Source organism: Enterobacter sp. 296B2 (genome assembly GCF_034106185.1).
Lineage (GTDB): Bacteria > Pseudomonadota > Gammaproteobacteria > Enterobacterales > Enterobacteriaceae > Enterobacter > Enterobacter cloacae_N.
In genome coordinates this window covers 1-99,150 of record NZ_JAWNCA010000019.1, presented here as the reverse complement: position 1 = coordinate 99,150, position 99,150 = coordinate 1, and the positions used below count along the sequence as shown (strand labels likewise).

At 56.8% G+C, this 99,150-nt stretch carries 91 protein-coding genes and 1 rRNA gene; 25 read left to right on the top strand and 67 right to left on the bottom strand.

Going from position 1 to position 99,150, the window contains the following annotated elements:
• Positions 1 to 168 precede the first annotated feature (168 nt).
• Together URZ40_RS15090 and actP are read left to right on the top strand one after the other, a co-directional pair.
• Positions 169 to 483 (top strand): DUF485 domain-containing protein, encoded by a 315-nt coding sequence (locus tag URZ40_RS15090; RefSeq protein ID WP_116343854.1) that lies wholly within the window; start codon positions 169 to 171, stop codon positions 481 to 483.
• The gene (gene actP / locus URZ40_RS15085) at positions 480 to 2,129 is read left to right on the top strand and encodes a cation/acetate symporter ActP (protein ID WP_116343853.1); all 1,650 of its coding nucleotides are present in this window, start codon (positions 480 to 482) and stop codon (positions 2,127 to 2,129) included. Before URZ40_RS15090 ends, actP begins: the two co-directional genes overlap by 4 nt.
• Positions 2,130 to 2,161: 32 nt before the next feature.
• On the opposite strand, the gene URZ40_RS15080 is transcribed toward actP, so the two are convergent.
• Together URZ40_RS15080 and URZ40_RS15075 are read right to left on the bottom strand one after the other, a co-directional pair.
• Positions 2,162 to 2,851: an LrgB family protein gene (locus URZ40_RS15080; protein WP_116343852.1), complete on the bottom strand. Its 690-nt coding sequence runs from the start codon at positions 2,849 to 2,851 to the stop codon at positions 2,162 to 2,164.
• Positions 2,844 to 3,254 (bottom strand): CidA/LrgA family protein, encoded by a 411-nt coding sequence (locus URZ40_RS15075; protein WP_116343851.1) that lies wholly within the window; start codon positions 3,252 to 3,254, stop codon positions 2,844 to 2,846. Before URZ40_RS15075 ends, URZ40_RS15080 begins: the two co-directional genes overlap by 8 nt.
• A 102-nt stretch (positions 3,255 to 3,356) precedes the next feature.
• Here URZ40_RS15075 and URZ40_RS15070 point away from each other — a divergent pair, with 102 nt between their 5' ends.
• A complete protein-coding gene (locus URZ40_RS15070; protein ID WP_166709802.1) occupies positions 3,357 to 4,259 on the top strand; it encodes a LysR family transcriptional regulator in 903 nt (300 codons plus the stop codon).
• A gap of 66 nt (positions 4,260 to 4,325) precedes the next feature.
• On the opposite strand, the gene URZ40_RS15065 is transcribed toward URZ40_RS15070, so the two are convergent.
• From URZ40_RS15065 to soxR, 4 genes are all read right to left on the bottom strand, one after another.
• Entirely contained in the window at positions 4,326 to 5,972 is a 1,647-nt protein-coding gene (locus URZ40_RS15065) for a Na+/H+ antiporter (protein WP_116343849.1), read from the bottom strand.
• A 150-nt stretch (positions 5,973 to 6,122) separates the two neighbouring features.
• Positions 6,123 to 7,472 carry a guanine/hypoxanthine transporter GhxP gene (gene ghxP / locus URZ40_RS15060; RefSeq protein ID WP_028015179.1) on the bottom strand — a complete coding sequence of 450 codons (1,350 nt, stop codon included), beginning with the start codon at positions 7,470 to 7,472 and terminating at the stop codon, positions 6,123 to 6,125.
• Between the two features lie 296 nt (positions 7,473 to 7,768).
• Positions 7,769 to 8,440, bottom strand: a complete 672-nt coding sequence (locus URZ40_RS15055; protein ID WP_116343848.1) for a glutathione S-transferase family protein — start codon at positions 8,438 to 8,440, stop codon at positions 7,769 to 7,771.
• A 367-nt stretch (positions 8,441 to 8,807) separates the two neighbouring features.
• Positions 8,808 to 9,266: a redox-sensitive transcriptional activator SoxR gene (gene soxR / locus URZ40_RS15050; protein ID WP_023331806.1), complete on the bottom strand. Its 459-nt coding sequence runs from the start codon at positions 9,264 to 9,266 to the stop codon at positions 8,808 to 8,810.
• 98 nt (positions 9,267 to 9,364) lie between these two features.
• On the opposite strand from soxR, the gene soxS reads away from it, so the two are divergent.
• The gene (soxS, locus tag URZ40_RS15045) at positions 9,365 to 9,691 is read left to right on the top strand and encodes a superoxide response transcriptional regulator SoxS (RefSeq protein WP_008503387.1); all 327 of its coding nucleotides are present in this window, start codon (positions 9,365 to 9,367) and stop codon (positions 9,689 to 9,691) included.
• A 5-nt stretch (positions 9,692 to 9,696) separates the two neighbouring features.
• Here soxS and URZ40_RS15040 read toward each other — a convergent pair whose 3' ends face one another.
• Positions 9,697 to 11,262 carry an EAL domain-containing protein gene (locus URZ40_RS15040; protein WP_166712659.1) on the bottom strand — a complete coding sequence of 522 codons (1,566 nt, stop codon included), beginning with the start codon at positions 11,260 to 11,262 and terminating at the stop codon, positions 9,697 to 9,699.
• 654 nt (positions 11,263 to 11,916) lie between these two features.
• Here URZ40_RS15040 and URZ40_RS15035 point away from each other — a divergent pair.
• On the top strand, positions 11,917 to 12,198 hold the full coding sequence (locus URZ40_RS15035) for a YjcB family protein (RefSeq protein ID WP_048957473.1): 282 nt from the start codon (positions 11,917 to 11,919) through the stop codon (positions 12,196 to 12,198).
• Between the two features lie 59 nt (positions 12,199 to 12,257).
• Here the strand turns inward: URZ40_RS15035 and ssb1 are convergent, their stop codons facing one another.
• Positions 12,258 to 12,782: a single-stranded DNA-binding protein SSB1 gene (gene ssb1 / locus URZ40_RS15030; protein WP_008503384.1), complete on the bottom strand. Its 525-nt coding sequence runs from the start codon at positions 12,780 to 12,782 to the stop codon at positions 12,258 to 12,260.
• A gap of 250 nt (positions 12,783 to 13,032) precedes the next feature.
• Between ssb1 and uvrA the strand changes: the two genes are divergently transcribed.
• Positions 13,033 to 15,855 (top strand): excinuclease ABC subunit UvrA, encoded by a 2,823-nt coding sequence (gene uvrA, locus URZ40_RS15025; protein WP_116343846.1) that lies wholly within the window; start codon positions 13,033 to 13,035, stop codon positions 15,853 to 15,855.
• 2 nt (positions 15,856 to 15,857) lie between these two features.
• Here the strand turns inward: uvrA and URZ40_RS15020 are convergent, their stop codons facing one another.
• The 6 genes from URZ40_RS15020 to dnaB form a co-directional block, all read right to left on the bottom strand.
• Positions 15,858 to 16,211 carry an MmcQ/YjbR family DNA-binding protein gene (locus URZ40_RS15020; protein WP_116343845.1) on the bottom strand — a complete coding sequence of 118 codons (354 nt, stop codon included), beginning with the start codon at positions 16,209 to 16,211 and terminating at the stop codon, positions 15,858 to 15,860.
• Between the two features lie 2 nt (positions 16,212 to 16,213).
• Positions 16,214 to 16,630, bottom strand: coding sequence for a secondary thiamine-phosphate synthase enzyme YjbQ (locus URZ40_RS15015; RefSeq protein ID WP_116343844.1), 417 nt, complete (start codon positions 16,628 to 16,630; stop codon positions 16,214 to 16,216).
• Between the two features lie 112 nt (positions 16,631 to 16,742).
• On the bottom strand, positions 16,743 to 17,456 hold the full coding sequence (gene aphA, locus URZ40_RS15010; RefSeq protein WP_116343843.1) for an acid phosphatase AphA: 714 nt from the start codon (positions 17,454 to 17,456) through the stop codon (positions 16,743 to 16,745).
• 217 nt (positions 17,457 to 17,673) lie between these two features.
• Positions 17,674 to 18,867: an aromatic amino acid transaminase gene (gene tyrB / locus URZ40_RS15005; RefSeq protein WP_163330901.1), complete on the bottom strand. Its 1,194-nt coding sequence runs from the start codon at positions 18,865 to 18,867 to the stop codon at positions 17,674 to 17,676.
• Between the two features lie 119 nt (positions 18,868 to 18,986).
• Positions 18,987 to 20,066, bottom strand: a complete 1,080-nt coding sequence (gene alr, locus URZ40_RS15000; protein WP_192984305.1) for an alanine racemase — start codon at positions 20,064 to 20,066, stop codon at positions 18,987 to 18,989.
• Between the two features lie 16 nt (positions 20,067 to 20,082).
• Entirely contained in the window at positions 20,083 to 21,495 is a 1,413-nt protein-coding gene (gene dnaB / locus URZ40_RS14995; RefSeq protein WP_008503375.1) for a replicative DNA helicase, read from the bottom strand.
• Between the two features lie 66 nt (positions 21,496 to 21,561).
• Here dnaB and URZ40_RS14990 point away from each other — a divergent pair, with 66 nt between their 5' ends.
• Positions 21,562 to 22,545 carry a quinone oxidoreductase gene (locus tag URZ40_RS14990; RefSeq protein ID WP_320720756.1) on the top strand — a complete coding sequence of 328 codons (984 nt, stop codon included), beginning with the start codon at positions 21,562 to 21,564 and terminating at the stop codon, positions 22,543 to 22,545.
• A 184-nt stretch (positions 22,546 to 22,729) separates the two neighbouring features.
• Here the strand turns inward: URZ40_RS14990 and pspG are convergent, their stop codons facing one another.
• The 4 genes from pspG to URZ40_RS14970 form a co-directional block, all read right to left on the bottom strand.
• Positions 22,730 to 22,972 carry an envelope stress response protein PspG gene (pspG, locus tag URZ40_RS14985; protein ID WP_166709790.1) on the bottom strand — a complete coding sequence of 81 codons (243 nt, stop codon included), beginning with the start codon at positions 22,970 to 22,972 and terminating at the stop codon, positions 22,730 to 22,732.
• Between the two features lie 136 nt (positions 22,973 to 23,108).
• Positions 23,109 to 24,104, bottom strand: a complete 996-nt coding sequence (gene dusA, locus URZ40_RS14980; RefSeq protein ID WP_320720755.1) for a tRNA dihydrouridine(20/20a) synthase DusA — start codon at positions 24,102 to 24,104, stop codon at positions 23,109 to 23,111.
• An 82-nt stretch (positions 24,105 to 24,186) separates the two neighbouring features.
• Entirely contained in the window at positions 24,187 to 25,446 is a 1,260-nt protein-coding gene (traF, locus tag URZ40_RS14975; protein ID WP_208327162.1) for a conjugal transfer protein TraF, read from the bottom strand.
• Between the two features lie 225 nt (positions 25,447 to 25,671).
• Positions 25,672 to 26,160 (bottom strand): cupin domain-containing protein, encoded by a 489-nt coding sequence (locus URZ40_RS14970; protein WP_116343837.1) that lies wholly within the window; start codon positions 26,158 to 26,160, stop codon positions 25,672 to 25,674.
• 115 nt (positions 26,161 to 26,275) lie between these two features.
• Here URZ40_RS14970 and zur point away from each other — a divergent pair, with 115 nt between their 5' ends.
• Complete coding sequence (zur, locus tag URZ40_RS14965; RefSeq protein ID WP_116343836.1) at positions 26,276 to 26,788, top strand: zinc uptake transcriptional repressor Zur; 513 nt, start codon at positions 26,276 to 26,278, stop codon at positions 26,786 to 26,788.
• A 48-nt stretch (positions 26,789 to 26,836) separates the two neighbouring features.
• Here the strand turns inward: zur and URZ40_RS14960 are convergent, their stop codons facing one another.
• The 4 genes from URZ40_RS14960 to URZ40_RS14940 form a co-directional block, all read right to left on the bottom strand.
• Positions 26,837 to 27,046 (bottom strand): CsbD family protein, encoded by a 210-nt coding sequence (locus URZ40_RS14960; protein ID WP_014882139.1) that lies wholly within the window; start codon positions 27,044 to 27,046, stop codon positions 26,837 to 26,839.
• 120 nt (positions 27,047 to 27,166) lie between these two features.
• A complete protein-coding gene (gene dinF, locus URZ40_RS14950) occupies positions 27,167 to 28,504 on the bottom strand; it encodes an MATE family efflux transporter DinF (RefSeq protein ID WP_320720754.1) in 1,338 nt (445 codons plus the stop codon).
• Between the two features lie 63 nt (positions 28,505 to 28,567).
• On the bottom strand, positions 28,568 to 29,176 hold the full coding sequence (lexA, locus tag URZ40_RS14945) for a transcriptional repressor LexA (RefSeq protein ID WP_028015162.1): 609 nt from the start codon (positions 29,174 to 29,176) through the stop codon (positions 28,568 to 28,570).
• A gap of 108 nt (positions 29,177 to 29,284) precedes the next feature.
• Positions 29,285 to 29,653, bottom strand: a complete 369-nt coding sequence (locus tag URZ40_RS14940; protein WP_320720753.1) for a diacylglycerol kinase — start codon at positions 29,651 to 29,653, stop codon at positions 29,285 to 29,287.
• Between the two features lie 154 nt (positions 29,654 to 29,807).
• Here URZ40_RS14940 and plsB point away from each other — a divergent pair, with 154 nt between their 5' ends.
• Positions 29,808 to 32,228: a glycerol-3-phosphate 1-O-acyltransferase PlsB gene (plsB, locus tag URZ40_RS14935; protein ID WP_116343834.1), complete on the top strand. Its 2,421-nt coding sequence runs from the start codon at positions 29,808 to 29,810 to the stop codon at positions 32,226 to 32,228.
• 118 nt (positions 32,229 to 32,346) lie between these two features.
• On the opposite strand, the gene gntU is transcribed toward plsB, so the two are convergent.
• The 5 genes from gntU to URZ40_RS14910 all read right to left on the bottom strand — a co-directional run bounded on the left by gntU (position 32,347) and on the right by URZ40_RS14910 (position 37,288).
• Positions 32,347 to 33,687 carry a gluconate transporter gene (gene gntU / locus URZ40_RS14930; protein ID WP_320720752.1) on the bottom strand — a complete coding sequence of 447 codons (1,341 nt, stop codon included), beginning with the start codon at positions 33,685 to 33,687 and terminating at the stop codon, positions 32,347 to 32,349.
• A 3-nt stretch (positions 33,688 to 33,690) separates the two neighbouring features.
• Positions 33,691 to 34,218 (bottom strand): gluconokinase, encoded by a 528-nt coding sequence (gene gntK / locus URZ40_RS14925; RefSeq protein ID WP_008503362.1) that lies wholly within the window; start codon positions 34,216 to 34,218, stop codon positions 33,691 to 33,693.
• Between the two features lie 126 nt (positions 34,219 to 34,344).
• On the bottom strand, positions 34,345 to 35,340 hold the full coding sequence (gene gntR / locus URZ40_RS14920) for a gluconate operon transcriptional repressor GntR (RefSeq protein ID WP_021242747.1): 996 nt from the start codon (positions 35,338 to 35,340) through the stop codon (positions 34,345 to 34,347).
• A 91-nt stretch (positions 35,341 to 35,431) separates the two neighbouring features.
• The gene (locus tag URZ40_RS14915) at positions 35,432 to 36,127 is read right to left on the bottom strand and encodes a pirin family protein (protein WP_003861565.1); all 696 of its coding nucleotides are present in this window, start codon (positions 36,125 to 36,127) and stop codon (positions 35,432 to 35,434) included.
• Between the two features lie 123 nt (positions 36,128 to 36,250).
• Positions 36,251 to 37,288: an oxidoreductase gene (locus URZ40_RS14910; protein ID WP_316380623.1), complete on the bottom strand. Its 1,038-nt coding sequence runs from the start codon at positions 37,286 to 37,288 to the stop codon at positions 36,251 to 36,253.
• Between the two features lie 309 nt (positions 37,289 to 37,597).
• On the opposite strand from URZ40_RS14910, the gene yhhY reads away from it, so the two are divergent.
• Positions 37,598 to 38,086 (top strand): N-acetyltransferase, encoded by a 489-nt coding sequence (yhhY, locus tag URZ40_RS14905; protein ID WP_045143059.1) that lies wholly within the window; start codon positions 37,598 to 37,600, stop codon positions 38,084 to 38,086.
• A gap of 88 nt (positions 38,087 to 38,174) precedes the next feature.
• Here the strand turns inward: yhhY and ggt are convergent, their stop codons facing one another.
• Positions 38,175 to 39,920, bottom strand: coding sequence for a gamma-glutamyltransferase (gene ggt / locus URZ40_RS14900; RefSeq protein WP_316380624.1), 1,746 nt, complete (start codon positions 39,918 to 39,920; stop codon positions 38,175 to 38,177).
• 123 nt (positions 39,921 to 40,043) lie between these two features.
• On the opposite strand from ggt, the gene URZ40_RS14895 reads away from it, so the two are divergent.
• Positions 40,044 to 40,421, top strand: coding sequence for a DUF2756 family protein (locus URZ40_RS14895; RefSeq protein WP_023326493.1), 378 nt, complete (start codon positions 40,044 to 40,046; stop codon positions 40,419 to 40,421).
• On the opposite strand, the gene ugpQ is transcribed toward URZ40_RS14895, so the two are convergent.
• The 10 genes from ugpQ to livK form a co-directional block, all read right to left on the bottom strand.
• Positions 40,405 to 41,151 (bottom strand): glycerophosphodiester phosphodiesterase, encoded by a 747-nt coding sequence (ugpQ, locus tag URZ40_RS14890; protein WP_316380625.1) that lies wholly within the window; start codon positions 41,149 to 41,151, stop codon positions 40,405 to 40,407. The two genes, URZ40_RS14895 and ugpQ, sit on opposite strands and share 17 nt — an antisense overlap.
• Positions 41,148 to 42,218 (bottom strand): sn-glycerol-3-phosphate import ATP-binding protein UgpC, encoded by a 1,071-nt coding sequence (locus URZ40_RS14885; protein WP_320720751.1) that lies wholly within the window; start codon positions 42,216 to 42,218, stop codon positions 41,148 to 41,150. Before URZ40_RS14885 ends, ugpQ begins: the two co-directional genes overlap by 4 nt.
• 1 nt (position 42,219) lies before the next feature.
• A complete protein-coding gene (gene ugpE / locus URZ40_RS14880; protein WP_013099125.1) occupies positions 42,220 to 43,065 on the bottom strand; it encodes a sn-glycerol-3-phosphate ABC transporter permease UgpE in 846 nt (281 codons plus the stop codon).
• Complete coding sequence (gene ugpA / locus URZ40_RS14875) at positions 43,062 to 43,949, bottom strand: sn-glycerol-3-phosphate ABC transporter permease UgpA (RefSeq protein ID WP_320720750.1); 888 nt, start codon at positions 43,947 to 43,949, stop codon at positions 43,062 to 43,064. The genes ugpE and ugpA overlap by 4 nt, the downstream gene beginning before the upstream one ends.
• Before the next feature lie 116 nt (positions 43,950 to 44,065).
• Positions 44,066 to 45,382: a sn-glycerol-3-phosphate ABC transporter substrate-binding protein UgpB gene (gene ugpB, locus URZ40_RS14870; RefSeq protein ID WP_023310025.1), complete on the bottom strand. Its 1,317-nt coding sequence runs from the start codon at positions 45,380 to 45,382 to the stop codon at positions 44,066 to 44,068.
• Positions 45,383 to 45,734: 352 nt separating this feature from the next.
• Entirely contained in the window at positions 45,735 to 46,448 is a 714-nt protein-coding gene (gene livF, locus URZ40_RS14865; RefSeq protein ID WP_032650575.1) for a high-affinity branched-chain amino acid ABC transporter ATP-binding protein LivF, read from the bottom strand.
• A 1-nt stretch (position 46,449) separates the two neighbouring features.
• Entirely contained in the window at positions 46,450 to 47,217 is a 768-nt protein-coding gene (gene livG / locus URZ40_RS14860; protein WP_023310024.1) for a high-affinity branched-chain amino acid ABC transporter ATP-binding protein LivG, read from the bottom strand.
• Positions 47,214 to 48,491 (bottom strand): high-affinity branched-chain amino acid ABC transporter permease LivM, encoded by a 1,278-nt coding sequence (locus URZ40_RS14855; protein ID WP_316380626.1) that lies wholly within the window; start codon positions 48,489 to 48,491, stop codon positions 47,214 to 47,216. The genes livG and URZ40_RS14855 overlap by 4 nt, the downstream gene beginning before the upstream one ends.
• A complete protein-coding gene (livH, locus tag URZ40_RS14850) occupies positions 48,488 to 49,414 on the bottom strand; it encodes a high-affinity branched-chain amino acid ABC transporter permease LivH (protein WP_013099131.1) in 927 nt (308 codons plus the stop codon). Before livH ends, URZ40_RS14855 begins: the two co-directional genes overlap by 4 nt.
• A gap of 46 nt (positions 49,415 to 49,460) precedes the next feature.
• A complete protein-coding gene (gene livK, locus URZ40_RS14845; RefSeq protein WP_116343990.1) occupies positions 49,461 to 50,570 on the bottom strand; it encodes a high-affinity branched-chain amino acid ABC transporter substrate-binding protein LivK in 1,110 nt (369 codons plus the stop codon).
• 424 nt (positions 50,571 to 50,994) lie between these two features.
• Here livK and panM point away from each other — a divergent pair, with 424 nt between their 5' ends.
• The gene (gene panM, locus URZ40_RS14840; RefSeq protein ID WP_059355744.1) at positions 50,995 to 51,384 is read left to right on the top strand and encodes an aspartate 1-decarboxylase autocleavage activator PanM; all 390 of its coding nucleotides are present in this window, start codon (positions 50,995 to 50,997) and stop codon (positions 51,382 to 51,384) included.
• Positions 51,385 to 51,488: 104 nt separating this feature from the next.
• Here the strand turns inward: panM and livJ are convergent, their stop codons facing one another.
• From livJ to ftsY, 6 genes are all read right to left on the bottom strand, one after another.
• A complete protein-coding gene (gene livJ, locus URZ40_RS14835) occupies positions 51,489 to 52,589 on the bottom strand; it encodes a branched chain amino acid ABC transporter substrate-binding protein LivJ (protein WP_320720749.1) in 1,101 nt (366 codons plus the stop codon).
• A gap of 197 nt (positions 52,590 to 52,786) precedes the next feature.
• Positions 52,787 to 54,052 (bottom strand): 4-aminobutyrate--2-oxoglutarate transaminase, encoded by a 1,266-nt coding sequence (locus URZ40_RS14830; RefSeq protein WP_320720748.1) that lies wholly within the window; start codon positions 54,050 to 54,052, stop codon positions 52,787 to 52,789.
• 135 nt (positions 54,053 to 54,187) lie between these two features.
• Positions 54,188 to 55,045, bottom strand: a complete 858-nt coding sequence (rpoH, locus tag URZ40_RS14825; protein WP_320720747.1) for an RNA polymerase sigma factor RpoH — start codon at positions 55,043 to 55,045, stop codon at positions 54,188 to 54,190.
• 251 nt (positions 55,046 to 55,296) lie between these two features.
• Complete coding sequence (ftsX, locus tag URZ40_RS14820; RefSeq protein WP_028015142.1) at positions 55,297 to 56,352, bottom strand: permease-like cell division protein FtsX; 1,056 nt, start codon at positions 56,350 to 56,352, stop codon at positions 55,297 to 55,299.
• Positions 56,339 to 57,010 (bottom strand): cell division ATP-binding protein FtsE, encoded by a 672-nt coding sequence (gene ftsE / locus URZ40_RS14815; protein WP_003861525.1) that lies wholly within the window; start codon positions 57,008 to 57,010, stop codon positions 56,339 to 56,341. The genes ftsX and ftsE overlap by 14 nt, the downstream gene beginning before the upstream one ends.
• Before the next feature lie 2 nt (positions 57,011 to 57,012).
• Positions 57,013 to 58,458, bottom strand: coding sequence for a signal recognition particle-docking protein FtsY (gene ftsY / locus URZ40_RS14810; RefSeq protein WP_320720746.1), 1,446 nt, complete (start codon positions 58,456 to 58,458; stop codon positions 57,013 to 57,015).
• Positions 58,459 to 58,585: 127 nt separating this feature from the next.
• On the opposite strand from ftsY, the gene rsmD reads away from it, so the two are divergent.
• Both rsmD and URZ40_RS14800 read left to right on the top strand, forming a co-directional pair.
• On the top strand, positions 58,586 to 59,188 hold the full coding sequence (gene rsmD, locus URZ40_RS14805; protein ID WP_028015140.1) for a 16S rRNA (guanine(966)-N(2))-methyltransferase: 603 nt from the start codon (positions 58,586 to 58,588) through the stop codon (positions 59,186 to 59,188).
• Positions 59,172 to 59,453, top strand: coding sequence for a DUF1145 family protein (locus tag URZ40_RS14800; RefSeq protein WP_014882110.1), 282 nt, complete (start codon positions 59,172 to 59,174; stop codon positions 59,451 to 59,453). Before rsmD ends, URZ40_RS14800 begins: the two co-directional genes overlap by 17 nt.
• A gap of 95 nt (positions 59,454 to 59,548) precedes the next feature.
• On the opposite strand, the gene URZ40_RS14795 is transcribed toward URZ40_RS14800, so the two are convergent.
• On the bottom strand, positions 59,549 to 59,908 hold the full coding sequence (locus tag URZ40_RS14795) for a DUF2500 domain-containing protein (RefSeq protein WP_163330891.1): 360 nt from the start codon (positions 59,906 to 59,908) through the stop codon (positions 59,549 to 59,551).
• Between the two features lie 129 nt (positions 59,909 to 60,037).
• Between URZ40_RS14795 and URZ40_RS14790 the strand changes: the two genes are divergently transcribed.
• Both URZ40_RS14790 and zntA read left to right on the top strand, forming a co-directional pair.
• On the top strand, positions 60,038 to 60,664 hold the full coding sequence (locus URZ40_RS14790; RefSeq protein WP_320720745.1) for a lysoplasmalogenase: 627 nt from the start codon (positions 60,038 to 60,040) through the stop codon (positions 60,662 to 60,664).
• A 76-nt stretch (positions 60,665 to 60,740) separates the two neighbouring features.
• Positions 60,741 to 62,912 (top strand): Zn(II)/Cd(II)/Pb(II) translocating P-type ATPase ZntA, encoded by a 2,172-nt coding sequence (gene zntA, locus URZ40_RS14785; protein ID WP_320720744.1) that lies wholly within the window; start codon positions 60,741 to 60,743, stop codon positions 62,910 to 62,912.
• Positions 62,913 to 62,970: 58 nt separating this feature from the next.
• Here zntA and URZ40_RS14780 read toward each other — a convergent pair whose 3' ends face one another.
• The 8 genes from URZ40_RS14780 to malK all read right to left on the bottom strand — a co-directional run bounded on the left by URZ40_RS14780 (position 62,971) and on the right by malK (position 71,114).
• Positions 62,971 to 64,257 (bottom strand): TRAP transporter large permease, encoded by a 1,287-nt coding sequence (locus URZ40_RS14780; protein ID WP_116343984.1) that lies wholly within the window; start codon positions 64,255 to 64,257, stop codon positions 62,971 to 62,973.
• A gap of 10 nt (positions 64,258 to 64,267) precedes the next feature.
• Positions 64,268 to 64,777 carry a TRAP transporter small permease gene (locus URZ40_RS14775; RefSeq protein ID WP_061099578.1) on the bottom strand — a complete coding sequence of 170 codons (510 nt, stop codon included), beginning with the start codon at positions 64,775 to 64,777 and terminating at the stop codon, positions 64,268 to 64,270.
• Positions 64,778 to 64,789: 12 nt separating this feature from the next.
• Positions 64,790 to 65,761 carry a TRAP transporter substrate-binding protein gene (locus tag URZ40_RS14770; RefSeq protein ID WP_192984284.1) on the bottom strand — a complete coding sequence of 324 codons (972 nt, stop codon included), beginning with the start codon at positions 65,759 to 65,761 and terminating at the stop codon, positions 64,790 to 64,792.
• A gap of 200 nt (positions 65,762 to 65,961) precedes the next feature.
• On the bottom strand, positions 65,962 to 66,831 hold the full coding sequence (ubiA, locus tag URZ40_RS14765) for a 4-hydroxybenzoate octaprenyltransferase (RefSeq protein ID WP_080329933.1): 870 nt from the start codon (positions 66,829 to 66,831) through the stop codon (positions 65,962 to 65,964).
• Between the two features lie 13 nt (positions 66,832 to 66,844).
• The gene (ubiC, locus tag URZ40_RS14760) at positions 66,845 to 67,342 is read right to left on the bottom strand and encodes a chorismate lyase (RefSeq protein ID WP_014882105.1); all 498 of its coding nucleotides are present in this window, start codon (positions 67,340 to 67,342) and stop codon (positions 66,845 to 66,847) included.
• Between the two features lie 180 nt (positions 67,343 to 67,522).
• The gene (gene malM / locus URZ40_RS14755) at positions 67,523 to 68,476 is read right to left on the bottom strand and encodes a maltose operon protein MalM (RefSeq protein WP_166709764.1); all 954 of its coding nucleotides are present in this window, start codon (positions 68,474 to 68,476) and stop codon (positions 67,523 to 67,525) included.
• Positions 68,477 to 68,589: 113 nt separating this feature from the next.
• Complete coding sequence (locus URZ40_RS14750) at positions 68,590 to 69,933, bottom strand: maltoporin (protein WP_316380632.1); 1,344 nt, start codon at positions 69,931 to 69,933, stop codon at positions 68,590 to 68,592.
• Between the two features lie 71 nt (positions 69,934 to 70,004).
• A complete protein-coding gene (malK, locus tag URZ40_RS14745) occupies positions 70,005 to 71,114 on the bottom strand; it encodes a maltose/maltodextrin ABC transporter ATP-binding protein MalK (protein ID WP_028015130.1) in 1,110 nt (369 codons plus the stop codon).
• A 370-nt stretch (positions 71,115 to 71,484) separates the two neighbouring features.
• Between malK and malE the strand changes: the two genes are divergently transcribed.
• The 3 genes from malE (at position 71,485) to malG (ending at position 75,249) form a co-directional block, all read left to right on the top strand.
• Positions 71,485 to 72,675, top strand: coding sequence for a maltose/maltodextrin ABC transporter substrate-binding protein MalE (gene malE, locus URZ40_RS14740; RefSeq protein ID WP_320720743.1), 1,191 nt, complete (start codon positions 71,485 to 71,487; stop codon positions 72,673 to 72,675).
• Between the two features lie 124 nt (positions 72,676 to 72,799).
• Positions 72,800 to 74,344 (top strand): maltose ABC transporter permease MalF, encoded by a 1,545-nt coding sequence (gene malF, locus URZ40_RS14735; protein WP_320720742.1) that lies wholly within the window; start codon positions 72,800 to 72,802, stop codon positions 74,342 to 74,344.
• A 14-nt stretch (positions 74,345 to 74,358) separates the two neighbouring features.
• Entirely contained in the window at positions 74,359 to 75,249 is an 891-nt protein-coding gene (gene malG, locus URZ40_RS14730) for a maltose ABC transporter permease MalG (protein WP_006810496.1), read from the top strand.
• A gap of 96 nt (positions 75,250 to 75,345) precedes the next feature.
• Here the strand turns inward: malG and psiE are convergent, their stop codons facing one another.
• The 6 genes from psiE to pgi form a co-directional block, all read right to left on the bottom strand.
• On the bottom strand, positions 75,346 to 75,756 hold the full coding sequence (gene psiE, locus URZ40_RS14725; protein WP_000202963.1) for a phosphate-starvation-inducible protein PsiE: 411 nt from the start codon (positions 75,754 to 75,756) through the stop codon (positions 75,346 to 75,348).
• A gap of 162 nt (positions 75,757 to 75,918) precedes the next feature.
• Positions 75,919 to 78,015 carry a YjbH domain-containing protein gene (locus tag URZ40_RS14720; RefSeq protein WP_028015126.1) on the bottom strand — a complete coding sequence of 699 codons (2,097 nt, stop codon included), beginning with the start codon at positions 78,013 to 78,015 and terminating at the stop codon, positions 75,919 to 75,921.
• Positions 78,012 to 78,752 carry a capsule biosynthesis GfcC D2 domain-containing protein gene (locus tag URZ40_RS14715; protein WP_320720741.1) on the bottom strand — a complete coding sequence of 247 codons (741 nt, stop codon included), beginning with the start codon at positions 78,750 to 78,752 and terminating at the stop codon, positions 78,012 to 78,014. The genes URZ40_RS14720 and URZ40_RS14715 overlap by 4 nt, the downstream gene beginning before the upstream one ends.
• Positions 78,749 to 79,387 (bottom strand): YjbF family lipoprotein, encoded by a 639-nt coding sequence (locus tag URZ40_RS14710; protein WP_116343976.1) that lies wholly within the window; start codon positions 79,385 to 79,387, stop codon positions 78,749 to 78,751. The genes URZ40_RS14715 and URZ40_RS14710 overlap by 4 nt, the downstream gene beginning before the upstream one ends.
• 63 nt (positions 79,388 to 79,450) lie before the next feature.
• Positions 79,451 to 79,693, bottom strand: coding sequence for an exopolysaccharide production protein YjbE (yjbE, locus tag URZ40_RS14705; RefSeq protein WP_013095034.1), 243 nt, complete (start codon positions 79,691 to 79,693; stop codon positions 79,451 to 79,453).
• 366 nt (positions 79,694 to 80,059) lie between these two features.
• Complete coding sequence (gene pgi, locus URZ40_RS14700; protein WP_116343975.1) at positions 80,060 to 81,709, bottom strand: glucose-6-phosphate isomerase; 1,650 nt, start codon at positions 81,707 to 81,709, stop codon at positions 80,060 to 80,062.
• A gap of 374 nt (positions 81,710 to 82,083) precedes the next feature.
• On the opposite strand from pgi, the gene lysC reads away from it, so the two are divergent.
• The 3 genes from lysC (at position 82,084) to URZ40_RS14685 (ending at position 84,794) form a co-directional block, all read left to right on the top strand.
• A complete protein-coding gene (gene lysC / locus URZ40_RS14695) occupies positions 82,084 to 83,433 on the top strand; it encodes a lysine-sensitive aspartokinase 3 (RefSeq protein WP_041911575.1) in 1,350 nt (449 codons plus the stop codon).
• 93 nt (positions 83,434 to 83,526) lie between these two features.
• Positions 83,527 to 84,471 carry a ketopantoate/pantoate/pantothenate transporter PanS gene (panS, locus tag URZ40_RS14690; protein ID WP_320720740.1) on the top strand — a complete coding sequence of 315 codons (945 nt, stop codon included), beginning with the start codon at positions 83,527 to 83,529 and terminating at the stop codon, positions 84,469 to 84,471.
• A 50-nt stretch (positions 84,472 to 84,521) separates the two neighbouring features.
• Entirely contained in the window at positions 84,522 to 84,794 is a 273-nt protein-coding gene (locus tag URZ40_RS14685; RefSeq protein WP_153657269.1) for a DUF3811 domain-containing protein, read from the top strand.
• On the opposite strand, the gene rluF is transcribed toward URZ40_RS14685, so the two are convergent.
• Positions 84,795 to 85,667, bottom strand: a complete 873-nt coding sequence (rluF, locus tag URZ40_RS14680) for a 23S rRNA pseudouridine(2604) synthase RluF (protein WP_047366837.1) — start codon at positions 85,665 to 85,667, stop codon at positions 84,795 to 84,797.
• Between the two features lie 198 nt (positions 85,668 to 85,865).
• Between rluF and URZ40_RS14675 the strand changes: the two genes are divergently transcribed.
• Together URZ40_RS14675 and URZ40_RS14670 are read left to right on the top strand one after the other, a co-directional pair.
• Positions 85,866 to 86,168: a type II toxin-antitoxin system RelE/ParE family toxin gene (locus URZ40_RS14675; RefSeq protein WP_163330885.1), complete on the top strand. Its 303-nt coding sequence runs from the start codon at positions 85,866 to 85,868 to the stop codon at positions 86,166 to 86,168.
• Between the two features lie 6 nt (positions 86,169 to 86,174).
• Positions 86,175 to 86,462, top strand: a complete 288-nt coding sequence (locus tag URZ40_RS14670; RefSeq protein ID WP_163330884.1) for an addiction module antidote protein — start codon at positions 86,175 to 86,177, stop codon at positions 86,460 to 86,462.
• Here the strand turns inward: URZ40_RS14670 and URZ40_RS14665 are convergent.
• Together URZ40_RS14665 and metH are read right to left on the bottom strand one after the other, a co-directional pair.
• On the bottom strand, positions 86,459 to 88,090 hold the full coding sequence (locus URZ40_RS14665) for a Na/Pi cotransporter family protein (RefSeq protein ID WP_316380638.1): 1,632 nt from the start codon (positions 88,088 to 88,090) through the stop codon (positions 86,459 to 86,461). The two genes, URZ40_RS14670 and URZ40_RS14665, sit on opposite strands and share 4 nt — an antisense overlap.
• A 113-nt stretch (positions 88,091 to 88,203) precedes the next feature.
• Positions 88,204 to 91,887 (bottom strand): methionine synthase, encoded by a 3,684-nt coding sequence (gene metH, locus URZ40_RS14660; RefSeq protein WP_320720739.1) that lies wholly within the window; start codon positions 91,885 to 91,887, stop codon positions 88,204 to 88,206.
• 193 nt (positions 91,888 to 92,080) lie between these two features.
• On the opposite strand from metH, the gene iclR reads away from it, so the two are divergent.
• Entirely contained in the window at positions 92,081 to 92,908 is an 828-nt protein-coding gene (gene iclR / locus URZ40_RS14655; RefSeq protein WP_125915538.1) for a glyoxylate bypass operon transcriptional repressor IclR, read from the top strand.
• A 22-nt stretch (positions 92,909 to 92,930) separates the two neighbouring features.
• Here iclR and aceK read toward each other — a convergent pair whose 3' ends face one another.
• From aceK to rrf, 5 genes are all read right to left on the bottom strand, one after another.
• Positions 92,931 to 94,682 carry a bifunctional isocitrate dehydrogenase kinase/phosphatase gene (gene aceK, locus URZ40_RS14650; RefSeq protein WP_320720738.1) on the bottom strand — a complete coding sequence of 584 codons (1,752 nt, stop codon included), beginning with the start codon at positions 94,680 to 94,682 and terminating at the stop codon, positions 92,931 to 92,933.
• A 48-nt stretch (positions 94,683 to 94,730) separates the two neighbouring features.
• The gene (gene aceA / locus URZ40_RS14645) at positions 94,731 to 96,035 is read right to left on the bottom strand and encodes an isocitrate lyase (protein WP_320720737.1); all 1,305 of its coding nucleotides are present in this window, start codon (positions 96,033 to 96,035) and stop codon (positions 94,731 to 94,733) included.
• A 31-nt stretch (positions 96,036 to 96,066) separates the two neighbouring features.
• Positions 96,067 to 97,668: a malate synthase A gene (aceB, locus tag URZ40_RS14640; protein WP_163330881.1), complete on the bottom strand. Its 1,602-nt coding sequence runs from the start codon at positions 97,666 to 97,668 to the stop codon at positions 96,067 to 96,069.
• 270 nt (positions 97,669 to 97,938) lie between these two features.
• Complete coding sequence (gene metA / locus URZ40_RS14635; RefSeq protein ID WP_023334115.1) at positions 97,939 to 98,868, bottom strand: homoserine O-succinyltransferase; 930 nt, start codon at positions 98,866 to 98,868, stop codon at positions 97,939 to 97,941.
• A 177-nt stretch (positions 98,869 to 99,045) separates the two neighbouring features.
• Positions 99,046 to 99,150 (bottom strand): 5S ribosomal RNA (rrf, locus tag URZ40_RS14630); the annotation flags it as partial.

Genomic DNA, 99,150 nt, shown 5'->3' with positions numbered 1-99,150 from the left:
CCCCCCCGCCCCACCTCAACCTCTTATTTAATTCTCCCCCCTCCCCGCGGGGGGGGGGCGCGGGGGGCGCCCCCATCAGACCGCACTTTCCTCCCCTCACCCTAACCCTCTCCCCAAAGGGGAGAGGGGACTAAAAACAAACCAACCTTACCTTTGGAGAACTCTGTGATGAATAACGATATTTGTCAGCAGATAGAGAATAGTGCGCACTACAGGGAGCTCGTCGATAAGCGGCAACGGTTTGCCTTCATTCTTTCCATCATCATGCTGGTTATCTACGTCGGCTTTATTATGCTGATCGCCTTTGCGCCGCACTGGCTGGGCACCCCGCTGCATGAGGGTACCAGCGTCACACGCGGCATTCCGATTGGCATTGGCGTGATTGTGATTTCATTCTTGCTCACGGGCGTGTACGTCTGGCGCGCCAACGGTGAATTCGATCGTCTCAATAAAGCGGTACTGCAAGAGGTAAAAGCATCATGAAGCGAGTTCTGACGGCGCTCGCCGCCACACTTCCCTTTGCTGCCGATGCGGCAGATGCCATTACCGGTGAGGTACAGCGCCAGCCAACCAACTGGCAGGCGATTGTGATGTTCCTGATTTTCGTGGTGCTGACGCTGTACATTACGTACTGGGCGTCGAAACGCGTGCGCTCCCGTAATGATTACTACACCGCGGGCGGCAACATTACCGGCTTCCAGAACGGGCTGGCGATTGCGGGTGATTTTATGTCTGCCGCCTCGTTCCTTGGGATCTCCGCGCTGGTCTACACCTCCGGCTATGACGGGTTGATCTACTCCCTCGGCTTCCTCGTCGGCTGGCCGATCATTCTGTTCCTGATTGCCGAGCGCCTGCGTAACCTCGGTCGCTATACCTTTGCCGACGTGGCCTCATACCGCCTGAAACAGGGCCCTATCCGCATGCTCTCAGCCTGCGGCTCGCTGGTGGTCGTGGCCCTTTACCTGATTGCCCAGATGGTGGGGGCAGGCAAGCTGATCGAGCTGCTGTTCGGCCTGAACTACCACGTCGCAGTGGTGCTGGTGGGCGTCCTGATGGTGATGTACGTCCTGTTCGGCGGCATGCTGGCAACCACCTGGGTGCAGATCATCAAAGCCGTGCTGCTGCTGTTCGGCGCCAGCTTTATGGCCTTTATGGTGATGAAGCACGTCGGCTTTAGTTTCAATAATCTGTTTACCGAAGCGATGGCGGTCCACCCGAAAGGGGAAGCGATCATGAGCCCTGGCGGGCTGGTGAAAGACCCGATCTCCGCACTCTCTCTCGGTCTCGGGCTGATGTTCGGTACCGCTGGCCTGCCGCATATCCTGATGCGCTTCTTTACCGTGAGCGATGCGCGTGAAGCGCGCAAGAGCGTCTTCTACGCCACCGGCTTTATGGGTTACTTCTACATCCTGACCTTTATCATCGGCTTCGGCGCAATCATGCTGGTGGGGGCGAACCCGGCGTTTAAAGACGCGGCGGGCGCGCTGATCGGCGGTAACAACATGGCGGCGGTGCATCTGGCCGACGCGGTGGGCGGCAACCTGTTCCTCGGCTTTATCTCCGCCGTGGCCTTCGCCACCATTCTTGCGGTGGTGGCAGGGCTGACGCTGGCGGGCGCGTCTGCGGTATCGCACGATCTCTACGCCAACGTCTTCCGCAAAGGCGCGAGCGAGCGCGATGAGCTGAAGGTCTCTAAGATCACCGTGCTGGTGCTGGGCGTGGTCGCCATTCTGCTGGGGATTTTGTTCGAGAAGCAGAATATCGCGTTTATGGTGGGGCTGGCCTTCTCGATTGCCGCAAGCTGTAACTTCCCGATCATCCTGCTCTCCATGTACTGGTCAAAACTGACCACCCGTGGGGCGATGATTGGCGGCTGGCTGGGCCTGCTGACGGCGGTGATCCTGATGATTCTGGGCCCGACAATCTGGGTGCAGATCCTCGGTCACGAAAGCGCTATCTTCCCGTACGAGTACCCGGCGCTGTTCTCCATTGCCGTGGCGTTTATCGGTATCTGGGTCTTCTCGGCTACCGACAACTCGCCGGAGGGTAACCTGGAGCGTGAGAAATTCCGCGCCCAGTTTATCCGTTCACAGACCGGCCTGGGCGTTGAGCAGGGCCGCGCTCACTAAGCCTTTCTCCCCGGTCATGCTGGCCGGGGAGTTCAAAACATCACCCACGCCACCAGCGGCGCAATCAGCACCATCGTCACGCCCGAGAGCATCATCACCAGGCTTGCGACAACCCCCTCCTGCTGACCGAGTTCATACGAACGCGCCGTCCCCGCGCCGTGCGACGCCGCGCCAAATCCTGCCCCCTTCGCCATGCCTTCCCGGATAGAGAGCCGCAGGAACAGCACATCCCCCACCGCCATACCAAAGACGCCCGTGACCACCACAAACAGCGCCACCAGATCCGGCTGCCCGCCGAGCGGTTTAGCCGCTGCCAGCGCAAACGGCGTCGTGACCGATCGCACGGCCAGGCTGCGCTGAATTTCATCAGGCAGGGTAAACAGCCGCGCCAGCCAGACCGAGCTGCACACCGCCACCACCGTCGCGGTAATGACGCCCGCGCTGAGCGACATCCAGTGGCGTTTAATAATCTTCAGGTTGTCATAGACAGGGACGGCAAAGGCGATGGTCGCCGGGCCGAGCAGCCACAGCAGCCAGTGGGACTCACCAATGTAGTTCTGCCAGGAGATATGGCCGAATACCAGCATCAGCACCAGCAGGATGGGCGTGAAGACCAGCGGCATCAGCGGCAGCGCGCGGAAGCGGCGGTACAGGCGCTTGTTGGCAAAGTAGATGACGACTGTCGCAATCAGGCACAGCACGCTTATCTGAAAGTTAGTCATGCTTCTGCCTGCTGATTTCAAACCGATACACGTTATCCACCACCCAGGCGGTAGCGCCCAACACCATCAGCGTGCTCAGGGCGATAACCGCGAAGATGCGCCAGCCGTCGACCATCAGCAGCTGCGCATAGTTCACCACGGCTACCACGGCCGGAACGAAGAACAGCAGCATCTCCGCCAGCAGCCAGCGCGCGCCGGCCCGCACCCAGCTAAGGGGTAACGCACGTGAAAGGATCAGCGTCAGCATCAGCACCATCCCCACCAGGTTGGCGGGTAAAGGCAGGTGCAGCCAGTCAACAAGATATTCCGCAAAAACAAACAGTCCCGCGTAGAGCAGTACCTGAACCGGTACCTGGAGTCGTTGCACAACGGCAGGCGTAACACGGCTTAACGCCACGGCCATGGGGGTTTTCCTCAGAAATGAGACGAGGCGCCAGTATAGTGAGCGTACGTCATCGACTGAAATGAATTAAAATCATCGAAGGTATAGTTTCGAGGAATAATCATGGACATAAGAACGCTGCGCTATTTTGTCGAGGTGGTTCGCCAGCAAAGTTTTACCCGCGCAGCGGAGAAGTTGTTCGTTACCCAGCCGACCATCAGCAAAATGCTGAAAAACCTCGAAGATGAGCTGAACTGTACCCTGCTGATCCGCGATGGGCGCAAGCTACTGCTGACCGATACCGGACGCGTGGTGTTCGAGCGCGGGCTGGCGATCCTGGGCGAGTTCCGCCAGCTTGAGGCCGAGCTTGCGGACATCAACCACCTGACTAAAGGTCTGTTACGTCTCGGCATTCCGCCAATGGTCGGCATGATGATGGCCGGGCCGATTAGCCTGTTCCGCCAGCGCTACCCCGGCGTTGAGCTTAAAATTTCTGAATTTGGCGGCCTGACCGTGCAGCAGGCGGTGATCAACGGCGAGCTGGACGTGGCGATGACGGCCCTTCCCGTGGAGGAGGAGAGTGGTCTGGCGACGCTCCCGCTCTTTAGCCACCCGCTGTGCGTGCTGGTGCCCCGCTCCGGCGACTGGCTAACGATAGACTCGGTGAAGCCCGAGCTGCTTGGCGAGCATCCCCTGCTGATCTACAACGAAGACTTCGCCTTAAGCCGCCAGCTGATGACCCTGTTTAACCACCATAACGTGAAGCCGCGCATTGCGGTGCGCAGCGGCCAGTGGGATTTCCTGGCGGCGATGGTGCAGGCGGGCGTGGGGATTGCCATTCTGCCGCAGCCGATCTGCGAGCGGCTGGATAAAAACACGCTGCGCTGGATCCCGCTGGAGAGCGATCTCCACTGGCAGTTAGGGATGATTTGGCGTGAAGGGGTGTATTTGTCGCACAGCGCGCAGGCGTGGTTGCAATGTTGTGAGGGGTTTTGGGTCCCCTCACCCCAACCCCTCTCCCCATAGGGGCGAGGGGCTCGATCGGTTCCCTCTCCCCTATGGGGAGAGGGTTAGGGTGAGGGGCAAAGCGCGCTACTGATTCTCTATCAACAGCGCTTCCAGCAGGTCCAGATCGTGCAGCAGTTTTTGCAGCGTCTCGTTGCTGATCTGGCGCGTGGCGCGCAGGTGATACAGCTCGGCGCGCTCGGAGCGCAGCGCCGCCAGGCGGAACCGACGCTCCAGGTTCTCCTCCTGCAGCGAGCTTTCCACGTCGTTACGCCCGTCGGCGCGGCGGCGCAGGTTACCTATCACCCGCGAGCTGACTTCCTTCAGCAGCTGGTTATCAATGTTCTCTTCGGCGTCGGCGGCCAGACGCTCCTCCATCTTCTCAATGGCTACAATCGCCACTTCCGCCGTGGCCGCGCGGGCAATCCGCTCCTCTTTGTGCTGTTGGGTCGAGTCACCGGCATCAATGTGCTGGAGTAAAATCGGCAGCATAATCACGCCGACAAACAGCGAGAAGAGGATCACGCCCGCCGCCAGGAACACCAGCTCGTAGCGCGCCGGGAAGACGTCCCCCGTTGGCAGCAGCAGCGGAATGGAGAGTACACCGGCAAGGGTAATCGCCCCGCGGACGCCCGCGAAGGAGGCAATCAGCAGCTCGCGTGTGGTCCAGGAGCCGAACTCCATCGGCTTTTTCGTCAGGAAGCGCACGCTGAATCTTTTCATCGTCCAGAGCCAGCCGAAACGCACCAGCATCAGCGCCATGTAGATCAGCACGATATCGGTAAACAGCATCCAGACTTCAACGTTCGGATCGGCCTCTGCTGCGATGAGCGAGGACTCCATAATGCCCGGCAGCTGCAGGCCCAACAGCAGGAATACCATGCCGTTGAACACAAATTCCAGCATTGCCCAGGTGCTGTTGGCGCGCAGGCGCATCGCCAGCGGCGCGCGGCGCATTACGCCGGAGCGGGTGATGGTCATCCCCGCCGCCACCGCCGCCAGAATGCCCGATACGCCGATATGTTCGGCAATCAGATAAGAGGCAAACGGCAGCAGGAACAGCAGCACGATCTGCGTTGCCGGTTCATCGCCGCCCCAGCGGCTGAGGAAGCGTAGCGAGCGGCCATACAGCCAGCTCACCACGAAGCCTGCGAGGATACCGCCAATCGCCACCTTGAAGAATTCCAGGGTCGCACCACCCACGGTAAAGACCATTGTTCCCATGGCAACCGCCACGGCAAACTTCAGGGCGACCAGGCCGGAGGCGTCGTTCATCAGCGCCTCCCCCTGTAAAATGCCCATGATTTTCTTCGGAATGCGGCCTTCGCCCACAATGCCGGAAAGCGCTACGGCATCGGTTGGCGACAGCACGGCGGCCAGCGCAAAGGCGGGAATTAACGGGATACCCGGTACGGTCCAGTAGATCAGGAAACCAATCCCGACGACGGTGACCACCACCAGCGCCAGCGCCAGGCCGAGGATCTCTCGTCCATGCTCAAGAAATTCGCGCGTGGGGGTTTTCCAGCCATCGGCAAACAGCAGCGGCGGGATAAACAGCACGAGGAACAGTTCAGGATCGAACTCCACGTGCAGACCGAACGTCGGCCACGCCAGCAGCGCACCGATAGCTATTTGCATTAAAGGCAGGGGGACCTGGAAGGGCAGTACGCGTGTAACCACCCCGGATAACGAGACCACAAGGGTCATGATGAGTATTGTGAAGAAGATTTCCATGCGTTCCCTGTTTGCTGTGTTACTTATGTACTACGGAAGGCGTCGTGCCTTTAATTCTATCTTCCCCAGAGTAACGCAAAAGGCAACGGGATGAGTCCTGAAAATAAAAACGGGCGGCCTGAGCCACCCGTTTTCGCATCAATGGATAACTCAGATTGCCCAGCCGCCCGCGTAGAACGCCACCAGCGCAACGGCGATCACCACGGTGCCGATGTTCAGCTTGCGCCATTCACCGGAAACCAGACGGCCAATCACCAGTGAGGCGAAACCGATCATGATACCGGTCACGATGTTACAGGTCAGGACGATAAACACTGCGGTAATCAGGCCGGACATCGCATCCACGAAGTCCGCAAAGTCGATTTTCGCCACGTTGCTCAGCATCAGCAGGCCGACGTACATCAGCGCTGGCGCGGTCGCGTAGGCCGGGACCAGGTAAGAGAGCGGAGAGAGGAACAGGATCAGCAGGAACAGCACGCCGACGGTGATCGCCGTCAGGCCGGTTTTGCCGCCTGCAGCCGTACCCGCTGCAGATTCGATGTACACCGCCGCAGGCGCCGCGCCGACCAGACCAGAGAAGACGCTGCTCAGGGAGTCGGTGGTTAGCGCTTTGCCGCCATCGATAATCTGGCCGTCTTTATCCAGCAGGTTGGCCTGACCGGCCACCGCGCGAATGGTACCGGTCGCGTCAAATACCGCAGTCATCACCAGCGCCAGCACGCTTGGCAGGATCACCGGGTTCAGCGCGCCCACGATATCCAGGCTGCCGATCAGGGAGTTGCCTTTGTCATCGCTCAGCGACGGCATGGCGAAAATACCGGAGAAGTGGACGGTCGGATCGAAAATCAGGCCGACGATGGAAATGCCGATAATGGTCAGCAGGATGCCGCCCGGTACCTTCAGTTTCTCCAGGCCGATAATCACCGCCAGACCGATCAGCGACATAATGACCGGGAAGCTCGCAAAATGACCCAGCGCCACCGGCAGGCCGTCCAGTGGGTTCTTGATCACCAGGCCAACACCGTTGGCGGCGATCAGCAGCAGGAACAGGCCGATACCGATTCCGGTGCCGTGCGCCACGCCCTGCGGCAGGTTGCGCAAAATCCAGCTACGGATGCCGGTGGCGGAAATGACGGTAAACAGTACGCCCATCAGGAATACGGCGCCGAGGGCAACCGGTACGCTGATCTGCTGGCCCAGCACCAGGCTGAATGCGGTAAAGGCGGTCAGAGAGATGGCGCAACCAATCGCCAGTGGCAGGTTCGCCCACAGCCCCATGACGATGGAACCCACGCCAGCCACCAGGCAGGTGGCGACGAAGACAGCCGCTGGCGGGAAGCCCGCTTTGCCCAGCATGCCCGGTACCACGATAACGGAGTAAACCATCGCCAGAAACGTTGTCAGACCGGCAACGACTTCCTGGCGCACGGTGCTGCCGCGAGCCGAAATTTTAAACATGGCGTCAAGTGAACCGCCGGTACGCGCAGATGGCGTAGACATAGAAACATCCCCTGAGAGTTTTTATAGAACGTCCATAAGCGTGGTGGAGACACCGCTGCCAGCTAAAACGTCAAATCCGTGTGTTGCGTTTGCGACGAAAGGGCGTCACAAAAAAAGCAAACGTTTAGCTCCGCGCTTATAAAACGGGTGGTCAAATTAAGGCAAACGATTATCCAGCCTAATCCACGCCCTTTTCAACTGAACTTTGTCGATTTTCGCTAAAATTCACTTATGACGATGAAGAAATAGACAGAGGATGCGCAAACGTTATCGTCTATGCGCAATTTATTTACATCTCAATCCTCGCCCGGGATAGATAACGGGCCACCTTGTTGCAGAGTTCTTTGCCAGCCAGGGCTGCTTTCCACCTTTTGCTTCCATGCCTGAATATGCGGCAGATTATCAATGCCGCCGCGCGCCAGCAGGGCAAAGAGTGGAAAGCTCATCTGAATGTCGGCCATACTGAACGCTTCTCCGGCAAACCAGCTGTTTTTAGCAAGATGTGAATCAATAAAGCGCGCATGGGTTTCCAGCTGGGGGTTGAGATACGCTTTCTGTACCCCCTGCCCCAGCGCCTTGCCCAGAGTTCGGATGCCAAACGGCACGGGCGGCTTGCCGAGGCTGCTGAAGACTAGCTTCATTAACAGCAGCGGCATCAGCGACCCTTCCGCGTAATGCAGCCAGAAGCGATATTGCACCTTGTGCGCGGGGTCCAAAGGTTTCAGCCGCGATTCGGCATCATAGGTTTCCTGCAGATACTCCAGAATGGCGCCTGACTCCGCAAGGATCAGCCCGTTATCTTCAATGACCGGGGATTTGCCCAACGGATGCACCTTTTTGAGGGACTCGGGTGCCAGCATGTTCTTTTCGCGCTGGTAGTGAACGATCTCATAAGGCAGGGCGAGTTCTTCCAGCGCCCAGATCACGCGGTGCGAGCGCGACTGGTTCAGGTGATGTACCGTGAGCATGATTTTCTCCTGTTATTCATACTTTTTAACTATAGAAAATCGAACAACACCGCGAAAAAATTTCGTCTAAAAAACGGCTCGCGCGGCTGGCGAAAAAACGGGTCTTGCATAGAATTAAAGTGTCAGCACAATCCGGAACCTCCCCAACCAGCTCGACACGAGGGGTGCTGATGTCGGGGGAAACCCTCCCGTGAACCAGCGGGATAGAGAGAAAGACAAAGACCGGGAAAAACTAAAGCGCCCTTTGTGGCGCTTTAGTTCTTTATGATGCTTTTTGCCGGGTGGCGCTTCGCTTACCCGGCCTACGTTCTCGGTTTTGTAGGCCGGGTAAGGCGCAGCCGCCACCCGGCAAACAGGCCGCACGGACTCAATCCTCCTCCAGCAACCGTGCCCCCGTCCCCTGCTCGCCCAGCCTGTCTCCGGGGTTACGCAGCGGGCAGTCGCTACGGGACAGGCAGCCGCAGCCGATGCAGCCGTCCAGCTCGTCACGCAGCGCGACCAGCGTGTGGATACGTCTGTCCAGCTCTTCACGCCACTGGGACGAAAGTTCTTTCCACTCTTTCGGGCTAAGCGTATGCCCTTCCGGCAACACGCCAAATGCCTCACCGATCGTCGCCAGGGGTATGCCGATGCGTTGCGCAATTTTGATAATCGCCACGTAGCGGAGCACGTCGCGGGTATAGCGGCGCTGATTTCCGCCGTTACGGATGCTTTTAATTAACCCTTTGCTTTCATAGAAGTGGAGCGCCGATACCGCAACGCCGCTTCGCTTTGCCACTTCGCCGGGGGTTAAAAGCGCTTTAATACGCGGCAATCTCTTTTCCATAAAACCTCTTTACCTCAAGTTAACTTGAGGAATTATACTCCCCCGCAGAGAAAACGACGAATCAACCGAGAAAGTTGTATCTACAGAGGGGCAACCTTATGTCGCATCAGCAGATTATTCAGACACTTATTGAATGGATTGACGATCATATCGACCAACCGTTGAACATTGATGTGGTCGCTAAAAAGTCGGGCTATTCGAAATGGTATTTACAGAGGATGTTCCGCACGGTCATGCACCAGACGCTGGGTGAGTACATTCGTCAGCGCAGGCTGCTGCTGGCGGCGCAGGCGTTACGCTCAACGCAGCGGCCGATTTTTGATATCGCGATGGATCTTGGCTATGTGTCGCAACAAACCTTTTCCCGCGTGTTTCGCCGCGAGTTTGACCGTACGCCAAGCGATTACCGCCACCAGTTGAATTAATCCCGTCATTGCAAAGGTTGCTGCTGCCAGGTCATAAATTCCTGGGGCGGCATCGCTTTCGCGAAGTGCCATCCCTGACAGAACTGAACGCCGCGCTTCAACAACCAGCTCACCTGCTCAGCCGTCTCAACCCCTTCGGCAATGGTTTTAAGCCGCAGGCTTTGCGCCATCTCGATAATATGCTCGGCGATCAGGTGGCTGGTACTGTTGGTGGTTAAGGTGTCGATAAACGATTTGTCGATTTTCAAAATATCGACGTTCAGCGAGTAGAGGTTGTGCAGGTTGGAGTAACCGGTTCCGAAATCATCGATCGCCACTTCATAGCCCGCCTGACGGAAGGCCTGAATCACCGGCGTGGTTTTTGGTACATCGATAAAACCGCGTTCCGTCACTTCAATTTTAATTTGCTGGGCGCGTACGGCGTAGTGCCGGGCCTTGTCAGAAATCATGGCGATCAGCCGCGAGGAGTGGAAGTCCGTGGCCGACAGGTTAATCGAAATATAGAGATGCGGATGCGCCGCCAGGAAATTGCCCAGATCGCTGAACACCTCCTCAACAACATAATCCGTAATCCGCTCGCTCATTCCCTCTTTTTCAGCCAGCGGAATAAATTCAGCCGGGCTCATCACCTGCCCGTTGAAACCAGGCCAGCGCAACAGCGCCTCTGCCCCCACGCACTGGTTATTCTTGATATCAATAATCGGCTGATAGTGCAGACAAAGCTGACGTTTGTTCAGCGCACGGTGCAGTAGCCGCCCCGGCGAATTAAGCTCACGATGGGTGCGGGACCATACCAGCAAAATAATAATGCTGCAGATCATTCCCAGCGGCAGCGTCAACGTCGCCTGGTGATAGAGCGTTTCATAAAAACGTTTATCTGACGTCGACACGATAGCGGCAATAGGCCGTTTTGGCGATTTCACGACGGTATAGAAACGGTTATCTTTTTGAAATACCGATTCCTTATCCTGAATCATCGAATTTAATAAAGTCGCATTGGCTTTCTGACTGACGGAAAAGAAGGCATTGGTTACCGTATCGTATACCCCCCATGCGAGGGAATGATCGGTAGACATCACTTCACTGTAAGAAAGCGGATTGACCACCACGACATAATTTCCGCGCTGCATATATGTCATTTTATAGCCAGTATAAAATGGCGTATCGCGAAAATAATAGATCGCAACGTCAGGTTTACGCGTGTAATTAGCAACCGGAATGACATAGGGTTGATCCGGTGTAAAAACGGTCGAACAAAGAAAATTCTGACCTTCAGCATAAATTAAATCGGCGACAAACAGGCGGCCACGAACAACATTCAACATATATTGACGATGTTCCGGCGTACAATGTTCACCCTGATATTTTTCTGCCTCGTCCCTGGCCAGGTCAACTTGTTGAATTACCAGTTCAGTTTTGTCTAAAGCCAGTTCAGCAAATGTACGTAGCTGAGCGCTCGTTTCCGACTCGGCTCTCAGCTGGGCAAACCATAGAGCAAGCATCACCGGCAGCATAACTACCATGATGATTCCTACCACCCTGAGTATTTTGCGCCGCGCGCTACGATTCATTTCCCGCCCTATATCCCTGCATGTTGTACGCCTGTAGTAATGAAGGCCGGATGCTTTGTTAAACAGGTGATTACGTTGCATGAATCATGCGAAGTTAGCAACTGACTTTTAGTATTAAAAATCTTAAATTTCGTTATGACGATAATATTTTCCCGTAAGCTAAACTGTAAGTATTCGTTCCGTTTCAATTAAGGAAAATAATTATCCACCACGCCTGGGTGGTTTTGAGAGAACACCACAGAGGATCGCTGATTAAGCCAAACTTCTGGCGGCATGAAAAAAGCACAACGCCAACGTGACGTTTTATCCTATTTATGCGGGTGTATTTTGTTCGTTGATTTATAAATAATCAGACATCATCACAATATTATCAGAAAATAATGCTTCTCCTAAAAACGACACGGCTGGACGTCTCTTTGTCTCCAGATGCTCTTCCCCGCTTGCCCGGCGGGCATTACCCCGCACGTTGTGGGTCCGCATCCCTTTGTACGAAGGCAGTCCCGTACCGCACACTCTTTTTCCGGCTAATAAAATCCCCTTTTTGGCTACGCAGACACTGGCGAATAAATCAACAAATGTGATATAGTTCACACATATTGTGTAACGAGAAACACTGTTTCATTCAGTTCGTCTGTTTTGTAGAGGATGGGTTTTATGGCAACCATTACTACCAGCATGGTTCTCCTGCGCTGGCCCTTGTTGAGTGCGTTTTTGATGTTTTTAGCAAGCACGCTGAACATTCAGTTTCGTAAATCCGACTACGCGGGTCTTGCCGTCATCAGTACCCTGCTAGGGCTTGGCGCGGCTTGCTGGTTCGCAACGGGCCTGCTGGGCATCACCCTGCTGGATATGGCCGCCGTCTGGGAAAATATTAAAGTAGTAATGGTTGAGGCGATGAGCCACACGCCACCAGACTGGCCGATGGTCATTACCTGATCCCTTCAGCAACAAAAAACCCAGACGATGTCTGGGTTTTTTGTTTTAGCATCCGTTGATCAGAACGGGATGTCGTCGTCGAAGTCCATTGGCGGTTCGTTAGACGGGGCAGGAGCCGACTGCTGCTGCGGACGAGACTGCGCGCCGCCGCTGAACTGGTTGCCGCCCTGTGGCTGCTGAGGCTGACCCCAACCGCCCTGCTGCTGGCCGCCACCGGCTGGTGCGCCGCCGCCCTGACGGCCACCCAGCATCTGCATGGTGCCGCCAACGTTCACCACCACTTCCGTGGTGTACTTCTCAGCGCCGGACTGATCGGTCCATTTGCGGGTACGCAACTGGCCTTCGATATAGACCTGAGAACCTTTACGCAGATACTCACCGGCTACTTCTGCCAGTTTGCCAAACAGCACAACGCGGTGCCATTCGGTCTGCTCTTTCATTTCACCGGTCGCTTTATCACGCCAGGATTCGGAAGTAGCCAGCGTAATGTTGGCAACTGCGCCACCACTCGGCATGTAGCGTACTTCCGGGTCCTGGCCCAGATTACCGACGAGAATCACCTTGTTTACGCCTCTGCTGGCCATGTTCGTGTCTCCTGAATACGTTTCTTAATAGTGTAAACGCGCGAGTGTACCATTTCCATGCTGCACTTTGATAGTTGCGTAGCACGTTCCAGAGTTATCTCGCCACTCGACATTGTTACACAGCGAATCAGAAAATGCATTCCAATACTGTATATTCAAACAGGTTAAATTGTGTCATAATTAGCCGTTTCTGACAGCCGTTTGTCCTTCAAACAAACCAGGCAATCCGTGTTCCAACCGGGAAAGGTGAATGGATAAGATCGAAGTTCGGGGCGCCCGCACCCACAATCTCAAGAATATCAACCTCATAATCCCTCGCGACAAACTCATCGTCGTGACCGGGCTTTCGGGGTCTGGCAAATCCTCACTGGCCTTCGACACTTTGTATGCCGAAGGACAGCGTCGTTACGTTGAATCACTCTCTGCGTACGCGCGTCAGTTCCTGTCGCTGATGGAAAAACCGGATGTCGATCATATTGAAGGGTTATCGCCTGCTATCTCCATTGAGCAGAAGTCGACCTCGCATAACCCGCGTTCAACGGTCGGTACCATCACTGAAATTCACGACTACCTGCGTCTGCTGTATGCCCGCGTGGGTGAGCCGCGCTGCCCGGACCACGACGTCCCGCTGGCGGCACAGACCGTGAGCCAGATGGTGGATAACGTGCTGTCGCAGCCGGAAGGCAAACGCCTGATGCTGCTGGCGCCTATCATTAAAGAGCGAAAAGGCGAACACACTAAAACGCTGGAAAACCTGGCAAGCCAGGGCTATATCCGCGCCCGCATCGACGGCGAGGTGTGTGACCTGTCGGATCCGCCAAAGCTGGAGCTGCAGAAGAAGCACACCATTGAGGTGGTGATTGACCGCTTTAAGGTGCGTGACGATCTCGCCACGCGTCTGGCGGAATCTTTCGAAACGGCGCTGGAACTCTCTGGCGGCACGGCCGTGGTCTCCGACATGGACGACCCGAAAGCGGAAGAGTTGCTCTTCTCCGCCAACTTCGCCTGCCCGATTTGCGGCTACAGCATGCGCGAGCTGGAACCGCGCCTGTTCTCGTTCAACAACCCGGCGGGCGCGTGCCCGACCTGTGACGGTCTGGGCGTACAGCAGTATTTTGATCCGGACCGCGTGATCCAGAACCCGGAGCTATCCCTGGCGGGCGGCGCTATTCGCGGCTGGGACAAGCGTAACTTTTACTACTTCCAGATGCTGAAGTCGCTGGCGGAGCACTACAAGTTCGACGTTGAAGCCCCGTGGGCAAGCCTGAGCCCGAACGTGCACAAAGTGATCCTGTTCGGTTCCGGCAAAGAGAACATCGAGTTCAAATATATGAACGACCGTGGCGACACCTCCGTGCGTCGTCACCCGTTCGAAGGGGTGCTGCACAATATGGAGCGCCGCTACAAAGAGACCGAATCCAGCGCGGTGCGCGAAGAGCTGGCGAAGTTCATCAGTAACCGCTCCTGCGCCACCTGCGAGGGCACGCGTCTGCGTCGCGAAGCGCGCCACGTATTTGTTGAAAATACGGCGCTGCCGACCATCTCAGACATGAGCATCGGCCACGCTATGGATTTCTTCAACAACCTGAAGCTCTCCGGCCAGCGCGCAAAAATCGCCGAAAAAGTGCTGAAAGAGATCGGCGATCGCCTGAAGTTCCTGGTGAACGTTGGCCTGAACTACCTGACGCTTTCCCGCTCGGCAGAAACGCTCTCCGGCGGTGAAGCCCAGCGTATCCGTCTGGCGAGCCAGATTGGCGCGGGCTTAGTGGGCGTGATGTACGTGCTGGATGAACCGTCCATCGGCCTGCACCAGCGCGACAACGAGCGTCTGCTCGGCACGCTTGTCCACCTGCGCAATCTCGGCAATACGGTAATTGTGGTGGAGCACGACGAAGACGCAATTCGCGCCGCAGACCACGTGATCGATATCGGTCCTGGCGCGGGCGTACACGGCGGCCAGGTGGTCGCAGAAGGGACGCTGAAAGATATCATGGCGGTGCCCGAGTCGCTGACCGGCCAGTACATGAGCGGCAAGCGCAAGATTGAAGTGCCGAAACAGCGCGTCGCGGCGAACCCGGAAAAAGTGCTTAAGCTCACCGGGGCGCGCGGCAACAACCTGAAGGACGTCACCCTGACGCTGCCAGTTGGCCTGTTTACCTGCATTACCGGCGTGTCCGGTTCCGGTAAATCGACGCTGATCAACGATACGCTGTTCCCGATTGCGCAGACGGCGCTGAACGGCGCGACGCTCGCCGAACCTGCGCCGTATCGCGACATTCAGGGACTGGAACATTTCGACAAGGTTATCGACATCGACCAGAGCCCGATTGGCCGTACGCCGCGTTCCAACCCGGCAACCTATACCGGCGTCTTCACGCCTGTACGTGAACTCTTCGCCGGCGTACCGGAAGCGCGTTCGCGCGGTTATACCCCTGGACGTTTCAGCTTTAACGTGCGCGGCGGCCGCTGTGAAGCGTGTCAGGGCGACGGCGTGATCAAGGTTGAGATGCACTTCCTGCCGGATATCTACGTGCCGTGCGACCAGTGCAAAGGCAAGCGCTATAATCGCGAAACGCTGGAGATTAAGTACAAAGGCAAGACCATCCACGAAGTGCTGGACATGACCATCGAGGAGGCGCGCGAGTTCTTTGACGCCGTCCCTGCGCTGGCGCGTAAGCTGCAGACGCTGATGGACGTAGGGTTGACCTATATTCGTCTGGGGCAGTCCGCCACCACGCTGTCAGGCGGTGAAGCCCAGCGCGTGAAGCTGGCGCGCGAGCTCTCCAAACGCGGTACAGGCCAGACGCTGTACATTCTGGACGAGCCGACCACTGGCCTGCACTTTGCCGATATCCAGCAGCTGCTGGAGGTTCTGCATCAGCTGCGCGATCAGGGCAACACGATTGTGGTTATCGAACATAACCTGGACGTGATTAAAACCGCGGACTGGATTGTCGATCTTGGCCCGGAAGGCGGCAGCGGCGGCGGTGAAATCCTCGTCTCCGGTACGCCAGAGACCGTTGCAGAGTGCGAAGCCTCGCACACCGCGCGCTTCCTTAAACCGTTGCTGTAATCTCAGACGGAGAGCTGCTGTCGGGTCGTTTCCGGCAGCAGCTCAACCGCCTGCTTATAAGACGCATCCACCAGATAGTAAATTTGCGAGCCAGGCAGCGAACCGTCCAGATAGACGGTGCTCCAGTGCGCTTTATTGAGGTGCTGGCTCGGCCTCACATCATCATGCTGCTGACGTAACAGATCCGCCAGTTCCGGGCTGGTTTTCAGCGACGCCGCCGGGCGCCCCTCTACCTCTTTCACCATCGCAAACAGCACGTCTCCCACTTTAATCTGCGTGGCTTTCCAGTCGCTATGAACGCTCTGCTCTGCGCCAGGTTTACTCATGCAGTACTGAAGTAGCTCCGAAATTGTCATCTTTATTCCCCTTGTAGCGTTGCGATAATTTTACGCGAACCACCATGAATGCGATGTTCTCCCAGCCAGATCCCCTGCCACGTTCCCAGCAGTAGCCGCCCGTTGTGTACCGGCAACATCAGCGATACGCCCAGCAGAGAAGATTTGATATGCGAAGGCATGTCATCCTGGCCTTCATAATCGTGCTCGTAGGGGGCGTTGTCCGGAACTGTCTTCAGGAAATGGTGTTCCATATCTGACCGGACGGTAGGATCGCAATTTTCATTAAGCGTGAGAGAGGCTGACGTGTGCTGAAGCAGCAGATGCAGTAAACCCGTTTTGACGCGCGACAGATCGCGGATTTGCCCGATGACTTCCTCCGTCACAAGGTGAAACCCGCGGGGTTTAGCGCTTAAGGTCAGGGTCTGTTGATACCACATTTGCTGCTCCGTTAAGAAAGATGAATCTTTCTAAGTGTGCAGCAAGAAGGCGAAAGGTAAAACCCGCAGCGGCGGATTTGTTCAAAAAAGAATCAAACTCGCCGCGCGCGTGCTAATACTCGGAGTTCACAATCACCTCTTCGCCAAACTTGCCTGCCATTGGCAGCGGTCGATAGGTCGAGTTAGAGGCACGCAGCACCCGGATCGCTCTGGCCCCCACATCCTGCGCCGCGGTAATGTCGTTATCCGAATCACCGTAGAACACTTTGATGTTTTTCTGCTCCAGCCACTGGGTTTTGGTGTTTTGTCCCTCTTTATCACCCGCAAAAATGACCGGGTTCATGCTGGCTGCCGGGATCTGAAAATCGTCCTGCAGGGTTTTGGACACTGTCTCGGTTTTGGTCTGGCTACGGCCGGTGACAAAGTAAATGCTGTCGCCGCGCTTAACGTGCATAGCAATTACCGCCCGGGCGACCTCTTTCGGGATGCTGTACTCGTCCCAACCGTTATTCATTTTTTCCCAGAACTCCGGGTTCTTCAGATACGCTTCGCTGTCGGGCGAATACATTTTCTTGCCACGCCAGAACCCCGGGCTGGAGAAGAGAACGGTATCGTCAATGTCGAAGCCCACGGCCATTGGCGGACGGCCCACCAGGCTGTTTTCGATTTGTGCCACGGAAACCCAGTGAATGGGGGCCTGTTCGGCCAGCATGGCGGCGGTGGTGCCGGTGTAGAGCGGCGTCGGTGCAGAAGCTCGCGCCACAACAGCACTATTAAGCGAGAACAATAAGCAGGCGGCGCTGAGCGCCAGTGTGATCTTGCGCATGTTTTCCCCTGAATATTCAGTTTGTTATCGTTTTATTTTGAGTGGATGGTCAAAAAACTATCCGACCATAACCCCAGCGGGAGGTGAAGGAAAGGAGTTTTTGCTTATGAAGCGGAATAAAAAGAAGAGGATCACAGAATGCCGGGCAACGTATTTGTGCGGACTGATGCCCTCACCCCGGCCCTCTCCCACGGGGAGAGGGAGGGTTTGTAAGCACTTACATCACAGCGGCAAACGCCTGCGCCACGCGATGAACGTTGCTGGCATTCAAACCCGCCACGCACATGCGGCCGCTGGCGATCAGGTAGACGCCGAACTCTTCGCGCAGGCGATCGACCTGTGCCGCGCTCAGTCCGGTGTAGCTGAACATCCCGCGCTGCTTGAGCAGATAATCAAAGTTATGCCCCGGTACGGCCTCTTTCAGGACGTTAACCAGCTCCTGACGCATTGACAGGATGCGCTTACGCATCGCTTCCACTTCGGCAAGCCAGGACGCTTTCAGCTGTTCGTCACCGAGTACCGTCGCCACCACCTGCGCACCAAAGTTTGGCGGGCTGGAGTAAATGCGGCGCACCGTCGCCTTCAGTTGACCCAGCACGCGGCCCGCCGCTTCGGCGTCTTCACACACCACGGACAGACCGCCAACGCGCTCGCCGTAAAGTGAGAAGATTTTTGAGAAGGAGTTGCTGACCAGCGCTGGCAGCCCGGCGCTGGCAACGGCGCGGATGGCGTAAGCATCTTCTTCCATGCCCGCGCCAAAGCCCTGGTAGGCGATATCGAGGAACGGGATCAAATTACGGGCCTTCAGCACCTCTATCACCGCATCCCACTGAGCATTGGTGAGGTCCGCACCGGTCGGGTTATGGCAGCATGGATGCAGCAATACGATACTGCGCTCCGGCAGCGTGTTCAGTTTTTCCAGCAACGCTTCGACGCGCACGCCGTTGGTTTCGCTGTCGAACCACGGATAGGTCTCGACCTTAAAGCCTGCCCCCTCGAAGATCGCAACGTGGTTTTCCCACGTCGGGTCGCTGACCCACACGCCGGAATCCGGGAAGTACTTTTTAAGGAAATCTGCACCCACTTTCAGCGCCCCTGAGCCGCCCAGCGTCTGGATGGTCGCCACGCGTTTCTGCGCGAGTACCGCGTGATCGGCCCCAAACAGCAGAGGCGCGATGGTGTTGCGGTAGGTGTTAAGCCCTTCCATCGGCAGATAAAGAGACGCACCGTGCGGAACAGCGTTAAGGCGCGCTTCGGCTTCAGCAACGGCTTTTAATTGCGGGATGATGCCATCCTCGTTGTAATACAAGCCAATGCTGAGGTTCACTTTGTCGCTGCGAGGATCTTCTTTGAAACGCTCCATTAAGGAGAGGATAGGGTCGCCGGCATAGGCGTCAACTTTCTGAAACACGCGATGGTTCTCCGGAATTCGATGAGGCAGGAATTTCAACAATAAACCGGAAGTGGGAGAAGGTCGAGAGGATGTTAATAAAGTTGGAGTGAGGTTAAATTCCTCACTCCACTGGCGGTTCAATCAATGTATTTCATTGCCACCCGCGACGTCAGGCGCGTGATAAGTTCGTAAGCACTCACTTTCGTGATTTCAGCAATGCGTTCAACGGGCAGACCTTCGCCCCACATCACCACATCGTCGCCCGCTTTATCCTGGGCTTCAGGTCCCAGATCTACACAAATCATATCCATCGCCACGCGGCCGACAATCTTCACTTCACGACCGTTGACCAGCACCGGCGTACCCGTTGGCGCAGCGCGCGGATAGCCGTCGCCGTAGCCCATCGCCACCACGCCGAGACGCGTGTCGCGCTCGCTGGTCCAGGTGCCGCCGTAACCCACCGGCTCTCCCGCTTTGTGCTCACGCACGGCAATCAGCTTTGAAACCAGCGACATCACCGGCTTAAAGCCTAAGTCCGGCCCCCAGGGTTTGTTCTCCAGCGGTGAAACGCCATAAAGGATGATGCCCGGACGCGCCCAGTCGAAGTGCGACTGCGGCCACAGCAGGATCCCGCCGGAGGCTGCAATCGAGCGCATCCCCGGCTTGCCTTCGCAGAAGGTGTTAAAGATATCGAGCTGCTGCTCAGTTGCCCCGCACTCGGGCTCATCGGCACGGGCAAAATGGCTGACGATGTTCACCGGCTGACGCACGTTTTTGCACTGGCTCAGACGCTGATAAAACGCTTCCGCGTTTTCCGGACGCACGCCCAGCCTGTGCATGCCCGTGTCGAGCTTCATCCAGACGGTCACCGGCTCGCTCAGTGTGGCAGTTTCCAGCGCGGCCAGCTGCTCTTCGTTGTGTACCGCCGTGTGCAGACGCTGGTCGGCAATGGTTGGCAGATCCGAGGCTTCAAAAAAGCCTTCCAGGAGCAGAATAGGTTGAGTAATGCCGCCTGCGCGCAGACGGAGAGCTTCTTCAAGACGGGCGACGCCAAAGGCGTCGGCATCGGGGAGCGTTCGCGCGGTCTCAAGAAGACCGTGTCCGTAAGCGTTCGCTTTCACGACTGCAACGAGCCTGCTGGCGGGTGCCAGTTCACGCAGACGTTGCAGGTTGTGTCGCAGAGCGCGGCGGTTAATCACAACAGTTGCCGCTTGCATTTGAATTCCTTAGAAATTACTCATCATCATATTGAGGACCGGCATAGTTGTCGAAACGCGACCACTGTCCGTTAAAGGTCAGACGCACCGTCCCGATCGGGCCGTTACGTTGCTTACCAATGATAATTTCGGCGATCCCCTTCAGGTCGCTGTTCTCGTGATAAACCTCATCACGGTAGATAAACATGATTAAGTCGGCATCCTGCTCGATGGAGCCGGACTCACGCAGGTCGGAGTTGACCGGGCGCTTGTCGGCACGTTGTTCCAGAGAGCGGTTCAGCTGCGACAGCGCCACTACCGGCACGTGCAGTTCTTTGGCTAACGCCTTGAGCGAGCGGGAAATCTCCGCAATTTCCAGCGTACGGTTGTCAGAGAGCGACGGGACGCGCATCAGCTGAAGGTAGTCGATCATGATAAGGCCGATGCCGCCGTGTTCACGGGCGATACGGCGCGCGCGGGAACGGACCTCAGTCGGCGTCAGGCCGGAGGAGTCATCAATATAGATGTTCCGTTTTTCCAGCAGAATGCCCATGGTGCCGGAGATACGCGCCCAGTCCTCATCGTCGAGCTGGCCGGTACGAATGCGGGTCTGATCCACGCGCGACAGCGACGCCAGAGAACGCATCATGATCTGTTCGGAGGGCATCTCAAGGCTGAAAATCAGTACGGGCTTATCCTGCAACATCGCCGCATTTTCGACGAGGTTCATCGCAAAAGTTGTTTTACCCATCGACGGACGCGCCGCGACGATGATCAAATCCGACGGCTGCAAACCGGCAGTTTTCTTGTTCAAATCGTCATAACCGGTGTTCACCCCGGTTACACCGTCGTGCGGCTGCTGGAACAGCTGCTCAATACGCGCCACGGTAGCGTCGAGCACATCGGCGATGTTTTTTGGGCCTTCGTCTTTGTTCGCACGGCTTTCGGCGATTTTGAAGACGCGGGACTCGGCAAGGTCAAGCAGGTCTTCGCTGGTGCGGCCCTGCGGGTCAAAACCGGCCTCGGCAATCTCATTCGCCACCGAGATCATCTCGCGAACGACGGCACGTTCGCGCACGATATCGGCGTAAGCGCTGATGTTCGCCGCGCTTGGCGTGTTTTTTGACAGCTCTGCCAGGTAGGCAAACCCACCGACGCTGTCCAGCTGCCCCTGACGCTCAAGCGATTCCGCGAGCGTGATCAGGTCAATCGGGCTGCCGGACTCCTGCAGGCGCGCCATTTCAGTAAAGATGTGGCGGTGCGGACGGGTGTAGAAATCTTCAGACACCACGCGCTCGGCAACGTCGTCCCAGCGTTCGTTATCCAGCATTAAACCGCCCAACACCGACTGTTCCGCTTCAATCGAGTGCGGCGGGACTTTTAACCCTGCGACCTGGAAATCACGCTCGCGAGGTTCAGTCTGTTTGTTGAAGGGTTTGTTTCCTGCCATAGTGAATGGAGTTACCGAGATAAAGAGTGGGTCGAAAGATTACCATATTTTTCTTACGGAGGGAGCATGGCAACGCGCATTGAGTTCCAGAAACACGGCGGTCCTGAAGTGCTGAAAGCGGTGGAGTTTACCCCCGCTGCGCCTGGGGAGAACGAAATCCAGGTTGAAAACAAAGCTATCGGCATTAACTACATCGATACCTATATTCGCGGCGGCCTCTACCCGCCTCCGTCAATGCCGAGCGGCCTGGGCACTGAAGCGGCCGGCATCGTCAGCAAAGTGGGCAGTGCGGTTAAACATATCAAAGAAGGCAATCGTGTGGTGTATGCGCAGTCTGCCCTGGGCGCTTACAGCTCCGTCCACAACGTCCCGGCGGACAAAGCCGCTCTGCTGCCGAACGCCATCTCCTTTGAGCAGGCGGCCGCCTCATTCCTGAAAGGGCTGACGGTTTATTACCTGCTGCGCAAAACCTACGAAATTAAGCCCGATGAGCAGTTCCTGTTCCACGCTGCCGCCGGTGGTGTGGGGCTGATTGCCTGCCAGTGGGCGAAAGCCTTAGGCGCGAAGCTCATCGGCACCACAGGCAGTGCGCAAAAAGCGCAGCGTGCGCTGGACGCGGGCGCGTGGCAGGTGATCAACTACCGGGAAGAGAGCGTCGTCGAGCGGCTAAAAGAGATCACTGGCGGCAAAAAAGTACGCGTGGTGTATGACTCGGTGGGGAAAGATACCTGGGAGGCGTCGCTGGACTGCCTTCAGCGTCGTGGGCTGATGGTGAGCTTCGGTAACGCCTCAGGCGCTGTAACCGGCGTTAATCTGGGCATTCTGAACCAGAAAGGGTCTCTGTACGTGACGCGCCCTTCTTTGCAGGGTTACATCACCAACCGGGAAGAGCTGGAGGAAGCCAGCAACGAGCTGTTCTCGCTGATCGCCAGCGGCGTGATTAAGGTGGATGTGGCAGATGCGCAGAAATACCCGCTAACCGATGCACGGCGTGCTCATGAGGTGCTGGAAAGCCGGGCGACGCAGGGTTCAAGTTTGTTAATTCCCTGACCCCTAAAAAGAAATTGGGCTTCCCGTGGGAAGCCCTTTCTTTTTTTAGTTCGGCTGTATGTAGGGTACAGCTCGATGAATTCTGTAGCGGCAGTCATAGTGACAGATTCGATAAGTAAATCCTATTCTGTTCTAAGCCATGCCGCCGGAAAAGTTACAAGTATGTGACGAACCCCTCAATACCTTAGTAACGGAAGCGGTTATTGCGCTGATAAGTCGGCAATTTTGGCGCTTTAATCGCCCGTATTACCCACACCACGGCGATAGCCAGCAGCAGCCACGGCAGCAGTTTGATCGTCAGGGCAAATAACCCGCCGATAAACATTACCACCGTCGCCACAACGAGCGCGGCCAAAATGCCGAGCAGCGACACGCCTGTGGCTAACAGCATGACAAAAAAGCCAATGATAAAAAGTAGTTCCAGCATGGTGCTCTCCCACGAGTTCCCGAATGTTGCTGCAATCATTACAAGAATCATGCCAAAGCTAACGCATTGTTCTTAAAGCAAAACGCCCCGCGAGAATTCGCAGGGCGTGGTGAATTTGACGAACTTTTAGCGAAAGTTATCGCTTGTCTGCCACCAGTCGCAGTGCATGTTCCAGCACCTCAATATCGGCACCGGCTTTATGCGCATTCTCGCTCAGGTAGCGACGCCACTGACGCGCGCCCGGAATACCCTGGAACAGGCCAAGCATATGGCGAGTGATATGGCCAAGATAAGTGCCATTACTCAACTCGCGCTCAATGTAAGGGTACATCGCACGCACGACGGCAACCGGATCGGTGTCCGCGCCTTCGATGCCAAAGATTTCGCGGTCGACCGTCGCCAGAATGCCCGGATTCTGATACGCCTCGCGCCCGACCATCACGCCATCCATATGTTCAAGGTGCGCTTTGGCCTCTTCCAGCGACTTGATACCGCCGTTAATTGACATCGTCAGGTGCGGGAAATCACGTTTCAGTTGATACACGCGCGGATAATCCAGCGGCGGGATCTCACGGTTCTCTTTCGGGCTGAGGCCGGAGAGCCAGGCTTTACGGGCGTGAATGATAAACATCTCGCACTCGCCTTTCCCGGATACCGTGTTGATGAAATCGCACAGGAATTCGTAGCTGTCCTGGTCATCAATTCCGATACGGGTTTTGACCGTTACCGGTATGGAGACCACATCACGCATCGCCTTGATACAGTCCGCCACCAGCTGTGCATTGCCCATCAGACAGGCACCGAACATGCCGTTTTGCACGCGGTCGGAAGGACAGCCAACGTTGAGGTTGATCTCGTCGTAGCCGCGTTCTTCCGCCAGCCTCGCGCACTGCGCCAGCGCGGCCGGATCGCTGCCCCCCAGCTGCAGGGCAACCGGATGCTCTTCTTCGCTGTATGCCAGGTAGTCGCCCTTCCCGTGAATGATTGCGCCCGTGGTCACCATTTCCGTGTACAGCAACGTATGGCGGGAGAGCTGGCGCAGGAAATAGCGGCAGTGTCTGTCCGTCCAGTCGAGCATCGGCGCAATAGAGAAACGGTGTGCAGGGAAAGCGGTCTGGTATTCTGACGACATGGCGAAGTTTTAAGCATCTGGTGGAAAAGGGGCGCTACTATAGCACAAAGAAAAGCCGGAGGCGCATCGCCTCCGGTAGACTTTAGAACGTCATACTCAGCTGGGCCCCTGCGCCCCAGGTTTCGTCTTCACCGTACAGGCCCATCAGGTCAACATGAACGGTACTGAACGGCGCGAAACCAACACCGCCGGTAAAGACGTTGCTGTCGTTACCTTTCATGTCCGCGCGATAACCGGCGCGCACCGCCAGCCAGCTCAGCGGAGTCACTTCAGCACCGACCCCAACATACTGCGACGTATCTTCGCTCTTGAAGCCTTTGGTTTCGGTCAGATCGCCATCGGCGGTCAGGGTCACCAGATCGTTGTGCCAGGCGGCGCCCGCGGTCACCAGCGGACGGATCTGGTAGGTGTCTTTATAGCTCACCACTTCCCCCGTACGCCCGTTGCGGATGCGGATATCTTTGGTGTCGATATCGCGCGACATCAGGTTTTGCCCGCTCACGCCGACCGTCCAGTGTTCGCCAAAATCAGCGGCAATACCGGCATCGACGTTAAAGCCGGTATCGTCTGTACGGTAGCGGCTGTCGTTCCACTTATTACTGTCGTAATCGTAGATTGAGGTGGTGTAGTTATAGATCCAGGTTTTTTGCAGTTTTGGCGTCACGCCCACGGAAACCGGAACACCGCCAAGGTCAAACTGGCGGGCAACGGCAACGCCATAGTCAGACACAATCGCCGCCCGACCGGACGCCGTTGAGTTGAGGTTTTTAGTGATCTGATCCGTGCCGTTCAGCGCAGCGTCCAGGGCAACACCGGCAGCCACTACATTGCTTCTTTGAATACTGCGCAGATAATCAATATCCTGCTGATCGATAGACGAACTGACCCGACCATGGGCATAGCCTTTCGCCATAAAGGCCACGGAAAGCACATCGTTAGGGATACTCACGGCAAGCCCTGCCCCTGCCGTCGCGCGTGCGGTTTTACCCTTGAGATAGTCCAGCTCATCGGCCAGATCTTTGGCCGCGCCCTGGAACTGATTAATCGAGCCTAGCGGATTGGTGATGACCTGAATTGGCGTAAGGTTATCAACCACATCTTTATAATGATTGATTTTGTCGTTGATGGTATCAATTTCGTCCTGAAGATTGTCTTCATCCGTCACCTGCACCCCAACGGACGGCAAAATGACCGTCACATCATCGTCCGGTTTTGCCTTTGCAAGCAGCGCGGGGTTAATTAATGCCCCGCTGCCATAACTGCCCGAAGCAACGCCGGTCCCCCCCATCGCGTCGCTACGTGATTCTGTCCAGGTATTGGCTGCTCCCGCCTGATTTGCCATAAACAAGGAGACAGCGATGCTAACCACCGAAAATTTAAAATGTTTTTTCACAGTATGCCCGTCTTATAGTCTGTTATGAAATAACCCCTGTCTGTTATCCCCCAAACAGGCGCGAACTATTGCTGTGAATAAAGATAAAAAGACCCGCTAATTCACTCCCTAAGTAAAATTCCCTTACGGCCTGTTGTAATTTGTGACGGCCCTCAATATTTATAGAAGAGGAAATTATTTTTTCACAGGTTTTCCATCATGTGGGCCAAAAAATTGAGGGGGATGATCTACCCAGCGGTCCTCTCGCGTGGCGGCATAGACCGGGTTGAGCGGATAGTAGATGCGATTTTGCTTCTTGTTGGCCTCACCCACCACCAGTAACCGAACCTCTTCGTCCGTATTGTTGATAAAGGTGTGGCACACGCCCGTTCCGGCGGGAAAGCCCACGCTGTCACCGGGTTCAAGCTTCCACAAATAGCCATTAATCCAGGCTTCGGGATAGCCCTCAAGCACGTAGATAAACTCTTCTTCGTCACTTTCCGCATGGGGATAGGACGTCCGACGTCCTGGCGGTAAACGCTCATGATGGATGCCTATGCGCCTGAGGCCCAGGCTGCGAGCCAGCGGTGCACCGATGGAAAAAAGCTCGTTACTGTCGGGGTAGGTGGCGTCATCTGGCCCTTCTACCTCGCGCCAGTGCGTAATACAGTCTGGTTTTTTCATGGTTACATTCCCGGTTTGCGATGCGCCAGGTATAGCACAGCCTGGCGGATATCGGTGTTTTTGCCATAACATGGTAAAGTGAGGGTTTTACATCCCAGAACATCCGAGGTGCTAAATGGATAAGTCCACAAAAGAGCTGTTAGCGCAGGCCGAAAAGCTGTGCGCGCAACGCAATGTGCGCCTGACCCCGCAGCGCCTTGAAGTCTTGCGCCTGATGAGCCTGCAACAGGGGGCAATCAGCGCCTACGATCTGCTCGACCTGCTCCGTGAAAGCGAGCCGCAGGCTAAACCGCCCACGGTGTATCGCGCGCTGGATTTCCTGCTGGAACAAGGGTTTGTGCATAAGGTCGAATCCACAAACAGCTATGTGCTGTGCCATCTTTTCGATCAGCCAACCCACACATCGGCGATGTTTATTTGCGACCGCTGCGGCGTGGTAAAAGAAGAAGGCGCAGAGGGCGTAGAGGACATTATGCACACGCTGGCGGCAAGGATGGGTTTTGCCCTGCGTCATAACGTGATTGAAGCACACGGGTTGTGTTCAGCATGCGTAGAGGTGGAAGCCTGTCGGCATCAGGATGCGTGTCAGCACGACCACTCAATTCTGGTGAAGAAAAAGCCGCGTTAACGGCAAAAGAAAAGGCGGCCTGAAGCCGCCTGTGTGGGTTATTCAGCGTTACCAACGATAGTCGTTACGGGTTTCCCAGTCTTTGACTTCGTTTTCCGCCTGATCTTTCGCGTAGCCGTAACGTTCCTGAATTTTACCGACAAGCTGATCGCGTTTACCTTCAATGACGGTCATATCGTCATCGGTCAGCTTACCCCACTGTTCTTTCGCTTTACCTTTGAACTGCTTCCAGTTGCCGCCGATTTCGTCTTTATTCATCATCGTGTCCTCTTAGTTAAGCGTCGGGTCGTAACGTCCGTTACGTTCTTTTCTGCTGGACGTGATAATTATTGTAGTTAAGGATTCGGCGGTTGGTTTCATATTCGGAATCTTTAACCGTCACGATATATCGTGGCGGGAGGGAAGCCAGGTATTATTTTGCCAGTGACGGTGCCAGATAAAGGCAAGCGACAGGCCGCGCAGGGAGAGGAAGACCGCAAGCGCCAGCCACAAACCGTGATTACCCAGCCAGGGTAGCGTCAGCAGCGTCAGACCAAACCCCGCCGCCGCGACCGCCATACTGTTGCGCATTTCCGCCCCGCGCGTCGCGCCGATAAACATGCCGTCCAGCAGATAGCACCAGACGCCTACTACCGGCAAAATAACCTGCCAGACGATGTAGCGGTCCGCCAGTTCGCGTAAAGCCGATAACGAAGTGAGTAATGCAATAATGTCACGGCCAAAACAGGCGTAAATCAGTGCGAATGCCAGCGCGACCAGGCCCGACTGGCGGCAGGCCGCACGCCAGACATCCCGAAGCTGCCCACTTTCCCGCGCGCCGTACGCCTGCCCGGAATGCGCCTCAACGGCATAGGCGAAGCCGTCCAGCGCGTAGGCGGTGAACGTCAGCAATGTCATCAGGACTGCATTCACCGCAACGATTTCTGGCCCCAGTCGAGCCCCAAAGACCGTCAGAGCGCCGAAACAGATCTGAAGCAGCAGCGAACGCAGCATGATGTCACGGTTGAGCGCCAGCAGCCTGCGGATATTGCCGCGCCATGCTGTTTTGAGCAGCGCAAAGGAGATCCCGCGCATCGCCAGCACGCGCCAGACCATCCACAAGCCAATGAAAAAGGTCCCGTATTCTGCAATCGACGTCGCCAGTGCCGCCCCGCGTACGTCCATATGCAGGCCCATCACCAGCCAGAGATCGAGCACAATGTTGAGAAGGTTTCCCACGACCAGCAAAATCACTGGCGCACGTGCATATTGCACGCCCAGTAACCAACCCAGCAGAACCAGGTTTGCCAGCGAAGCGGGCGCGCTAAGCCAGCGAATTTCCAGGAAGCGACGCGCCTGCTCCAGTACCGCCTCGCTGCCGCCAACGACCTGGAGTGCAAGGTCGATCAGGGGCGTGCGCAGTAAAACAATCAACATTCCCGCGCCCAGCGCCAGGATCAGCGGCTGCACCAGCGCACGCGCCAGACGTAACGGGTCTTTCGCACCGTACGCCTGTGCCGTGAGCCCGGTAGTACTCATACGTAAAAAGAGCAGCAGCATAAACAGGAAGCTGGTTGCCGTCGCCCCAATAGCCACGCCGCCAAGATAAACAGGGGAATCGAGATGACCAATAACGGCCGTGTCGACCAGACCCAGCAAGGGCACGGTGATATTGGAGAAAATCATCGGCAGGGCAAGACGCCACAATGCCTTATCTGAAGCCGTCAGCAGTGACATGAGAAATACCGGGAATGGAAGACGAAGCAGGCTACAGCGAAAGCGTAGCCTGTCAGGAAGAGATTACAGCCATTCGCCGTTGCGAATCACGCCTACTGCCAGACCTTCAATAGAGAAGCTCTGTTCGCGGAGGTCGACCACAATCGGGGTGAACTCGTTGTTTTCAGGCAACAGCTGGACGGTGTTACCCTGTTTTTTCAGGCGCTTAACGGTCACTTCGTCATCAATGCGCGCCACCACCACCTGGCCGTTCCGCACATCCTGCGTTTTGTGAACGGCCAGCAGGTCGCCATCAAGAATGCCGATGTCTTTCATCGACATCCCGCTAACGCGCAGCAGGAAATCAGCGCTCGGCTTGAACATACCAGGATCGACCTGGTAGTGGCCTTCTATATGCTGTTGTGCCAGCAGCGGTTCACCTGCGGCAACGCGGCCTATCAGAGGAATGCCCGTCTCTTCTTCCACCAGCAGGCGGATACCGCGCGACGCGCCTGACACAATCTCAATTACACCCTTACGCGCCAGCGCTTTCAGGTGTTCCTCGGCAGCATTCGGAGAACGGAAGCCCAAACGCTGCGCGATTTCCGCACGCGTGGGTGGCATACCCGTCTGGCCGATATGATCCCGAATGAGATCAAACACCTCTTGCTGCCTGGTCGTTAATGCTTTCATTCCGCCCCCTGGGTGTATATACAGTTATGCTGTGAGTATATACAGTCAAAGGCGATTTTGGAACCAAAAACTGCACAAAAAACCAGGGACTTAATTATTCCTCGAGGCTCATCGGAAATGTGACCAAAGCAGCGTGACCCAGGTAATAGCTGCAGTGATAATTGCCAGCAGCACAGCGGCAGAGCCCATATCTTTCGCGCGGCCAGAAAGCTCGTGGAAATCTGAGCCGATCCGGTCAACAACGGCCTCAATAGCGCTATTGAGAATTTCCACTATCATCACCAGAAGTACGGAACCGATGAGAAGCACGCGGGTAATGGCATCTACATCAAGGTAACAGGCGATGATAACCGCGACGATAGCGGCGACACCTTCCTGGCGAAAAGCAGCTTCATTAACCCACGCGGCACGGAAACCTTTCCATGAATAGCCAGCGGCTTTGATGATACGCGTTAACCCAGTGGTATTATTGGCCATTAAAAGAACCTTTTTTAAAAAAGAGCGTCAGTAACAGGAGCAGCAGCGCGTTTCGCTGCCGCCTGAAGTATGACGGGTAACAACAGAAATTTTGCGCGCTTTCTGTTATCCTTGCGCCGCAATTGCATTATTAACCAGAGGCTTTACATCGTTTATGTCCGGCTGGCCACGAATTTACTACAAATTACTTAATTTACCATTAAGCATCCTGGTAAAAAGCAAGTCTATCCCAGCAGAACCCGCGCTGGAACTGGGGCTCGATACGTCGCGCCCTATTATGTACGTTTTGCCTTATAACTCGAAGGCAGACCTGCTGACGCTTCGCGCCCAGTGTCTGGCGCATGATTTACCCGACCCGCTTGAACCGCTGGAAGTTGACGGCACTTTGCTGCCGCGCTACGTGTTCATCCACGGCGGGCCGCGCGTGTTTACCTATTACACGCCGAAAGAAGAGTCCATCAAGCTGTTCCACGACTATCTCGACCTGCACCGCAGCAATCCTGACCTGGATGTGCAGATGGTGCCGGTATCGGTAATGTTTGGTCGCCGCCCGGGCCGTGAAAAAGGTGAAGAGAACCCACCGCTGCGCATGCTTAACGGCATTCAGAAGTTCTTCGCGGTCTCCTGGCTGGGACGCGACAGCTTTGTGCGATTCTCCCCTTCCGTCTCCCTTCGCCGGATGGCGGACGAGCACGGCACAGACAAGATCATCGCGCAAAAACTGGCGCGCGTGGCGCGTATGCACTTCGCCCGTCAGCGCCTGGCGGCTGTAGGGCCGCGCCTCCCGGCGCGTCAGGACCTGTTCAACAAGCTGCTGGCCTCTAAAGCGATTGCCCGCGCCGTTGAAGATGAAGCGCGCAGCAAGAAAATTTCGCATGAGAAAGCCCAGCAGAACGCCATTGCGCTGATGGAGGAGATCGCAGCGAACTTCTCTTACGAGATGATTCGCCTGTCCGATCGTATTCTCGGCTTTACCTGGAACCGCCTGTATCAGGGCATCAACGTTCATAACGCCGAACGTGTGCGGCAGCTGGCGCACGATGGCCATGAGATTGTCTATGTCCCCTGCCACCGCAGCCACATGGACTATCTGCTTCTCTCCTACGTGCTCTATCACCAGGGGCTGGTACCGCCGCACATTGCCGCTGGTATTAACCTGAACTTCTGGCCAGCAGGCCCGATTTTCCGCCGTCTGGGTGCATTCTTTATTCGTCGTACCTTCAAGGGCAACAAGCTCTACTCCACCGTGTTCCGCGAGTATCTCGGCGAGCTGTTCAGCCGCGGCTACTCCGTGGAGTACTTCGTGGAGGGCGGTCGTTCCCGTACCGGTCGCCTGCTCGATCCGAAGACCGGCACGCTCTCGATGACCATTCAGGCGATGCTGCGCGGAGGAACCCGTCCGATCACGCTGGTGCCAATTTACATTGGCTATGAGCACGTGATGGAAGTGGGCACGTACGCCAAAGAGCTGCGTGGTGCGACCAAAGAGAAAGAGAGCCTGCCGCAGATGCTGCGCGGCCTGAGCAAGTTACGCAATCTGGGTCAGGGCTACGTAAACTTTGGCGAACCGATGCCGCTGATGACGTATCTGAACCATCATGTTCCGGAGTGGCGCGAGTCTATCGATCCTATTGAAGCGGTTCGTCCGGCCTGGCTGACGCCAACGGTGAACGGTATCGCGTCCGAGCTGATGGTGCGCATTAACAACGCCGGTGCAGCCAATGCCATGAACCTGTGCTGTACGGCGCTGCTGGCTTCCCGTCAGCGCTCCCTGACTCGTGAACAGCTCACGGAGCAGCTGGACTGCTACCTGGACATGATGCGCAACGTGCCGTACTCGGTTGATTCGACGGCCCCTTCTGCTACCGCCAGCGAGCTTATCGATCACGCGCTGCAGATGAACAAGTTCGAAGTCGAGAAAGACACGATCGGCGACATCATCATTCTGCCGCGCGAGCAAGCGGTGCTGATGACGTACTACCGCAACAACATCGCTCATATGCTGATGCTGCCGTCGCTCATGGCGGCCATTATCACCCAGCATCGCCGCATCTCACGCCAGGAGCTGTTGCGCCACGTTGAGACGCTCTACCCGATGCTGAAAGCGGAGCTGTTCCTGCGCTGGAGTAAGGAAGAGCTGGCCGTTGAGCTGGATAAACTGACGGAAGAGCTGCGCCGTCAGGGGCTGATTACCGTTGCAAACGACGAACTGCACATCAATCCGTCACGCTCCCGTACCCTGCAACTGCTGGCGGCCGGTGCGCGTGAAACGCTCCAGCGCTACGCCATTACGTTCTGGCTGCTGAGCGCGAATCCGTCGATCAACCGCGGCACGCTGGAGAAAGAGAGCCGGACACTGGCACAGCGTCTGTCCGTTCTGCACGGCATTAACGCCCCTGAATTCTTCGACAAAGCGGTCTTTAGCTCCCTGGTGCTGACGCTGCGTGACGAAGGCTTCATCAGCGATACGGGCGATGCCGAGCCGGAAGAGACGCTGAAGGTTTACCAGATGCTGGCTGAGCTGATTACCTCGGACGTGCGCCTGACGATCGAGAGCGCCACGCAGGGCGAGTGATGTGAAAAAGCCGGGTGGTGGCTTCACCTGACCCGGCCTGGCGTTCTGCATAATATAAAGGCCCGGTAAGCGCTAACGCTACCGGGCCTTATTTTTGAGCCTTCTTAAATCACCGCATTCAGCTCAGCAGCGTAAAGGCAATCATCCCGACAATCGCACCCGTCGTGCCGAGGATGGTTTCCATCAGCGTCCAGGTTTTCAGGGTTTGCGCTTCGGTCGCGCCGGTAAACTTACCGAACAGCCAGAAGCCTGCGTCGTTAACGTGCGAGACCACAATCGAACCGCCCGCGATACAGATAGACAGCGCGGCCATCTGCGCACCGGAGTAGTTCAGCTGTTCAATCACCGGCATCACCAGACCCACGGCGGTTAAGCACGCCACGGTTGCAGAACCCTGAATGATACGCACCGCCGCAGCCAGCACGAAGCAGGTTACCGCAATCGGCAGACCCATCCCGGTCAGCGCTTCACCCAGAGCCGGGCCCACGCCGGAATCCACCAGCACCTGCTTGAACACGCCACCGGCACCGATTACCAGCAGGATAATCCCCGCAGGCTGCAGAGCCGCACCGCAGATCTCCATCACGCGGTCTTTTGGCATCCCCTGGCGCATCGCCAGGCCGTAAATCGCCACCAGACAGGCCACCAGGATCGCCGTGAACGGGTGACCGATGAACTCAAACCACTCGTAGGCAGAAGAACCTACCGGAACGAAACGTGCAGCGATGGTTTTCAGACCCACGAGAACCAGCGGGAGCAGGATCAGCAACAGGCTGAAGCCGAAGGATGGCATTTTGCCTTCGCCCAGGTGCGGCTCGGTGATGTCGTCCGGAATGTGCAGCTCAACGTAACGGCTGATGAAATTGCCCCACAGCGGGCCGGCAATAATCATCCCCGGGATTGCCGCGCACAGGCCAATCAGGATCATCCAGCCAAAGTCAGCGTGCATCTGGGACGCCAACAGCATCGGCGCAGGCCCAGGCAGCAGAAACGCTGCGGCTGCCGCCACGCCCGCAAACAGCGGAATGACCAGCTTGACGAGGTTAGTGCCGGTATGGCGCGCCATAGAAAACGCGACGCTGATGAGCAGCACAACGGCCACTTCAAAGAACAGGGGCAGTGCGCAAATCAGACCGGCCAGGCCAATCGCGTAGTGCGCGCGGCTGTGACCGAACGATTTCAGCATCTTGACGGCAATCTGGTCGACCGCGCCCGTCTCGTGCAGAATCTTGCCAAACATCGCGCCCAGCGCGACCACAATCGCCAGGAAGCCCAGCGTACCGCCCATCCCTTTTTCCATCGTCGCGGCGATCTTGTCGAGCGGCATGCCGGAAAAGAGACCTGCACCTATAGAAACCACCATCAAAGCAACGAAGGCGTGCATACGCGCCTTCATCACTAAAAACAGCAGCAGCAATACCGAACCCACTGCTGTCAAAACTAGCGTTAATGTACTCAAAACTTACTGCCTTTTGTTAATGACCTCGATGGTGCTGGCTACAACACCCTCCAGTGACTGATCGATATCAACCACTAAGACGTCTTTTTCATCTTCACCCGGCTCCTGAAGCGCTTCGAACTGCGTCACCAGCATCTGGGTTTTAAAGAAGTGGCCTTTACGCGCCTTCAGACGGCTTTCAATCACCTCAAAATCCCCTTTCAGGTAGATGAAAGAGAGGTTCGGGTTGCCGTCGCGCAGCAGGTCGCGGTAGGTTTTTTTCAGCGCGGAGCAGACGATCAGGGAAACTTTATTGGTGCGCTGCATCGCGAACGCGGCGTCATTCAGGGCCTGCAACCACGGTTTGCGGTCGTCATCGTTCAGCGGCTCGCCGGAGGCCATTTTCATAATGTTGCTGCGCGGATGGAGGAAGTCACCATCAAGAAACGCAGCCTGAAGTTGATGCGCCACTTCGCTCGCCACGGCAGATTTACCGCTACCGGACACGCCCATCAGGACGTAAACGTGGTGATCGTGATTAGTCGTGCTCAAAGGGTGTCCCTCAGTCAATTGTTACGGGTAACAGTTATCGGTAACATTGTCCTGCTGGGGCAAAAGAGAAGCAATATCCAAACGTGCGCGAAGTGAATAAGTGTGAGCTACTTCAAATTTGTCAGTTCAAATAGATCCACCCGGTGACAAGGTGAAACCTAAATCTAACATTTTCGGGGTAACCGTCTCGCCACGAATGCGCGCCAGCAGGCGTTCTGCGCCAATGCGGCCCATACGTTCACGCGGGGTCAGGACGCTCGCCAGACGCGGCTCCATCACCTGGCCGATGTCGTGGCCGTGGAAACCGGCGATCGCCATATCATCAGGGATCTTCAGCCCCAGACGCTGACACTCAAACGCCGCGCCGACCGCCAGGTCATCGTTGGTACAGAAAATACCGTCCAGTTGCGGATACTCGCGTCGCGCCTGACGCATCAGCTCAATACCCGAGGTGTAAGATGAGGACTGCTCCACCATCACGCTGTAGGGGGTTAAGTTCGCGTCGAGCATCGCCTGCTCGTATCCCTTCTGTTTGATGATAGTACGTTCATCAAGACGCGCACCCAGATAGGCGATATGACGATGCCCACGGGCGATGATGGCCGCCGTCATCTGGCGCGCCGCTTCGAAGTTATCGAACCCAACGGCGATGTCGAGGCACGGAGACTGGCTGTCCATCAGCTCTACCACCGGGATACCGGCCACTTCAATCATTTTGAGCGTGCGGGCAGTGTGGGTACGTTCGGTTAAAATCAGGCCGTCGATGTTCCAGGAAAGCATCGATTCAAGACGTTCCTCTTCCAGTTCCGGCTTGTACCCGTAGTGGGCGAGCATGGTCTGATAGCCAAAAGCATCGGTGACGCTTTCGATACCGCGCAGAACTTCAGCGAAAACCTGGTTGGTTAAGGAAGGAAGCAGGACGCCCACCGCACGGCTGGTCGCATTGGAGAGAATATCGGGTGCGCGGTTGGGGATATAACCCAGTTCATCAAGGGCGGCGGCAATCTTGCCACGCAACGCCACGGAAACCTGTTCCGGGTTACGTAAAAAACGGCTGACCGTCATTTTGGTCACACCGACGCGATCGGCGACATCCTGAAGTACGGGGCGTTTCTTTTTCATCGTCCTGAGAAATCTTGAAGTGAGAGATTTGCTCAGTTTATCACGGACAAAGCTCAACCTTCCCCGTTTAAAGGGAAGGTTGAGAAATTATTTAGACCGGAGGCAGGTCAAACAGCAGGATTTCACTTTCGCTGTCGGCATGTACGGAGAGCGCCTGCTCATCCCAGACGGCCAGACCATCGGCGGTGGTGGCTTTGGTGCCGTTAATGGACACTTCACCTTTCACCACCTGGATCCAGACGCGGCGGTTGGCGGCAATCTGGTGCACGGACTGTTCGTCTTTTGCCAGCGCCCAGCGGTAAAGCTCCATATCCTGATGCACCTTCAGGGAACCTTCACGCGCGTCCGGGGACAGCACCAGCTGTTTGCCCTGTTTCGCGTCAAAGCGGCGCTGCTCGTAGCGCGGCGTGATGCCGGTCTCTTCTGGAATGATCCAGATTTGATACAGGTGCAGTTTTTCCGTTTTGCTCGGGTTGTACTCGGAGTGGCGCACCCCGGTACCCGCGCTCATAATCTGGAACTCGCCCGCCGGAACCTGCTCTTTGTTGCCCATGCTGTCCTGGTGCTCAACCGCCCCTTCCAGCACATAGGTCAGAATTTCCATGTCTTTGTGCGGATGGGTACCGAAGCCCTGGCCTGCATCAATCACGTCGTCGTTAATCACGCGCAGTGCGGAGAAGCCCATGAAGTTCGGGTCGTAGTAGTCGGCAAACGAGAATGAATGCCATGAGTCCAGCCAGCCATGATTTGCGTGACCACGTTCGTTTGCTTTGCGTAAGTAGATCATTGTTTTCACCCTCAGTTCGTTTCGATGGAGTAAGTGTGGACGCAAACGGCCGGGGATCATAGAGGGTGAAAATTGACTCCTCTGTTCAAAAATTATGAACAAGCGTAGAGGAGCCGTTTTTGCTTATTTCGCGAGGGTTATCGTGGCAGGAGAGGCCTGCTCGAAGGCCCGCTCAAGGATTTCCAGGTTGGTCAGAACGTCAGATTCCTTGACGTAATTCGCCGTGCCGTTTGTGAGGGTCTCAAACAGCGCATCGTAGACGCGGCCATAGTCGCCGGTTTCCGGTTTCAGCGTTTCTTTGACCGTCACGCCCTCGTCGTTCACATACTCCAGCACGCCCACGGAATCGTCCGCCGCAAAGCCAGGCTCACCGGGCATGATATTGGCCTTCAGGCTGGTCTCCTGCTGGTCGATACCGTATTTGATAAACGAACCTTTGGTACCGTGAACGATAAATTTCGGGTAGTCGATTTTCACCAGATGGCTGGTTTTGACGATGGCTTTCAGGTCGCCGTAGAACAGCTGCGCTTCAAAGGTGTCGTCCGGGTTGGCTTTATTACGCAGGCTGCGGATGTCATACGCCACGTGGTCCGGGCGGCCAAACAGGGAGATGATCTGGTCCATGGTGTGCACGCCCAGACCATAGAACGAGCCGTCCTGCGGCAGGCCGGGCTGGGATTCCGCCACCGGACGGTAGTAATCGAAGTGGCTTTCAATTTCCACAATGTCGCCCAACCTGCCGCTTCCAATCGCTTTTTTCGCCGTCAGGAAGCAGCTGTCAAAGCGGCGGTTCTGATACGGCATCACGGTCAGCCCTTTGCTTTTCGCCAGCGCGAACAGTTCCTTCGCTTCGGCAATGGTCGGGGTGAACGGCTTTTCCACCAGCACGTTTTTGCCCGCTTCCAGCGCGCGTTTCGCATACTCAAAATGACTGTCGGCGTGGGTGCAGACGACCACCAGCTTTACCTGCGGGTCATTCAATACCTCGTTCAGATCGCTGGTAAAATGAATATGGGAATACTGCGGAGATTGCTCTTCCGGCTTCGCGCTGCGACGGTAGATATGGGCCACATGCCAGGTATCTTTACGGTGGAGGACATACGGAAGGTGGTAGCGGGTCGTACTTTTACCAAATCCAATAAATGCGCAATGTAGTGTCATAGCTCAGTCCTTTTGGAAGGTTACTGGGTTTTACCATAGCGCATGTTTTGCCCTCACCCCAGCCCTCTCCCACGGGGAGAGGGAGAAAAAGGGCAAAAAAAAGCCAGCGAGAAGCTGGCTAAAGTAATACTGGAAGCAATGTGAGCAATGTCGTGCTTTCAGGTTCCCGTAGGGGTCTTCCTGAATGCGAAGCAATAATAATCATTCTCATTCGCACTTGTCCAATACTTTTTGCAAAAAATAGCGGTTGACTCAAATTTTAAAGTCATTGATGTTGGAGGGGACTTTTAACTGACTGAGGAACAAGGAATGAGTGAGATAGTGATACGCCACGCGGAACCGAAAGATTATGACGCCATTCGTCAGATCCACGCCCAGCCGGAGGTGTACCACAACACGCTACAGGTTCCTCATCCCTCTGAGCAAATGTGGCAGGAGCGGCTATCCGACCAGCCTGGCATTAAGCAGCTCGTCGCCTGCATAGACGGTCACGTCGCCGGCCATCTGTGCATCGTCGTCGCGCAACGCCCGCGCCGCAGCCATGTGGCTGATTTTGGGATTTGTGTGGGCGCACAGTGGCAAAACCGGGGCGTTGCCAGCGCGCTGATGCGCACCATGATTGATATGTGCGATAACTGGCTGCGCGTTGACCGCATTGAGCTAACGGTGTTTGTCGATAACGAACCAGCGATTGCGGTGTACAAAAAACACGGGTTCGAAATTGAAGGCACCGGCAAACGCTATGCCCTGCGCAACGGTGAATATGTGGATGCGTATTATATGGCGCGGATGAAGTAGTTTGTTGCCCTCACCCTAACCCTCTCCCACAGGGAGAGGGAATGAAACACGTAGGCCGGGTAAGGCGAAGCCGCCACCCGGCAACATATCAATACCCCGCCGTCAAATCATCCACCGACCGCGGATCCGACGCCCCGAACAGCGCCCCATCCGGCCCGACCATAATGCTCTGGGTGCTGCCCATCGCCTCTTTCACCGCCACCTTCTGTCCGCGCTGCTCCAGCAGCTTGATGGTGTCCGGGCTAAAGCCCTTCTCCACGCGCAGTTCGTCCGGAAGCCACTGATGATGGAAACGCGGGGCGTTGGTGGCTTCGGCAATGTTCATCCCAAAGTCGATGCTGTTCACCACCATCTGCAGCACGGTAGTGATAATCCGGCTGCCGCCAGGACTGCCGGTCACCAGCCAGGTTTTACCGTCTTTCACAACGATTGTGGGCGACATGGACGACAGCGGACGTTTCTTCGGCCCAACCGCATTCGCATCGCCGCCAACCAGCCCGTAGACGTTCGGCACGCCCGGCTTGGCGGAGAAGTCATCCATCTCGTTGTTCAGCAGAATGCCACTGTTGCCCGCCACAATCCCGGTGCCGAAGGTGGTGTTGAGCGTGTACGTCACCGCCACCGCATTACCGTCTTTATCCACCACCGAGAAGTGCGTCGTCTGGTTGCTTTCATACGGCGCCAGCTTGCCGGGGCGGATCTCGCTCGACGGTTTGGCCTTGTTGATGTCGATCTGTTCCGCAATGGATTTGGCATACGCCTTGTTGGTCAGCGCCTGCCACGGCACCTTCACGAAGTCCGGATCGCCGAGATATTCCGAGCGGTCAGCGTAGGCGCGTTTTTCCGCTTCCGCCATCACCTGCATGGCGTCCGCGCTGCCGAAGCCGAACTTGTGCATATCGAAGTTTTCAAGAATATTGAGGATCTGCACGATGTGGATCCCGCCGGAAGACGGCGGCGGCATGGAGAAGACCTCGTACCCGCGATAGGTGCCGCTAATCGGCTCGCGCTCCACCGCCCTGTATTCCGCCAGATCCGCTTTGGTGATGAGCCCGCCGTTCTTCTGCATCTCTTGTGCAATCTGATCGGCAATCGCCCCTTTATAGAACGCGTCCGGACCGTGCTCCGCAATCAGCTCCAGGCTTTTGGCGAGGTTCTTCTGCACCAGCTTATCGCCCTTCTTCAGCGGCTCGCCGTCTTTCCAGAAGATGGCCTTGCTGTTTTCATGATTGGGAATAACTTCGCTGCCGTAGGTCTTGAGATCGTCCGCCAGGGCATCATTCACCACAAAGCCGTCGCGCGCCAGCTTGATGGCAGGCTGCACCACTTTATTCAGCGGCATCGTGCCGTATTTTTCCAGCGCCAGCGAGAAGCCCGCAACGGTGCCCGGCGTGCCGGAGGCGAGATGGGAGGTCAGGGATTTTTTGCTGTCAGGGTTACCCTGGTCGTCGAGGAACATATCCCGGGACGCCTGAGAAGGCGCCATTTCGCGGAAGTCGATGGCGGTGGTTTTCCCGTCTTTGGTGCGCAGCATCATAAAGCCGCCGCCGCCCAGGTTCCCCGCCTGCGGGTGCGTCACCGCCAGCGCATAGCCGACGGCGACCGCAGCATCCACCGCGTTACCGCCCTGTTTGAGAATATCGACACCCACGCGGGTTGCCAGCGCATCCACCGATGCCACCATGCCATGGGTTGCCCGCACGGGATGGAAAACATCTTCCTCCACGCCGTAAGAGACCGGAGGCGCCGCCGGCGGGTTGGCCGCCACGCTAAATGTACCGCCTGCCATCAGCGCGGCGATGGCGACCCAGCGCAAGAAGGTTGGTTTCATCATTATTGTTCTCCAGGTGAAGGGATCCATATTCCCCGCTTAAGCCTGGTTCACAACTCCTAAAAAATCATCGTCATGGTGAAATCAGGGTAAACTTAAGAGAGGCCTCAAGAGGAGGAAATGACAATGAAACGCTTGATGATTCTTACGGCGCTGATCCCGTTTGCCGCGCTCGCACAGCCGCTCAACACCATGAATAACCCGAACCAGCAGGGGTATGTTATCCCGAGCCAGCAGCGTATGCAGACCGAGATGATGAGCCAGCAACAGCAGCAGAAAGGGATGCTGAATCAGCAGCTGAGAACGCAGACCCAGATGCAGCAGCAGAGCCTGCAAAACCAGATGAACGCCAACACCCAGCGCGTGCAGCAGGGACAAGTGCGCGAGCAGCCGCTGCCGAATAAAAACGGCGGGATGTTAGGGGGGATGACGTCGTCAGGCAGCGGACAGCAGCATATGCTGCCGCCGCAGTCGAACGGCAGTATGCTTAATCCGCAGAACTAAAGTCCGGGCCGATCAGGTCGATTGCATCGGTACAGATGCTGTCCACGCCCCAGCGCAGCAGCTCGGCTGCACGCTGGGGTTTGTTAACGGTGTAGACCAGAATATGCAGACCCGCGTCTTTCAGCATCTTCACCCGCGCCTCATCCAGCAGCTTATGATTAAGATGAATAGAGACACACGCTAAGCGCATCGTCAGCTCGCGCCAGTCCTCGCGCCACTCATCAAGCAGCAGCCCGCGCGGCAGCTCCGGCACGGCTGCCTGTGCCGCTTCCAGCGCGTTAATTTCAAACGAGGAGAGCAGCGGCGCGGTCATTCCTTCCCACAGCTCACGCGCGGCAAGGGCAATCACTTTGCCCGTCAGCGGCCCGGTGCCGGTGGTCGGTTTGATTTCGATATTGGCCATCATACCGTGCTGGCGACAGCGGTCCGCCACTTCCGCCAGCAGCGGTAGCGGTTCGCCTTTGAATTCGCCGCTGTACCAGCTTCCGGCGTCGACTTTCAGCAGATCGCGCCACGGCAGTTCGCCCGCCACGCCCCAGCCGTTGCTGGTGCGTTCGAGGTTATCGTCATGCAGCAGGAAAATTTCGCCGTCTTTTGACAGCTTGGCGTCGAACTCGATCATGGTGTGGCCGTAACGCGCGCCAACATCAATCGCCGCCAGGGTGTTCTCCGGCGCCAGCTTACCGCCGCCCCGGTGGGCGACGACGTGGGGATAAGGCCAGTTGCTCATACTCGTTGTCCTGTTTCACCGTCAAACAGGTGCAGATGGTTTTCCGGCAGGTGCAGCCACAGCCTGCTACCCGCTTTCGGGCGTTCCTGATGTGCCAGGCGCACCACCATTTTTTGATCCCCCCAGCGCCCGTGCGCCAGGTTATCTGCACCCAACATCTCCAGCGTGTCCATCACCAGCGGCACGCCGCCGTCCGCCTGAGAGGTTAAAGCAATATGCTCCGGGCGGATACCGAGCGTCATCTTACGCCCGGCGTAGCCACGATAGTACCAGTTGATCGGCAATGCCATCCCGCTTTCCAGCTCAAAATGCGTGCCCGCACTGCTGATACGCCCTTCAAGCAGGTTCATCGCCGGGCTGCCGATAAAGCTCGCCACAAAGCGGGTGGCCGGTTTCTCGTACACTTCCACCGGGGTGCCAATCTGCTCGGCGATGCCTTTGTTCATCACCATTACGCGCTGCGCGAGCGTCATGGCTTCGACCTGATCGTGGGTCACGTACAGGGAGGTGGTTTTCAGACGACGGTGCAGCTGCTGTAGCTCAAGACGCATCTGCACGCGCAGCTTGGCGTCAAGGTTGGAGAGCGGCTCGTCGAAGAGGAATACCGCCGGATCGCGCACGATGGCGCGCCCCATCGCCACGCGCTGGCGCTGGCCGCCGGAGAGCTCGCGCGGGCGGCGCTTGAGCAGGCCGTCGAGTTCCAGAATGCGCGCCGCCTCTTTCACGCGCTCGTCGATATGGCCTTTGCCCATGCCGCGGATTTTCAGCCCCCAGGCCATGTTCTCTTCCACGCTCATGTGCGGATAGAGGGCGTAGTTCTGGAACACCATCGCAATGCCTCTGTCTTTCGGCTCCATTTCGGTGACGCGCTGGCGGTCAATCCAGATATCCCCGGAGGTCACGCGCTCCAGCCCCGCCACCATGCGCAGCAGCGTGGATTTGCCACAGCCGGACGGGCCGACCATGACGATGAATTCCCCGTCCGCCACGTCGAGCGTTAACGGCTGAATAACCTGGGTTTTGCCGTCCCAGCTTTTGGTTACTGCCTGAAGTTTTAAACCTGCCATCTTATTTCTCGCTATCGACCAGGCCACGGACAAACGCACGCTGCATGGCTAAAACAATGACTACGGGTGGGATAAGGGTGAGCAGCATCGCCGCCATCACCTGGTTCCAGAGGGTGGTGCCTTCGCCGGTGGCGATCATGCCCTTAATGCCCGCCACGGCGGTGCCAAGGTTGACGTCCTGAATAATCAGCAGCGGCCACAGGTACTGGTTCCAGCCGTAGATAAAGGTGATAACAAACAGCGCCGCAAGGTTGGTTTTCGACAGCGGCAGCACGATGTCGCGGAAGAAACGCATCGGCGACGCGCCGTCGATCCGCGCTGCTTCAATCAGCTCGTCCGGCAGGGTCATAAAGAACTGACGGAACAGGAAGGTGGCGGTCGCCGAGGCCATCAGCGGCAGGGTTAAGCCCGCGTAGCTGTCGAGCATCTTCAGGTTGGCGATCACTTCCACGGTGGGGAAGATACGCACCTCCACCGGCAGCATCAGGGTGATGAAAATCATCCAGAAAAAGAGGTTACGCAGCGGAAAGCGGAACCAGACGATGGCGAAGGCCGAGAGCATCGATACCGTAATTTTGCCGACCGTAATGCCAAACGCCATGATGAAGCTGTTGAGCATCATCAGCCAGAACGGCGCGCTGTTGGCGCCCACGCCCTGGGTCCAGATGGTCTTCATGTTCTCGAAAAGATGCGTGCCCGGGATCAGCGTCATCGGCGTGTCGAACACCGCTTTGGTGTCCAGCGTGGCGGCGACAAAGGCCACGTACAGCGGGAAGAGGATGACGATAATCCCTAAAATCAGCATGGTATGGCTGAAAATCGTCAGCCCGCGACGGTTCTCAATCATTGGTAGCGCACCTTACTTTCAACGTAGCGGAACTGCACCACCGTGAGGATGATGACGAGGAACATCAGCACGACGGACTGTGCGGCAGAGGCGGAGAGATCCAGCCCGGTAAAGCCTTCGCGGTAAATTTTGTAAATCAGCGTGGTGGTCGCCTGTACCGGACCGCCTGCGGTGGCCGCGTCGATCACCGGGAAGGTGTCGAAGAAGGCGTACACGAGGTTAACCACCAGCAGGAAGAAGCTCACCGGGGCGATCAGCGGCAGCGACAGCCTGAAGAAGCGGCGAATGGGCCCTGCGCCGTCAATTGCCGCCGCTTCCACCAGCGAGCGCGGGATGGACTGCAGCGCGGCAAAGAAGAACAGGAAGTTGTAGCTGATCTGCTTCCACACCGAGGCGAACACCACCAGGAACATCGCCTGGCCGCTGTTCTGGGCATGGTTCCAGTCGTAGCCCAGTTCGGCCAGAAAATGGGTAATCAACCCGCGCCCCGGGTTAAACAGGAAGATCCACAGCACGGCGGCGACGGCGGGCGCTACGGCATAAGGCAGCAGCATCAGGGTCTGATACAGGCGGCTGCCGCGCACCACGTAATCTACCAGCGCGGCGAAAAACAGCGAGGCAACCAGGCCGCTGACGGTGACCAGCGCGCTGAACTTCATCGTCGTCCAGAAGGAGTCCAGGTAGTAGCTGTCATGGAACAGCGCGGTGAAGTTGTCCAGGCCAACAAACTGGCTGGAGAGCCCGAACGGATCGACGCTTTGTACCGAGTACCACAGCGCTTCGCCCGCAGGCCAGATAAAGAAAATAACGGTGATGACCAGCTGCGGCGCGACCAGCAGGTACGGCAGCCAGCGGGAATGGAACACCGGACGGGATGATGACATAGGTTTGCTCAGGTTGGTTTTTACCCCTCACCCTAACCCTCTCCCCAAAGGTGAGAGGGGACGATTACACCCTCGCCCCTTTGGGGAGAGGGCCGGGGTGAGGGGATTAGTTTTAATTACGATTTAGTCGACTGCTCAAAGCGACGCAGCAGCTGATTCCCGCGCTCTACCGCCGAATCCAGCGCCTGCTGTGGCGTTTTCTTACCGGTCCAGACACTTTCCAGCTCTTCATCCACGATGGTGCGGATCTGCGGCATGTTGCCCAGACGCAGCCCTTTGGTGAACGGCAACGGCGGCTTGTTCAGCATCTGACGCGTCGCGATATCCGCGCCCGGGTTCTTGCTATAGAAGCCCTGCTCGCGGGTCAGGTCATACGCGGCTTTGGTGATGGGCAGGTAGCCGGTCTTCTGGTGCCACTCGGCGGCGTTTTCCGGCTTCGCCAGGAAGTCGAGGAACTCGGCTACGCCTTTGTAGGTGCCCTTGTCTTTGCCCTGCATCACCCACAGGCTCGCCCCGCCGATGATGGCGTTCTGCGGCGCGCCCTTCACGTCTGCGTCGTATGGCATCATGCCCACGCCGTAGTTGAATTTGGCGTAGTGACGGATATCCGCCAGCGAGCCGGACGAGGCGGTGGTAATGGCGCAGTCGCCGTTGTAGAACTTCTCGGTGGATTCGTCTTTACGCCCGAAGTAGCTGAAGTCGCCCTTCTTGTTCAGATCGGCAAGCAGCGCGATGTGCTTCACCTGCTCCGGCTTGTTGAACTCCAGTACCGCGTCGGTGCCGTCGAAGCCGTTGTTTTTGGTGGCAACCGGCAGGCCGTGCCAGGCGCTGAAGTTTTCAATCTGGATCCAGCCCTGCCAGCCGCTGGCGTAGCCGCACTTCATTCCCGCCGCTTTCAGCTTCGCGGTGTACTCGGCCAGATCCTGCCAGGTTTTTGGCGGCTGCTCCGGGTCTAAACCGGCTTTTTTGAAGGCGTCTTTGTTGTAGTACAGCACCGGCGTGGAGCTGTTAAACGGCTGGGACAGCAGGTGCCCGGTTTTGGAATCCGTGTAGTAACCCGCTACGGTCGGCACGAACTGGGATTCGTCGAAGTTGATGCCCGCTTCTTTGAACACTTCATACACCGGCTTGATGGCTTTGGAGGCCATCATGGTGGCGGTGCCCACTTCATAAACCTGTAACAGGGCTGGCGCGTTGCCGGTACGGAAGGCGGCGATGCCCGCGCTCAGGCTCTGCTCGTAGTTGCCTTTGTATACCGGCACAATTTTGTAATCCGGATGGGTGTCGTTGAAACGCTGCGCCAGGGAGTCAACCTCTTTACCCAACTCCCCTTCCATGGAATGCCAGAACGGAATGGTGGTGACAGCCATTGCGTTCGTCGCAAAAGCCAGACCCAGTGCCAGACCCAAAGCTGTGTGTCGTAACGATGTCATTGTCATCTCTCTTATTGTGCCGGATGCGCGATATCACGCGTTTTATGCTCGCGAGGTAACATGCCATGCTCGAATGACAGAAAAATAACTGTTTGTTTACAGATAAGTGACAGCCAGGCGTCAGGGTGATGATGGTTGTGTGAAGGGGGTTGGGGGTGTTGGATTGGGTGCAGTCTGGTGCCCTCACCCCGTCCCTCTCCCACAGGGAGAGGGAGAAAACACTAAAAAAGGCAACTTGCGTTGCCTTTTTGCTTTTACCTCGCGCGGTCTGGTGCCCTCACCCCGCCCCTCTCCCACAGGGAGAGGGAGCAAACACTAAAAAAGGCAACTTGCGTTGCCTTTTTGCTTTTACCTATCCGCCCAGGTAAGCGCTCCGCACCGCTTCGTTAGCCAGCAGCGCGTCGCCGGTATCCTCCAGCACCACGCGGCCGTTCTCCAGCACGTAACCACGGTCAGCGAGCTTCAGCGCCTGGTTGGCGTTCTGCTCGACGAGGAAGATGGTCATCCCCTCTTTACGCAGCTGCTCAATGGTGTCGAAAATCTGCTGAATGATGATCGGTGCCAGACCGAGCGACGGTTCGTCCAGCAGCAACAGGCGCGGCTGGCTCATCAGCGCGCGGCCAATCGCCAGCATCTGCTGCTCACCGCCGGACATGGTACCCGCACGCTGAATGCGGCGCTCCCACAGGCGCGGGAAAAGCTCGTATACCCACTTGATGCGGGTCTGGTATTCATCGCGGTGAGCGAAGAAGCCGCCCATCGCCAGGTTCTCTTCCACCGTCATGCGTGAGAACACGCGACGCCCTTCCGGAACAATCGCCACCGCCTCGCGCATGATTCTGGCGGTCTGCCAGTCGGTAATGTCTTTACCATCGAACACTATCTGCCCGCTGGTTGCGCGCGGGTCGCCGCACAGGGTGCCGAGCAGCGTGGTTTTGCCCGCGCCGTTGGCGCCTATCAGAGTGACGATTTCACCCTGATTGATGTGCAGGCTGACGTCGTGCAGCGCCTGGATCTTGCCGTAGTGCGCGTTGACCTTGTCGAACGTTAACATCGCTTTTTCCATCTTATGCCTCACCAAGGTATGCGCGGATCACGTCCGGGTTGTTGCGGATCTCTTCCGGCGTGCCGTTCGCCAGCGGCGTACCCTGGTTTACCACGTAGATACGGTCCGAAATGCCCATCACCAGCTTCATGTCATGCTCAATCAGCAGGATGGTGGTGTCGTGACTATCGCGCAGCTCGGCAATCAGCTCGTCCAGCTCTTTGGTCTCTTTCGGGTTGAGCCCTGCCGCCGGTTCGTCGAGCATCAGGATTTCCGGCTGGGTGACCATGCAGCGCACAATCTCCAGGCGACGCTGATCGCCATAGGCCAGATTGCTCGCCTGACGGTTGGCGTGCTGCAGCAGGCCAATTCGGTCCAGCCAGGTGGCGGCGCGATCGAGCGCTTCATCCTGCGCGCGGCGAAAGGCCGGGGTTTTCAGCAGGCCGGAGAACAGCCCGGTTTTCAGCTGCTGATGCTGCGCCACCAGCAGGTTCTCAATCACCGTCATCTCGCGGAACAGACGCACGTGCTGGAAGGTACGCACCACGCCCATGCGGGCAATCTGCTGGCCCGGCAGCCCTTCAAGGTGCTGATCGCGCAGCATGATGGTGCCGCCCGTCGGCTTGTAGAAGCCGGTCAGGCAGTTGAAGACCGTGGTTTTCCCCGCCCCGTTCGGGCCAATCAGGGAGACAATCTCTTTCTTGTGCAGGTCAAGATTCACGTTGTTGACTGCCAGCAGGCCGCCAAAACGCATCATCAGACCGTTAACGGATAATAATGGCTGACTCATGCCTGCTCTCCTTTCGCTTGCCCGTTCTTCAGCTTCAGCTGTGGACGGGTCATCGGCAGGAGGCCCTGCGGACGCCAGATCATCATCAGCACCATCAAACCACCCAGCATCAGCATGCTGTATTCGTTAAAGTCGCGCATCAGCTCGCGCGAGACCACCAGCAGGATGGCCGCGAGGATAACGGCAAACTGCGAGCCCATCCCGCCAAGCACCACAATCGCCAGCACAAAGGCAGATTCGGCAAAGGTGAACGATTCCGGGCTGACGAAGCCCTGACGCGCGGCAAACAGCGTTCCGGCGAAACCGGCAAACGCGGCGCTGATGGTGAACGCGGTCAGCTTGATGCGGGTCGGGTTCAGGCCCAGAGAGCGGCAGGCGATCTCATCTTCACGCAGCGCTTCCCACGCGCGGCCCAGTGGCATGCGCAGCAGACGGTTGATCACGAACAGGGTAATCACCACCAGCAGCAGCGCCACCAGGTAAAGCCAGATCACGCGGTCGGACGGGTCATACTTGATGCCAAAGAAGTTGCTGAAGGTGTCCCAGCCGCCTTCGCGGGCGGTACGGCTAAATTCCAGTCCGAAGAAGGTCGGTTTCGGGATCTGGCTGATGCCGTTCGGGCCGCCGGTCACTTCGGTGTTATTCAGCAGCAGGATACGGACGATTTCTCCGAAGCCTAAGGTCACAATCGCCAGGTAGTCACCACGCAGGCGCAGCACCGGGAAGCCGAGCAGGAAGCCCGCGGCGGCAGAGACCAGCCCCGCCAGCGGCAGGCAGGTCCAGAAGCCGAGGCCGTAGTAGTGGTTCAGCAGCGCGAAGGTGTAGGCGCCGATGGCGTAAAAGCCGCCGTAGCCCAGCACCAGCAGGCCAGAGAGCCCCACCACCACGTTCAGACCGAGACCGAGAATTACGTAGATCATGGTCAGGGTGGCGATATCCACGGTGCCACGCGACACCACAAACGGCCACGCCACGGCGGCCACCAGCAGCGCCACGAGGAACAGCTTCTGCTTAATGGTAGAGCCGTCGATTGCCGGCAGCACGAATTTCGGTCCGGAGATATTTTTCAGCGTCTTCTGGAACAGCGGGCGCAGCAGCTGGAACAGGAATACCACGGCAGTGCCGATAAATACCCACTGCCAGCGAATATCAGCCGCGGTATCGACAACGAGTTTGGTGCCATTCAGCTCAAGCTGGACGCCCATAAAGACGCTGGCCAGCACGAAGAACATAGCGGCAGAGAGCAGCGCCATTGCAAAATGCATCGGTTTCATACTTTCTCTACCTCCGGACGGCCCAGAATACCGGTAGGCATCACCAGCAGAACCAGAATCAGCAGGGCAAACGACACCACGTCTTTATATTCCGTGCTCAGGTACGCCGAGGAGAGCGCTTCCGCCACGCCCAGGATCAGGCCACCGATCATCGCGCCCGGAATACTGCCGATACCGCCCAGTACCGCCGCGGTGAAGGCTTTCATCCCGGCCATAAAACCGATGTACGGGTTAATTACGCCGTAGAACTGGCCGAGCAGCACGCCAGCAACCGCCGCCATTGCCGCGCCAATCACGAAGGTCAGGGCAATCACGCGGTCGGTGTTGATGCCGAGCAGGCTCGCCATCTTCAGGTCTTCCGCGCAGGCGCGGCAGGCGCGTCCCATGCGGGAGTAGCGAATGAACAGGGTCAGGGCGAGCATCGCGATAAAGGTCACGACCCAGATAACCAGCTGCATGGTGGTGATAGAGGCCGAGAAGTTTTCGCTGGCCCCCACAATCCACTGGCCGTTAAACAGGCTTGGCAGCGCCACGTCGCGCGAGCCTTCGGTCAGGCTGACGTAGTTTTGCAGGAAGATGGACATCCCGATCGCGGAGATCAGCGCAATCAGACGCTTGGAGCTGCGCACCGGCCGGTAGGCCACGCGCTCAATGCTCCAGCCGTAGGCGCTGGCAATCACAATCGCGCCGACAAACCCGGCGGCGACCAGCAGCCAGCTGCTGTCGATGCCCATCATCATCAGCGCGGCAATGATCATAAAGGAGACGTAGCTACCGATCATGTACACCTCGCCGTGGGCGAAGTTGATCATACCGATAATGCCGTAAACCATCGTGTAACCGATGGCGATCAGCGCGTAGGTGCTTCCCAGCGTGACGCCGTTAAACATCTGCTGCAGGAAATAGAGAAACTGCTCGGACATATGCAAACCTTTTTATACCCGCCCGGTGAGCCGGGCGGTGGGATAATTATTTGGCGGCCGAGGACGAACCGTCGGCGTGCCACTTAAAGACACCAAACTCAAATCCCTTCAGATCGCCTTTCTCATCCCAGTTCAGCGGCCCAATCACGGTGTTCGCCCCGTGCGCTTTTAAATCTTTCACCAGATCCAGCGGTTCTTTGCTGCCGGTACGATCCAGGGCCGTCGCCAGAGACTGCACGGCCGCGTAGGTGATCCAGACGTATGGACCGCTCGGATCCTTCTTCTGCGCCTTGAGCGCATCCACGATAGCCTTGTTGGCCGGATCCTGGTCATAGCGTTTTGGCATCGTCACCAGCATGCCTTCGGCAGAATCCCCCGCGATGTTTGACAGGGAGGCGTTGCCCACGCCCTCTGGCCCCATAAATTGGGTTTTCAGACCGGTGGCGCGCGCCTGGCGCAGCATTTGACCCATCTCCGGGTAGTAGCCGCCGTAGTAAACGAAGTCGATATTCTCTTTTTGCAGACGGGCGATCAGCGCGGAGAAGTCTTTCTCACCGGCGGTAATGCCGTCGAAGAAGACGATGTTCGCGCCGCCTTTTTTCAGGCCGTCCTGAACGGAGCGCGCCAGGCCTTCGCCGTACTGCTGTTTGTCATGAATGATAGCAATACGCTTTGGCTTAACGGTGTCGAGAATGTATTTCGCCGCGGTGGGCCCCTGCGAGGAGTCCAGACCGGCGGTACGCATAATGTGCTGGTATCCGCGCTGGGTCAGCTCAGGGTTAGTTGCTCCAGGGGTGATCATCAGGATGCCTTCGTCTTCGTAGATATCAGACGCCGGCTGGGTGGAAGATGAACACAGGTGGCCGATCACGTACTGGATACCGTCGTTGACGATTTTGTTGGCGACCGCGACGGCCTGTTTCGGATCGCACGCGTCGTCATATTCCACGCCCACCAGCTTGTCGCCCTTGATGCCGCCCTTAGCGTTGATGTCTTTAATGGCCTGGCGCGCGCCGTTGAACTCCATGTCACCCCACTGGGCAACAGGGCCGGACATCGCACCCACTACCGCAACTTTAATGTCCTCCGCCATAGCGGCATGCGAGATCGACAGTGCGACCATCCCCGCGATTAACGTCTTCGCGTTCCTTTTCATCTCTGAATCCCCATTCGTGATGTCGTGTTTATATTTTGTTTTATTATGGTTAAAAAGCATTCTGTACTTTTAATGAACAACGCTATTTTTACCAGTGCCTTTAATGGTTTAGCGCAGGTTTTTATCAAAAACCAGACTAAAATCTCTATTTTTCAGGCGATTAAGCAAAGATAATATTCTGAAATCAGGCAGAGATAAACAAATAAAAGTGCAGTTTGCAGCATAAAATAACGGTACAAAGCGCCGAATAAAACACTGCCTTTCAGGTTAAAATTCTGCTTATTTTTCGATCCATGTGTTTTCACACTGCCCATTGCATTGCTAAAAAACTAATCACCTGGTTAATGAGAATAAAAAGAGGAAGCCGCTGAGTGAATAAATTGAGTACACTGCCCCTACTCAATTTGATTTGGACAAGTAGCTAATGAAACTGACTATCGTGCGTCTGGTGACCTTTAGCGACCAGGATCATATCGACCTGGGCAAGATCTGGCCGGAATATTCCCCTTCGTCACTGCATGTCGACGAGAACCATCGCATTTATGCCGCGCGCTTTAACGAGCGCTTGCTGGCTGCGGTTCGCGTGACCCTGAGCGGCACGGAGGGGGCGCTGGACTCGCTGCGCGTACGTGACGTGACCCGTCGTCGCGGTGTGGGACAGTATTTAATTGAAGAAGTGATCCGCGAAAACCCGAACGTGAACTCATGGTGGATGGCCGACGTGGGCGTGGAAGACCGCGGCGTGATGGCGGCGTTTATGCAGGCGTTAGGGTTTACGGCGCAGGAGAGCGGGTGGGAGAAGCGCCAGAGTTGATTTGTGCGGCCTGATCTGTGCGGCCTGATGCCCTCACCCCGGCCCTCTCCCACGGGGAGAGGGAGAAAACATTAAAAAAGGCAACTTACGTTGCCTTTTTGCTTTTATTTGGCGTCTGTCGCCGTGCCGTTCGCATGCCAGTCAAACACGCCGAACTCGAAGCCCTTCAGATCGCCCTTCGCATCCCAGGACAGCGGCCCCATGACGGTTTCGACCGTGTTCGCTTTCAGCCAGGTAGCAATCTCAGCCGGATCGGCTGACTGGTTCAGACCCGCCTGCAGGGACTGCAGCGCAGCGTAGGTAGTCCAGACGAACGCGCCGCTTGGATCCTGTTTCTTCGCCTTGATGGCATCCACGATAGGTTTGTTCGCAGGGACCTGGTCGTAGTTCTTCGGCTTGGTTACCAGCAGGCCTTCGGCTGATTCACCCGCGATGTTAGACAGGGACACGTTCGCCACGCCTTCCGGGCCCATGAACTGGGTTTTCAGACCGGCCGCGCGCGCCTGGCGCAGGATCTGGCCCATTTCCGGGTGGTAACCACCGTAGTAAACGAAATCAATATTCTCTTTCTTCAGACGCGCCACCAACGTGGAGAAGTCTTTCTCACCGGCGGTGATCCCGTCAAAGAAGACCACGTTGGCATTGCCTTTTTTCAGACCGTCCTGCACCGCACGGGCCAGACCTTCACCATACTGCTGTTTGTCGTGAACAATCGCGATACGCTGCGGCTTCACTTTTTCCAGAATGTACTTAGCCGCCGTTGGGCCCTGATCGGAGTCCAGACCCGTGGTGCGCAGGGTCAGCTTGTAGCCTCGCGCGGTCAGCTCTGGTGCAGTTGCAGCCGGGGTGATCATCAGAATGCCTTCGTCTTCGTAGATGTCAGACGCTGGCTGAGTAGAGGAGGAGCAGAGGTGACCGATAACGTATTTGATCCCGTCGTTCACCACTTTGTTCGCTACCGCGACCGCTTGCTTCGGGTCACAGGCATCGTCGTATTTTAGGATCTGCAGTTTTTCGCCCTTGATGCCGCCCTTAGCATTAATGTCTGCAACCGCCTGTTCAGCGCCCGTAAACTCCTGGTCGCCGTACTGTGCTACCGGACCGGACATTGCGCCCACAACAGCCACTTTAATATCTGCCTGTGCCATGGTGCTGAATGCCAACGCGATACATCCTGCCAGTAACGCTTTACCCTTCATGTTCATCCTGAGATTCCCCATTATTATGGTTATTACGATTGTTGTGATGTTGTTGTGCAGCGCTTTATTTCAGTTATTGGTGTGCTGTTCGCGCTTTTTCAGCATACTCTGCTAAAACATACCCCATTTTTATGATTTTGGAATAGCTAATTTGAAATGAATATATGATAAGCCCGACAGGATTTACCGCCGGGCTTGTGGCTTTAACGTGTCAGCGACGCGGAGATAATATCCAGCGCTTTACGGAACTGCGCTTCTGGGATGGTAAGCGGATAGAGGAAGCGGATAACGTTGCCATACACGCCGCAGCTCAGCAGAAGCAGCCCTTCGTTCAACGCGCGTTCCTGCACCTGGCGGGTGAATTCCGGCGAAGGCTGCCCGGATTGCGGATCGTTAAACTCTACCGCCACCATCGAGCCCTGTGCGCGAATGTCAGCGATATATGGGCAGTGTTCCTTGGCTTTATTGAGCACTTCCACCAGGTGATGACCGAGATGCGCCGAGCGCGTGCAGAGATCTTCCTCATCAATCACGTCCAGCACCGCGTGCGCTGCGGCAATCGCCAGCGGATTACCTGCGTAGGTGCCGCCCAGCCCGCCCGGCGCAGGCGCGTCCATCACGTCGGCACGGCCCGATACCGCTGAAAGCGGCATCCCGCCCGCCAGGCTTTTTGCCATGGTGATCAGGTCCGGCTTCACGCAGTGCTGTTCCATCGAGAAAAGCTTGCCGGTGCGGGCGAAGCCGCTTTGTACCTCGTCAGCAATCAGCAAAATGCCGTGGGTATCGCACAGGGCGCGAAGAGCCTGCATAAAATCAGCGGGCGCGATGTTGAAACCGCCCTCCCCCTGAACCGGTTCGAGAATAATGGCCGCGACCTGGTCAGGAGCGATATCGGCTTTGAAGATGCGTTCCAGGCTTTTCAACGCTTCCGCCGTGCTGACGCCGTGCAGCTCGTTCGGATACTGCGCGTGATACACCGAGCCGGGGAACGGGCCGAAGCCGAGCTTGTACGGCGCGACTTTACCGGTCAGCGCCATGGTCATAAAAGTGCGGCCGTGGAACGCGCCGCCGAAGGTGATAAGGCCAGGGCGCCTGGTGTACGCGCGGGCAATTTTGACCGCGTTTTCGACTGCCTCAGCCCCCGTCGAGAAGAACGCGGTTTTGGCCGGGCCGTCAATCGGCACGCGCTGGTTGATGCGCTCGGCAAGCGCCACGTAGCCTTCGTACGGCACAATCTGGTAGGCCGTGTGGGTAAACGCGTGGAGTTGTTTTTCGATCGCGGAGATGACTTTGGGATGGCGATGGCCGGTATTCAGCACCGCGATCCCGGCGGCGAAGTCGATGTACTCATTGCCTTCCACGTCCCACACCGTGGCGTTTTCGGCTTTGTCGGCATAGAAGTTACACATGACGCCGATGCCGCGCGGCGTCGCCTGTAAACGCCGGTCGTTCAGTTCGTTATTTTTCACCCTGTCCCCCTGAGAAGTCGCCTGCTTAGCGCATCAGTAAGTGTTTGCCAGGGGGAGGGAATTCGCCAGAGCGGGCGCTAAAAAAACAAAACCCCCAGACTCTCATCCAGGGGTTCTCGGTGTAATTCGCGGTAATTACGCTTCGATAGCGGCGCGAAGTTTTTTCATGGCGTTCTTTTCAAGCTGACGAACACGTTCCGCAGAAACGCCGTAGCGGTCGGCCAGCTCCTGCAGCGTGGACTTGTTGTCTTCGTCCAGCCAGCGGGCGCGGATGATATCCTGGCTACGTTCGTCGAGGCCTTCCATCGCATGGGTCAGCTTGTTCGCGGCCTGATCTTCCCAGTTATCCTCTTCGATGCCGTCGGCAAAGTTAGAGGTTTTATCCTGCAGATACAGAACCGGTGCCATCGGCTGGCTGTCAGATGCGTCGTCGTCGGAGGACATATCGAAAGTCATGTCCTGCGCGGCCATACGGGATTCCATCTCACGCACGTCTTTGCTGGATACGCCCAGCTCACGCGCCACCATTTCCACTTCATCCTGATTGAACCAGCCCAGACGCTGCTTGGTTTTACGCAGGTTGAAGAACAGCTTACGTTGCGCTTTTGTCGTGGCGACCTTCACGATACGCCAGTTGCACAGCACGTATTCATGAATTTCTGCTTTGATCCAGTGTACGGCGAAGGAGACCAGTCGCACGCCCACTTCCGGGTTAAAGCGACGTACAGCCTTCATCAGGCCGATGTTACCTTCCTGAATCAAGTCCGCCTGCGGCAGGCCATAGCCCGCATAGTTACGAGCAATGTGAACAACAAAGCGCAGGTGAGACAGGATCAGCTTCTTCGCTGCTTCCAGATCGCCCTGGTAATGCAGCTTTTCAGCAAGCTCCTTTTCTTCCTCGGCCGTTAACATCGGCCAGGTGTTCGCAGCCCGGATATAAGATTCCAGGTTACCAACAGGGGCTAAAGCTAAAGTTTGCATTTCTTTGGTCATTCATTCCTCTCAATGTTTCTTCTGGTCCAGGCTGTCCCCGTCAGGCAACAACCATGCCAAAGCGTTTGAGCAACGAGATTAGCATTCACTCTTTTATCAGACAGTGATTTTATCCACAAGTTCCAGGTGCAACGGTGAATAAATTACGCACAAAATGTGACATGGAGATGATAACAGGGGAAGAGACAACAGGGACGCTTTCCCTGCAGAGCGAACATCTCGGTGCAGGGAAAGATTATATCACGCTTTTATTAGTCGGGAGTAAAGTGGCGTAAATGTTGAACCGTTGCCAGCCATGCGGCAATCCAGCCGATCATGGAGCACACCAGCAGCAACAGCAGGCACTCATCGAAGCCTAAACCACTGATATCAAACTTAGTTCCGAAAACCTGCGCCACTTCAGTGACGGCAGACGAAAGCCGCATCACCAAAATTTCTGACAATATCAGTGAAAGAAATGCGCCGGAGAAACCGAGCAGTGCGCCGCCGTAAAGGAACGGACGCAGGATGAAACCGTCCGTTGCGCCAATCAGTTTCTGCACGTTGATGGTATCGCGGCGCGCAAAGATGCTCAGGCGCACGCTGTTACCGATGACGAGGAACACCGCCGCCACCATCAGCACGCCGATCATCGCCGACACGCGTCCCACCAGCCCGGTCAGTGCCGCAAGACGGGCAAACCAGCTGTCGTCCATGCGTACTTCATCAATCCCGTTGATGCGGGTGATGCGGTCGCGCAGGGTATTCAGCGAATCGGTGCCCTGGAAATCAAGCTTCGGGATCACCACCGCCACCGCAGGCAGCGGGTTCTCTTCGAGCATATCCAGCGCGCCGCCAAAGCCTGACCAGTTACGGAACTCGCCCAGCGCTTCTTCACGGGAAAGATAATTGACCTTTTCCACGCCCTGCTCGGCCTGGATTTGCCCGACCACCTGCGCCGCCGCGTTATCGTCGAGCGCTTTATCCAGATAAACGGTGATCTGCGGTGACGGATAATACTGCGACGCCGCCTGGTTGACGTTCTTATAGACCATGTAGCAGACGCTTGGCAGCGTCAGGGAGATGGCAATCACCATCACCGTCAGGAACGTCGCCAGCGGTTTGCTTTTCAGGTCCTGCAGCGCGCCGTGGAAGGCGTAACGCACCTGCTCGTTAAACACGTTGGTCTTGCGGGAGGCCGGCTTCGGCGCCGCTTTCTGGCGCTTAGGCGCATTACGATTGCCGTCACCGCCGCCCTGCGGCTTACGGAAACGGTCAAACCGGTTCCCGAACTGCCGAATCTGGTTCATTGCATCACGCTTGTTCACCGTGGCCTCCGTGCAAATGCCCGTCGCTCAGGGTCAGCATGCGGTACGAACGACGAGAAATGAGTCCCATATCGTGCGTCGCCATCAGTACCGTTACCCCTACGCGGTTGAATTCCTCAAACAGACGCAAAATCCCTTCGGACAGGGCATCGTCCAGGTTACCGGTCGGTTCATCCGCCAGCAGTACCGCAGGCTTGTTCACCACCGCGCGGGCGATGCCGACGCGCTGCTGTTCACCGCCGGAGAGCTGGATCGGGAAGTTCTTCGCTTTGTCCAGCAGCCCGACCTTATCCAGCGCCGCAGAGACGCGACGACGGATATCGTCATAGCTGGCGCCGGCAATAATCAGCGGGATCGCCACGTTATCGAAAACGGTGCGATCCATCAGCAGGTGGTGATCCTGGAAAATCATGCCGATCTGACGACGCAGAAACGGCACTTCGCGGTTTTTCAGACGGCTAATTTCGTGGCCGCTGAACCAGATTTTCCCGGCGCTTGGCCGTTCTATCCCACAGATAAGCTTGAGCAGGGTACTTTTCCCCGCGCCGGAATGGCCGGTCAGGAATGCCATCTCGCCCGGCTGCAGGTGGAACGTCACCCCCTGCAGCGCTTGTCTCCCACCGAGATAGGCCTTACTGACGTGTTCAAAGCGAATCATTGTTAGTCCTCTCGGGCAAATAATGCCTCAATAAAGTCGTCCGCCTTAAACGGACGCAAATCCTCAATACGCTCGCCCACACCGATGTAGCGGATAGGAATGCCGAACTGGTCGGCCACGGAGAAGATCACCCCGCCTTTCGCGGTGCCGTCCAGCTTGGTCAGCGCGATCCCCGTCAGTCCTACCGCTTCATGGAACAGCTTCGCCTGGCTAATGGCGTTCTGCCCGGTGCTGGCGTCGATAGTCAGCATAATTTCATGCGGTGCATCTTCGTCCAGCTTCTTCATGACGCGGACGATTTTCTTCAACTCTTCCATCAGGTGCGATTTGTTCTGCAAACGCCCTGCGGTGTCGGCGATCAGCACGTCCACGTTGCGCGACTTCGCCGCCTGGATGGCGTCGAAAATCACGGACGCGGAATCCGCGCCGGTGTGCTGGGCAATCACCGGAATGTTGTTGCGCTGGCCCCACACCTGGAGCTGCTCAACCGCTGCCGCACGGAAGGTATCGCCCGCCGCCAGCATCACCGATTTGCCCTGCTGCTCAAACTGACGCGCCAGCTTGCCGATGGTGGTGGTTTTACCCACGCCGTTAACGCCAACCATCAGAATAACAAATGGCGTTTTGCCTTCAATATTAAGCGGTTCGTCAACTTTTGCGAGAATTTCACCCATCTCGTCTTTCAGCAGGCCGTACAGCGCCTCGGCGTCGCGCAACTGTTTGCGGCTCGCCCCTTCGGTCAGGTTGGTGATGATCTTACGGGTGGTCTCCACGCCCACGTCCGCAATCAGCAGTTGCTCTTCCAGCTCTTCAAACAGATCGTCGTCGATCTTCTTGCCGCGGAACAGACTGATAAATCCGGAACCTAAGTTTTCTTTGGTTTTGAGCAGGCTGCGCTTCAGGCGCGCGAAGAAACCTTCTTTGGTCGGTTTTTCCTGCTCCTGCACGATCTCTTCTTCGGCCTGCTCTTCCACCGGCACAACGATGACCGACTCTTCCGCGGCTTCCGCCGCCAGCGCCTGGGCTTCCAGCTCTTCGTCGGTCAGCTCTGGCTCAAGTGCCGCCTCTTCTTCCACCGCCTCAACGATTTCAACGGTTTCCGCTTCGGCCTGCCACTCTTCGGCGTTGACCTCTTCCGGCAGCGGCAGCTCTTCATGTTCTGTTGCGGCCTGAGGCGCATCGGCAACGGTCTCGATGACGACCGGCTCTGGCTTCTCGCTCTCCTGAACCTGTTCAGTAACCTCAACCACCTCTTCAGCAAAGGATTCAATCTCTTCTTTGCTGTGGGCAGGCTCTTCCGCTTCGACAACCGCAGCGGTTTCTACTGGCGTTTCAGGCTGTGACTGCTCTTCTGCAACCTGTTGTTCTTCGGTTTTCTGTTCTGTTTCTTGCTCTTTTTCACCGAAACCCAACCAGGAAAAGAAGCCACGTTTTTTTTGTTTTGCCATCTGCGACTACACTCCTCGCGGCGCTATATACAGGGAAGCTAAAAAAATGATGAAATAGTCTAACACTTTACTTAATTGACATCACCGCCCGCAATCGCAGGGCAATGGTTAACAGAGCTTTCCAGAGATGAAGAAACCCACCCGCGCCCCGGCCGGTCAAATTCGCATTATCGGCGGCCAGTGGCGAGGCCGGAAATTACCGGTGCCGGACAGCCCCGGTTTACGCCCCACCACCGACCGCGTTCGCGAGACGCTGTTTAACTGGCTTGCCCCGTCAATGGTAGACGCCCATTGCCTGGACTGCTTCGCCGGAAGCGGTGCCTTAGGGCTGGAGGCGCTGTCGCGCTATGCTGCCAGCGCCACGCTGCTGGAGATGGAGCGCGGCGTCGCGCAGACCCTGCAGCAAAATCTGGCGACGCTGAAGGCGACGAATGCGAAAGTGGTAAATACCAATACGCTAAGCTTCCTCGCGCAACAGGGCACGCCGCATAACGTCGTGTTTGTTGACCCGCCGTTCCGCAAGGGGCTGCTGGAAGAGACGTTATCCCTGCTGGAGCACAATGGCTGGCTGGCGGATGACGCGCTAATTTATGTAGAAAGCGAAGTGGAAAACGGCCTGCCACCCGTTCCCGTTCACTGGGATCTGCACCGCGAAAAGGTCGCAGGCCAGGTGGCTTATCGTCTGTATCACCGTCAGGCACAAGGAGGATCCGATGCCGGTACTGATTAACCTGGGACGCTTGCTGATGCTGGGCGTCTGGGCATTTTTGATTTTGAATCTGGTGCACCCGTTCCCGCGCCCGTTGAATATCTTCGTTAACGTGGCGCTGATTTTCACGTCGTTTATGCACGCCCTGCAGATGGTGATGCTGAAAAATGGTCTGCCAAAAGATGGCCCGCCGATGACCGGCTGGCAGCAGCTGCGGGTGTTTATTTTTGGCGTGTTTGAACTGCTGGTGTGGATGAAGAAATTTAAGGCGCAGGTGAAGAAGTAAGGTGCGGCCTGATGCCCTCACCCTAACCCTCTCCCAGAGGGAGAGGGGACGATTACACCCTCTCCCTCTGGGAGAGGGCCGGGGTGAGGGGAAAATTACCGCTCCGGTTCAAACCCTTCAAACCGCGACCCTTTGTAGCTCAACGTCCCTTTCTCCCCTACCGTCAGCCGATGGTACTGCTGCGCCTCCAGGCGGAAGGTCATCTCCAGGCCGCCCGTTTCTGGCTTAAAGCTCGCTTCATAGCGCATTGTTGTGCCCGCAGGCGTCACCTGCTGCTGGCGCGAGCGGCGGTCGTTGAGCGGCTTCTCACGTTTGTTGGTCACCACTACGCGCTTTTGCATCAGCAGTGCGGCATCGTTATCCGCCTTCTCGCGGCGCTGTTGCACGAAGCGGAACGAGGCGGCAATGACGATAATCGCCACCACGATAATGAAAAACAGCGGCATCTTGCTCATTAAAACATCCCATCAGATTATGCGGAATTCAGGATACCTCGCCTGCCCCGGCATTGCCAAACGCCCGCCCGCGTCACTACACTGGATCAGAAACTGATTATTCAGCCTCAACAGTTACAGGGAGTTAATATGCTTTGGTCATTTATCGCTGTCTGTTTTTCCGCATGGCTTTACGTCGATGCGTCTTATCGCGGTCCAGCCTGGCAGCGCTGGTTGTTTAAACCCGTTACGCTGCTGTTGCTTCTGCTTTTAGCCTGGCAAGCCCCGATGTTTAACGCCATTAGCTATCTGGTGCTCGCCGGGCTGTGTGCCTCCCTGATTGGCGATGCCTTAACCCTGCTGCCGCGCCAGCGCCTGCTGTACGCCGTGGGGGCGTTCTTCCTGTCGCATCTGCTGTATACCATCTACTTTGCCAGCCAGATGACGCTCTCCTTCTTCTGGCCGCTGCCGCTGGTGCTGCTGGTGATTGGCGCCCTGCTGATAGCAGTCATCTGGTCGCGTCTGGAAGAGATGCGTCTGCCGGTATGCACGTTCATCGCTATGACGCTGGTGATGGTGTGGCTGGCCGGGGAGCTATGGTTCTTCCGTCCAACCGCCCCGGCGATGTCCGCCTTCTTCGGTGCGGCGCTGCTGTTACTCGGCAATATCGTCTGGCTGGGCAGCCACTATCGCCGCCGCTTCCGTGCGGATAACGCGATTGCATCCGCCTGCTACTTTGCCGGGCATTTCCTGATTGTGCGTTCGCTGTATATTTAAATAAGCCTTGACTCTGGAGTCGACTCCAGAGTGTATGCTGCGGTTAATGAGAAAATTATCATTACCGGAGACTGCCATGTCGACTCCAGAAACATCTAAAAAAGTTCCACAATTTTCGGCACTTAAGCTCAGTCCGGTTCCGCCGAAAGACGACTGCTGCTGCGAAGGCGCGTGCGAAACGCAAACTCAGGCGCCTCCTGAAAGCGGCAACCGCTACAGCTGGATGGTCAGCGGCATGGACTGCGCGGCCTGCGCCCGCAAAGTGGAAAATGCAGTGAAGCAGGTGCCGGGCGTGAACTACGTTCAGGTGCTGTTCGCCACCGAAAAGCTGCTGGTCAGCACCGATAGCGACGTCATGAAGCAGGTTGAAGCTGCCGTCAGCAAGGCGGGCTATACCCTGCGCAGCGAAACGGCTTCCGCTGAAAAAACCTCCCCGTTTAAAGAAAACCTGCCCCTTATCACGCTCATCATCATGATGGCGGTCAGCTGGGGTCTGGAGCAGATTAACCACCCGTTCGGTAACATGGCGTTTATCGCCACTACCCTGGTCGGGCTCTTCCCGATAGCCCGTCAGGCTCTGCGCCTGATAAGAAGCGGCAGCTGGTTCGCCATCGAAACGCTGATGAGCGTGGCGGCCATCGGCGCGCTGTTTATCGGCGCGACGGCGGAAGCGGCGATGGTCCTGCTGCTGTTCTTAATCGGCGAACGGCTTGAGGGCTGGGCGGCGAGCCGGGCGCGCAAAGGGGTAAGCGCGCTGATGGCGCTGAAGCCCGAAACCGCCACGCGGGTTAATGAAGGCAAACGTGAAACTGTCGCCATCAGCACGCTGCGACCGGGCGATGTGATTGAAGTGGCCGCGGGCGGACGCCTGCCAGCCGACGGTACGCTGCTCACCGCCACCGCAAGCTTTGACGAAAGCGCCCTGACCGGAGAATCCATTCCGGTAGAGCGTGCCGCAGGCGAAAAAGTCCCTGCCGGTGCCACCAGCGTTGACCGCCTGGTACAGCTCAAAGTCCTGTCCGAACCGGGCGATAGCGCCATCGACCGCATCCTGAAGCTGATTGAAGAAGCCGAAGAACGCCGCGCGCCCGTCGAGCGTTTCATCGACCGCTTCAGCCGGATTTACACCCCCGCTATCATGCTGGTTGCCCTGCTGGTTACCGTGATTCCACCGCTGTTTTTCGGCGCGCCGTGGGAGGGCTGGATTTATAAAGGGCTGACCCTGCTGCTGATCGGCTGCCCGTGCGCGCTGGTGATCTCCACGCCGGCGGCGATTACCTCAGGTCTGGCGGCGGCGGCCCGTCGCGGGGCGCTGATTAAGGGCGGCGCGGCGCTGGAACAGCTCAGTCAGATCCGGCATATCGCCTTCGATAAAACGGGTACGCTGACCGTCGGCAAGCCGCAGGTGACGGGCGTCTATCCGCAGGCTATCGGTGAAGACGAACTGCTGGCGCTGGCCGCCGCCGTGGAACAGGGCTCCGCTCACCCGCTGGCGCAGGCGATTGTGCGTGAAGCGCAGGGACGCGGGCTGAATATCCCTTCGGCAACCGCCCAGCGGGCGCTGGTCGGGTCAGGAATTGAGGCCGTCGTCGACGGTAAAAAGGTACTGATTGTTGCGGCGGGCACATTATCTCATCCACAGGTTGAGGCATTAGAGCAGGCCGGTCAGACGGTCGTTGCCGTGATGCAGGACGGCGCGCCGCTGGGCATGCTGGCACTGCGCGATACCCTGCGCGATGATGCAAAAGACGCCGTGGCGGAGCTGCATCAACTAGGCGTACAGGGCGTGATCCTGACCGGTGATAACCCGCGCGCGGCGGCAGCGATTGCCGGCGAGCTGGGGCTCGAGTTTAAGGCCGGGTTGCTGCCTGCGGATAAGGTCAGCGCGGTAACCGAGCTAAACAGCCGCGCGCCGCTGGCGATGGTGGGTGACGGAATTAACGATGCCCCGGCGATTAAGGCCGCAACCCTCGGTATTGCGATGGGCAGCGGTACCGATGTGGCGCTGGAAACGGCCGATGCGGCGCTGACCCATAACCGCCTGACCGGGCTGGCGCAGATGATTAGCCTGGCGCGGGCGACGCGCGCCAATATCCGCCAGAACATCGGCATTGCGCTGGGTCTGAAGGGGATATTTCTCGTCACCACGCTGCTCGGTATGACCGGGCTGTGGCTGGCGGTGCTGGCGGATACGGGGGCGACGGTGCTGGTCACGGCGAACGCGCTGCGGCTGTTGCGTCGGAAATAAAATCGTTATCGAACCGTAGGCCGGGTAAGGCGTAGCCGCTACCCGGCATAAAACGGCATCACTGCATCCCTAACACCCCCGGCAACCATAATGAAATCGCCGGGATGTACGTCACCATCCCCAGCACTACCAGCAGCATGCCGTAGAACGGCAGCATCGCCCGCACAACGTGCTCGATCTTCTGCTTGCTCACCGCGCTCGCCACGAACAGCACCGACCCGACCGGCGGGGTGATCAGCCCGATCCCCAAATTGACCATCATGATCATCCCGAAATGCACCGGGTCAATCCCCAGCGAGTTGGTCACCGGCAGCAGCACCGGGGTCAGGATCAGGATGATCGGCGCCATGTCCATCAGCGTGCCGATCAGCAGCAGCATGATGTTGAGGTACATCAGGATCACGTACTTGTTATCTGACAGCGACGTGAAGAACTCGGTGATGCGCATCGGCAGCTGCATGTAGGTCATCACCGCGCCAAACGCCGCGGCAAAGCCAATCAAAATCATCACGATGGTGACCGTTTTGACCGTGCGGCACATCAGCTTCGGCAGTTCGTTCCACTGGTAGTCGCGGTAGATGAACATGGTGACGAAGAACGCCCACAGGCAGGCCACGGCGGCGGATTCGGTGGCGGTAAATATGCCGGACAAGATCCCGCCAAGGATAATGACCACCGTCATCAGCCCCCACAGCGCGTCGAGCATGATTTTCAGCGCCTGTTTGAGAGGGATTTTGTCCCCTTTCGGATAGCCGCGCTTGCGGGCGAAGCACAGGCAGAGCACCATCAGACTCACGCCAAGCAGCAGGCCCGGCAGGACGCCCGCAATGAACAGCGTGGCGATGGAGACCGTGCCACCCGCCGCCAGCGAGTAAATCACCGAGTTGTGGCTGGGCGGGATGAGAATCGCCTGCACCGACCCACTCGCCGTGACCGCCGCCGCGTATTCGCGCGGATAGCCCTTCTTCTCCATTTCCGGGATCATCACGCTGCCGATGGACGCCGTATCCGCCACCGACGAACCGGAAATCGCGCCGAAGAACGTCGAGGCGACGATGTTCACCAACGACAGCCCGCCGCGAATGAAGCCGACAAAAACGTAGGCAAAGTTGACCAGCCGTCGGGCAATGCCCCCTTCCGCCATGATCGCCCCGGCAAGGATGAAGAACGGGATCGCCAGCAGGGTAAATTTGTTCACCCCGCTGGTTATCTGGATCATCAGCGCCTCCAGGGGCAGGTCAATCCACAATGCCCCCGCCACGGCGCTTAAGCCCACGGCAAAGGCCACCGGCATTCCCAGCGCCAGCAAAATGGCGAGGGTGAATAACAAAACAAAAGCATCCATCGTTCACCCCTTAACTGTGATTGCCGATCAGCACGACCGGACGGTTTTCCTGTGAGCCAAACAGCAGGCGTTCAAGCACAAACAGGATCAAAATCGCCGACCCAATCGGCAGCGGAAGATAGCTTTCGCCGGAGGTCAGGATGGGGAACTCCGCCACCGGCTGCTCCCACAGTTCGACGCACAGCCAGTAGCTGTACCAGCACATCAGGCCGGAGATCAGCAGCATCAGCAGATCAACCACCCGCGCGCACAGCCGTTGCAGCGACGCGGGCAAACGGTCGGTCAGCATGTTGACCGCGATATGCGATCCGGCGCGGTAGCTCACCGCCGCGCCGATGAAGGTGAACGTCACCATGCAGATAATGGCGATCGGCTCCGGCCAGGATTCGCCGCGATTGAGCACGTAGCGTGAAAAGATGCCGATGGGGATGACAATCGTCATCACCAGCAGCGAAATACCCGCCACCGCCATGGCGAGCAGGTACAGACGGTCCATCCACTTCAGGTAGAGTTCGGACATACGTACTCCGGCTTACTGGACGTCAGCGATGGCTTTCATCAGATCCTGATGCTTGTCGCCATACTGCGCGCGCACCGGCTCTGTGGCCTTGATGAATACCGTCTTATCGATATCGTGGAACTGCACGCCGCCCGCCTTCATTTTCGCCAGCGCCTGGTCGTTATACGCATTCCACAGCTTACGCTGTTCGAACTGCGCTTCACGGGCCAGCGTCAGGATTTTTTGCTGTTCGTCAGCGCTCAGCTTGTCCCATTTCACTTTTGAATAGAGCAGCATTTCCGGGGTGATAAAGTGGCCGCTAAGAGTGTAGTTTTTAGCAACCGGCATGTAGTTGTGAGCGATAAAGGTGGGCGGGTTGTTCTCCGCGCCGTCAATCACGCCGGTCTGCATACCGCTGTAAACTTCGCTAACGCCCATCGCCACCGAGTTCGCCCCCATATCCTTCAGCGTGGCGAGCGCTACCGGGCTACCCTGCACGCGGATTTTCTTCCCTTTCAGATCTTCCGGCTTCACGATCGGCTCTTTGGTGATGAGGTTACGGGTGCCGGAATCCATCCAGCCGAGGAAGACCAGCTTCGATTTCGGGTTCGCGGTCAGCTTGTCGCCGATCTGCTTGCCGATATCCCCGTCGATCACCTTGTGCATGTGGTCCTCATCGCGGAAGACGTACGGCAGCGTGAAGACTTCAATATCCGGCAGGATGGCGGCAACCGGCGCCATGGAGACGCGGATCATGTCAATCGCCCCCATCTGCGCCTGCTCTATCATCTGCTTTTCATCCCCCAGCACGCCGCCCGGGAAAACCTTAATCTCCAGCTTGCCGTCGGTTTGCTGTTTGAGTTTTTCACCCATGTGCTGAACCGCGACCACGTTCGGGTAGCCTTCAGGATGCACATCGGCAGCTTTGATGGTTTGGGCAGAAACGGTGCAGGCAAAAGCAGACAGGCACAGCGCGGCCAGTAACGGCTTGAGGGTCGTTTTCATTGAGTCAGCTCCAGGGTAGTGATGTCAGCGTTAAAACAGTGTTTTATTTTTTTACGCTTAGAAAATAGACTAGCCCGGGAGAAGCGTAGGTGAAGCGCCTCACAAAAGCGCGAATTTATGAAACGACGGTTTAAATTTGTGAGGGCGGTAATGCCGGATGATGATGCGGTCATACCCGGCAGGGCACGACCGCGCGTCGATCAGGAAAAATAGCTCATGACCAGCCCTAAAAACAGCACCAGACCGACATAGTTATTGTTCATAAACGCCTTAAAACAGGCTTCGCGTTCGCGTTTTGCAATCAGCTTCTGCTGGTAGGCAAACAGCAATCCCGCCACCAGTATCGACCAGTAAAATTCCCAGTTCAGCCCGTTCAGGCGCGCAATCGCGACCATCAGCGCCAGTACCGCAACCTGCAGAATGCCAATAATGAGTTTGTCCTGACGACCAAAGAGGATGGCGGTCGATTTAATGCCTATTTTCAGGTCATCGTCGCGGTCAACCATCGCATATTGCGTGTCATACGCTACGGCCCAGAGAATATTTGCCAGGAACATCAGCCAGCAGCTAAGCGGTAAGGACTCACTAACCGCTGCAAACGCCATCGGAATCGACCAGCCAAACGCCGCCCCCAGCACCACCTGAGGCAGGTGGGTATAACGCTTCATAAAGGGATAGACCCAGGCCAGAGCCAGCGCTGCGACGGACAGCAGAATCGTCATGGTATTTAGGGTTAATACCAGCAGGAAAGAGAGCAGCACCAGAACGATGAACAGCACGCGGGCTTCTTTTCCGGTCACCTGGCCGCTGGGTAGCGGGCGGTTGGCAGTACGCTTTACGTGGCCGTCAAATTTACGATCGGCATAGTCATTCACCACGCAGCCCGCCGCGCGCATCAGCCAGACGCCGGCAACGAATACGCCCAGGATCCACAGCGGCGGCACGCCCGGCGTGGCCACCCACAGCGCCCATAAGGTCGGCCACAGCAGCAGCAGCGCGCCAATGGGTTTATCGGTACGCATTAAGCGGTGATACGCCAACAGCTTATTCTGCGTCAGGCTCCACTCCATTTTTTTCTTCCTCTTAGTACAACGGTGATGCCGGTAAAAAAAGCTCCGTCAGGATTAACGGCTTACCGCTCAGGCGAAGGCGGGAACGGCGCCCCCACAGTTCGGCATCACGACCAATCTCAATAAAATCACGGGTCAGCTCAGATGAGGTGAAGAGATAACGTCCCAGCGGCGTTTTCCCCAGCCGCTGCAGCGCCAGCTCAGGCCCGGAAAGCGTTGATTCGGGCACCACCGTGCGCCCGGCAAGCCAGGGTTCGCCATCGGCACAGAGCAAAATTTCGCGCAGCCAGTAGCGTTCCTCCTGCGGCAGCAGCGGCAGCTCGCTGGCGATCTCATCGCCAGAGACAAACCCTTCCTGAATCAGGGTCACCGTGACCGTTTTACCCTGTTGCTCAAAACGTTTCGTCATGGAATCTTCCAGCAACAACCAGTCCAGTTGCTGCGGATCAAGCGCAGGTATTTGGTCGAAATAGCGCAGCGCACGCAGTTGCGTTAGCGCAGGGTGTGACATGCCAGACTCTCCGATACATAACGTAATGGCATTGTATCGCAGAAACACAGATTGAGGGGGGCCAAACGTTATTTAACGATCATGATCGCAACATGGGCGCAACAGCATGGCGGATACGAAAAAAAGTGCGCCCACTCAGGCGCACTAAACTACTAACAAATCAGCACTGTGGGGAAATGGTTACCCCTTGCCTTTTACACTGCTGATAAAGGTGGAACGGGCAGTGGTTGAACCTAAACGTTCGGCTTCATCAAGCAGCTTCAGCGCTTTATCGACATCGCCGCGCTTCACCGCCTGCTTAATGGCGTTGTTGAAGTACTCTTCGGTGTCGTTCAGTACCGGCTCCGCTTTCTTCGCCGGGGCTGGCGCTGCGGCGGCGACCGGTGCGGCTGCCGTGGCAGCAGGTGCGGTGTAAGCAGGTGCTGCGGTATTGCCCACGGTCACAGGGCCGTTACCGGAGGAGCCAAACAGTGGGCCGACCAGCACGCTGGAACCGCTGTTCGTTTTCACCTTCAGCTTTAACGTTCCGTCGGTGACGTGACGTGCGATCGGGTCCGGAATGTCCGGAACCGCGTTACCGGTGCCTTTTGCGTAGGCTTTAGCCGGATCGAGCAGCGTGGTGGTCTTCTGGAGATCCTGCTCGGTGGTAAAGACCAGCACGTAGAGTTTTTGCTGGCCCAGCGCAGGCGTCAGGCGCATGACGCCTTCCAGACGATCGGCGCTCATTACGCCGGGTTCCTGATAGGTAAAGTATTCGCTTGGGAAAAAGGCAGATGGCGTCATGTTCTGATCGAGAATCAGCACGTTAGGCGCAAATACGCTCGTCTGCTTGTTAACTTCACTGGTCAGGGTAATGGCCAGCTCACCGATATTGGCGGGTACGCTATACGCAGCGACCGGGCCGGTAATACCCGGAACATTAAGCGACTGGCCGCCCGTTGAGAGCTGGGTGGTCTGGGTTTTAGACTGATCGACAGGGGTCCAGACAAGCTGTTGCAGTGCCGCTGTCGGAATAGCTGGCGCAGATGTTGTGTTTTGCGGAACGAAGTTGACGTTAGCGAGCGTTACGGCAGGCGCGCTTGCCAGCAGCCCTGCGGATAAACAAAGGGCAAGGAGAGTTTTGTTCATTTTCATTGTTATCACCTCAAAATGCACAGGTTCAGCGGTAGCCAGGCAATAGCGCGCCGTCCCAAGGATTGAGGGGCTTGCGCCCCTCAGTTTGGTCATTACGTCAGGTTAAGACGGGATTACCACCAGATTTCCATCTGGGCGCCGAAGGACCACTCGTCGTTGTCGCCACGACCGAAGGAGCTTCCATTGAAACCATCTTTGAACGCTTTACCGTAGTTAGCGTTGTTAGATGGGTTACCGTTGTAGTCATAACCCCACTTCTCATCCCACTTGGCGTAGGTTGCGAATACACGGATTGCCGGGCGAGACCAAATGCTGTCGCCTGCCTGCCACTGTTGTGCCAGGGTGATTTTGTACTGGTTGTTGGTTTCGTCAGCGCTTTGCGATTTCACGTTGTCGTAACCCACTTCCAGCAAGGTGCTCATGATAGGCGTCCATTTGAACATCGGACGTACACCCACGGTCCACCACTTGGTCCCGTTGTTGTTATCCCAGTCGATGTCCTGGTACATACCGACATACATCAGGTCCCAGCGATCGCCCAGAGAGATTGCACCGTGGTCGAGAATACGCAGCAGGCTACCGTTGTTGTTAATGTCGTAGGCATAACCCGAGTTAGAATCGATGCCTACACCAGTACCTTGAGACAAGCCTTTACCCTGAGACGTCATTGAGTCAGTGGCATACTGAACCACAAACTTGTTATAGCCCTTCAGCATGCTCTGGGTGTGCTCAGCGGTGAACATCCAACCATCTTTTGAAGCACCATCAACCAGGCGATAATCATCACGCGGGTTAGCACGACCGTAATCAACACCCAGTTCTAGAGTGCCGCCTGGGTTGATTTCCATCTGTGCCAGGCGCACGTCAAAGACATCGTTCGCTGTACGAGTGGTGTAATCATAAATACTGTTGCTGGCGAAAGAGGATGAACCGCCTGCTTCGGAAGAACGGGTTGCTGCCAGAGAGAGCTTACCAAAACCGACATCGATGTTTTCCAGACCCGCACCAGGACCAGAGATATCCCAGTAGTAGAAGTCGATCATATGTACGTCATGACGCTGATAGAAACGCTTACCGGCCCAGATGGTAGAGCCTGGCAGCCATTCGATCAGGTTTTTACCCTGCACGTTAGCTTCACGGAACGCCGGGTCAGTGGCTTCCCAGTCGTTCTGCTGCGCCACGGAGTACGCTACGTTGGTGTCGAAGTAGAAGCTCTTGTCGCCTTCTTTCCACACTTCCTGGCCCAGCTTCAGTTCCGCATAGGTTTCACATTCGTTACCAAGACGGTATTTACTTTGGGCACCGGTTGCCTGGAAGCACTGTTGTTCGCCGCCACTACCCGTCCAGCCGATACCGGAACGAGCATAACCATGGAAATCCACGGCCAGCGCCTGAGCAGACATTACGCCCGCTGCGACGGCAACTGCCAGAGGAAGTTTGCGCAGAGTAATCATCATTCTATCTCCTGAGATCATTGCTTTTCTTTGAACACTTCACCTGTCGGTTTCGTGTCTTCTTTTGGGATTGCTTAAACGCCTGGCTCTTTATGCAACCGACGACATGCAGTGCCATCCTCACGGAACAGATGGCAGCGCTCTGGCGGCAAGCCGATAGCGAATGTGGCACCCTCTTCTACCAACACCACGTCATTCTGGCGGTAGACCAGGTTCTGACGGATGGCGGGGATCTGGATATGAATCTGTGTTTCGTGACCAAGCTGTTCGACGACCTGAACTTCACCTTCCAGCGTCACATCCGCAATGTGGCTTGGCAGCAGATGCTCAGGACGGATACCGAGGGACATATTTGCCCCGACCTGTACGTTGGCGCTGTCGACCGGCAGCCAGACTTGCTGGCGGTTTGGCAGCTCCACCTGTACCTGTTCAATCGCCGTCGCCGTCACTTTAACAGGCAGGAAGTTCATCTTTGGCGAGCCAATAAAGCCCGCAACAAAGCGGTCTGCCGGGTAGTGATAGAGCTCCAGCGGTTTGCCCACCTGCGCCACGCGACCGGCGTCCAGCACCACGATTTTGTCAGCCAGGGTCATCGCTTCGACCTGATCGTGGGTGACGTAAATCATCGTGCGGCCAAGGCGCTTGTGCAGACGGGAGATTTCGATACGCATCTGGACGCGCAGCGCGGCATCCAGGTTAGAGAGAGGTTCATCGAGCAGGAACACGCGCGGCTCGGCCACCAGCGTACGGCCAATCGCCACACGCTGACGCTGACCACCGGAAAGCGCTTTCGGTTTACGCTCCAGCAGGTGCGCCAGCTGTAACACTTCCGCCACCTGCGTAACGCGCTGGTTAATGACCTCTTTTTTTGCCCCGGCCAGCTTCAGGCCAAAAGACATGTTCTCGGCAACGGAAAGATGGGGATAAAGTGCATAAGACTGGAACACCATGCCTACGCCACGTTCGGCAGGCGGGATGTCATTCATTCGGGTATCACCGATCAGCAAATCGCCGCTGGTGATGGTTTCAAGACCGGCAATCATGCGCAGCAGAGTAGATTTACCACAGCCTGATGGGCCCACAAACACCACAAACTCGCCTTCAGTGATGTCCAGATTGATGTCTTTCGACACCACTACGTCGCCCCAGGCTTTCGTTACATTACGCAGCTGTACGCTCGCCATGCCCTTCTCCCTTCGTTACAACCTGTCACCGACAGAAACATTCAAGATAAGTTCACTATGGGGTATCCATTACTTTCGTGAATCCTCCACCCCCCGGCTTTTTTATGGGGGAGGAGGCGGGAGGATGAGAGAGCAGGCTCTGCGACCGCAGCCGGGGGGCTGAGGCGAAATTCGTGAAGCCGCCTGCAAAATTCGGTGGGTTTTTATGTGCGCCAGCACTCATAACTTAAATTTATGCAACGGAGATCACACAAACAGGGGGTGGGGCGTAGGGGTTGGGAGGATGGAAAGAGGATGTCAAATAAGGAGACTGAGTCACGTTGAACCACCTTATGTATCCACGAGCACATCACCAAAAAGGATGGCAGATATGAATATCAAGACTGGCGCACGTGTTTTCGCATTGTCCGGCCTTGCAGCAATGATGATTTCCGCCCCAGCGCTCGCCAAAATTGAAGAAGGCAAGCTGGTTATCTGGATTAACGGCGACAAGGGCTATAACGGCCTGGCCGAAGTGGGCAAAAAATTCGAAAAAGACACCGGTATCAAAGTTACCGTAGAACACCCGGACAAGCTGGAAGAGAAGTTCCCGCAGGTTGCAGCAACCGGTGACGGCCCGGACATCATCTTCTGGGCGCACGACCGTTTCGGCGGTTACGCGCAGTCTGGCCTGCTGGCTGAAGTCACCCCGGACAAAGCTTTCCAGGACAAACTGTTCCCGTTCACCTGGGACGCCGTTCGCTACAACGGCAAGCTGATCGCTTACCCAATCGCAGTTGAAGCCCTGTCTCTGATTTACAACAAAGACCTGGTGCCAAACCCGCCGAAAACCTGGGAAGAGATCCCGAAACTGGATAAAGAGCTGAAGGCGAAGGGTAAATCCGCCCTGATGTTCAACCTGCAAGAACCGTACTTCACCTGGCCGCTGATTGCTGCCGACGGCGGTTACGCGTTCAAGTTTGAAAACGGCAAATATGACGTGAAAGACGTGGGTGTGGATAACGCGGGCGCGAAAAAAGGCCTGACCTTCCTGGTTGACCTGATTAAGAACAAACACATGAACGCGGATACCGACTACTCCATCGCGGAAGCGGCGTTCAACAAAGGCGAAACTGCGATGACCATCAACGGTCCGTGGGCCTGGACCAACATCGACAAGAGCAAAATCAACTACGGCGTGACGCTGCTGCCAACCTTCAACGGCAAGCCGTCTAAACCGTTCGTGGGCGTGCTGAGCGCGGGCATCAACGCCGCCAGCCCGAACAAAGAGCTGGCGAAAGAGTTCCTGGAAAACTATCTGCTCACCGATCAGGGCCTGGGTGAAGTGAACAAGGACAAACCGCTGGGTGCCGTGGCGCTGAAATCCTTCCAGGATCAGCTGGCGAAAGATCCACGCATCGCGGCCACCATGGATAACGCCCAGAAAGGCGAAATCATGCCGAACATCCCGCAGATGGCTGCGTTCTGGTACGCCACCCGTACTGCGGTCATCAACGCTGCAAGCGGTCGTCAGACTGTCGATGCCGCACTGAAAGATGCGCAGGGTCGTATTACTAAGTAATGCCGTAGTCCCCTCTCCCGGTGGGAGAGGGTTAGGGTGAGGGTTGTCGCTATCCGCACGCCCTCACCCCGGCCCTCTCCCCAGGAGAGGGAGAAAAGATCAAACGTTGTAGAGGAAGAACCCCATGGATGTCATTAAAAAGAAGCACTGGTGGCAAAGCGACGCGCTGAAGTGGTCAGCGATCGGTCTGCTGTGTCTGCTGGTGGGTTACCTTGTTGTTTTAATGTACGTACAAGGGGAATATCTGTTTGCCATCATGACGCTGATCCTGAGCTCTGCTGGCCTGTATATTTTCGCCAACCGTAAAGCCTATGCCTGGCGTTATGTTTACCCGGGCGTGGCCGGGATGGGGCTGTTTGTCCTGTTCCCACTGATCTGCACCATCGCCATTGCGTTTACCAACTACAGCAGCACCAACCAGCTTGCGCAGGAACGCGCCCAGCAGGTGCTTCTTGATCGCTCTTATCAGGCGGGTAAAACCTTTAACTTCGGCCTGTATCCTGCGGGTGACGAGTGGAAGTTAGCGCTTACCGACGGTGAGAGCGGCAAAAACTATATTTCCGACGCGTTCAAATTTGGCGGCGAGCAGAAGCTGGCCTTAAAAGAGGCTGCGGCCCTGCCGGAAGGTGAACGTGCCAACCTGCGTATCATCACCCAGAACCGTCAGGCGCTGACCCAGCTCACCGCCGTGCTGCCAGACGAAAGCAAAGTCATCATGAGCTCGCTGCGCCAGTTCTCCGGCACGCAGCCGCTTTATACCCTGGCGGATGACGGTACGCTGACCAACAACCAGAGCGGCGTGAAGTACCGTCCGAATAACGACATTGGTTTCTATCAATCCATTACCGCCGACGGAAAATGGGGTGATGACAAGCTCAGCCCGGGCTATACCGTCACCATCGGCTGGGACAACTTTACCCGCGTGTTTACCGACGAAGGCATCCAGAAACCGTTCTTTGCCATCTTCGTCTGGACGGTGGTCTTCTCGGTGCTGACGGTGATCCTGACCGTGGCCGTGGGCATGGTGCTGGCCTGTCTCGTGCAGTGGGAGTCGCTGAAAGGCAAAGCGATTTACCGCGTGCTGCTGATTCTGCCCTACGCCGTACCGTCGTTTATCTCGATTCTGATTTTCAAAGGACTGTTTAACCAGAGCTTCGGTGAAATCAACATGATGCTGAGCGCGCTGTTCGGTATCAAACCGGCCTGGTTCAGCGACCCGACCACCGCCCGTTCGATGATTATCATCGTGAACACCTGGCTGGGTTATCCGTACATGATGATCCTGTGCATGGGCCTGCTGAAGGCTATCCCGGACGATCTGTATGAAGCCTCGGCGATGGACGGCGCGGGTCCGTTCCAGAATTTCTTTAAAATTACGCTGCCGCTGCTCATTAAGCCACTGACGCCGCTGATGATTGCCAGCTTCGCCTTTAACTTTAACAACTTCGTGCTGATTCAGCTGTTGACCAACGGTGGTCCGGACCGCCTTGGCACCACGACGCCGGCAGGCTATACCGACCTGCTCGTGAGCTACACCTACCGTATCGCCTTCGAGGGCGGCGGCGGTCAGGACTTCGGCCTGGCGGCAGCGATTGCCACCCTGATCTTCCTGCTGGTTGGCGCCCTGGCGATTGTGAACCTGAAAGCCACACGTATGAAATTTGACTAAGGAGGGCACTGAACATGGCAATGGTACAACCCAAATCTCAGAAACTGCGCCTCCTGGCGACGCACCTGGGCCTGCTGATTTTCATCGCGGCGATTATGTTCCCGCTGCTGATGGTCATCGCCATCTCCCTGCGTTCGGGCAACTTCGCCACCGGGAGCCTGATCCCGGATGAAATCTCCTGGGAGCACTGGAAGCTCGCGCTGGGCTTCAGCGTGGAGCACGCGGATGGCCGCGTCACGCCGCCGCCGTTCCCGGTGCTGCTGTGGCTGTGGAACTCGGTGAAAGTGGCGACCATCACCGCGATCGGCATCGTGACGCTCTCCACCACCTGTGCCTACGCCTTCGCCCGCATGCGTTTCCCGGGCAAAGCGACGCTGCTGAAAGGCATGCTGATTTTCCAGATGTTCCCGGCCGTGCTGTCTCTGGTCGCGCTGTATGCCCTGTTTGACCGTCTCGGCCAGTACGTTCCGTTTATCGGCCTGAATACCCACGGCGGCGTGATCTTCGCCTATCTCGGCGGTATTGCCCTGCACGTGTGGACCATCAAAGGCTATTTCGAAACCATCGACGGCTCGCTGGAAGAAGCGGCGTCGCTGGACGGTGCTACCCCGTGGCAAGCGTTCCGTCTGGTGCTGCTGCCGCTGTCCGTGCCGATTCTGGCGGTGGTGTTTATCCTGTCGTTTATCGCGGCGATAACCGAAGTACCGGTTGCCTCACTGTTACTGCGCGATGTGAACAGCTACACCCTGGCCGTAGGCATGCAGCAATACCTCAACCCGCAAAACTACCTGTGGGGCGATTTTGCCGCGGCGGCCGTACTCTCCGCCATCCCGATTACCGTGGTGTTCCTGCTGGCCCAGCGCTGGCTGGTCAACGGCCTGACGGCGGGCGGCGTGAAAGGTTAAGTTTCATCTGTTATGCCACTGCAACCCTCAACTTTAGACGTATTGTATTGACCCAACTTGTGACTGTTATTCGGCGGCCTTCGGGCCGCCATTTTTTTATTCCCGTTTCAGCCGCTTCGAATTGCACAGCCAGAGGGTGATCACCAGCAGCAGGATCGCCGCCGAGTAGATCAGCACGTCGAGCGGAGACTTATGATCGACGATGATCAGCCGCACAATCGCAGTGATGCCAATGTAGACAAAATAGCGCAGCGGGAAGTGAAAGCCGGACTGAAAGTACTTCACAATCAGGGCGATAAATTCAAAGTAGAGAAAGTAGACCACCAGGCCTTCCACCAGCGCATATTTGCTGGTTTGCTCAGGGGCGAACAGCACATCCGCCAGATGCACCGTCTCTTTACCGAGAAAGACGACCAGGATCAGGCCAAGGCTCAACAGACCGAGGTTCAGCACGGTCTGGAGGATGGTTGAGATAAACTCAACGCGCGGGCGAGTCAGGGATGTCATACAGCACCTCATTCTCCAGGGCGGGATTCCTGTATAACGCAAAAATGTGACGGGGATCTATATTTTTTGTTTATGTTTGGCGCATTCGCCCGGTGGCGCTGCGCTTACCGGGCCTACAAAAACCGTAGGCCGGGCAAACGCAGTGCCGCCCGGCGTGAAGCATCAGCGGAAGTTAATGTTCTTATCGCTGGTCATGTCATACAGCTGGAACTTACGCCCAAGCTGCTGGCCCCCGTCACGCGTCAGCGGCGTCCAGCCCACCGCCGCGCGGCTGCGGGTCGGACCTGACGAGAAGAGATCCAGCGGAATCGACACGTAGACCCCTTTGGTGAAGTCCCCTTCCCCGTATTCGTCCGGCGAGACGTTGGTGATGGTGGCGTAGCCGCCCACCACGACGCCGCTGTCGAAGTGTTTGGAGATATCCAGCGTGCCGCCCTTATCGCCCGCCAGATACTGGCCGACGCTGGCTTTCACCAGTACGTCCTGCGCGAACGACGGCGTCCAGTAGGCGGTCAGGTGGCCGGTTTTGACGCTGTAGTCGGTGAACTTCATCATGTCCTGCGCGCTGCGCCAGTCACGCTGCTTAACGTAGTTGGCATCAATCCCGAACGCCCAGTTGCTGTCGACGGGACGATACAGCACCTCCGCCCCCGCGCCGCCGAACATAGTCTCCAGGTAGCCCCCGTAAACCTGGCCGTAGAAGCCGTTGCCGAAGTACTGGAAGTAGTTGGCCTGCAGGTTATTCACATAGACATCGTTCTGCACGTATTCACGCACGCGGGTACGCACGCGCGGCAGCTTCGAGTCGTTCGGCGGGTTGGTGTAGTTAAACTTGTCGTAGTTGTTCGCGATGTTGCCGAACAGGCTACCGGTGGTCAACAGGTGATCGGTGACCCACAGATCCGCCGTCGCCATCGCACCCAGTTGATACATGTAGAAGTTTTCCGGCCCGCCGACGGACTGGTTCAGCACCGGATCGATATGGAAATCAAAGCGTGATTTGTCGATATACCAGCCCTGCTCGGTGGTTTCCGGCACGATCGGCTCTACGCGTTTTTGCACCAGCTCGGTTTCATGCCCGAGCGGTTCTCCTTCCAGGTGGCGCTTGAGGCTGGCGACATCGGTTTCGGTTGTAACCTGAGGCAGATTCAGGCGGTTCTCCGTCACGCGGATCGTGCGGATCCCGTCCGGGAGATCGTTCATCACGATCCGGTTGGCGCGTTCGATCCCTTCCCGCGAGTCGCGGTATTTCACCTGCTCGCCGGTGACGTACAGCGTATCGCCTTTCACCTGAATTTTCGGATCGGCCAGACCGGCGTTGTATTTCAACAGCGTCAGCTGGTTTGCCACCACGGAGTGCTGCAGAATCGCATCCTGCGGCTCCGGCCGGTAGGCAGGCCGCGCGTTATCGTTGTAGTGCGGCCGCATGTCGTTAAAGTTAGTGCGCAGCGTGAAGCCAAACATCACCGTGTTGCCGCGCTCGTAGCTGAGGTTAACGTCGGCCCAGTCGGTGACGCGATAAATGGCGCCGACGTTAAACTTGCTCTTCTGCTCAATCTTCCCGGCGAAGTCCTGCGAGTAGTCGTTCCCTTCGTACTCCAGCTTCAGGCGCAGCGGCTGCCACGGTGTCTGGTATTCCACGCCGCCGAACAGCGAGGCCGGACCATGGAACATCTGATCGCCGTTGATGGAGCCCGCTTTCTTGTAGCTGTTATCGCGATAGCAGTATTTATCGCTGTAGGTACAGAACGGGTTTTTGACGTTGCCGCTGGTGCCGAGATAACCCCAGCCAAGCCCCAGAGAGAAGTCAAACGGCCCCCAGGCTTTGCTGGCCACGATGTATTCCGCATCAAACAGGCCGGTCCCGCCGATATCTTTTGCACCCACGGAGACCTGCGGCATCCAGTAGCTCTCTTCCCACAGGCGCAGCTTGACGTCGAAGGCTTTATCTTTGTAGGTCTGATCGCCGGAGAAGGCGTCGACGCTGCTGTACTGTTTCGTACGCACGTCGGTGTAGCGCAGCGTGGTTTCGAGCCACGGGAAAAGCTGTACGGAGGCGGAATAGTAGCGATACTGGTCGTTATCGCGGTAGTTCAGGCTAATTTCCCCTTCACGCGCCATGCGCGCGGTAGGCGTTTGCAGTAAACCGACGCCGCCGAAGTCTGACTGAGACGGGCCAACAGGTGCCGGATACGTTTCTGCATGGCAGGCGGCGCTTACGCAGAGCGCCAGCATGCTGTAGAGATAGGTTCTTTTCATTCTTCCGGTATCCGCTGTGTCAGGGAGTGAAGGATATCGGCGTTAAGCCCGTCATATGCCTTCGTCCAGAAATGGTCGGCAAAACCGACAAAAATGATGCTGCCCGGCATGGGTTCGATATGGCGTTTATTCCAGTACGCCACCGGCGCTTTTTGCGTATGCCCGTCGGGATAAATAATCCATGCGTAGCTGTTATCCGCGCCGCTCAGCAGGCTTTGTTCGTCAAGATAGCTCGCCACGTCGCGGCCGGGCGTAAAGGGCTTTTTACCCGGGCTGCTGATAAGCCCCATCACGGTCACCGTCGTCGGCTTCACCGGCAGCCAGAGGGTGTACTCCCCTTGAAGCGTGGGGTTGCCCTTTTCCGTGACGCGCACTTCATCTGGATCCAGATTGACTTTCTGGCGGCCTGTCACCTTCAGCGCCTGAAGCTGCTGGCGAACGCTGTTAATGGCTGCGGCATCGTCGCCGTCTTCCTGCTCCGCCAGACCCGTCAGTCGGGCCAGCAAGGCAAGGTGTTCCTGCTCCGCCTTAACCGTCGCCTGATGCTCGCCAATCACCGCTCCCGGCCACCAGCTGTTGGCAAGCCTCGGCTGCCCGACGAGATCGAGCAGATGCTCGGCGTTGGTTAAGGTTTTGGTTTTTTCACTGTCCGGCGTGTAGACCTTTACCGTTCCTGCGGACCATGCCAGCGGCGCGGCAAGACTGGCGAGAAGCGCAGCGTGGATGAGCGTTTTCATGATTTCGCCGCCTTGATCAGGGTGGTTTTCACCGGGAAGAAACCGGCGCCGAGATACTGTAAGGACTGACGGATCTGCCCTTCCTCGTCAATCCAGAAGCGGTTATGCCAGGTGGCCTGGTCGGTTGTCACCTTCTCATCCAGCACGCGAACCTGCGTTTCGTCGCTGCCCACCTTCACGCTATCCGTACCGTCCCAGCGGAAGGTGGAGCGGGCCGTGGCGTAGCGCACCTGCTTGTGCTCGGTCCAGCCCATGGTGCGCGTCCAGCCTGCGCCGTCGACGATCTGATTTGGCTTGATCAGCGGGTCTTCGGCGAGATTATTCACCTCAAGCAGGTTATCGCCGCCGAGCAGCGTTTTCACAATACGACCATGCTGCGTCACGATGGTGGCCTGATCCTGCGTCACCCATTTCTGCTGCCCGTTTTCATCGAAAGCGAGCACCACAAACAGTTGCGGGCCATCATTAAGCTGCATGTACTGGCTGGCGTACGGCATGTTCTGAAGTTCGTCATCGGTCAGATGCACGCCCGGTGTGCCGAACAGGCTGTCCCACAGTGAATGCCCCAGCCCTTTGGTGGTGGCTGAGCACGCCTGCAACAGCAGGCAAATCAGAATGATTGCAGGTCGCTTCACGACTCTTCTCCGAAGGGGCGAAATAACCACACCGAAGTGTGGTTATGATTAAAACACCCGGTATTACTGGGTGCTGGTTGTCGTAGTGGTCGTGGTTCCGGTATTGGAGCCATCACCGCCACCGGTTGCCGCCAGCGCGACACCCACGGCTGAACTTACGGTGCTGGTGCTGGCTGCGGTAGAACTTCCCGCAGACGCAGACGTCGCTGCCGACCCTGCTGCTTCCCCGACCTGGACCGGAGCTGCATAGACAGAGGTCGCCGCAAGTGCAGATATGGCAAAAATGCCATACAGTACTTTCTTCATAACAATTTCCCTTCAATGAATGAATGGAGATTTGCCCGAAAAGAAATTCAGGCGGAATCGAGTATACACAACTACAGCAGTGGGTTTACCGTGGGGGGAAATAGGGGAGTGGTTTTCGGACTAATGGATAAAACAGAAAAGAAAAACAAAATATTAAAATAAATTAACAATTAAAATCAATAAGTTATAATATAATTTTATTATCTTACTTCTGCGTATTTTCTTAAAATAAACCGCAGCAATTAGCAGGTTAAGCGCCTTTTTCAGATTAAACTCAGAGTCAGAATTTGAGTTAACTAACAGACATCAGGAATTATCCGATAAAAAAATGCCGGCATATCGCCGGCATTTTTCATGACATATTAATTACGCACGCCATGCTTTATAACGGTTAATCAAACCATTGGTGGAGCTGTCGTGGCTGTCGATCACTTTATCGTCACCCAGCTCTGGCAGAATACGGTTTGCCAGCTGTTTGCCCAGCTCAACGCCCCACTGGTCAAAGGTGAAGATGTTCAGAATAGCGCCCTGAGTGAAGATCTTGTGCTCGTACAGCGCAATCAGCGCGCCCAGGCTGAATGGCGTGATTTCACGCAGCAGGATGGAGTTGGTTGGACGGTTGCCTTCGAACACTTTGAACGGCACAACGTGCTCCAGCGTGGCCGGATCTTTACCCTGGTCACGGTATTCCTGCTCTACCACCTCGCGGGATTTACCGAACGCCAACGCTTCTGTCTGTGCGAAGAAGTTAGACAGCAGCTTTGGATGGTGGTCGGACAGCGGGTTGTGTGTAATCGCCGGCGCGATGAAATCGCACGGTACCATTTTGGTGCCCTGGTGAATCAGCTGGTAGAACGCGTGCTGACCGTTGGTACCCGGCTCGCCCCAGATGATTGGTCCAGTCTGGTAATCCACCGCGTTGCCGTTACGGTCAACGTACTTACCGTTGGATTCCATGTTCCCCTGCTGGAAGTAGGCCGCAAAGCGGTGCATGTACTGGTCGTACGGCAGAATTGCTTCGGTTTCAGCGCCGAAGAAGTTGTTGTACCAGATCCCAATCAGCGCCAGCAGCACCGGCAGGTTTTTCTCAGGTGCAGTGGTGGAGAAGTGTTTGTCCATTGCGTGCGCGCCAGAGAGCAGCTCAACGAAGTTGTCGAAGCCCACGGACAGGATGATGGACAGGCCGATTGCAGACCACAGAGAGTAGCGGCCACCAACCCAGTCCCAGAACTCGAACATATTCGCGGTGTCGATACCGAACTCGCTGACGGCTTTACCGTTGGTGGACAGCGCCGCGAAGTGTTTCGCCACGTGCTTGTTGTCGCCCGCGGTTTTCAGGAACCAATCGCGCGCGCTGTGGGCGTTGGTCATGGTTTCCTGAGTAGTGAAGGTTTTGGACGCCACCAGGAACAGGGTGGTTTCCGGATTTACGTTCTTCAGCACTTCGGCGATGTGGGTACCATCGACGTTAGAGACAAAGTGCATGTTGAGGTGGTTTTTGTACGGACGCAGCGCTTCGGTCACCATGAACGGACCGAGGTCAGAGCCGCCGATACCGATGTTAACAACATCCGTAATTGCTTTGCCGGTGTAACCTTTCCACTGACCTGAGATGATCGCTTCGGAGAAGGTTTTCATCTTTTCCAGCACCGCGTTTACTTCCGGCATCACATCTTTGCCGTCAACGATGATTGGCGTATTGCTACGGTTACGCAGGGCCACGTGCAGCACGGCACGGTCTTCGGTGCGGTTGATCTTTTCGCCGGAGAACATGGATTTGATGGCGTCGGCAAGCTCAGTCTCTTTTGCCAGATCCTGCAGTTTTGCCAGCGTCTCTTCGGTAATGCGGTTCTTGGAGAAATCCACCAGCATCAGGTCATCGAAGGTCGCGGAGAACTTAGTGAAACGATCGGCATCTTTCGCGAACAGATCCGCGATGGTGACGTCCTTCATTTCATCAAAATGTTTCTGTAGTGCCTGCCAGGCAGCGGTCTGCGTTGGGTTGATGTTTTTCATTAGCAATACTCTTCTGATTTGAGAATTGTGACTGCGGTCGATTGTAGCGCCTGCAAATAAAAATTGTGATGGTTTTTATGCCATTGCCCTGGCCTGTATCAAACACAGGTGAAAAGACCCGAAAAGTATAGCTGCTGAAGAGCCCTCCCGGGGCGGCGAAATGTTGGTCAAAACAGGGTAAAATGGAGCATAAAATATGGCCCTGTTATAAGTCCTGTTTCTCAGGGGTACCCCCCCATAAAAAATCCGCATAATCCCAGCATTGACAGGACCTCCCCCACATTTTATTTATAGGGCCGTATTTTGCGCCTGCACCTGTTTTCGTTTCACTCTTGTGCCAAGGTCGCTTATTCATTCCCTGACACGAGGTTGTTATGACGAGTTTTGTGGTCGCCAAGTTTGGCGGCACCAGTGTGGCCGATTACGATGCCATGAACCGCAGCGCCGATGTGGTGCTGGCCGATCCGAATACCCGCCTGGTGGTGCTCTCTGCATCTGCCGGCGTGACGAACCTGCTGGTTTCTCTGTCTGAAGGACTGGAAGCGACAGAACGTTTCGTAAAGCTGGATGCACTGCGCAAAATTCAGTTCGACATCCTTGAACGTCTGCAGAATCCAAACGTGATCCGCGAAGAAGTGGAACGCCTGCTGGAAAATATCACCACCCTGGCAGAAGCGGCGTCTCTGGCCACCTCTACCGCCCTGACCGATGAACTGGTCAGCCACGGTGAATTGATGTCTACCCTGCTGTTCGTTGAAATCATGCGCGAGCGTAACGTTCAGGCGCAGTGGTTTGACGTGCGTAAAGTGATGCGTACCAGCGATCGTTTTGGCCGCGCCGAACCGGACGTTGAGATGTTGGCCGAGCTCACAAACCAGCAGCTGGCTCCGCGCCTGGCAGAAGGCATGGTGATCACCCAGGGCTTTATCGGCAGCGAAGCGAAAGGACGCACGACAACGCTTGGCCGTGGCGGCAGCGACTACACCGCCGCGCTGCTGGGCGAGGCCCTGCATGCAACGCGCGTGGATATCTGGACTGACGTGCCGGGTATTTACACCACCGATCCGCGCGTCGTTTCCGCGGCGAAACGTATTGATGTGATCGCCTTTGAAGAAGCGGCGGAAATGGCCACCTTCGGCGCGAAAGTGCTTCATCCGGCAACGCTGCTGCCCGCCGTGCGCAGCGATATTCCGGTCTTCGTTGGCTCCAGTAAAGATCCAAAAGCGGGCGGGACGCTGGTCTGCAAGAAAACCGAGAACCCGCCGCTGTTCCGCGCCCTGGCCCTGCGCCGTCGCCAGACGCTGGTGACGCTGCACAGCCATAATATGCTCCACTCCCGCGGTTTCCTGGCGGAAGTGTTTGGCATTCTGGCGCGCCATAACATCTCTGTAGATTTGATTACCACCTCCGAAGTGAGCATTGCGCTGACGCTGGACACCACTGGCTCCACCTCGACCGGCGACACCCTGCTGACGCAGTCGCTGCTGATTGAGCTGTCTGAACTGTGCCGCGTGGAGGTGGAAGAAGACCTGGCGCTGGTGGCCATCATCGGTAACAAGCTGTCGCGCGCCTGCGGCGTGGGCAAAGAGGTGTTCGGCGTGCTCGACCCGTTCAACATCCGTATGATCTGCTACGGTGCCTCCAGCTACAACCTCTGCTTCCTGGTCCCTGCCGATCAGGCCGAGCAGGTGGTGCAGAAACTTCATCAGAATTTGTTTGAATAAAATTCGTTAGCACGATAAACAATACCTATAAGCCGGGCACAGACCCGGCTTTTTTATAACTAAACAACACGACAATACTGCAAGGAATTCACTATGTTATCCGCTATCACCCGGCTGTTCCCGCTATGGGCGCTGCTGCTCTCGGTACTCGCTTATTACACGCCCACCACGTTCACCGGCATTGGCCCGTGGGTCACCACGCTGCTGATGCTGATTATGTTCGGCATGGGCGTGCACCTGAAAATCGACGATTTTAAACGCGTGCTGTCGCGCCCGGCGCCGGTGGCCGCAGGGATCTTCCTGCACTACCTGGTGATGCCGCTCGCGGCCTGGCTGCTGGCGATGGCCTTTAAGATGCCGCCCGATCTCTCCGCCGGGATGGTGCTGGTGGGCAGCGTCGCCAGCGGTACGGCATCTAACGTGATGATCTATCTTGCGAAAGGTGATGTGGCGCTCTCCGTTACCATCTCTTCCGTTTCCACGCTGGTGGGCGTGATTGCCACGCCGCTGTTAACCCGCCTGTACGTGGATGCGCATATTCAGGTGGACGTGATGGGCATGCTGCTCAGCATTCTGCAGATAGTAGTAATCCCGATTGCGCTGGGGCTGGTCATTCACCATCTTTTCCCGCGCGTAGTGAAGGCCGTTGAGCCATACCTGCCCGCGTTTTCGATGGTCTGCATTCTGGCGATCATTAGCGCCGTGGTGGCGGGTTCCGCATCGCACATTGCTTCCGTAGGCATTGTGGTGATCGTCGCCGTGGTGCTGCATAACACGATTGGCCTGCTGGGCGGCTACTGGGGCGGGAAGCTGTTTGGCTTTGACGAGTCCACCTGCCGCACGCTGGCTATCGAGGTAGGCATGCAGAACTCCGGCCTGGCGGCGGCGCTGGGTAAAATTTACTTCTCGCCGCTGGCGGCCCTGCCGGGCGCGCTGTTCTCCGTCTGGCATAATCTCTCCGGCTCGCTGCTGGCGGGCTACTGGTCCGGCAAACCGATTGATGAACAAACGAAAAAAGATGCGGTGAAGCAGGGTTAATTTACGCTGCTTGCTTTACACTGAAGCCTCTCTATCAGGAGGCTTCAGCAATGGCTACACCACGTTTGACCCAGAAAGACATGACGGAAGCGGAGCAGCGTGAACTTAAAACGCTTCTCGACCGCGCCCGCATCGCGCATGGCCGCACGCTGACGAACGCCGAAACCAATCAGGTGAAAAAAGAGTACATCGATAAGCTGATGGCGCAGCGTGACGCCGCGGCCAAAAAAGCCCGCAAGCTGAAAAAAGAGCAGGCTTATAAACCGGATGCAGAGGCGACCTTTTCCTGGTCGGCCAATACCTCTACCCGTGGAAGGCGCTAGTTAGCGCCCTTTCTTTTTACGGCCTGGCTGGGTAAATCGCTTCCCGTTGCCCGGCTTGCCTCGCCCTTTCTCTTCCGCCTGCGGCGCCTTCACCACCGGGCGCTTAATCGCCTGCGTTTTCGGTTTTGCTTTAGCTTTCGGCTTCGCCTCGGACGAGGAGTTCTCGATAAGCTTGAACAGTTCAATCAGCTCGTCATCCGTTAAGTCGCGCCACTCGCCCAGCGGAATACCGGACAGGCTGACGTTCATGATGCGCGTGCGTTCCAGCTTCGTCACTTCATAGCCGAAGTACTCGCACATGCGGCGGATCTGGCGGTTCAGGCCCTGCACCAGCGTAATGCGGAACGCGAACGGTGCTTCTTTCTTAACCTTACACTTCTTCGTGACGGTACCGAGGATCGGCACACCGGCGCCCATGCCGCGAATAAATTCGTCCGTGACCGGCTTATTTACCGTCACAATGTACTCTTTCTCGTGGTCGTTACCGGCACGCAGGATTTTGTTGACCAGATCGCCGTGATTGGTGAGGAAAATCAGCCCCTGAGAGTCTTTATCCAGACGGCCAATCGGGAAGATGCGGCTGCTGTGGTTCACGAAATCAACGATGTTGTCCCGCTCGCCGTCTTCCGTGGTGCTGACAATCCCAACCGGTTTGTTCAACGCGATAAACACCAGGTCTTCTGCATCACGCGGTTCGATGAGCTGACCATTCACTTTAACCACATCGCCAGGGACCACCTGATCGCCGATGGTGGCGCGTTTGCCGTTAAGAAACACGTTACCTTGTTCAATGTAACGGTCAGCCTCGCGACGTGAGCAGATCCCGCTCTCGCTAATGTATTTGTTTAATCGGGTTGATTGAGTTGGCAGCATAGTTTCTCCTGTGAAGGGCGAAATATACCTTAGGTTTGGGCCGAAAAAAAAGATTAGCTGAAGGTAACTGAAGCGGGTTTTTTAGTTTGCGAGACGCTTTCAGGATTTAGCGTCAGGCCATTTATCCTTGTGCTAACTCCTTTTAGTTTTACTCTCCAGAAACAATTAATTTGTAGTTTATAAATTACAGGGAGTAATATGAAGGAGATTGTTCAGACAGAATCCTTCCAACGCTGGGAGCAAAACTTAAAAGATCGGCGAGCGAAGACCATTATCGCTTCCCGCCTCTTTCGGTTGGCAAATGGTTTAGCGGGCGACATTAAACCCGTTGGGGAAGGTATAAGTGAGCTGAGGATCCACTATGGTCCAGGCTACAGAATTTATTTTAAAGACCAGGGCAATTGCATCATCGTGCTGTTATGTGGTGGTGACAAAAGCAGCCAGGCCAGAGACATACATGTGGCAAAAATGCTGAGCAATGTATCCCAATGGCAGGAGTGAATGAGCATGCATAAATTAACATCCTACGATCCAGCAAACGCGCTGGTGGATGACGAGGAAATCGCCGTATTTATGGCTGATGCATTAGAAACTGGCGACTCAGCGTATATTGCTAAAGCGCTGGGCGTCATCGCGCGCGCGAAAGGAATGTCGACCATTTCACAGCAAACGGGTCTATCACGAGAACAACTGTATCGATCGTTCAGTGAGAAAGGAAACCCAACGCTTAAAACCACTCTGGCGGTCATGAAAGCATTGGGTCTTGGGCTAACAATCAAACATGCCGGAGATTAATACTCACCCCGCTCGTCGTCTTCATCCGGCTGCTCCATCACGCTGTACGCCACCGCGCAGAACAACGAGTTGAGACGCTTCATATCCCCGAGCAGCCCCAGATGCAGCGAACTGGTTTCGATGCTCTGCACGTTCTGCTGGTGCAGACGCTCAACGTGGGCGTGCGAATAGCGGCGGTTGAGGATGCGGAAACGATGCTTGTTGCGGCGCAGGCGGCGAGCGCTCGGTACGTCGCTGGAGAAGAAGACCGACATCGCCAGCTTGAGGTTGCTCACCAGTTGTTCGTGGAGCGCTTCCAGCTCCTTCAGCCCTTCAACGGAGAACGCCCGACGCGCGGCCAGCGATTTATCGGCGATTTCGCTGCCCATACGCTCGACGATATCCGAGGCCTGCTCGAGGTTGAGCGACATCTCGATGATTTCCGCCCACCGGCGGGATTCCTCCTCCGCCAGCTCGTCCTGCGGGATACGCGCCAGATAGAGCTTGATGGCGGTATACAGCACGTTGATGTCGTCCGCCAGCCTGCGCAGCTCCTTCTCCTCGCGCGGCTCGCCGTGCATCACCTTTTTCAGCCCTTCGAGCATGGTTTCCATCGCGTCGCCCATGCGCAGCGTTTCGCGGGCGGCGTTAGCGATAGCCAACGCGGGGGTATCCAGCACGGAAGTATCCAGATGCTTCGGCTTAAGGCGCGCGTCCAGCTCCGGTTCGTCGCTGATAAGCCTCTCGCAGAAGCGGGCCATCGGTGCGGCAAACGGCACCATCGCCAGACAGCGCACCAGGTTATAGAACACGTGGAAGTAGATCACCAGCTCCGCTTTCGGCAGGGGGAGGTTGTCCATCAGGTTCGCCAGCGGGTGTACAAACGGCAGAATAATCAGGCTGCCCACCAGCTTAAACAGCAGGCTCCCGAGCGCCACGCGACGTGCAGCGGCATTGGCGGCGCTGTTGTTGAGCATTGCCAGCAGGCCAGAGCCGAGGTTAGCGCCTATCACCAGACACAGCGCTACCGGGAAGGAGATCGCGCCTGCTGCGGTGAGCGTGGCCGTCAGCAGCACGGCTGCCAGGCTGGAGTAGCTGATGATGGCAAACACTGCCCCGATCAGCGCATCCAGCATGATGTCACCTGTCAGCGAGGCGAAGATCACCTGCACGCCGTTCGCCTGGGTGATAGGCGTCACCGCCTGCACGATCAGCTCCAGCGCCAGCAGGATGAGACCGAGGCCAATGCCGACGCGTCCGAGCTGCCCGGCACGCGTCTGCTTGCGGCCAAGGAAGAAAATGACGCCAATAAAAATCAGCAGCGGCGACAGCCACGAGAGGTCAAAGGTCAGGATACGCGCCATCAGCGCGGTGCCGACGTCAGCGCCCAGCACGATCACCAGCGCCGGGGCGAGCGCGACCAGATCCTGCGCCACGAACGAGGTGACGAGCATGGTGGTGGCATTGCTGCTTTGCACCAGCGCCGTCACGCCGATACCCGCGCAGAAGGCGAGCGGCTTCTTCTCAACGCTGCCGCTGAGAACGGTACGTAAGCGCGCGCCAAACACGCGCATCACGCCGGTGCGGACAATATGGGTGCCCCATACGAGCAGTGCGACTGCCGAAAGCAAATGTAACAACGTCAGCACGGAAGTGGGTTCTCCTTATCGTTATAGATTTTATGATTAAGTATAAGGGTTTAAACGTAAGAAAGAGACAGGGCACCGTTGAGGTGCCCTGTTTGTTGTAAGGAAAAGTGACGTTAGTCCGCGTCGTAGCCCAGATTCGGCGCCAGCCAGCGCTCGACGTCTGACACGCTCATGCCTTTGCGCAGGGCGTAATCTTCGATCTGATCCCGCTGCAGTTGCGCCACGGCGAAGTACTTGCTGTCCGGATGGCTAAAGTACCAGCCGGACACGGACGCGCCCGGCCACATGGCGAACGACTCGGTGAGCTTCATGCCGGTATGGGCTTCTACGTCCAGCAGTTTCCAGATGGTGCCTTTTTCGGTGTGCTCCGGGCAGGCCGGATAGCCCGGCGCAGGGCGAATGCCCTGGTAGTTTTCGCGGATCAGCTCCTCGTTGCTGAGGTTCTCATTCGCCGCATAGCCCCAGTGCACCTTGCGCACGCGCTCGTGGAGGTACTCGGCGAACGCTTCCGCCAGGCGATCGGCAATCGCTTTCACCATGATTTTGTTGTAATCATCGTGCTGCGCTTCGAACGCGTCCGCCAGGGCGTCTTCTTCCAGCCCGCCGGTTACCGCAAACGCACCGATATAGTCGGCTTTCCCGCTCAGCTTCGGCGCGACGAAATCCGCCAGGCAGTAGTTGGCAAAGCCCACTTTTTCGGTTTGCTGGCGCAGATGGCGGCTGACCGCCAGCACGTGGGTGCGGGTTTCATCGCGGTAGATTTCCACGTCATCGCCCACGCGGTTCGCCGGGAACAGGCCCACCACGCCGCGCGGGTTGAGGGTTTTCTCTGCGCTCAGCGTGTCGAGCATGTCGTTGGCATCTTTAAACAGGCGCTTCGCCTCCTCGCCTACCACCTCATCTTCCAGGATGCGCGGATATTTGCCCGCCAACGACCAGGTCATAAAGAACGGCGTCCAGTCGATGTAGTTACGCAGCGTTTCGATGCTGGCCGTCACGTCCTGCACACCCAGACGGTGCGCGACCGGTGGCGTATAGCTGGACCAGTCAAAGGCCAGATCGTTATCGCGCGCCGCCTGAAGTGAAACAGGCGGGGTGCGCGGTTTCTTACGTCCGTGCTGGATGCGGACGGTTTCGTACTCTTTGCGGGTGCGCGCCACAAAGTCGTCGCGCTGGGCGTCGGAGAGCAGCGCGGAGACCACGCCCACCGTGCGCGAGGCGTTCTGCACGTAGACCGTCGGGCCGCTGTAGTTCTGCTCGATTTTCACCGCCGTGTGCGCTTTCGAGGTGGTCGCCCCGCCAATCAATAACGGAATGGTGAAGCCCTGACGCTCCATCTCCTTAGCCACGTTGACCATCTCGTCCAGCGACGGGGTGATCAGCCCGGAGAGACCAATCAGGTCGGCGTTCACTTCGCGCGCGGTCTTAAGAATTTTATCCGCCGGGACCATCACGCCAAGGTCGATAATTTCGTAGTTATTACACTGCAGCACCACGCCGACGATATTTTTGCCGATGTCGTGCACGTCACCCTTCACGGTGGCGATAACCATTTTACCGTTGCTGGAGCCTTTCTCTTTGCTGGCTTCGATAAACGGTTCCAGATAGGCGACGGCCTGCTTCATGACGCGGGCGGATTTCACCACCTGCGGCAGGAACATTTTGCCCTCGCCGAAGAGATCGCCGACCACGTTCATGCCGTCCATCAGCGGGCCTTCAATCACTTCAATCGGACGGGCTGCCTGCTGACGCGCTTCCTCGGTATCCTGCTCAATGAACTCGGTAATCCCTTTCACCAGCGAGTATTCCAGACGCTTTTTCACGTCCCAGGAGCGCCATTCGGCCTGCTGAACGTTGGCTGCGTCATCCGACTTGCTGCCACGGTATTTTTCGGCCAAATCCAGCAACCGCTCGGTCGCGTCGTCGCGGCGGTTAAGGATCACGTCCTCGACGGCGTCGCGCAACTCGGCAGGGAGGTCGTCATAAATCGCCAGCTGTCCGGCGTTGACGATCCCCATGTCCATCCCGTTGCGGATGGCGTAATAGAGGAACACGGCGTGGATCGCTTCTCGCACCGGATCGTTGCCGCGGAAGGAGAACGACACGTTCGACACGCCGCCGGAGATCAGCGCATGTGGCAGCTCGCGTTTAATATCTTCACACGCCCCGATAAAGTCCTGGGCGTAGTTATTGTGCTCTTCAATCCCGGTCGCGACGGCGAAGATGTTCGGGTCAAAGATGATGTCTTCCGGCGGGAAGCCCACCTCTTCGGTCAAAATATTGTACGCGCGGCGGCAAATCTCGATTTTGCGCTCGCGGGTATCCGCCTGGCCCACTTCGTCAAAGGCCATCACCACCACGGCGGCACCGTAGCGGCGGACCATCTTCGCGTGGTGGATAAAGATATCAACGCCTTCTTTCATCGAGATAGAGTTGACGATGCCTTTACCCTGAATGCACTTCAGCCCTTTTTCGATGACTTCCCACTTGGAGGAGTCGATCATGATCGGCACGCGGGCGATGTCCGGCTCACCGGCGATCAGGTTGAGGAAACGCACCATCGCCGCTTCGGCGTCGAGCATCCCCTCGTCCATGTTGATATCGATAATCTGTGCGCCGCTTTCCACCTGCTGGCGGGCAACGTCCAGCGCCTCGCTGTACTTCTCTTCTTTGATCAGACGCTTGAACTTTGCAGACCCGGTGACGTTAGTACGTTCACCCACGTTCACAAACAGGCTGTCGTCGCCGATGGTCAACGGCTCCAGGCCGGACAGACGACAGGCAACGGGAAGCTCGGGCAGCTTGCGTGGCGGAAGACCCGCTACCGCATGGCTCATGGCGGCGATGTGCTCCGGCGTGGTGCCGCAGCAGCCGCCGACGATATTCAGGAAGCCAGACTCGGCCCACTCGCGGATTTGCGCCGCCATAGTGTCGGCATCCAGATCGTATTCACCGAACGCGTTCGGCAGACCAGCGTTCGGGTGCGCGGTGACGTAGCATTCCGCGATGCGCGAAAGCTCCTGCACGTACTGGCGCAGTTCGTCCGGCCCCAGCGCGCAGTTCAGGCCGAAGGAGAGCGCTTCAGCGTGACGCAGTGAGTTATAAAACGCTTCGGTTGTCTGGCCGGACAGGGTGCGGCCGGAGGCGTCGGTGATGGTGCCGGAAATCATGATCGGCAGGTCAACGCCCAGCGCCTCGAACTCCTCTTTCACCGCGTAAATCGCGGCCTTGGCGTTGAGGGTGTCGAATACGGTTTCAATCAGGATCAGGTCGGAGCCGCCTTCCACCAGCGCTTTGGTCGATTCGCGGTAGGCGGCAACCAGCTGGTCAAAGGTGATGTTGCGAAACGCCGGGTCATTGACGTCCGGTGAAATCGACGCAGTGCGGTTCGTCGGGCCCAGCACCCCGGCAACGTAGCGCGGCTTATCCGGCGTGCGGGCCGTCCACTCGTCGGCGCAGGCGCGCGCCAGCTTCGCGGCTTCAAAGTTGATCTCCGCCGACAGGGATTCCATCTGGTAATCCGCCATGGCGATGGTTGTCGAGTTGAAGGTGTTGGTTTCAACGATATCCGCACCCGCTTCGAAGTAGGCGTTGTGGATATCCTTAATCACGGACGGCTTGCTGAGCACCAGCAGGTCGTTGTTCCCTTTGAGGTCGCAGGGCCAGTCGGCAAAGCGCTCGCCGCGGAAATCGTCTTCACTCAGACGATAGCCCTGGATCATGGTGCCCATGCCGCCGTCCAGCACCAGAATTCGTTCATTTAACTGCGCACGCAGTTGCTCTACTTTGCTGCTCACACTTGCTCCCGACAACGCTCAACAAGGCCAAAAGGCTGCGTTCCATACTGGCACAATCTCGCAGGGTGGAAAAGTCACACTGCGGTAACATGAGACATGTTCACCATCACTCCTCCGATCAGTCAGGAAAGCGGTTGCAAATCCACCAAATAAAACGAAAATGATTTCCACGATACAGAAAAAGGAGATCGTCATGGTCGCGACCGTTCCCGCTAAACGCGGCAGAAAACCTGCCGCCACCACTGCCGCACAACCTGGCGGACAGGTTCAGTCGCTCACGCGCGGTTTGAAGCTGCTGGAATGGATAGCCGAGTCGCACGGCAGCGTAGCCCTGACGGAGCTGGCCCAGCAGGCTGGCCTGCCGAACTCCACCACGCACCGCCTGCTGACCACCATGCAGCAGTTGGGCTTTGTCCGCCAGGTAGGCGAGCTGGGGCACTGGGCGGTGGGCGCACACGCGTTTATCGTGGGCAGCAGCTTCCTGCAGAGCCGTAACCTGCTGGCGATTGTGCATCCGATTCTGCGCAAGCTGATGGAGGAGTCCGGCGAGACGGTGAACCTGGCGGTGCTGGACCAGAGCGACCATCAGGCGATTATCATCGACCAGGTGCAGTGTACGCAGTTGATGCGTATGTCCGCACCGATTGGCGGCAAACTGCCGATGCACGCGTCCGGCGCAGGGAAAGCGTTTCTCTCGCAGCTGAGCGAAGAGCAGGTGACGGGGCTGCTGCACCGCAAAGGTCTGCACGCCTACACCCACGCCACGCTGGTGTCGCCGGTGCATCTGAAAGAAGATCTGGCGTTAACCCGCAAGCGCGGCTATTCGTTTGATGATGAAGAACATGCCCTGGGCCTGCGCTGCCTGGCATCCTGCATTTTTGACGAGCACCGCGAGCCGTTCGCCGCGATCTCCATCTCTGGCCCCATCTCACGTATGACCGACGACCGCGTGACCGAGCTGGGCGCGCTGGTGATTAAGGCGGCGAAAGAGGTGACGCTGGCGTACGGTGGGATTCGTTAAGATTGAGTGCGGCCTGATGCCCTCACCCCGGCCCTCTCCCACAGGGAGAGGGAGAAAACCGGATGCAAAACCGCTGCTTGCGGCGGTAGGCATACACATCTTCCACGTGCCCATTTTTGATCCGCGTTTGCAGCCCGCGCCAGTAGCTGGCGCGGAACAGATCCTCATGCATCTCTTCAAATAGCGGGCCGATGCGCGGGTCGGCACACAGCCAGTGGCGAAACTCTTCAGGAAACACATCTCCCGGTGAAACGCTGTACCACGGCTCGCTGGAGAGCTCATCCTCCGGGTAACGTGGTGCTGGGATATCGCGGAAGTTCACTTCGGTCATGTAGCAAATTTCGTCGTAATCGTAGAACACTACCCGCCCGTGCCGGGTGACGCCGAAGTTTTTAAACAGCATGTCGCCCGGGAAAATATTGGCGGCGGCCAGCTGGCGAATCGCGTTGCCGTATTCTTCAATGGCATCCCGCAGCGCCTGACCGTCGGACTGCTCAAGCCAGATATTTAGCGGCACCATGCGGCGCTCAATGTAGAGATGGCTTATCACAATTTTGTCACCCAGATCGGTAATTTTCGCGGGCGCTTCCTGCATCAAAAGCGTCATCAGCGCCGGGTCGATCTGCTGTTTATCCAGCACAAAGTTTTCGAACTCCTGGGTATCCGCCATGCGCCCGACGCGGTCGTGCTCTTTAACCAGCTGATAGCAGGCGCGGACGTGCGCGGCGCTCATCTCTTTCTGCGGCGCGAATCTGTCTTTTATCACCTTAAAGACCCGGTCAAAACCCGGAAGCGTGAAGACCAGCATCACCATACCGCGAATGCCGGGCGCTTCGATAAACTGCTCATCGGCCGTGGTGACGTAGCGCAAGTATTCCCGGTAGCTTTCCGTTTTGGCGTGCTTCTGGCAGCCAATCGCCATATACAGCTCGGCGGTGGTTTTACCGGGCAGGATCTCGCGCAGCCACTCCACAAGGGCGGCAGGCAGCGGGGCGTATACCATGAAATAGGAGCGGGCGAAGCCAAACACGATGCTGGCCTCGGCGCTGGTAGTCAGGCAGGTATCGACAAACAGTTCCCCGTTGTCGGTACGGTGGATCGGTAACAGAAACGGCACGATGGCCGTCGGCGTAACCAATTTGCCCACCAGCCAGGCGGCTTTATTACGGTAGAAAAGCTCGTTGGCAACCTGCAAATGGCTACGGCTAAGCACCGCCTCGCCGAAGGTTTCATTGAGATGCGCGTGGATATAGCCGATATCCCGGGTTTTATTCTCCCAGGGCAGGCGCAGCGGCAAATCGGTTAATACGCGGTGCAGGAGCTTTTCCCATCCGCGATCGGGAAAGAAGTCTTTCGCCAGCGGACGCGGAATGGAACGAAAGCGTCGCTCCGGCTGGGAGCTAAAAATAAATAACCGCTCAGGAGATAACGAGCGGTGGTCAAATAACCGGCAATAGACGGAGTTGAAAAAGCTCTCCGCAATCTCGAAGCGAGGGTAGTCGGGTAACAGATGGGTGTAATGCTCTTTCACGCGCAGTAAAAATTCCGCGTCCGGGCTTTTACCGTCGGTAATACAGCGCAGCTGCTCCACCACCAGACCCACGTGGTGGTCATAAAGATGGATACGCTGCTTCATGGCCTGCTGAACCGCATGCCAGTCTGCATGTTCGAAGCGCTGCTGCGCGCCGGATGTCACTTCAAGAAAACGACCATACTGGGCATCGAAGCCCTGCAAAATAGTTTGGGCAATCAGTAATTCCAGGCCACGCGACATATATTCCCCTTACCCAACCCTCTCCCCGGAGGGGAGAGGGGGAAAAGATTAGAACTGTGCTTCTTCCGTTGAACCCGTTAAGGCGGTGACGGAGGAGGTGCCGCCCTGAATAATCGTGGTCACATTATCAAAGTAGCCGGTGCCCACCTCCTGCTGGTGAGACACGAAGGTGTAGCCGTCTTTACCCGCGGCAAACTCCGGCTGCTGCACCTTCTCAACGTAGTGCTTCATGCCCTCGCCCTGCGCATAGGCATGCGCCAGGTCGAACATGTTGAACCACATGCTGTGGATGCCTGCCAGGGTGATGAACTGGTATTTGTAGCCCATGTCGGACAGCTGCTGCTGGAAGCTGGCGATGGTTTTGTCATCCAGCTTTTTCTGCCAGTTGAAGGACGGCGAGCAGTTGTAGGCCAGCAGTTTTCCCGGGAACTTCGCGTGGATGGCGTCGGCAAAGCGTTTTGCCAGCGCCAGATCCGGCGTAGAGGTTTCACACCAGACCAGGTCCGCATAGGGGGCGTACGCCAGGCCGCGGCTGATCGCCTGTTCAATGCCGGCATGGGTGCGGTAGAAGCCTTCGCTGGTGCGCTCGCCGGTAATGAATTCGCTGTCGTACGGGTCGCAGTCAGAGGTGATCAGGTCCGCCGCGTCCGCATCGGTACGGGCAATCACCAGCGTCGGCACGCCGAGCACGTCAGCAGCCAGACGCGCGGCAACCAGCTTCTGAATCGCTTCCTGAGTCGGAACGAGCACCTTACCGCCCATGTGTCCGCATTTTTTCACTGACGCCAGTTGGTCTTCGAAGTGAACGGCCGCTGCACCGGCCTCAATCATCGATTTCATCAGCTCGAAGGCGTTCAGCACACCGCCGAAGCCCGCTTCCGCATCCGCGACGATCGGCAGGAAGTAGTCAGTAAAGCGCGGATCGCCAGGTTCGATACCGGCGGCCCACTGGATCTGATCCGCACGACGGAAGGTATTGTTGATCCGATCCACCACCGACGGCACGGAGTTTGCCGGATAGAGCGACTGATCCGGGTACATGCTGGAGGCCAGGTTGGCGTCCGCCGCGACCTGCCAGCCGGAGAGGTAGATAGCTTCAATACCGGCCTTCGCCTGCTGCAGCGCCTGACCGCCGGTCAGCGCGCCGAGGCTATTGATGTAGCCTTTTTTAGAGCCGGCGTGCAGCAGCTTCCACATTTTCGCCGCACCGTTCTGTGCCAGCGTGCATTCCGGGTTGACCGAGCCGCGTAATTTCACCACTTCCTCCGCGCTGTAAGGACGGCGGATGCCTTCCCAGCGAGGTTGTGTCCACTCTTTCTTTAACTCTTCGATTTGTTGGGTACGGGTTTTCATGTGCAGATGCTCCATATTGTTATGTGGTGAGTTACGCCAGGAAGCGGTAGCCCGGCAGGGTCAGGAAGTCGATTAAGTCATCTGATGTGGTGATTTGCTCCATCAGGCGCGCGGCGTCATCAAAACGTCCGCTGCTGAAGCGGTGCTCACCCAGCTCGTCCTGGATCACCCGCATCTCTTCGGCCAGCATCTGGCGGAACAGCGCTTTTGTCACCGGCTTGCCGTTGCTGAGCGTTTTTTGATGGTGGATCCACTGCCAGATGGAGGTACGAGAGATTTCCGCCGTGGCGGCATCTTCCATCAGGCCGTAGATAGGCACGCAGCCGTTGCCGGAGATCCACGCCTCGATGTACTGGACCGCGACGCGGATATTGGCACGCATGCCCTCTTCCGTACGCTCACCTGCGCATGGCGCCAGCAGCTGTTCTTCAGCCGTTGGGGCATCTTCTTCGCGCGTGACAAACAGCTGGTTTTTGTTATCGCCGAGCACGCGGTTGAAGACCTCCATCGCCGTATCGGCCAGACCCGGATGTGCAATCCACGTGCCGTCGTGACCGTTACGGGCTTCAAGCTCTTTATCGGCTTTCACCTTGTTGAGCACCTGATTATTGCGCTCCGCGTCTTTGCTCGGAATGAATGCCGCCATGCCGCCCATCGCAAAGGCGCCGCGCTTATGGCAGGTTTTGATCAGCAGACGCGAGTAGGCGCTCAGGAACGGTTTATCCATGGTCACAACCTGACGATCCGGCAGCACGCGATCGGGATAATTTTTGAGAGTTTTGATGTAGCTGAAGATATAGTCCCAGCGTCCACAGTTCAGGCCGACAATGTGATCGCGCAGGGCGTGCAGAATTTCATTCATCTGGAATACCGCAGGCAGCGTTTCAATCAGCAGCGTGGCCTTGATGGTGCCGCGCGGCAGGTTGAAACGATCTTCCGCATAGCTGAACACCTCACTCCACCAGGCCGCTTCCTGCCAGGCCTGCGTTTTTGGCAGGTAGAAATAAGGTCCGCTGCCTTTTGCCAGCAGGTTCTTGTAGTTGTGGAAGAAATAGAGTGCGAAATCAAACAGGCTGCCCGGAATGGCTTCCCCACGCCATGTGACATGTTTTTCAGGCAGGTGCAGACCGCGTACGCGACAGATCAGCACCGCCGGATTCGGTTTGAGCTGGTAGATTTTCCCGGCTTCGTTGGTATAGCTGATGGTGCCGTTCACGGCGTCGCGCAGGTTGATCTGCCCGTCGATAACTTTGTTCCAGTCTGGTGCCAGCGAGTCTTCAAAATCGGCCATAAAGACTTTAACGTTGGCGTTCATGGCGTTGATCACCATTTTGCGCTCTACCGGACCGGTGATCTCAACGCGTCGATCCTGTAAATCTTCAGGGATGCCGCGGATTTTCCACTCACCGCGGCGAATGGAAGCGGTTTCCGAAATGAAGCCAGGCAACTTGCCATCGTCAATTTCCTGCTGCTGATGAATGCGCGCCGCCAGCAGCTTATTACGCTGTGGCGTAAAGCGGGTCACCAGTTCAGTCAGAAATTCTACCGCTTCCGCCGTCAACACTTGCTGTTCTTGCTCGCCATACGGCTGGGTAAAGGCCAGTTCATCGACCGTCGTTGCCTGTTGAGTCATTACTCTGCTCCTCATCAAAGATCCAAAATCACGCCCCCGATGCGAACGAAAGATCGTTGGGTAGTTTTCGCTCAGCAGAATTAAGACTATCTATATTTTTTACAAAATCAAAAACAATTTCCATTTTAATTGTTAATCGCAATTAATTTCTTGATTTAATTGGAATTAAAGTTTTATCGAATGATGAGTGATATTTCGGAAATAAAAAAGGCACCCGAAGGTGCCTGATCTGAATAGCTGAAACGCTTTAGGATCGTTTCACGCAGAAGATTACTCCAGCGTCGGATTCATGTGGCGAAGATCGTACGGTGTAATCTGGTAGACGTAATAGTTGAGCCAGTTGGTGAACAGCAAATTTCCGTGGCTGCGCCAGGTCGCTCTCGGTTTGTTTTGCGGATCGTTTTTCGGGAAATAGTTGTACGGCACATCCGGATTAAGGCCCGCCTCGACATCACGGAAATACTCTGACGCAAGGGTATGCGGATCGTACTCAGGATGCCCGGTCACAAAGGCGATACGCTTATCCTTGCTGGCAAACAGGTAGGCATCTCCATCTTCCGTTTCGGCCAGGATCTCCAGATCGGTGTAGTCACGAATCAGCTGGGCCGGGAAATCGGCGTAGCGAGAATGCGGGGCCAGGAAGGAGTCGTCAAACCCGCGCGTCAGCAACGCATGTGGATGAAGAATGTGGTGTTCGTATACGCCAGAGAGCTTTTCAGTGCGGGTCTGTTTGGGAATACCGTAGAGAATGTTGAGTGCAGCCTGTACCGCCCAACAGACAAACAGCGTAGACGTGACGTGATCTTTTGCCCACTCCAGCACCTGTTTGATCTGCGGCCAGTAGGCGACATCGTTAAATTCCACCAGGCCAAGCGGCGCGCCGGTTACAATCAGTCCGTCGAAGTTTTCCCCCTGAATGTCATCGAAGTTACAGTAGAAGTTGTTCAGATGCTCAGAAGGCGTGTTGCGTGACTCACGGGCATCGATCCTCAGCAGCTGGATATCAACCTGCAACGGGGAGTTCGACAGAAGACGCAGGAACTGGTTTTCTGTTTCGATCTTTTTTGGCATCAGATTGAGAATAAGCACCTTCAGCGGGCGAATTTCCTGACCTGTCGCACGCGAAGCCGTCATCACGAAGACGTTTTCTTCACGCAAGAAATTGACGGCTGGTAGCTCGTCCTGCACCCGAATCGGCATAACTTAATATCCTCACAGCATACGTATAAACGTTTAGACATCCAGATAGCTAACGATACCCAGAAACTATCGGAATGTCGAGCCTGCAAGCGTAAGGTGAGAAAGTTTCAGGAAGAGGGGTGAAAAACAAAAGCAAAAAACCCCGCACCTTACGGTACGGGGTTCTTCTTGTTTGATGCCTGGCAGTTCCCTACTCTCACATGGGGAGACCCCACACTACCATCGGCGCTACGGCGTTTCACTTCTGAGTTCGGCATGGGGTCAGGTGGGACCACCGCGCTA

Excerpts from the sequence above, each read along its gene's own strand:
- URZ40_RS15090 (WP_116343854.1), top strand. The coding sequence starts at position 169 with ATGAATAACGATATTTGTCAGCAGATAGAGAATAGTGCGCACTACAGG.
- actP (WP_116343853.1), top strand. The coding sequence starts at position 480 with ATGAAGCGAGTTCTGACGGCGCTCGCCGCCACACTTCCCTTTGCTGCC.
- URZ40_RS15080 (WP_116343852.1), bottom strand. The coding sequence starts at position 2,851 with ATGACTAACTTTCAGATAAGCGTGCTGTGCCTGATTGCGACAGTCGTC.
- URZ40_RS15075 (WP_116343851.1), bottom strand. The coding sequence starts at position 3,254 with ATGGCCGTGGCGTTAAGCCGTGTTACGCCTGCCGTTGTGCAACGACTC.
- URZ40_RS15070 (WP_166709802.1), top strand. The coding sequence starts at position 3,357 with ATGGACATAAGAACGCTGCGCTATTTTGTCGAGGTGGTTCGCCAGCAA.
- URZ40_RS15065 (WP_116343849.1), bottom strand. The coding sequence starts at position 5,972 with ATGGAAATCTTCTTCACAATACTCATCATGACCCTTGTGGTCTCGTTA.
- ghxP (WP_028015179.1), bottom strand. The coding sequence starts at position 7,472 with ATGTCTACGCCATCTGCGCGTACCGGCGGTTCACTTGACGCCATGTTT.
- URZ40_RS15055 (WP_116343848.1), bottom strand. The coding sequence starts at position 8,440 with ATGCTCACGGTACATCACCTGAACCAGTCGCGCTCGCACCGCGTGATC.
- soxR (WP_023331806.1), bottom strand. The coding sequence starts at position 9,266 with ATGGAAAAGAGATTGCCGCGTATTAAAGCGCTTTTAACCCCCGGCGAA.
- soxS (WP_008503387.1), top strand. The coding sequence starts at position 9,365 with ATGTCGCATCAGCAGATTATTCAGACACTTATTGAATGGATTGACGAT.
- URZ40_RS15040 (WP_166712659.1), bottom strand. The coding sequence starts at position 11,262 with ATGAATCGTAGCGCGCGGCGCAAAATACTCAGGGTGGTAGGAATCATC.
- URZ40_RS15035 (WP_048957473.1), top strand. The coding sequence starts at position 11,917 with ATGGCAACCATTACTACCAGCATGGTTCTCCTGCGCTGGCCCTTGTTG.
- ssb1 (WP_008503384.1), bottom strand. The coding sequence starts at position 12,782 with ATGGCCAGCAGAGGCGTAAACAAGGTGATTCTCGTCGGTAATCTGGGC.
- uvrA (WP_116343846.1), top strand. The coding sequence starts at position 13,033 with ATGGATAAGATCGAAGTTCGGGGCGCCCGCACCCACAATCTCAAGAAT.
- URZ40_RS15020 (WP_116343845.1), bottom strand. The coding sequence starts at position 16,211 with ATGACAATTTCGGAGCTACTTCAGTACTGCATGAGTAAACCTGGCGCA.
- URZ40_RS15015 (WP_116343844.1), bottom strand. The coding sequence starts at position 16,630 with ATGTGGTATCAACAGACCCTGACCTTAAGCGCTAAACCCCGCGGGTTT.
- aphA (WP_116343843.1), bottom strand. The coding sequence starts at position 17,456 with ATGCGCAAGATCACACTGGCGCTCAGCGCCGCCTGCTTATTGTTCTCG.
- alr (WP_192984305.1), bottom strand. The coding sequence starts at position 20,066 with ATGCAAGCGGCAACTGTTGTGATTAACCGCCGCGCTCTGCGACACAAC.
- dnaB (WP_008503375.1), bottom strand. The coding sequence starts at position 21,495 with ATGGCAGGAAACAAACCCTTCAACAAACAGACTGAACCTCGCGAGCGT.
- URZ40_RS14990 (WP_320720756.1), top strand. The coding sequence starts at position 21,562 with ATGGCAACGCGCATTGAGTTCCAGAAACACGGCGGTCCTGAAGTGCTG.
- pspG (WP_166709790.1), bottom strand. The coding sequence starts at position 22,972 with ATGCTGGAACTACTTTTTATCATTGGCTTTTTTGTCATGCTGTTAGCC.
- dusA (WP_320720755.1), bottom strand. The coding sequence starts at position 24,104 with ATGTCGTCAGAATACCAGACCGCTTTCCCTGCACACCGTTTCTCTATT.
- traF (WP_208327162.1), bottom strand. The coding sequence starts at position 25,446 with ATGGCAAATCAGGCGGGAGCAGCCAATACCTGGACAGAATCACGTAGC.
- URZ40_RS14970 (WP_116343837.1), bottom strand. The coding sequence starts at position 26,160 with ATGAAAAAACCAGACTGTATTACGCACTGGCGCGAGGTAGAAGGGCCA.
- zur (WP_116343836.1), top strand. The coding sequence starts at position 26,276 with ATGGATAAGTCCACAAAAGAGCTGTTAGCGCAGGCCGAAAAGCTGTGC.
- URZ40_RS14960 (WP_014882139.1), bottom strand. The coding sequence starts at position 27,046 with ATGAATAAAGACGAAATCGGCGGCAACTGGAAGCAGTTCAAAGGTAAA.
- dinF (WP_320720754.1), bottom strand. The coding sequence starts at position 28,504 with ATGTCACTGCTGACGGCTTCAGATAAGGCATTGTGGCGTCTTGCCCTG.
- lexA (WP_028015162.1), bottom strand. The coding sequence starts at position 29,176 with ATGAAAGCATTAACGACCAGGCAGCAAGAGGTGTTTGATCTCATTCGG.
- URZ40_RS14940 (WP_320720753.1), bottom strand. The coding sequence starts at position 29,653 with ATGGCCAATAATACCACTGGGTTAACGCGTATCATCAAAGCCGCTGGC.
- plsB (WP_116343834.1), top strand. The coding sequence starts at position 29,808 with ATGTCCGGCTGGCCACGAATTTACTACAAATTACTTAATTTACCATTA.
- gntR (WP_021242747.1), bottom strand. The coding sequence starts at position 35,340 with ATGAAAAAGAAACGCCCCGTACTTCAGGATGTCGCCGATCGCGTCGGT.
- URZ40_RS14915 (WP_003861565.1), bottom strand. The coding sequence starts at position 36,127 with ATGATCTACTTACGCAAAGCAAACGAACGTGGTCACGCAAATCATGGC.
- URZ40_RS14910 (WP_316380623.1), bottom strand. The coding sequence starts at position 37,288 with ATGACACTACATTGCGCATTTATTGGATTTGGTAAAAGTACGACCCGC.
- yhhY (WP_045143059.1), top strand. The coding sequence starts at position 37,598 with ATGAGTGAGATAGTGATACGCCACGCGGAACCGAAAGATTATGACGCC.
- ggt (WP_316380624.1), bottom strand. The coding sequence starts at position 39,920 with ATGATGAAACCAACCTTCTTGCGCTGGGTCGCCATCGCCGCGCTGATG.
- URZ40_RS14895 (WP_023326493.1), top strand. The coding sequence starts at position 40,044 with ATGAAACGCTTGATGATTCTTACGGCGCTGATCCCGTTTGCCGCGCTC.
- ugpQ (WP_316380625.1), bottom strand. The coding sequence starts at position 41,151 with ATGAGCAACTGGCCTTATCCCCACGTCGTCGCCCACCGGGGCGGCGGT.
- URZ40_RS14885 (WP_320720751.1), bottom strand. The coding sequence starts at position 42,218 with ATGGCAGGTTTAAAACTTCAGGCAGTAACCAAAAGCTGGGACGGCAAA.
- ugpE (WP_013099125.1), bottom strand. The coding sequence starts at position 43,065 with ATGATTGAGAACCGTCGCGGGCTGACGATTTTCAGCCATACCATGCTG.
- ugpA (WP_320720750.1), bottom strand. The coding sequence starts at position 43,949 with ATGTCATCATCCCGTCCGGTGTTCCATTCCCGCTGGCTGCCGTACCTG.
- ugpB (WP_023310025.1), bottom strand. The coding sequence starts at position 45,382 with ATGACATCGTTACGACACACAGCTTTGGGTCTGGCACTGGGTCTGGCT.
- livF (WP_032650575.1), bottom strand. The coding sequence starts at position 46,448 with ATGGAAAAAGCGATGTTAACGTTCGACAAGGTCAACGCGCACTACGGC.
- livG (WP_023310024.1), bottom strand. The coding sequence starts at position 47,217 with ATGAGTCAGCCATTATTATCCGTTAACGGTCTGATGATGCGTTTTGGC.
- URZ40_RS14855 (WP_316380626.1), bottom strand. The coding sequence starts at position 48,491 with ATGAAACCGATGCATTTTGCAATGGCGCTGCTCTCTGCCGCTATGTTC.
- livH (WP_013099131.1), bottom strand. The coding sequence starts at position 49,414 with ATGTCCGAGCAGTTTCTCTATTTCCTGCAGCAGATGTTTAACGGCGTC.
- livK (WP_116343990.1), bottom strand. The coding sequence starts at position 50,570 with ATGAAAAGGAACGCGAAGACGTTAATCGCGGGGATGGTCGCACTGTCG.
- panM (WP_059355744.1), top strand. The coding sequence starts at position 50,995 with ATGAAACTGACTATCGTGCGTCTGGTGACCTTTAGCGACCAGGATCAT.
- livJ (WP_320720749.1), bottom strand. The coding sequence starts at position 52,589 with ATGAACATGAAGGGTAAAGCGTTACTGGCAGGATGTATCGCGTTGGCA.
- rpoH (WP_320720747.1), bottom strand. The coding sequence starts at position 55,045 with ATGACCAAAGAAATGCAAACTTTAGCTTTAGCCCCTGTTGGTAACCTG.
- ftsE (WP_003861525.1), bottom strand. The coding sequence starts at position 57,010 with ATGATTCGCTTTGAACACGTCAGTAAGGCCTATCTCGGTGGGAGACAA.
- ftsY (WP_320720746.1), bottom strand. The coding sequence starts at position 58,458 with ATGGCAAAACAAAAAAAACGTGGCTTCTTTTCCTGGTTGGGTTTCGGT.
- rsmD (WP_028015140.1), top strand. The coding sequence starts at position 58,586 with ATGAAGAAACCCACCCGCGCCCCGGCCGGTCAAATTCGCATTATCGGC.
- URZ40_RS14800 (WP_014882110.1), top strand. The coding sequence starts at position 59,172 with ATGCCGGTACTGATTAACCTGGGACGCTTGCTGATGCTGGGCGTCTGG.
- URZ40_RS14795 (WP_163330891.1), bottom strand. The coding sequence starts at position 59,908 with ATGAGCAAGATGCCGCTGTTTTTCATTATCGTGGTGGCGATTATCGTC.
- URZ40_RS14790 (WP_320720745.1), top strand. The coding sequence starts at position 60,038 with ATGCTTTGGTCATTTATCGCTGTCTGTTTTTCCGCATGGCTTTACGTC.
- zntA (WP_320720744.1), top strand. The coding sequence starts at position 60,741 with ATGTCGACTCCAGAAACATCTAAAAAAGTTCCACAATTTTCGGCACTT.
- URZ40_RS14780 (WP_116343984.1), bottom strand. The coding sequence starts at position 64,257 with ATGGATGCTTTTGTTTTGTTATTCACCCTCGCCATTTTGCTGGCGCTG.
- URZ40_RS14775 (WP_061099578.1), bottom strand. The coding sequence starts at position 64,777 with ATGTCCGAACTCTACCTGAAGTGGATGGACCGTCTGTACCTGCTCGCC.
- URZ40_RS14770 (WP_192984284.1), bottom strand. The coding sequence starts at position 65,761 with ATGAAAACGACCCTCAAGCCGTTACTGGCCGCGCTGTGCCTGTCTGCT.
- ubiA (WP_080329933.1), bottom strand. The coding sequence starts at position 66,831 with ATGGAGTGGAGCCTGACGCAGAATAAGCTGTTGGCGTATCACCGCTTA.
- ubiC (WP_014882105.1), bottom strand. The coding sequence starts at position 67,342 with ATGTCACACCCTGCGCTAACGCAACTGCGTGCGCTGCGCTATTTCGAC.
- malM (WP_166709764.1), bottom strand. The coding sequence starts at position 68,476 with ATGAAAATGAACAAAACTCTCCTTGCCCTTTGTTTATCCGCAGGGCTG.
- URZ40_RS14750 (WP_316380632.1), bottom strand. The coding sequence starts at position 69,933 with ATGATGATTACTCTGCGCAAACTTCCTCTGGCAGTTGCCGTCGCAGCG.
- malK (WP_028015130.1), bottom strand. The coding sequence starts at position 71,114 with ATGGCGAGCGTACAGCTGCGTAATGTAACGAAAGCCTGGGGCGACGTA.
- malE (WP_320720743.1), top strand. The coding sequence starts at position 71,485 with ATGAATATCAAGACTGGCGCACGTGTTTTCGCATTGTCCGGCCTTGCA.
- malF (WP_320720742.1), top strand. The coding sequence starts at position 72,800 with ATGGATGTCATTAAAAAGAAGCACTGGTGGCAAAGCGACGCGCTGAAG.
- malG (WP_006810496.1), top strand. The coding sequence starts at position 74,359 with ATGGCAATGGTACAACCCAAATCTCAGAAACTGCGCCTCCTGGCGACG.
- psiE (WP_000202963.1), bottom strand. The coding sequence starts at position 75,756 with ATGACATCCCTGACTCGCCCGCGCGTTGAGTTTATCTCAACCATCCTC.
- URZ40_RS14720 (WP_028015126.1), bottom strand. The coding sequence starts at position 78,015 with ATGAAAAGAACCTATCTCTACAGCATGCTGGCGCTCTGCGTAAGCGCC.
- URZ40_RS14715 (WP_320720741.1), bottom strand. The coding sequence starts at position 78,752 with ATGAAAACGCTCATCCACGCTGCGCTTCTCGCCAGTCTTGCCGCGCCG.
- yjbE (WP_013095034.1), bottom strand. The coding sequence starts at position 79,693 with ATGAAGAAAGTACTGTATGGCATTTTTGCCATATCTGCACTTGCGGCG.
- pgi (WP_116343975.1), bottom strand. The coding sequence starts at position 81,709 with ATGAAAAACATCAACCCAACGCAGACCGCTGCCTGGCAGGCACTACAG.
- lysC (WP_041911575.1), top strand. The coding sequence starts at position 82,084 with ATGACGAGTTTTGTGGTCGCCAAGTTTGGCGGCACCAGTGTGGCCGAT.
- panS (WP_320720740.1), top strand. The coding sequence starts at position 83,527 with ATGTTATCCGCTATCACCCGGCTGTTCCCGCTATGGGCGCTGCTGCTC.
- URZ40_RS14685 (WP_153657269.1), top strand. The coding sequence starts at position 84,522 with ATGGCTACACCACGTTTGACCCAGAAAGACATGACGGAAGCGGAGCAG.
- rluF (WP_047366837.1), bottom strand. The coding sequence starts at position 85,667 with ATGCTGCCAACTCAATCAACCCGATTAAACAAATACATTAGCGAGAGC.
- URZ40_RS14675 (WP_163330885.1), top strand. The coding sequence starts at position 85,866 with ATGAAGGAGATTGTTCAGACAGAATCCTTCCAACGCTGGGAGCAAAAC.
- URZ40_RS14670 (WP_163330884.1), top strand. The coding sequence starts at position 86,175 with ATGCATAAATTAACATCCTACGATCCAGCAAACGCGCTGGTGGATGAC.
- iclR (WP_125915538.1), top strand. The coding sequence starts at position 92,081 with ATGGTCGCGACCGTTCCCGCTAAACGCGGCAGAAAACCTGCCGCCACC.
- aceK (WP_320720738.1), bottom strand. The coding sequence starts at position 94,682 with ATGTCGCGTGGCCTGGAATTACTGATTGCCCAAACTATTTTGCAGGGC.
- aceA (WP_320720737.1), bottom strand. The coding sequence starts at position 96,035 with ATGAAAACCCGTACCCAACAAATCGAAGAGTTAAAGAAAGAGTGGACA.
- aceB (WP_163330881.1), bottom strand. The coding sequence starts at position 97,668 with ATGACTCAACAGGCAACGACGGTCGATGAACTGGCCTTTACCCAGCCG.
- metA (WP_023334115.1), bottom strand. The coding sequence starts at position 98,868 with ATGCCGATTCGGGTGCAGGACGAGCTACCAGCCGTCAATTTCTTGCGT.